This is a genomic window from Pseudomonas imrae, from assembly GCF_046352735.2.
Taxonomy (GTDB): Bacteria; Pseudomonadota; Gammaproteobacteria; order Pseudomonadales; family Pseudomonadaceae; genus Aquipseudomonas; species Aquipseudomonas imrae.
This window is the reverse complement of sequence record NZ_CP110853.2, coordinates 3,220,978-3,334,233: the sequence shown is the minus strand read 5'-3', so window position 1 is coordinate 3,334,233 and position 113,256 is coordinate 3,220,978. Positions and strand designations below refer to the sequence as shown.

Sequence of the window (113,256 nt, the reverse complement as noted above, 5' to 3'; positions counted from 1 at the left end):
TGAGTGATTTCGCGCTGAAGTTGCTGGCAGATGGCGTGGCGCTGGTGACTTATCGCTGCCATCGCGCGGCCAGTGACGTTCAAGCTGGGTCGGAGTCATTGCGCAGTTCGGTATGGCGCAACAGCCAAGCGGGTTGGCAGATGGTTTTTCATCAGGGCACACCGCTCGGTGGGCGTACCTCTTAGCCTGTGCGGTTACTGAGCGCTATTGCCTCGAGGCTACCCGGCTGATGGCAATCGTCGACTGCCGATGAATGATTTCAGGCGCTTACGGTCGGAACCTGGGTACAGATCATTTATTGAAGGAGTCTGCATGAAAGCAACGTCCCTGATCGCCGGCCTGCTGATTGCCGCGAGCCTGTCCGCCGCCAGCCTTACCGCCCAGGCCGAGGACAGCCCGCAAAAAACCGTGGAGCCTTCGAACATCAATACCCGGGACCTGAAAGTCGGCGACCGTGCGCCGGATATCCTGGTACGCAAGGAATCGGCCATCGGCGACTGGAAGCGGCGTGGCCTCAAGCAACCCTCCGAGGAGAGTCAGTGGGCCCGGGTCAACGACCGTTATGTGCTGGTGAAAATCACCAATGGCACCATCCTTGATATCACTCCTGCCAAGTAATGTGGCCAAGCGCGGTGAATGGGCCCGCCCCGTTCATCGCGCCTGAACGGTCTATTTAAAATTTACATGCGTGAATGCATAAAACAGCATTTTTTGCCGATCTTCCTAGGGTAAGGTAGTTGCGCATTCCCCATCCGCAATGGTTCGAGGGATGAATGCCTTTGGGGAAGAGAGCAGGATGCTGAGCACAATAAAAAACTATCCGCGCACCGTGAACCTGCTGCTGTCGGCCACGTTGATCCTGACCCTGGCCAAGGCGATCACCTTTCCCTACATGGTCATCTATCTGTCCAGCCACTTTGCCCTGGGCATCAGTGAAGTCGGCCTGGTCATTGGCAGTTCGCTGATTGTCGGTTCCCTGCTGAGTGTGTACGGCGGTTTTCTGGTGGACCGGATCAACAGCTATCGGCTGTTGCTGGGCTTGAGCCTGCTGTTCGTCCTGGGATTTTTCGGTACGCTGCTGGCCCGCGACCTGTGGCTATTTTATAGCTGCCTGATCCTGATCAACCTGGCCTATGCGGTGATCGACATCGCGGTCAAGGCCGGCTTCGCCAGCCTGTTGCCTATCGAGGCGCGCAGCGAAGTGTTTTCCATCAAGTACACCCTGACTAATATCGGTTACGCCGTAGGGCCGTTTTTTGGCGCGATGATCGCCAAGGCCGATATGAGCCTGCCGTTTGTATTGTCGGCGCTGCTGGGCCTGGGGTTTCTCCTGCTTTACTGGCGCTGGGGCGACCGCACGCTGGCCACCGTCGACACCACACAAAAGCCGGTGTCATTCCTGGCCGTCGGCCGGGTGTTGTTGCGCGACCATCGCCTGGTGTGCTTTACCATCGGCGGCTTGCTCAGTGCGGTGGTGTTCGGCCAGTTCACGGCGTACTTGTCCCAGTATCTGGTGACCACTTCGAGCGCGGAATACACCTACACCGTCATTAGCGCCATTCTGACTACCAATGCGCTGCTGGTGATCGCGCTGCAATATGTGATTGGTCGGCAAATATCCCACCGTCACCTGAGCCGCTGGCTGATGCTCGGGCTAGGCATGTTCCTGCTGGGAGTGATTGGTTTTGCGCTGTCCACCAGCGTGTGGTGGTGGGTGGCATCCATGGCGGTGTTCACTGTGGGCGAGATCATCGTGTTTCCAGCCGAGTACATGTTTATTGACCGAATCGCCCCGGACGCCCTGAGGGGCATGTATTACGGCGCGCAAAATCTCTCAAACCTGGGAGCAGCGCTGGGGCCGGTGTTATGTGGGCTGGTGCTGGCCAGCCTGCCGGCCCACTACATGTTTTACATGCTGGCGATGTTTATCGTGGGCGGTGGGATGTTCTACTTCATTGGGTCGTCGTTGCAGGCTCGCCAGTCAGAGTGAGCATGCCCATGGTGTTGCTTTGCAGCTCGTAACGCAGTTCATCGACCATGTTCGCGACGTCTTCTGGTGTCTTGAGCTTATTGACGCTGATGCCGGTGACCACCAAGTCCACGCGGCCACTATCGGCGTCGAACACTTTCAAGGTCAGTGAGGCATCGCGGCACAAGGTGAATTCGCAGGTCAACGGCGACAAGCCTTCTTCGATGCAGTTACGCAGTTGGGCAAGGGTAAACATGCCGTTCCCCTTCAACGACGACGCAATAACAGGCCCAGCAGCAAACCTGCGCCGGCCAGGATCGCAACGGTGGCAAGAGGCTTGCGCTTGGTGAAGTCACTGATGCTGTCCAGTGCATCGCCATAGGTTTGTTGCAGTTGCCCGGCTGCCTGGCGCGCAACTCCCTGGGCCTGGAGCTGTTCGTCACCGCTCAACTCGCCGAGGAAATCCTGTGCCTTGCCAGCCATCTTTTCGACGCTGCCTTTAATCTGTTCCTGTTTCATGGTTGTCTCCTTCAAGGGCAAAAAACGCCAGGGCACATGAACACAAGTCACGTGCCTACCCTTGAAGGTTAAGGAGTCTGCTGGTGTGCAATAAGGCGAATTTGCACTGGTCCTTCTAGTGCATATGCACCTTATTTCCCTGGTTTGGCTCGCCGTTCACCAGCAAACAGACCGCGTTCGCGCGCCCATACGATGGCGGCGCTGCGGCTGTGTACACCCAGTTTGGAATACACCGTGGCCACATGATTGCGTACGGTGTTGGGGGCCAGCTTCAGGCGCGAGGCGATCTCTTTGTCGGCCAGGCCTTCGCAAATCAGTCCAAGTACATCGCGTTCACGGGCGGTCAGGTCGGTGAAAGAGATATTGGGAAGGTTGGGGCTGTTGATGCTTTTGGCATTGGCGAGCTTTTCAATCAAGGTCTGACTGAACCACGAGGCGTCTTGCATCACCTCCTCGATGGCGGTCACCAATTCCAGCTCTGAGCGTTTACGCTCAGTGATGTTCATCATCACCAGTAAATAACAGGTGGTGTCTTGAAGTGTCACGGTGTCCGCCGACACTACGCAGTCAATCACCTCATTGCCTTTCTTGCGGATCTTGAGGTCCTGGCCTTCGAGGTTGCCGGCTTTCTCCAGGGTGGCGAACAGTTGCTCGCAGGTTTGTGCGCTGTCGATAAAGTCGATATCGGGAATGGATTTACCGATCAGCTCTTCACTGGTGTATCCGGTGATGTTCATAAAGGCTTCGTTGACATCCAACACTTGCTGGTTGTGTGCATCGCACACCAGGGTGGGGACGGGCGTCAGCCGAAAGGACTTGGCAAAGCGCTCCTCACTTTGGCGCAACGCGGTTTCGGCCTTGCGCCGGGGCTCCAGGTCCGTGAAGGAGAACAGCATGCAATCTTCATCGTTCATATCCAGCGGCTGGCCGGCGACGATCACCAGCTTGCTGCCGCCTTCGGGCAGTTTCAGCTCGGCCTGCATTTGTGGGATGGTCGAACCTTCGCCCAGGCGCTGAATCGCCAGTTCCTTGCGTTCGGCCTGTTCCAGCACATCCAGTTCATACACCGAACGACCGATCACCTGATCACGGTTGTAGCCGGTCATCTCCAAAAATCCCTGGTTGACCTTGATGTAACGCAGGTCGCTCAAGCGGCAGATCACGGCGGGCGCGGGGTTGGCATTGAAGGTTTTTTCGAAGCGCTGTTCGGCGCTGGCCCACTCGGTGGCGTCACTCAAGATCAGTACCAGCAGTTCCGGCTTGCCGGCGCTGTTGGTCAGTATCAGGCTGCGCGCGCGGTGGACCCAGGTCCGGTCGATATCGTTGGTAGGGGTGACGTCCACCACCACATCACTGAACTCCTCGCCGTTGGCGACCCGGCTCAATGGGTAGCTCTCCAGCGTCAGCGGATGATTGTTGCGATAGCGCAAGGTAAAGCGCTCGGCATATTCGCCTGTATTGGTACCCAGCCCGGCAATGTCCTCCAGGCCATGCATGGTCAGCGCGGCGTCGTTCGCCCAGAGGATGGTCTGATCGATCTCCGCGAGAATCACCCCCTCGGACAGTCCGGAAATGATCTGCTGCAATTGGCGGCGATTGGTTTCTTGGGCGAGAACGGCCTGGCTCATGGTTTCTCCGGGGGATTGGGCGCATGGAAATTACGACACCAGGGCGTCAGGATAGTGCAGGACGACTGCTTGCGTAGGGGTGCGAATGCACCAGATACGCTAGTGCATATGTGCCGAGACTGAAGGGTATAGCCCGGACACACTTGGGGCGTACTCACTCGTCAAAGGATCGATCATGACCACGCTATATGAAAGCAATCGTTCGCCGTTTCGCGTCTCCTGGGGTTCGGTATTGGCCGGTAGTGCAATTGGCCTGGTGACCTATCTGGTGTTGAGCGTACTGGGCACTGCCATCGGTGCCAGCGCGGTAGACCCGATGGAGGCCGGTAATCCTCTTAGCGGTTTCGGTACAGGTGCCGGGATCTGGTTGTTTGTGTCCACACTACTGGCGATTGGCATCGGTGCCTTTGTTGCCGGCCGCACCGCCCCCGATCGTGGTGGCCTGCATGGCGTGTTGAGCTGGACCATCACCACTTTGCTCACCACCTGGCTGCTGGCGGCGCTGGCTACCAGTGTTGTCGGAACCGCAGGCAGTGTATTGGGTAAAGGTCTGTCGGCCGCCGGCAGCGGGATCGCGGCCGTGGCGCCGGGGATCGGTGACAGCCTCAAGCAGCGGCTGGACGAAAAAGGTATCAGCCTGGATTGGAATAGTCTGCAAGGCGAACTGGACACCTTGCTCAAGCAGAGCGGCAAGGCTGAACTGGACCCGGCCAACGTCGAGCAGAAAACCGACCAGGCAGCGGCAGACGGCAAGCAATCAGCCACAGCTGCTGCGACCGATCCGGCCCAGGCCGCTGAAGAGCTCAAGCGATGGTTCGAGCGGGTCAAAGCCTCCGGTGAACCTGCGCTGAATGCGGCAGACAAGCAAGCGCTGGTCAATATCGTCGCTGCGCGCACCGGCAAGAGCCAGGCCCAAGCCAGCCAGATCGTCGAGAACTACGCCCAGGCTTACCAGCAGGCCATGCAGAAGGTTGAGGAGCTAAAAGCACAGGCCGAACAAAAAGCCCGCGAAGCGGCTGAAGTGGCAGCCAGGCAACTGTCCCGCGCGGCGTGGAGCACTTTGTTGATGTTGGTGTTGGGTGCGGCGTTGAGTTTTGGGATGGGCCGCATGGCCATCTCGACTCGTCGGGTGCCGGTGAACTAAGTACTGCATTGTTTTAAGTAGTGCAGATGTCGAGCCTTTAACCGGGCTCGGCATCGTTTGCGTAGAAGGCAGGCGGCATCCGGGCGCTATCTGTGCTCGCTGCCTGCAAGATTGTTCGACTGTTTGCCTGTTTGCCCTTGAATGGGTGCCGATCTCACTGGTACTGTATAAAAAACCAGTATTCGGTGCTTCCTCATGCAGTTGATCGAAAAGCTCAGCATCCTTGCCGACGCCGCCAAATATGACGCGTCCTGCGCCAGCAGCGGTGCGCCCAAGCGAAGCTCCGAGGGCAAGGCCGGGTTGGGTTCGACCGATGGTATGGGTATCTGCCACAGCTACACACCTGATGGTCGCTGCGTGTCGTTGCTCAAGGTGCTGCTGACCAACTTCTGCCTCTATGATTGCCAATACTGCGTCAATCGCCGCTCCAGCGACGTGCCGCGTGCGCGGTTCAGTCCGGAGGAAGTGGTGACACTGACCCTGGATTTCTACCGGCGCAACTGTGTCAGCGGGCTGTTTCTCAGTTCAGGGATCATCCGTTCCGCCGACTACACCATGGAGCAGTTGGTGCGGGTGGCTAGGTTGCTGCGCGAGGAGCATGACTTTCGCGGGTATATCCACCTCAAGACGATTCCCGAAGCCGACCCGGCGTTGATTGCCGAGGCGGGGCGTTATGCCGACCGCTTGAGTGTGAACATCGAGCTTCCAACTGATAAAAGCCTGCAGACCCTGGCACCCGAGAAGCAGATCGTCTCGATCAAGCAAGCCATGCAGACCATCTTTACCGGCGAGCAGACTGTACTTAACGAGCCGCGTGCGCCGCGGTTTGCGCCAGCGGGGCAAAGCACGCAAATGATCGTGGGGGCCGATGACACCGATGACAGCACCATCCTCCACGGTGCCGAAGCGCTGTACGGCAATTTCAAGTTGCGCCGCGTGTATTACTCGGCGTTCAGTCCGATCCCCAACAGCCCGAAAAGCGTGCCTCTGGCTGCGCCGCCATTGATGCGCGAGCACCGTTTGTACCAGGCGGATTTCCTGCTGCGCAGTTACGGATTCACGGCCAACGAGTTGTTCCAGGGGGCAGGGCACCTGGCACTCGATATCGACCCCAAGCTGGCCTGGGCACTGGAACACCGCGAGGTTTTCCCGCTGGATCTGAACCGCGCCGACGCAACGCTGATCGCACGGATTCCCGGGATCGGCTTGCGCACTACCGAGCGTCTGGTGGAGCTACGTCGCCAGCGCAGGATCCGCTTTGAAGACCTGGCGCGCATGCGTTGCGTCCTGAGCAAGGCCAAGCCGTTTTTCATCACCAGTGATTACCATCCCCAGCAGGCTGAAAGCACCAGCGTGCTCCTGCGTGAACAATTGCGTGATCGCCCTCAGCCTCAACAAATGGGGCTTTGGGGATGATCAGCCTGGAATGTGACAACCTTTTCAGCACCTGGCGCGAACAGGCACGCTGGCTGCTCAGTCACCAGATTGATCCCAGTCACGTCAGTTGGGGCAAGACGGAAGTTGCGGACCTGTTCGCCACGGATGAGCAGTATCCGGCGCACAATGGCCCGTTCCAGGCACGGATTCCCAAAGCGCTGCTGGAGTTGCTGGAAAGTGCTGCCTGCTACCACGGCGAACAGCGCTGGAGCCTGTTGTATGAGGTGCTTTGGCGCGTCAGCCATGGCGATCGCACGGCGATGATGGCCGGAGACCATTTGGGCAGTGAATTGCAGCGGCGAATCAAGCAGGTTCGACGGGAAGCCCATCACCTGCATGCGTTTGTACGCTTTATTGCACTGCCCGCAGCGGCAGGCCCCGAATTGCCCGAATACGTGGCCTGGCATGAGCCGGCCCACGATATTCTGCATAGCGCCAGCCAGCATTTTATCGGACGCATGGGCCGGCATCGCTGGATGATCGCCACGCCGTTGGACGGTGTGTATTACAACGGCGAACAGTTGATTCATCAGCGCCACTGTCCGCCGCAGTGGCAGCAATTGGCGCAGAACGTCGAGGATCCCCACAGCGTCATGTGGCTGACTTACTACAGTCATACCTTCAACCCGGCACGCTTGAACCCCAAGGTCATGGAAGGGCACTTGCCGAGTCGGTTCTGGAAGAATTTGCCGGAGGGCAAATTGATACCAGGTCTGATCAGCGAGGCACGTACCGGCAAACAGCGGGATGGACAGGCAAAGCTGATCGCTGAGCGTCCCGGCAAACGGATTTCAAGTGGGCACGGTTAAAACATGTGGGAGCTGGCTTGCCTGCGATAGCGGTGGGCCAGGCAAGCAAGTGTTGGCTGATATACCGCTATCGCGAGCAAGCCCGCATACATTTGATCTTCAGTGTGTCAGGCCAGCTCGGTGGCGGTGTTTTTAACTACCGCCAACTCTGGGTGCGCCACTAATTTGTCGATGTGCAACTCGTCATTGTTCAACCACGTTTCCGTCAGCACCCGATAGTGCTCCATGTCCCGGCAACGCATGCGCAGGCTGTAGTCGAACGGTCCGCTGATCAGTTGGCATTCGAACACTTGCGGGCAAGCCTTGACGCAGGCCTCGAACGCTTTCTGTGCCGAGCGTCCGCTCTGGTTGGAAAGCGCCACCAAGACCAGCAGCGACAGCCCTGGCGAAACCATTTGCACATCGATAATGGCCCCGTAACCGCGAATTACCCCGCGCCGCTCCAGCTTGCGCACCCGCTCCAGGCAGGGCCTGGGCGTCAGGTGTACCAGCGACGACAGTTTCTCGTAGGTAATACGCCCCTGATGACGCAGCACGTCGATGATGGCTTCATCGATGCGATCCAGCACAGGGGAAGAGTGGGGTCCGTTGGCCTTGGTATCCATGATCGATTCTGTGTTCACTTCAAGCGGTTGGAGAGAAATTGCTGCAAGCGTTCGCTGTTGGGGTGATCAAGGATTTCGGCGCTGCCGTGTTCCTCGACCCGCCCCTGATGCAGGAACAGCACTTGGCTGGACACTTGCCGGGCAAAGCCCATTTCGTGGGTAACCATGAGCATGGTACGGCCTTCCTCGGCCAACGTCTGTATGACTTTCAGGACTTCTCCTACAAGTTCTGGGTCAAGTGCCGAGGTCGGTTCATCGAACAGGATGATCTCCGGTTCCATGGCCAATGCCCGGGCAATGGCCACGCGTTGCTGCTGGCCACCCGAGAGAAACGCCGGATACTGATCCGCCGCCCGGCCCGGCAGGCCCACCTTGTCCAGGTACATCCGCGCACGCTTTTGCGCCTCGGCCTCGCTGACGCCCAGCACCCGGCGCGGTGCCATGCAGATGTTTTCCATTACGGTCATGTGGCTCCACAGGTTGAAATGCTGGAACACCATGGCCAGGCGCGTGCGCAGGTTTTGCAGTTGTGCCTGGTGCGGCGTCTGCGAGCCTGCGCGACCCTGGCGCATTTCAATGCTGATGCCGTCCAGGGTGATGACCCCGGCGTCGGGTTGTTCGAGAAAGTTGATGCAACGCAGCATGGTGCTTTTGCCGGAGCCGCTGGCGCCGATCAGGCTGATCACGTCGCCCTTGCTGGCGTTCAGCGAGACACCTTTGAGCACTTCATGTTCGCCGTAGCTTTTATGCAGGCCTTCGACCTTGAGTTTGATGCTGGCGCCTGCCGCCACGGCACTTGGGCGTGGAGCGGCAACGTCTGCAGGATGAGCGGCCAGGGCCTGTGCGGACTGATTCATGGGTTAGCCTCGGGAAGGAACAAGAAAACGCATCCAGCGACGTTCGGCCAGTCGAAACAGGCCCACCAGTGCAAAGGACAGCAGCATGTACAGCAGCGCGGCAATACCGAATGCCTGGAAGGTCAGGAACGTCTCGGCATTGGCGTCGCGGGCCACCTTGAGGATATCGGCGATGGTTGCAGTGAACGCCAGCGAAGTGGCGTGGAGCATCAAGATCATTTCGTTGCTGTAGGCCGGCAACGAGCGGCGCAGTGCAGCGGGAATCACGACAAACAGGTTCATCCGCCAGCCGTGCAAGCCATAGGCGCGTGCTGCTTCAATCTCGCCATGGGGAATATTGCGGATGGCCCCGGCGAAGATTTCCACGGTGTAGGCGCAAGTGTTGAGCACAAAGGCCAGCAGGGTGCAGTTCAATGCATTGCGGAAAAACTGGTTGAGTATTGCGTTGTCTTGCACCACTTCCAGGCTGTAGAGGCCGGTGTAGCAAATCAGCAACTGGATATACAGCGGCGTACCGCGAAACAGGTAGGTGTACAGCTCCACCGGCCAACGCAACCAGAAGTGTTCGCTGACGCGGGCAATCGCCAGTGGGATCGACAGGAAAAAACCCAGAACTACCGAGACAATGAACAGCCACAACGTCATGGCGACTCCGGACAAGCCGAACCCATCAGTCCACAGGTAGGCCAGGCCGTATTGCTGGATCAATTCGATCATCGCGTCACTCCCTTGATACCGACGTTATAGCGTCGTTCCAGACGTTTGAAGATGTGGTTGGAGAGGGTGGTGATCACCAGGTACACAAGGGCCGCGAGAATCAGGAAGTACAACGGATTATTGGTGGTCTTGCCGGCGTTCTGTGCTGCCTTGACCAGGTCCGCCAGGCCGATGATCGACACCAACGCGGTGGATTTGAGCAGCACCAGCCAGTTATTGCCCAGGCCCGGTAGTGCGAAGCGCATCAGTTGCGGGAACATCACCAGCCGAAACCGCTGCCAACGGCTCAAGCCATAGGCAGTCGCTGCCTCCAACTGACCTACCGGGACACTGAGCATCGCACCGCGAAAATTCTCGGTGAAATAGGCTCCGTAGATAAAGCCGAGAGTGACCACGCCTGCGGTGAAGGGATCGATCTCGAAGTAGTTCCAACCGAGCATCTCGGTCAGGTCGTTGAGCCACAGTTGCAGGCTGTAGAAAATCAGCAGGATCAGCACCAGGTCGGGCACGCTACGGATCAACGTAGTGTAGAGCGTCGCGGGGATGCGCAGCAGCCTGGCGCTGGATAGCTTGGCGCCTGCGGCGATCAGGCCCAGTGTCAGGCTCAGGACCAGCGCCAGGAATGCCAGTTTGACTGTCATCCAGGCACCTTGGGCCAGCAACGGGCCGAAGCCTTGCAGGTTGAGGAGTTCATTCACGGGAAGGAATCTCTGTTAAGCGTGGAACCGGCATCGCCCACCCATGGAGGGGAGGGCGATGTTTTGTATCCCCGGGGCTGGGATCACTCGTTGTAGATATCCTGGTCGCCGAAGTATTTCTTCTGGATCCGGGTATAGGTGCCATCGGCCTGAACGGCGGCGATACCTTTGTTGATCAGCGCCAGCAACTCCTTATCGTTCTTGCGCAGCCCCATGGCGATATCCAGCGGCAGGGTCGGGTCCTTGAAGGCCGGGCCGGATTTGTAGTCGGCGCCTTCGGGCTTGGAGAGGAAGTTGAGCTGGGCTTCGAGCTTGTCGGTCAGAGTCGCGTCGAGGCGGCCGTTCTGCAGGTCGGCGTAGTTCTGGTCCTGGGACTGGTAGGCCTTGACCTGCGCACCCAGTTTCGCAAGGTGGGCACGGGCGTAGGCTTCTTGCAGCGAGCCCTGGAGGACGCCGACCTGCTTGCCTTTGAGCGATTCGGGGGTGTCACCGAAATCGGCATTCTTACGGGTGATCACCGAGGTCGGGCTGAGGAATAACTTGTCACTGAAGTCGATCTGTTTTTGCCGGGCCGGGGTCACGGCCATCGAGGACATGATGGCGTCGAACTTGCGCGCGCGCAGGGCCGGGATCATGCCGTCGAATTCATTGTGAACCCACACGCACTTGACCTCGAGCTTGGCGCAGATTGCGTTGCCCAACTCGATGTCAAACCCTTGCAGGCTGCCGTCGGCGGCCACGGATTCAAAAGGCGGGTACTCAGGAAAGACGCCGAAGCGGATCTCCTTCACGTCCTGGGCGTGGACGGCGGTGGCGCACAGCGGCAAGAGCAGCGCGGCGATGAGTGATCGGAGCGGAGTCATGGTGTATTCCCTATATTTTGTAATTGATGTCAGGGCAGTAGAAAGGTGCTGCGGGTGCATTCATTTGCTGACTCTTTGGTCGCGCTCAGAATGCTTCAAGAAGGTGCGTTTTTTGTGTCGTTTACCCCGGTTCCGGCATGCGGAATACGCTGTTAAAACGCAGGTCACAGCACAATCGGCTGCAGCACCCTGCAATTCGGCTTGGCGGTCGGCGGATTTTGGCCTGCACCTTGCGCAAAGTGGCAGGCCAGAGCGGTTTCAGGCGCGCTTTTTGTGCTGTGCGGCAGGCTGTTGCGCCAGCCGTGCAAACAGGTCCTTGGGGTCGGCCAGGTCCGGTACCAGCTCCAACTCGCTGCCCACGTCCAGGGCCTTGGCCACATCCAGCACATAGCGCAGTGCCGAATAATCCTCGATGGCGAAGCCGACCGAATCGAACAGGGTGATTTGGCGCGGATTTTCCCGGCCTGCAACCTGGCCGTTGATCACTTGCCACAACTCGATCACTGCAGAGTCATGCGGCATGTGCTGGATTTCGCCTTCGATACGGCTTTGTGGCTCGTACTCGACGATCACCCGCGCGCGCTCGACGATGCGGCGGTCCAGCTCAGTCTTGCCGGGGCAATCGCCGCCCACGGCATTGAGGTGCATGCCTGGCTCGATCATGTCGTCAGTGAGAATCGTCGCGTAGGCCTTGTCGGCGGTAACAGTGGTGACGATGTCGGCGCCTTTGACCGCTTCGGCAACGCTATTGGCCAGCACCACCTTGATCGCTGGAAACGCTTTAAGGTTGGCCGCCAGTTTGGCCATCGCCCTGGCATCGATATCGAACAGGCGGATTTCAGTGATGCCGAGCATGGCGTGGAACGCCAGGGCCTGGAACTCGCTTTGCGAGCCGTTGCCGATCAGCGCCATGCTGCGGCTGTTGTCCCGAGCCAGATAGCGCGCTACCAGTGCCGAGGTGGCGGCAGTGCGGATTGCGGTGGTCAGGGTCATTTCGCTAAGCAGCACGGGCTTGCCGGTATCCACATCGCCCAAGGCACCGAAGGCCATGACGGTGAGCATGCCGCTCTGGGTGTTTTTTGGGTGGCCGTTAACGTATTTGAAGGCATACAGCGCAGCATCCGAGACCGGCATCAACTCGATCACGCCCTCGGGCGAGTGGTTGGCCAGGCGCGCGCATTTCTCGAAGTCCTGCCAGCGCAGGTAGTCGGCGCGGATGTATTCGGCCATTTCGGTGATGCAGGTTTGCAGGCCTTTTTGCGAAACCAAGTAGCTGAGGTCGTTGACGTCGATATAACGGGTCATGGAAAAACTCCTTTTATTGGAATGAGATACGGGCCGGAAGATGCACTTCGGCCAACATGCAGCGGGCGCTGCCACCGCCGATGCGTTCGATGTTGTCGATGTTGACGACTACCGGCCGGGTGTGACGCTCCACATGTTGGCGTTGGCCGGGCTTGAGGGATTGCCAGGCGCTGGCGGACATCACCAGCAGTGGCTGGCCGTCGCGGTCGTGGACTTCGAGCATGTTGCCGGCGAAGGCTTCCAACTGGTCGAAGTCCAGGGCCAGGATGTCTTTGCCGGTGTCGCGCAGGGAGCGTTCCAGGCCCAGGCGTTCGTGCTTGTCGGGCAGCGCCTGCAGGCACACCACCGAGAGTTCACGGCCGACACTCATCATCACGTTGCTGTGGTAGATCGGTGCGTGGTGACGGTCGACGGCGTGAAACATGCAGACCTGATAGTCCAGGCGCTCGGCGAACTGGCGCAGGGCATCGTGATGCGTGCGTCCCGAATGGCAGGCGTAGCTGATCCGGTGCTGACGGTCGAGGACCATGCTGCCGGTGCCTTCGAGGAACATGTTTTGCTGTTCCAAGTGGCTGAAATCAATGGTGTCGCGGATGGCGAAGCGTTGCTCCAGCACTTGCAGCACGCCTTTGTTGCGTTCCAGTCGTCGGTTCTGGCCTTCCATCGGGTACAGCACCAGGCTGCCGTCGGCATGGCTGCTCCACCAGTTGTTGGGGAAAATCGAGTCCGGGGTATGAGGCGCGGGAGTGTCCTGCACCACCAACACTTCCACGCCGTGCTTGCGTAGTGTGTCGACGTAATCGTCGAACTCTTCCAGCGCTTTATGCTGTGCGGCCAGCGGGTCGAGCGGTGCGCGCTGGAAACGGTTGTTGACTGCGGTGTCCGGGTTGAAGGCAAAGCGCGCCGGGCGGATCATCAGGACAGTGTTGGTGGTTTGCATGGGGGCACGGGTCCATGGGGGTGGGCAGTGCGGCTATTTTGTGGCTTGTGGCAGGAGAATCCCGGCTGAAACAGGGGAGCGGCCCAGCCGGGAAAGCTGAAAAGATGGGTATGTCAGCCGAATCAGCTGTCGGATGGGGCGAGAGCAAAATGTGGGAGCAAGTCGAATCGTCGCACTGTCGCTCCCACATTTAGTATGGTGGCGGTCGTGATATCTGTTTCAGCAAGGAACCGCCCATGCCAACCGAAGTCCGCCTCGCCCAACCCAACGATGCCGAAGGCATCAGCCAGGTGATCCTGGCCGCTTTGCACAGCAGCAATGCGCAGGATTATCCGGCGGATGTAATCGCCCGGGTGGCAAGCAACTTTACCCCCGAGGCCGTGCTGGAACTGCTCAAGCGTCGGATCGTGCTGGTGGCCACGCAGGCACAAGTGGTTGTTGCCACCGCTGCGCTGGATGCCAGTGCAGTGCGTTCAGTGTTCGTCAATCCGGCACTGCAAGGGCAGGGCATCGGCCGCTTGCTGATGACCGAAATCGAAATCCGGGCGCGGGAGGCCGGGGTAACGGTACTGGTGGTGCCTTCATCCCTGACCGCCGAGTCGTTCTACAGCGCGCTGGGTTTTCAAACGGTGCGGGATGTCTATCACGGCAACGAGCGTACCCTGGTGATGGAGAAGGCGCTGTCTTCACGTCATCCCATCGGCCCTTATCGCGACCGACTGCACCGTGCCCAAGTGGCAGCGTTGTGGCGATTGGCATTTGGCTATGACGCCCCACACAACCGGCCAGAGATGGCCATTGATCGCAAGCTGGCAGTCGATGATGGGTTGTTTTTTGTCGCCACGGACAAAAACACTGTGATCGGCACCTTGATGGCCGGTTACGACGGGCATCGCGGCTGGTTGTATTCGGTCGCCGTGCAGCCCGAGTATCGCCGCCAGGGCCTGGGTGCTTCACTGGTGCGGCATGCAGAGCAGGCATTGATTGCCTTGGGTTGCATGAAAATCAACCTGCAGATCACCGGCGGCAATGACGCGGTGGTGGGGTTCTACGAGGCAGTGGGGTACGGGATAGAGCCGCGGATCAGCATGGGCAAGAAAATTGCGCAGAATATCCCCCAACCCTGAAAACACCCACAATCAAATGTGGGAGCCGGCTTGTCGACTCCCACACTTTGTTCAGCGGTTGACTCAGACCTTTACGATCCAGCCCGCTGGTGCTTCAACGTCGCCGGACTGTACGCCAGTCAGCTCTTTGTAGAGCTTCTGGGTCACCGGGCCGACGTCTTTTTCGCTGTAGAACACGTGAAGCTTGTCCTTGTACTCGATCCCGCCGATGGGTGTGATCACCGCTGCTGTACCGCAGGCGCCGGCTTCCTTGAAGTCGGACAGCTTGTCGATCAGCACGTCGCCTTCGACCACTTCCAGGCCCAGGCGCGATTTTGCCAGCTCGATCAGCGACAGGCGGGTGATGCCTGGCAGTACCGACGGTGAGCTTGGGGTAACGAACTTGTTGTCGTGGGTGATCCCGAAGAAGTTGGCCGAACCGACCTCTTCGATTTTCGAGTGGGTGGCCGGGTCCAGGTAGATGCAATCAGCAAAGCTGGCTTTTTTCGCCAGGGAACCCGGCATCAGGCTCGCGGCGTAGTTGCCACCGACCTTGGCCGCACCGGTGCCGTTTGGCGCGGCACGATCGTAGCCGGAGATCAGGAAGTTGTGTGGCGTCAGGCCGCCCTTGAAGTAGGCGCCGACCGGAATGCAGAAGATCGAGAAGATAAATTCGGGAGCGGTGCGCACGCCGATGTTGTCACCGGTGCCGATCACGAACGGGCGCAGGTACAGCGCACCGCCGGTGCCGTAGGGCGGGATGAAACGTTCGTTGGCGCGCACTACTTCCTTGCACGCTTCGATGAATGCCTCGGTCGGTACCTGCGGCATCAGCAGGCGGGCGCAGCTGCGTTGCATGCGCGCGGCGTTCTGGTCCGGGCGGAACAGGTTGATCGAGCCATCCTTGCAACGATAGGCCTTCAGGCCTTCAAAGCACTGCTGGCCATAGTGCAGGGCAGTGGAGCCCTCGCTGATGTGCAGCACGTTGTCGTCGGTCAGGGTGCCTTCTTGCCAGGCGCCGTCTTTCCAGGTCTGGAGAAAACGCTTGTCGGTCTTGATGTAGTCAAAACCCAATTTGTCCCAATTGATGCTTTCGTTACTCATGACACCCTCTATCTCTTCGCAACCGCCTGGTCTAAGGCAGGCTTTCGGTTTATTTCTGGATGGGCGCAACAATACTGCATTCTTGGCTTGTGTGGGAGCGGGCTGATTCAAATGTGCAGGGCGTGGCCCAATGCACGCAGTGCCGCTTCCTGCACCGCTTCGCCCAGGGTTGGATGGGCATGAATGGTGCCTGCCACATCTTCCAGGCGCGAGCCCATTTCCAGGCTCAGACCAAATGCCGTGGACAACTCCGAGACGCCGACGCCCACGGCCTGCCAACCGACAATCAGGTGATTGTCACGCCGCGCTACCACCCGTACAAAACCGGCTTTGGACTCCAGGGTCATGGCCCGGCCATTCGCGGCGAACGGGAAGCTCGATACGATACAGTCCAGGCCCGCTGCCTTGGCCTCGTCCGGGGTCTTGCCGACCACCACCAACTCAGGATCGGTAAAACAAACCGCCGCAATCGCTGCCGGGTTGAACTCGCGCTGCTTGCCACTGATCAACTCCGCGACCATTTCGCCCTGGGCCATGGCCCGGTGCGCGAGCATCGGTTCGCCGCTCAGATCACCAATCGCCCAGACGTTGCGCATGCTGGTCTGGCAGTGGCTGTCGATCTTGATTGCCGCACCGTTCATTGCCAGGTTCAGGGCTTCCAGGTTCCAACCCTGGGTGTTGGGTTTGCGCCCGACAGCCACCAACACTTGGTCGGTGTCCAGGGCCAGGGTGTCGCCGTCAGGGGTACGCACTTGCAGGCTTCTGCCTTCAAACCCGCTGACGCTGTGCTTGAGGTACAGCTTGACTCCCAACTGTTTGAGGGATTCAGTTACCGGTTGCGTCAGTTCGGCGTCGTAGGCCGGCAAGATACGGTCTTGCGCTTCCACCACGCTGACTTCGGCGCCGAGTTTGCGATAGGCAATGCCCAGCTCCAGGCCGATGTAACCACCACCGACCACGATCAGTCGCTTGGGCAGGTGTGTCGGGGCCAGTGCTTCGGTAGAGGAAATAATCGGCCCGCCAATCGGCAGCATGGGCAGCTCGACGCTTTTGGAACCGGTGGCCAGCAGCAAATGCTCGCACTGGATACGCTGGTCACCCACGTCCACGGTCTTGCCGTCGACCACCTTGGCCCAGCCGTGGATCACTTGCACCTTGTGTTTTTTCAACAGGGCGGCGACGCCGCTGGTCAGGCGGTCAACGATGCCGTCTTTCCACTCCACGCTTTTGCGAATATCCAGGGCCGGCACGTCGACCTCGATCCCCAGTGCCGAGCCCTGGCTGTGATGCACGGTTTGCTGGAACTGCTCGGCCACGTGAATCAGCGCCTTGGACGGAATGCAGCCGATATTCAGGCATGTGCCGCCCAACGCCTGGCCTTCTACCAGAATGGTCGGGATGCCCAGTTGGCCGGCACGAATCGCCGCCACATAACCGCCAGGGCCGCCGCCGATGATCAGCAGCGTGGTATTCAATATCTGCGACATGTCTTACTCCAGGAACAGGCTGGCGGGTTGTTCGAGCAGGCCGCGAACGGCCTGGATGAATTGCGCCGCATCCATGCCATCGACCACCCGGTGATCGAAGGAGCTGGAGAGGTTCATCATCTTGCGGATCACGATCTGGCCCTTGATCACCATTGGTCGTTCAACGATGCGGTTGACGCCGACGATGGCCACTTCCGGCAGGTTCAGCACTGGTGTGCTGACAATTCCGCCCAGCGCACCAAGGCTGGTCAGGGTAATGCTCGAGCCAGAGAGTTCATCGCGGCTGGCCTTGCCATTGCGTGCGGCAGTGGCCAGGCGGGTGATTTCCTCGGCGGTCCCCCACAGGCTGCGCGCCTCGGCGTGGCGCACCACGGGCACCATCAGGCCGACGTCGCTCTGGGTGGCGACCCCGACATGTACTGCACCGAGACGGGTGATGACCTGGGCTTGATCGTCATATCGCGCATTGATCTGCGGGAAGTCGCGCAGCGCCACGACCATGGCGCGCACGATGAACGGCAGCAGGGTCAGCTTGCCGCGTGTCGCACCGTGTTTTTCATTGAGATGAACGCGCAACTCGTCGAGGGCGGTGACGTCGATTTCTTCCACGTAGCTGAAATGCGCGGCACGTTGAGTGGCGTCCTGCATGCGCTGGGCAATCTTGCGGCGCATGCCGATTACCGGGATTTGCTCTTCGTCGTTGCGTTCGGCGTACGGGTTGGCCGTTGCCGTGGTATTCGCCGCACCTTGTTGCAAGTAGGCGTCGAGGTCTTCATGCAGGATGCGCCCTGCGGGGCCAGTGCCTTGCACCAGGCGCAACTGGATCCCGGCATCCAGCGCATGCTTGCGCACGGCCGGGGAGGCCAGCGGGCGCTCAGCGGCCTCGCGGGCTACGGGGGCTTGCGCGACCAGCGGTTTGACCGCCGGTTTGCTTTCAATAACCGCAGCCTTGGCTTCGACCTTCGGTGCCGGTTCCGGGGCGGTCTCTTCAACCATGGCTGACAACGCCGAATCCTTGGTATTACCGGCGCCTTCCACTTCAATGCTGATCAGGATACTACCCACCGCCATGACTTCACCCGGCTCGCCGCCGAGGGCAATCACCTTGCCGTGGACCGGCGAGGGGATATCCACCATCGCCTTGTCGGTCATGACATCCGCCAGCACCTGGTCTTCCACGACCATGTCGCCAACCTTGACGTGCCACACCGACAACTCAACTTCTGCAATGCCTTCGCCAATGTCCGGCATCTTGATGACGTGCGTGCCCATTCAGACCTCCATGACCCGTTGCAAAGCCGCGCCCACACGGGACGGACCAGGGAAATATGCCCACTCTTGTGCGTGCGGGTAGGGAGTGTCCCAGCCGGTCACACGCTCGATAGGCGCTTCCAGGTAGTGGAAACAGTGCTCTTGTACCAGCGACACCAGTTCAGCACCGAAACCACAGGTGCGAGTGGCTTCATGCACCACCACGCAACGGCCGGTCTTTTTCACTGACTTGACGATGGTTTCCAGGTCCAGCGGCCACAGGCTGCGCAGGTCGATGACTTCGGCATCGATGCCGGTTTCTTCGGCGGCGACTTGCGACACATACACGGTGGTGCCGTAGGTCAGCACGGTAACGGCAGAGCCCGGACGGGCAATGGCAGCCACATCCAGCGGCACGGTGTAGTAGCCCTCTGGAACTTGTGCCTGCGGGTGTTTCGACCACGGGGTTACGGGGCGGTCGTGGTGGCCGTCGAACGGGCCGTTGTACAGGCGCTTGGGCTCGAGGAAGATCACCGGGTCATCGTTCTCGATGGATGCGATCAGCAAACCCTTGGCGTCGTAGGGGTTGGAGGGCATCACGGTGCGCAGGCCGCAGACCTGGGTGAATACCGCTTCGATACTCTGGCTGTGGGTCTGGCCACCATAGATACCGCCGCCGCAGGGCATGCGCATGGTCAGCGGTGCGGTGAACTGGCCGGCCGAGCGATAACGCAGGCGCGCCGCTTCGGAAATGATCTGGTCGGTGGCCGGGTACACGTAGTCGGCAAACTGGATTTCTGCCACCGGGCGCAGGCCATAAGCGCCCATGCCCACGGCTACGCCGACGATGCCGCTTTCGGAGATTGGCGCGTCGAATACCCGTGAGGTGCCGTACTTGTTCTGCAAACCTTCGGTGCAGCGGAACACGCCGCCGAAGTAGCCAACGTCCTGGCCGAACACCACGACATTGTCGTCACGCTCAAGCATCACATCCATGGCCGAGCGCAGGGCCTGGATCATGGTCATGGTGGTGGTAGTCATGGCGGTTTCCAGCTCGATTTTATTGTTGTGATCGTTCATGTCAGATCCCCAACTCCTGACGCTGGCGCTTCAAGTGCTCCGGCATCTCTTTGTAGACGTCTTCGAACATGGTCGCGGCGCTTGGAATCTGGCCGCCGGCGAGGGTGCCGTACTGCTCGGCTTCTTTCTGTGCGGTGAGCACTTCGGCTTCAAGCTCGGCACTGACCGTGGCGTGTTCCTCTTCGGACCACTGGCCGATACGGATCAGGTGCTGCTTGAGGCGAGCGATCGGGTCGCCCAGCGGGAAGTGGCTCCAGTCGTCGGCCGGACGGTACTTGGACGGGTCGTCGGAGGTGGAGTGAGGACCTGCGCGGTAGGTAACCCACTCGATCAAGGTCGGGCCGAGGTTGCGGCGGGCACGTTCGGCAGCCCAGGCAGAAGCGGCGTACACCGCGATGAAGTCGTTGCCGTCGACCCGCAGCGACGCAATCCCGCAACCCACGCCGCGTCCGGCGAAGGTGGTAGCTTCACCACCGGCGATGGCCTGGAAGGTGGAAATCGCCCACTGGTTGTTGACCACGTTGAGGATCACCGGCGCACGATAGACGTGGGCAAAGGTGAGGGCGGTGTGGAAGTCCGACTCGGCAGTAGCGCCGTCGCCGATCCACGCCGAGGCGATCTTGGTATCGCCCTTGATCGCCGAGGCCATGCCCCAGCCCACCCCTTGTACGAACTGGGTGGCGAGGTTGCCGGAAATGGTGAAGAAGCCGGCGTCCTTGACCGAGTACATGATCGGTAACTGGCGCCCCTTGAGCGGATCGCGCTCGTTGGACAGCAGTTGGCAGATCAGGTCCACCAGCGGTACTTCCCGGGCCATCAGGATGCTTTGCTGACGGTAGGTGGGAAAGCACATGTCGTCGATGTTCAAGGCCAGGGCCTGGGCGCTGCCGATGGCTTCTTCGCCGAGGCTTTGCATGTAGAACGACATTTTCTTCTGGCGTTGGGCGACCACCATGCGGTTGTCGAAGATCCGCGTCTTGAGCATGGCGCGCATGCCGCGGCGCAGAATCTCCACGGGAACGCCTTCGCCCCACGGGCCCAGGGCCTGGCCCTGGTCGTCAAGCACACGAATCAGGCCCTTGGCCAGGTCGGCCGTGTCGGCAGGCTCCACGTCAATCGCGGGTTTGCGCACTGTGCCGGCGTCGGTCAGACGCAGGTAGGTAAAGTCGGTTTTGCAGCCTGGACGGCCGGAAGGCTCGGGAACGTGCAGGCGCAGCGGTTCGTATTGCTGGGTCATGGCTTTCTACGCTCGATCTTGTGAATTTCTTGTAGTGGGCGCGCTTAGCTGACAGTCAGTCCCCGGGTAGGGGAAATCTTGTCCTACAACAATCATAGGCCCGGCGTAGAAGAATATTTATCTCTGTTTTGTTGCGCCTGAGATCATTTGAGGATAAAAAATCTGCATAAACATAATAAACAGGTGGTTTTGTCTCATGCGCAAGCTGGACCGTATCGATATCGGGATTCTCAACAACCTTCAAGAGAACGCTCGTATCACCAATGCTGACCTCGCACGCTCGGTCAACCTGTCACCCACGCCGTGTTTCAATCGGGTCAAGGCGATGGAAGAGTTGGGGTTGATCCGCGAGCAAGTGACTCTGCTGGACGCCGATCTGCTGGGGCTGCACGTAAATGTGTTTATCCATGTCAGCCTGGAAAAGCAGAACGAACTGGCGTTGCAACAGTTCGAAGGGGCGATTTCCGACCGGCCCGAAGTCATGGAGTGCTACCTGATGGCCGGCGATCCGGACTACTTGATCCGGGTGTTGGTGCCGACCATCCAGTCGCTGGAGCGCTTCATGATGGATTTCCTGACCAAGGTCCCGGGGGTTGCGAACATCCGCTCCAGTTTTGCCCTCAAGCAAGTGCGCTACAAGACGGCGCTACCGTTGCCGGCCAATGGCATCAATCTGGGCACATGACATGTGGGGCTTGCTCCCACACAAGCCCCCCACAGTTGGTTGTGTATTTCAAAGTTGGTTGAGCGGGATCTTGAGGTAAGTCACACCGTTGTCCTCCGGCGGCGGCATATGCCCGGCGCGCACATTCACCTGGATCGCCGGCAGCAACAGCGTCGGCATGCCCAATCCTGCGTCGCGCTGGGTGCGCATCTCCACAAACGCAGCTTCGTCCACCCCGTCATGCACGTGAATATTGTTGGCGCGCTGTTCGGCGACGCTGGTCAGGCATTTGGCCGGACGACCTTCGGGTGGGTAGTCGTGGCACACATACAGGCGGGTTTGCGGTGCAAAGGCCAGCAGCTTGCGCATCGAGGCGTATAACTGGCGGGCGTCGCCGCCGGGGAAATCGCAGCGTGCGGTACCGACGTCGGGCATGAACAGCGTGTCGCCCACCAGGATCAATTGGTCATCGATCAGATAGGCCATGTCCGCCGGCGTGTGGCCGGGCACATGCAGCGCCTGTGCCTTGAGGTCGCCGATGTGGAACACCTCGTCCGGGGCGAACAGATGGTCGAACTGCGAACCGTCGATGCAAAATTCCGGCTCCAGGTTGAACAGGTTCTTGAATACACCCTGGACCTTGCTGATGGACTGGCCGATGGCGATCTTGCCGCCCAGTTCCCGGCGCAGATAGGGAGCGGCAGACAGGTGATCGGCGTGGGCGTGGGTTTCCAGCAGCCACTGCACCTGCAAGCGATATTCGCGCACAAAAGCAATCACCCGGTCAGCTTGCGTGGTATCGGTGCGCCCGGCGGCCGGGTCGTAATTGAGGACTGAGTCGACAATGGCACATTGCCCTCCGTGCTCCGTATAGACGACATAGGTGTAGGTCGACGAAGCTTCGTCCAGAAAGGATTGAATCAACGCGGGCATGACGGCAGTCCTGAGTGGCGGATAGCGGTTACATTCAAGATGTTTTCCACATAGGCTTGCCAGCTTAAGGGAAAAAAAGCCTCTGAGGCAAAGGATCGGTCCAGCGCCGGGCGTGACGCTATACAGCAACGACCCTTGTGTGCATTTCAATAGATAAGGCGTTAGAACATGAACGACCAACACTGTGGAGCAACCATCAGTGGCGATATCGTGGTCATTGGCGGTGGCTCGGCAGGCATCGGCCTGCTGGCCAGCCTGCTCAAGCGCGATCCCCACCTGAATATCACCCTGATCGAACCCAACGACGAACACTATTACCAACCCGCCTGGACCCTGGTGGGCGGCGGCGCCTATGACGTGCGCAAAACCATGCGACCCATGGCCCAGGTGCTGCCCGATGGCGTGGCCTGGGTACAAGCGGCGGTTACCGCGTTGCTGCCTGGCGAACGCACCCTGGTTCTCGACAGCGGCCAGCGGGTGACCTGGAATAACCTGATCGTCTGCCCCGGCCTGCGCCTGGCCTGGGAGAAAATAGAAGGTCTGCAACAGACTCTGGGCCAGAACGGCGTGACCTCCAACTACAGCTACCAGCACGCCGCCTACACCTGGCAACTGGTGCAGCAATTGAAAGGCGGCAAGGCGATCTTCACCCAGCCGGCCATGCCGATCAAATGCGCCGGTGCGCCGCAAAAGGCCATGTACCTGTCCTGTGATCACTGGCTCGGGCAAGGAGATCTGAAAAACATTGATGTGGAATTCAACCTGGCGGGTGCTGCGCTGTTCGGCGTGGCGACGTTTGTGCCGCCGTTGATGAACTACGTCGAGAAATATGGCGCGCGACTGGCGTTCAACGCCAACCTGGTCAAGGTCGACGGTCCGGCGCGCAAGACCTGGTTCGAGGTCAAGGACGCCGAGGGCAATCTTCGCGTCGAAGAAAAAGCCTTCGACATGCTGCACGTGGTTCCACCCCAGGAGGCCCCGGAGTTTATCCGTCACAGCCCCTTGGCCGACGCCGCCGGCTGGTGTGAGGTCAATCCCCACAGCCTGCAGCATCTGCGTTACCCGCACATCTTCGCGCTCGGGGACGTGTGCTCTACCAGCAACGCCAAGACTGCTGCAGCCGTGCGCAAGCAAATCGTCGTGGTTGCGCAAAACCTGCTGGCCTTGCGCAAACAGGCGCCGCTGCCGCTCAAGTACGACGGCTATGGCTCCTGCCCGCTGACGGTGGAGAAGGGCAAGGTGGTGCTGGCCGAGTTTGGCTATGGCGGCAAACTGTTACCCACTTTCCCCCTTGACCCCACGGTAGCCCGGCGTTCGGCATGGTTTCTCAAGGCGACGTTGCTGCCGTGGTTCTACTGGAACGGCATGCTCAAGGGCCGTGAGTGGCTGACCCGTTTGTCCAAGGTGGATTGAGAGAGCCCTATGCTGCTGGCAAGTTTTTTTGGTGTGATCATGGGCCTGGTCATGGGGTTGACCGGGGCCGGGGGGGGCATTCTCGGGGTACCGGCATTGGTTCTGGGGTTGGGCTTGAGCATGACCGAGGCGGCGCCGGTTTCGTTGTTCGCGGTCGGCGCGGCAGCGGCAGTCGGGGCAATCGACGGTTTGCGTCATGGCCTGGTGCGCTATCGCGCCGCGCTGTTGATCGCCTTGCTCGGGGCATTGTTTTCGCCGCTGGGTGTGTTTTTTGCCCATCAACTGCCGGACAAGATCCTGATGGCTCTGTTCAGCGTGCTGATGGTGTTGGTGGCGTGGCGCATGTTGCGGCGCGAGAAGGTTGAGATCGGCCCCAGCGACCATGGCGCCGCTTCCTGGGGGCAAAAGAACTGCATGCTCGATCAGCAGACCGGCCGTTTTGCGTGGACAGCCAAATGTACCGCGACCCTGGCTGCGCTGGGCGCAGTGACGGGCGCGGTGTCGGGGTTGTTGGGAGTGGGTGGCGGTTTCCTGATCGTGCCGGCGTTCAAGCAACTGACCGATGTACAGATGCGCGGCATTGTTGCCACGTCGCTGATGGTGATCAGCCTGATATCCCTGATCGGCGTGGTCGGTGCGTTTCATGCCGGGGTGAGTATCGACGCGATGGGCTGGGTGTTCATCGGCGCCAGCATCGTCGGCATGCTCGCCGGTCGGCGCCTGGGCTCATTGATCAAGGCCCGCGTGTTGCAGGTCGGCTTTGCCAGCCTGTGTGTGATGGTTGCAGCCGGCATGCTGTTCAATGCCTTCGTTGCGACATAAGCGCTACCAGGCTTAATCCCTTAGTGGCGGGCCTTTGGCGAGGCGTCGTTGGCCCGCCTAAAGGAGCCGCCATTTCCCTCCAATGCAGCCTATGAGCGCGCCGTCGCGCTTTCGATAATCGCCTCCGACATCAAGTCCCCGTTGCGGAGCGCACCATGCATAACAATAAGAACTTCCCACGTCTGTTGCCTGTGTTTATCGTCAGCCTCGCTCTGAGCTCGGCCGCTGAAGCCGAGATCGTCCTGTACGACAAGGACGAAACCACATTCTCCACGGATGGATACGTCAACGCGTTTTACGTCAACAGTGACGTGGACCGTGCCGGCGAGCAGTACGACCGGCGTCAGGCCCGGGTGAAGATGGGGTTCTTGCCCAACTACCTGGGTTTCAACATGGGCAAGCAGGTCGACGACCTCAAGCTCGGCGCCCGTGCTTCGTTCTGGGTGACGATCAATGACAGCGAAACCAACGGCACCGACACCGCCATCGACGTGCGCCAGTTCTACGGCACCGTGGCCAATCCAGGATGGGGCGAAGTGCTGATCGGCAAGGATTTTGGCCTGTTTGCCCGCTCCAACATCCTGCTGGACGAATTGCTCGCCGGTTATGGCCAGGTCAGCGACAGCCTGGGTCTTGTGGACGGTGGCGGGGTGTCATTCGGCAATATCGGCAGCGGCTATCCGTACCCGTTCCCGACCTCGCAGATCACCTATCGCACCCCGGTGATGGAAGGGTTGCGGGTGGCCGTAGGCATCATGGACCCGGTAGACACCAACGACAGCAGCCCACTGGGCAAGGCGTACCAGAAGAACCCACGCACCGAGAGCGAGATCACCTACCAGTTCGACGTCGGTGGGGCGAAGATCTACAGCTGGCTCAACGGTACTTACCAGACCTCGGACAATACCGACTCCAGCGTGGAGTCAGTGACTTCCAAGGGCCTGGGTTACGGTGTGCAGGCGAAAATGGGCGGTTTGTCGCTGACCGGCTCGGGCTTCCAGGCCAAGGGCATCAATCCATTTTTCACCAACAATGCCGGTGAGGCGACGTTGCGCAATGTCGACAGCAATGGCTACCTCTTGCAGGGCTCGTACAAGCTGGGCAAGAACCGCCTGGCGTTGTCCTACGGCAAGACCAAGGATGACGGCAACGGCGTGGTCGGCAGCGGTGCCGATTATGAAACCCGTGGCATTGCGTTGTTTCATGACATCAACGACAACTTGAAATTGGTGGCCGAGTACAACCAGTTCCAGATCGAGGGCCATGACAGTGACGCGCAGAATGAGGACACCGATACGTTTGCGGTGGGCGCTGTGCTGACCTGGTGATACGGATATAGCCATGACGTACACAGTGAAGTCATGGCGAGCCATCGACCCTTGATGGCTCTCATCCCATCGAACCCCCAACCCGCTACCCAAGTAGCATAGGTCGACTCTCCCCACCTTCGTAAACTTGAGCCTCAAAGGCGGGGGAGTCGAGCATGCAACAGGTCCAGAGCGAAGGCGTTGTCACTGCCATGTCCCAGGCCACCGATGCCCGGCAAGTGGCCGATGAATTGACGCGCCAGTTGTTGCACCCCCACCTCGGTTTCGTGCTGTTCTTCTGCTCCGCCACCTACGATCTGAAAAACCTCGGCCAGGCGCTGCAGCACAGCTTCGGCGGGATTCGCGTGGTGGGTTGCACCAGCGCCGGCGAGATCACAGCCCAAGGCTACGGGCGCAACTGCGTGACGGCGGTGGGCTTTGATCATCGGCACTTTTCCATCGCCACTGAATTGATCGACCAGGTGGAGCGCTTCAGTCTGATTGACGCCCAGCAAATGGTCGAGCGCCTGGTGGGTGGCTGCCGCAGCAACACCCTGGCGCCAATCAAGGGCAACACCTTTGCCCTGACCCTGCTCGACGGCCTATCCAGTCGCGAAGAAATGGTCCTTGCCGCCCTCAGCGCCGCCTTGGGAGACATCCCGCATTTTGGCGGCTCGGCGGGCGACGACAATCACCTGACGCACACCCATGTGTATTTCGACGGGGCCTTCCACAGCGGCGCGGCGGTGGTGGTGCTGGTCAATACCTGGCTGGATTTTGAAGTGTTCACCACCCACCACATCCTGCCCAGGGCACAAAAACTGGTGGTGACCGGTGCCGACAGCACGTCGCGCCGGGTTTTCGAGCTCAACGCCGAGCCCGCCGCCCAGGAATACGCCCGGCACATTGGGGTGTCGGTGGGGCAATTGGACCACCGGATTTTCGCCGCCCATCCGTTGGCGGTACGGATCAACGACCAGTATTACGTGCGCGCGATCCAGCAAGTCCACGCGGACTTGAGCCTGAGCTTCTACTGCGCGGTGGAAAACGGCATCGTCCTCACCGCGATGACGCCCGGGCCGATCCTGCCGAACCTGCAAACCCTGTTCGACGGCCTGCAGGCACGTCTTGGCGATTTATTGCTGACCATTGGCTGTGACTGTTTTTTGCGGCGCCTGGAGCTGGAAGAGCACGGCACCCTGGAGCAGATCGGCGGTTTTTTACGCGAGCAGCGGGTGATGGGTTTCAACACCTACGGAGAACAGTTCAATGGCATGCACATCAACCAGACCTTCACCGGGGTCGCCATTGCCCGCGGTCGCGCCCCTGGACATCGCTGAACTCAAGGCCCAGGTCAGCGCGTTGCAGCAGGAAAACCACAAGCTGCAACGCATCAACGCGGCCCTGATCGAACGCGTCGAATCGGGCTTGGCGCGGGGCAATGACCCCTATGCGGTGTTCCAGCACTCGGTGGTGTTGGCTGAGCAGGTTCGCGAGCGCACTGATGCGCTGAACCAGGCGATGGCCGAACTCAAGGCCAGCAACCATCTGCTCAGCGATGCGCGGTTGCGGGCGGAAACCGCGCACCAGCACCTGATCGATGCAATCGAAAGCATTTCCGACGCTTTTGTCCTGTTCGATCAGCAGCAGCGAATCGTGCTGTGCAACAGCCGCTTCAAGGCGTTCTGGCGCAACAGCCAGGTGCGGCTCATCGCAGGCATGCGGCTGGAGGAGGTCAAGCGGCTGATGTCCACCACCGGCCTGTTTGCCGAAGAAAGCCGTGGGCATGACCAGGGAAATCTGTTTTACCGCCTGCACAATGGCCGCTGGCTGCAAGTCAGCGAGCGACCGACCCAGGACGGTGGGCGGGTGTTTCTGTTCACCGACATCACCGATGTCAAGCGCAGCGAAACCGCGCGTCGCGAACAGGCAGTGGCGCAGAAGTCGCACCTGTTGCAACGGGCGGTGGACAACCTTTCCCAGGGCGTGGCGATGGTCAGTGCCGAGGGCGTCCTGGAGTTGTGGAACCGCCGTTTCCTGGAGCTCAGTGGGCTGGCGCCGGTCGCCGCCCATCGATTGTTCGCCGAAGTGATCGCCGACAGTGAGTTGCATTTACTCACGCCCGCCAGCCGCGATGCCAATGGTCGCCTGATGCAAGAGTGCGAACAGCGCCTGATGGATGGGCGGGTCCTGGAAATTCGCACGCACCCGCTGCCTACCGGCGGCTTTGTCAACACCTTTACCGACATCACCGAACGCTATCAGCACGCCCAGACCTTGAGCGAAAGCGCGCGCTGGATTCGCCTGATTACCGACCATGTGCCGGCGTTGATTGCTTACCTCAATGCCGACCTGGTCTATGAGTTCACCAATAAAGTCTACGAGCAATGGTACTGCTGGCCCCGCGGCGTGATGCTCGGCCAGAGCCTGCGCGAGGCCCACAGCGAGCAGCATTACCAGCGGCTGGAAGCCTACGTCGCGCGGGCGCTGGCGGGTGAGAGCGTGACCTTTGAGTTTGCGGAAACCAATATCAACAACCAGGAGCGTTACATGCTGCGTTCCTACGTGCCCAACCGCCTGGCCAATGGCGAGGTGGTGGGGATCTTTGTGCTGATCCGCGACATCACCGAGCGCCGCCGCACCGCCGAAGCGTTGCATCAGGCCTACCAGAACCTGGAGTTGCGGGTGCGCGAACGTACCGCCGAACTGACCTGCCTCAACGATCAACTGCTGCGTGAAATCGACGAGCGCCGCCGCGTCGAGTCACGCCTGCGAGAGGCCAAGCTGGAGGCCGAGCGGGCCAACCTGTCGAAAACCAAGTTCCTGGCGGCGGTCAGCCATGACCTGCTGCAACCGCTCAACGCTGCACGTTTGTTTACCGGCGCGTTGCTCGAGCGCCGCGAGTCCGTGGCCAACGAGACGCTGGTGCGCAATGTCAGCAACTCCCTGGAAGATGTAGAAAACCTGCTGGGTACCCTGGTGGATATTTCCAAGCTCGATGCCGGGGTGATCAAGGCCGATATAGCGCCGTTCGCCCTGGACGAGTTGCTGGGCAACCTGGCTGCCGAATATACCCACGTCGCGCGCAGTGAAGGGCTGACGCTGCATTTCATCCGCTGTTCGGCGCTGGTGCGCAGCGACATCCAGCTGCTGGCCAGGATCTTGCGCAACCTGTTGAGCAACGCTATTCGCTATACCAGCGAAGGCCGTGTGCTGTTGGGCTGTCGCCGTCATCAACAACGCTTGTCGATCCAGGTCTGGGACAGTGGCATGGGCATCGCCGAGGAGCGTCTGGAGGAGATTTTCCAGGAGTTCAAGCGCGGCGATGTGCAGCGCCCGGACCAGGATCGCGGGCTGGGCCTGGGGCTGGCAATTGTAGAGAAAATCGCCGGGATCCTTGGGCACCGGATCACCGTGCGCTCCTGGCCCGGCAAAGGTTCGATGTTTTGTGTCGAGGTGCCGCTGAGCGCAACTGCGCCTAAAGCCTTGCCGATGCCGGTCATGAGCGAGCCGCTGCTTGAACGCCTGCAGGGCGCGCGGGTCTGGGTGTTGGACAACGACGCGGCGATCTGCGCCGGCATGCGTACGCTGCTGGAAGGTTGGGGCTGCCAGGTGATCACTGCGTTGTCGGAACAGGACCTGGCGCGCCAGGTGGACAACTATCATGCCGACGCCGATTTGCTGATCGCCGATTACCACTTGGACGATGAGCAAAATGGCGTGGATGCGGTGGCCAGGATCAATGCCCGGCGCGCCACTGCCATACCGGCGATGATGATTACCGCCAATTACAGTAATGAGCTCAAGCAGCAGATTCGGGAATTGGGGCACACGTTGATGCACAAGCCGGTGCGGCCGATGAAATTGAAGATGGCGATGGGGTATCTGCTTGGGGGAGATGGGGCTAAGGGTCGCCTCTCACCCTAGCCCTCTGGGGAGAGGGCTAGGGTGGTTCTCAACCCCTCACCGTCTCAGATAAGACCCGAAATCAATATCCCCCGCACTCAGAATCGCCTGCACTCGATTATGCACATTCAGCTTGCGCAGGATCGCTGACACATGGGCCTTCACCGTCGTCTCGGCAATCTCCAGGGTATACGCAATCTGTTTGTTCGATTCACCCTTGGTCATGCGCTCCAACACCAGCAGTTGTTTGCGCGTCAAGGCCTGGAGCAGCTCCGGGGCGAAGGCCGGGTTGTCGTTCATGCGCCGCGGGCTGCTGTTTTTCTGGGTGCGGATGATGTCCGGGGGAAGGTAGACATTGCCGTTGAGGATCTGCTGGATCGCCTCGGTCATCTGCGCCCGTGGTGAGGATTTGGTGATGAAACCGACCGCACCGTAGGTGATGGCTTGCAGCACGATCTGCTTGTCCTGCTCGGCGGAGACGATTACCACCGGAATCGTCGGCGCTTCGTTTCGCAAGTTGATCAGGCCATTGAGGCCGTGCATGCCGGGCATGTTCAGGTCCAGCAGGATCAGGTCCAGATCGTCGTGCTCACGGGTCAGGGCCAGGGCGCTGTCCAGGTCGGCGGTTTCCATGACTTCGCTGCCGGCAAAGCCATCGCTGATGACGTTATGAATCGCTTCGCGAAACAGCGGGTGATCATCGGCAATCAGAATTTTGTACATGGCCGTTCACCTTTTTGTTGTGATTGTTCTAAGGGGTAATAAGCACAAATGGCTCAGGTTGTGCCGCCGTCAGTGGCAGTTTCGCGGCCTCCCAGGCATCCAGTCCATCGCGGTACCAGTACACGCGGCTATAACCGAGGTTGATGGCTCGTTTTACCGCGTTCCAACTCAGCCAGCAATCGGAGCGACAGTAGAACACCAGCGGCCGTGTCAGGTCGCCGCCCGTGGAACTATACAAATGGCGCACGAAGTAGCCCTGCCACTCGGGTGTGAGGTCGCCGTCGCCGGTATTGGCCAGCCAATGGCTGCCTGGCAGATTGGCGTGAGGCTGGTCTTCGATAAAGCGCCCTTGCAGCCACTGGCGGCGGTAGACGTCGATCAACACCGGGGCTGGCGCCTGCGTCAGCAAGGCCTGCAGGGTGGCGGTGTCGACGATGGTTGCCCCAGGCAGGTGATCGGGTGTCGGACTGCGATACAAGCTGACGCGGTAGCCTTCGGCGGAAAACAGCGGAGCCTGTGCCTGGGCCGCAGGGATCCCGACGAACAGGCAAAGCAATGCCAGCAATGGCAATCGGGCAGGCAGCATGGCAGGTCCAATCCTTCTCGTTATGCGCCTATTACACGCCAGTCCCGGTGCCTTGGGAATGCGACGATAGACAGGAAAACCAGTACCAAAGTAGTAAGTCGCGCAGTCCCGGGGAGTTCTAGCATGGGCGACAGATGCTGCCATTGGAGGCGCCATGAATATTCTGCTGGTCGATGACCACGCTGTGGTACGCCTGGGCTATGCCGGCCTGCTGCGCGCCTTGCTGCCTGGTGTGCACGTGCGGGAAGCCAGCAACGGCGAAGAGGCGTTGCTGCGGGTACAGGAGGCGGTACCGAACCTTTTGATCACTGGCTTTGGCCTGCCGGGTATCAGCGGCCTGGAGACCACTCGCCGCCTGCGCCAGCGCCTGCCGCAATTGCGCGTGCTGTTTTTCAGCCAGCATGCCGAGCTGCCGCTGGTACGCCAGGCCCTGGAGGCCGGCGCTTCGGGCTATATCACCAAGAGCGCGACGCCAGAGGTGATGAGCGAAGCGGTGCAGCGCATCCTCGACGGTCATACCTATATCGAACAGGCGTTGGCCACTGAGCTTGCCTACCACGGCGACGATCACCGCCTGCAGGGCGTGACCCCGCGCGAACTGGAGATCTTCCTGATGCTTGCCAGGGGCACACCGACCCGCTCCATCGCGATGCAACTGAGCCTGAGCAGCAAGACCGTGTCCAACTACCTGACCTTGCTCAAGAGCAAACTGCAGGTCACTTCACATGCCGAGTTGGTACACCTTGGGATCGACATGGGTGTTGTGCGGATCGCTGGTTGACCGGATGCTCCCACACAAACCCGCACACATTTTGAGAGGCGGTGGCTTAGCGATCCCAGGTAGTCGGGCAGTCGGTGCAGCCCTCCATGTTCGCATCCTGGAAATTTGCATAGTGCTGGCGGGTCCCGCTCAGGGTTGCCTGTTCGAGATTGCTTTCACCGAACTTGGCTTCTTGCAGATTGGCATTACTGAGGTCGGCGCCTTGCAGGTCGGCCTTGCTCAGCCAGGTCATTTCCAGGTCGGCCGCCCGCAGGTTGGCTTTGTGCAACTTGGCGCCGGACAGACGGGCAAATTGCAGGTAGGCGGCGCTGAGGTCGGCGTTTTCGAACTGTGCGCCCTGGGCAAACATGCCCCAACCCTGCACGGCCACCAGGGTTGCGCCGCTCAAGTCGGCGAGGCGCAGGTTGCTTTGTTGCAGGCTGGCGCGGGTCAGGTTGGCGCCCTGCAGTTGAGCTTTTTCCAGATTGGCCAGGTCGAGGTTGGCATGGCGCAGGTCGGCGTCACGCAAATCGGCGCCAGCCAGGTTCATCTTGCTCAAGTTCTGATTGCGCAGGTTGGCGCCCTTGAGGTTGGCGCCGGGGCACTGGCTGTGCTCGGCGATGGTGCAGCCGTTGATGACCAGCGGTGCGTCGTCGGCTTGGGCGAGGGGCAGGCTTAGCAGGAGCAGTAAAGGCAGGAGGTTCATGGCAAGGCCTCTTGAGAAGGGAAGCCGGAAGAGCCCATCGGCTCTCCCGGCTGAGGGCTATTTGTGTGCGGTCTTCATATCCCAGCTCGGGATCTTGAACACCCAGAACGAACCACCTTGTGCCACCGGCTTGGTCAACTCGGCCATGTCGCCACCCCACAGCGGGACCGCGCCGCCATAGCCGACAGTGACGCCGATGTATTGCTCGCCATCCTGTTCCCAGGTGATGGGTGGGGAGACGATGCCGCTGCCGGTCTGGAATTTCCACAACTCCTTGCCGGTCTTGGCATCGAAGGCCTTGAAGAAGCCATCGCCGGTGCCGGTGAACACCAGGTTGCCCTTGGTTGCCAATACACCTGCCCACAAGGGCAGCTGTTCCTTGTGCTCCCAGACCACCTTGCCGGTAGTCGGATTCATCGCCCGCAACGTGCCGACGTGGTCGTCATACATGCGCTTGATGCGGAAACCCATGCCCAGGTAGGCCGAGCCTTTCTTGTAACTGACTTCCTCGGTCCAGTATTCCTCTTTCCACTGGTTGCCAGGAATGTAGAACAGCCCGGTGTCCTGGCTGTAGGCCATGGGGTTCCAGTTCTTGCCGCCCAGGAACGGCGGCGAGACTTCCACCGGCTTGCCCTTGGTTTCTCCCGGCAGAGGCTTGGCCGGGCGCTGGCCTTCGTTCTCCACGGGACGCCCGGTTTTCAGGTCGATGTGGCTAGCCCAGGTGATGTTGTCGACGAAGGGGAAGGCGTTCTGCAATTTGCCGTTGTTACGGTCCACCACGTAGAAGAAACCGTTGCGGTCTGCGTGACCGGTGGCCTTGACCACCTTGCCATCCTTGTCCTTGTAGTCGAACAGCACCAGTTCGTTGTTCCCGGAGAAATCCCAGGCGTCGTTTGGCGTGTGCTGGTAGAACCATTTCACTTCGCCGGTGCTTGGATCGACGCCGACTTGGCCGGAGGTGTAGAGGCTGTCAAAGTCGTGGGGGTTGCCGTCCTTGGAGGTACGTGCCCAGGTGTTCCAAGGGCCAGGGTTGCCGGCGCCGACGATGATGGTGTTGGTTTCGGGATCGAAGCTGGCGCTCTGCCAGGGCGCGCCGCCGCCGTGGCTCCAGGCCTCGACCTTGCCGGTTTCGGTATTCGGATCATCCGGCCAGGACGGCGCCTTGACGTCGCCGGTCGGCGTGCTGTCCTTGCCGTTGAGACGGCCCATGTGGCCCTCCACGAACGGGCGCATCCACACTTCTTCACCGGTGTCCGGGTCGCGTGCATACAATTGGCCGACCACGCCGAATTCATCGCCGGAGCTGCCGTGGATCAGCAGCACTTTGCCGCTGACTTTGTCTTTGATCAGCACCGGGGCGCCGGTCATGGTGTAACCGGCGGCGTGGTCGCCGAATTTCTTGTTCCACACCACTTTGCCGGTGTTTTTGTCGAGGGCCACCAGGCGCGCATCGAGGGTGCCGAAGTAGATTTTGTCGCCGAAGATCGCCGCCCCGCGGTTGACCACGTCACAGCACGGGCGAATGTTGTCGGGCAGGCGGTGGCTGTAGGTCCACAGGCGCTTGCCGGTCTTGGCGTCGAGGGCGAAGACCCGCGAATACGAGCCGGTGACATACACCACGCCGTCGCTGACGATGGCCTGGGATTCCTGGCCGCGCTGCTTCTCATCCCCGAACGAGTAGGACCAGGCCGGCGTCAACTTGAACACGTTCTGGTCGTTGACCTGGGCCAGCGGGCTCCAACGCTGGGCATTGGTGCCCATGCCGTATTGCAGGACGTCCTTGGTGCTCAAGTGATCATTGGCGATGTCTTCCCACGTCACGTTTTGCGTCTGTTTTGCAGGCGTGGCGGCGGCGAAGCTTGCCGCACTCAAGGTCAGGCTGCCGGCCAGCAGGAAAGCCTGCACGGCAAGGCACAGCGGTGAGAGGGCGGGTAGCGATCTTATTGTCATGGTTGCAGTTCCCAGTGGAGGTTTTGGCCTGCACAGGTTGCTGTCTGGGAAGGGCGCACGCATACGGAAAATATCCCGATGTTGCCGGGACAATTTCCCGAACCGCATCTGATTTGGCACTGCCCCACAAGCCCTACTACCAAGGGAGGAGGGGCCGACCACCAAAGCAGCATACGGCGCCTGGTGCAGGCTTTCTAAGATGGTTGCCATAGCCTCTGCAAAGAGGTTTTGCGTGCACACCTGAGGGAAAAACAATGACAACAAAACGCAATGCCTTGCTCATTGCCGCCCTGCTGGCCGGCGCTATCAGTGCAGGCACCGCCTGGGCGCATGGCAACGTGACGCCCAGCGCAGTGGAAACCAAAGGCCTGACCCCGATCAAGGACGTCGGCGTGCCGCTCGACGCCGATGGCTGGGCCGCGATAAACCCGTATCGCACCTCGCCGGACAAAGACAAGGCAATCGAAGTCGGCGCCTCTGCCTACAACCAGAACTGCGCGGCGTGCCACGGGCTGGAAGCCAAGTCCGGCGGGATTGCCCCCGATCTGCGGATGCTCGATGAGGGCGATGTCGGCGATGAGTGGTTCGTTGAACGGGTGCGCCATGGCGCCGTGCGTGATGGCCGGGTGTACATGCCGAAGATGGCCGATTATCTGAGCCAGGAGGCATTGTGGGCAGTGCGCACGTACCTCGACAGTGTATACGTAGAGGAATGACCCATGCGCCTTTGCGGGTTGTGGGCCTTGTGTTTGCCAATGGTCGCCTGGGGCGCACCTGACGACCCGGTGCCGTCGGTGATGTGGGCCTATTACCACCAGCGTTTTCTCGACAACGCCCCGTTCGTGTTTGACGAGCGTGTAAAGCTGCTGGCGCCGCCATTTGCCGAAGATGCACGTCAGGTGCCGTTGGAAATCGATGCCAGGGCGTTCAAGGGCCAGGTGGTGAAAATCCTCGCCTGGGCCGAGCTTAATCCACTGCCCGAAATTGTCGACTTCCAACCCGGCGAACGCGTGCTGCCGTGGCTGTCGATCCGTATCCGCATCGAGCAGGCCACACCGTTGCGTGCAGCCGTGTTGACCAGGGATGGCCTGTGGCATGTCGGTTCGACCCTGATCGACGCGGCAGGCGGCGGCTGCACCGCGCCCAGCGTGGCAAGGACTCAGCCGGGCTGGGAAGAGCATCTGGGCGAGGTGTTCGGCGGGCGCTATCCACGTGCCGAGTTGAGCCGCGTAAAGCTGCAGGTATCACATCCCATGGATAACGGCATGGTCAGCGGCATTCCCGAGTTTTTCATCAACCAGGCCGAGCTGCGCGCTGCCGACGGTGAGCTGCTGGCGCGCCTGGAGCTGTTCCCGGCCGTCAGCGAAAATCCCAACCTGGCCTTTGATATCGAAGGGCCGGGGCATACCCGGCTGATGCTGCGCGACACTGGCGGCAGCCAATTCGAGGCGGACATCCCGTGACCCTGCGCTGGATTCTATTGTGGCTGATCGCCCTGAGCCTGCCAGTGCTGGCTGATCTGGACTACCACCTCAAGCCACGACAGATCGCTGACAACACCTGGTTGCTGGAGGGCAGCACCGATAATTTTACTCGGGACAACGGCGGCAACATCGTCAATGTCGGCTTTATCGTCACCGAGCCCGGTGTAGTCGTGGTCGACACCGGGCCGTCCAGGCGCTACGGCGAAGCGTTGCGCCAGGCCATCGCCAGCGTTACCGATAAACCGGTGATCCAGGTGCTGCTGACTCACCATCACCCCGACCATGCCCTGGGCAACCAGGTCTTCAAGGACGTGCCTATCGGTGCCTTGGCGGGAACCACGCAGTTGCTGCACGAGCAGGGCGACAGCATGGCCGAGAACCTGTATCGGATGGTCGGCGACTGGATGCGCGGCACCGAAGTGGTGTTGCCTACCCAAGCCCTGGTGCCAGGCGTGATGACGTTCGGAAGCCATTCCTTACGCCTGCTTGAACTCGGCGGCCACAGTGGCGCCGACTTGGCGATTATGGATGAAAAAACCGGCGTACTGTTTGCAGGAGACCTGGTGTTTTACCAGCGTGCCCTGACCACACCGCATACCCCGGGACTGGCGACCTGGCTGGCGGATATCGCCACCCTGCAAGGTTTGCCCTGGACCCTGGTGGTGCCTGGCCATGGTCCGGTGGCAACCGATGCCAAGCCCTTCGAGCAGATGCGCGACTACCTCGGCTGGCTCGATCAACTGCTGCGCGACGGCGCCAGCCACGGCCGCGATATGCCGGAGCTGATCCGCAGCCCGATCCCGCAGCGGTTTGCCGCCATCAGCCTCACTCGCTACGAATTGATCCGCAGCGTCAGCCACCTGTATCCGCAGTACGAACGTGAGCAGATGCAGCACGTAAACCCCTGACAACATCACAAAAAACAGAGGCCTCACCATGATCTACGCACAACCCGGAACCCCAGGCGCCATCGTCACTTTCAAACCGCGCTACGGTAATTTCATCGGCGGTGAGTTCGTTGCGCCGATCAATGGCCAATACTTCACCAATTCGTCGCCGGTCACCGGCGCAGTGATTGCCGAGTTTCCCCGCTCCACTGCCGCTGATATCGACAAGGCCCTGGACGCCGCTCACGCCGCGGCCGATGCGTGGGGCAAGACCTCGGCCCAGGATCGCTCCCTGGTGTTGCTGAAAATCGCCGATCGCATTGAACAGAACCTCGAAGTACTGGCTGTCAGCGAAACCTGGGACAACGGCAAGGCCGTGCGTGAAACCCTCAACGCCGACGTGCCGTTGGCCGCCGACCACTTCCGTTATTTCGCCGGCTGCATTCGTGCCCAGGAAGGCAGTGCTGCCGAGATCAACGAACTGACTGCCGCCTATCACTTCCACGAGCCGCTGGGCGTGGTCGGGCAGATCATCCCGTGGAACTTCCCGCTGTTGATGGCCGCCTGGAAACTGGCCCCGGCGCTCGCTGCCGGCAACTGCATCGTGCTCAAGCCGGCCGAGCAGACGCCACTGTCGATTACGGTGTTTGCCGAACTGATTGCCGATTTACTGCCACCCGGTGTGCTGAACATCGTTCAGGGGTTTGGCCGTGAAGCCGGTGAAGCGCTGGCCACCAGCAAACGCATCGCCAAGATTGCCTTTACCGGCTCGACCCCGATCGGCGCGCACATCATGCACGCAGCGGCCGAAAACATCATTCCGTCCACTGTGGAGCTGGGTGGCAAGTCCCCGAACATTTTCTTTGAAGACATCATGAGTGCTGAACCGGCGTTTATCGAAAAGGCCGCCGAGGGCCTGGTGCTGGCGTTCTTCAACCAGGGCGAAGTCTGCACCTGCCCGTCGCGGGCGTTGGTGCAGGAGTCGATCTACGAGCCGTTCATGGCCGAGGTGATGAAGAAAATCGTCAAGATCAAACGCGGAAACCCGCTGGACACCGAGACCATGGTCGGCGCCCAGGCTTCCGAGCAGCAATACGACAAGATCCTTTCCTACCTGAAAATCGCTGAGGAAGAAGGCGCCGAGCTGCTCACCGGTGGCGCGGCCGAGCGTCTGGAAGGTGACCTGTCCAGCGGCTATTACATCCAGCCGACCCTGCTCAAGGGGCATAACAAGATGCGTGTGTTCCAGGAAGAAATCTTCGGTCCGGTGGTGGGCATCACTACGTTCAAGGATGAAGCCGAAGCCCTGGCGATTGCCAACGACAGCGAGTTCGGCCTGGGCGCCGGGTTGTGGACCCGCGATATCAACCGTGCGTATCGCATGGGCCGGGCGATCAAGGCAGGGCGCGTGTGGACCAACTGCTATCACTTGTACCCGGCGCATGCGGCGTTTGGCGGGTATAAGAAATCCGGGGTCGGGCGGGAAAATCACAAGATGATGCTGGATCATTATCAGCAGACCAAGAATCTGTTGGTGAGCTATGATGTCAATCCGCTGGGGTTCTTTTGATCCCAGGTTTGTACCTGGCGTTGGGGCAACCTCTCGCCCCAGAGGGGGAGGGGTGATACCAACGCACCCCCAACCTCCCTCGAAAGTAGCATTCGCCCACCGTCTGCCCCATGCATTAATAGCCCTACCGGAATCTTCCGGCACAACAAGAGGACCGCCCCATGTGGACTAAACCCGCGTTCACCGACCTGCGTATCGGCTTTGAAGTGACCATGTACTTCGCCAGCCGCTGAGACGCAAGCCTGGATAGCAGCTGTCTCGCCGTGGCTCGACAGCTGCTACGGGCTACTCTTTGGTCTGATTGCATTTACCTGCGGATGGTTTAGTGTGGAATGCCTCTTCCAAAACAATAAAAACAGGCTTTCCAATGAGCCATAGCCTCAGCCAACTGCGTAAATTCGTCTCCCCTGAAATCATCTTCGGTGCCGGCTCCCGGCACAATGTGGGCAACTACGCCAAGACTTTTGGTGCGCGCAAGGTACTGGTGGTCAGTGATCCCGGTGTGGTTGCCGCCGGCTGGGTCACGGATGTCGAGGCCAGCCTGCACGCCCTGGGTATCGATTACTGCCTGTACACCGCCGTTTCGCCCAATCCGCGTGTCGAAGAAGTGATGCTCGGCGCCGAGGTCTACCGCGAGAACCATTGTGATGTGATCGTCGCCGTCGGTGGCGGCAGCCCGATGGATTGCGGCAAGGCTATCGGCATCGTTGTCGCTCATGGATGCAGCATCCTTGAGTTTGAAGGCGTGGACACCATTCGCGTACCCAGCCCGCCGCTGATCCTGATCCCGACCACCGCCGGTACATCGGCCGACGTATCGCAGTTCGTGATTATTTCCAATCAGCAGGAGCGCATGAAGTTCTCCATCGTCAGCAAGGCGGTGGTGCCGGATGTGTCGTTGATCGATCCGGAAACCACTGCGAGCATGGACCCGTTCCTCTCGGCCTGTACCGGCATCGACGCGCTGGTGCATGCCATCGAGGCGTTCGTGTCCACCGGTCACGGGCCGTTGACCGATCCCCATGCGCTGGAGGCCATGCGCCTGATCAACGGCAACCTGGTGCAGATGATCGCCAACCCGAGCGACATCGCCCTGCGCGAGAAGATCATGCTCGGCAGCATGCAGGCCGGGCTGGCATTTTCCAATGCGATCCTCGGCGCGGTGCATGCCATGTCCCACAGCCTGGGAGGCTTCCTTGACCTGCCCCATGGCTTGTGCAACGCGGTGCTGGTGGAGCACGTGGTGGCGTTCAACTACAACTCGGCCCCGGAACGCTTCAAGGTGATTGCCGAGACGTTCGGCATCGATTGCCGGGGCCTCAATCATCGGCAGATCTGCGGGCGACTGGTGGAGCACCTGATAGCCCTGAAACATGCGATCGGCTTTCATGAAACCCTGGGTTTGCACGGCGTACGAGTGGCGGATATTCCGTTCCTGTCGCAACACGCCATGCATGATCCGTGCATCCTTACCAACCCGCGCGAGTCGAGCCAGCGTGACGTCGAGGTCGTCTATGGCGAAGCTCTCTGACGATCAACAACGTGCGTTGGCCGGGCTGCTGGGGTTGGGCGATCACTCGGCGCGCAAAAGCCATTATCCGGAACTGACGGCGCGCCTGGACGAGCTCGAGGCCGAGCGCAATCGCTACAAAGGGTTGAACGACGAGTTGGAACAACGGGTCGCCGCGCGCACCGATGAATTGCTGGAAGCCAACCGCAACCTGCAACAGCAGATCGCCCGGCGCGAACGCATCGAGCAGGACCTGCGCGATGCACGTGATGCCGCCCAGGCTGCCAATCGCAGCAAGGACAAGTACCTGGCGGCGGCCAGTCATGATCTGTTGCAGCCGCTCAACGCCGCACGGCTGTTGATTTCCACGCTGCGCGAACGGCGTTTGCCGAGTGCCGAGCAGGTGCTGGTGGAGCGCACTCACCAAGCCCTGGAAGGCGCAGAGGACTTGCTCGCCGACCTGCTCGACATCTCGCGGCTCGACCAGGCGGCGGTCAAGCCGGATATCGCCTTGTACCGACTCGATGAATTGCTGGCGCCGCTGGTGTCGGAGTTCCAATCGGTGGCGGCGGCGGCGGGGCTCAACCTGCGGGTGCATATGGGCCGCTACGCCATCAATACCGACCTGCGTCTGCTGACACGTATCCTGCGCAACTTCCTCAGCAATGCCTGTCGCTACACCGACGAGGGCTGCATTCTGTTGGGGGCGCGCCGCCGGGGCGAGCGTTTGCGCCTGGAAGTCTGGGACACCGGACGCGGGATTGCTGCCGATAGCCTCGAATCGATTTTCCTTGAGTTCAATCAGTTGAATGTGGGGCGTGCGGCGGATCGCAAGGGGGTCGGCTTGGGGCTGGCGATTGTCGAGCGTATTGCCAAGATCCTCGGCTACCAGATAGCTGTGCGGTCATGGCCGGGGCGCGGTTCGATGTTCAGTATCGAGGTGCCGCTGTCGCCTGAAATGCCGTTGCCGCTGTGCCAGGCAATGCCTCAGGCCGGCGCTGGCAATCCGTTGCCGGGACGACGGCTGTTGGTGCTGGACAACGAAGTCACCATCCTGGAAAGCATGAGCGCGTTGTTGGGGCAATGGGGCTGTGAGGTGGTGGTCGCCACTGATCAGGCGGGTGCGTTGGTTGCGTTGCAGGGCAGGGCGCCGGAATTGATCCTGGCGGATTATCACCTCGACCATGGCGTGGTTGGCTGCGAGGTGGTCAGGCAACTGCGCGAGCATTTCGCTTCGACGATTCCGGCGGTGATCATTACCGCCGATCGCACTGACCAATGCCGTCGCTCGTTGCAGCGTCTGCAGGCCCCGTTGTTGAACAAACCGGTCAAGCCTGGAAAATTGCGCGCGGTGCTGAGCCAGTTGCTGGGTTAATCGGCTCGCCGTTGATACCTGTCAACACCTCCTGCGCCGCCTGGTCTCATCCTGCACGCCTGAACATCCTGGCTGCCGGAGATCTGCATGAGCGTCCCTGCTACACCCGCTGTTTCCTTCAAATTACCCATTGGCCTGGTTTGCGCTGTGCTGGCAATGGTCGCAGTGCTGCTGTTGCCAGTACCCGCTGACTTGCCGGTGGCGGGCCACCGGATGTTGGCAATCCTCGCGTTTGCCGTGGTGGTGTGGATCACCGAAGCGGTGTCCTACGAAGCCAGTGCGATCATGATCACTTCGCTGATGGCGTTTTTGCTGGGCACCGCGCCGTCCGTGCAGACCCCGACCCAACTGATTGGCTCCAGCCCGGCAATCAGCATGGCGCTGACCGGGTTTTCGAACCCGGCCCTGGCGTTGGTGGCCGGCGCGCTGTTCATCGCCGCCGCCATGACCCACACCGGCCTGGACCGGCGTATTGCGCTGGTCACCCTGACTCGCGTGGGGACCAGCACCCGGGGGATCCTGCTGGGGGCGATTGCGGTGACCATCCTGCTCAGTCTGGTGGTGCCCAGCGCCACTGCGCGCAGCGCCTGTGTGGTGCCGATCATGATGGGGGTGATTGCGGCCTTTGGCGTGGACAAACGCTCGAACATCGCCGCCGGGATCATGATCGTTGTGGCCCAGGGCACCAGCATCTGGAATGTCGGTATTCAGACCGCCGCCGCGCAGAACCTGTTGACGGTCGGTTTCATGGACAAGATGCTCGGCCAGCGTGTGTCGTGGATCGACTGGCTGATCGCCGGGGCGCCGTGGGCGGTGATCATGTCGGCAGTGTTGCTGCTGCTGGTACTCAAGTTGCTGCCACCGGAAAGCAACAGCATCCCCGGCGGCAAGGAAGCGGTGGCGCAGTCGTTGGTGGACATCGGCCCGATGACTGGCCCGCAGAAGCGCTTGCTGACGGTATCGATCCTGCTGTTGCTGGCCTGGGCCACTGAAGGGCGCTTGCACAGCTTTGACACTACCTCCACCACCTACGCCGGCCTGGTCTTGCTGCTGATGCCGGGGATCGGCGTGATGACCTGGAAGGATGTGCAGTCGCGCATTCCATGGGGCACGGTGATTGTGTTCGGTGTGGGCATCAGCCTTGGCACCGCGCTACTCACCACCCAGGCCGGACAATGGCTGGGGACACAGGTGGTGGGGCACACCGGGTTGGATCAACTGGGGCCGCTGGGCGTGTTTGCGATCCTTGCGGCGTTCCTGATCGTGATCCACCTCGGGTTTGCCAGCGCCACGGCGTTGACCTCGGCGCTGTTGCCGATCCTGATCGCTGTGCTGCAAACCCTGCCGGGGGATTTCAGCCGCCTGGGCATGACCATGTTGCTGGGGTTTGTGGTCAGCTATGGCTTTATCCTGCCGATCAACGCGCCGCAGAACATGGTGTGCCTGGGGACGGGGACCTTCACGGCACGGCAGTTCGCCAAGGTGGGCTTGTTGGTGACTTTGATCGGCTACCTGCTGATGCTGGTCTTCGCCGCTACCTACTGGAGCTGGTTGGGCTGGATCTAAGGGCCTGAACCCAATCAGAAATATGGGCGCGAGTTAATCCTCGACATGACAAGATGAACTTAGCTCAGGTCTACTACTCTCTGAGTCATGGTTTTACCGGCCTCGCGCGTCGGTCATCTAGGTCAGGCAATGGATAAATACACCCCTCACACCTGGCAACCTCACGAGCGCCCGAGCTTGCCAGGGTCGCCGTCGACGCCCCATCACCCCACGCTCAAGCGCTGGGCCTTTGCTCTGGTCGGCGTGTTGGTGGCGATCACCGGCGGGTTGGGCAACGCGCTGGTGATCGCCAACCTGCCTTATCTGCAAGGCGCGTTGGGTGCAACAACTGCGGAAATGGCCTGGCTGCCCGCCGCCTATGTCATGACCAATGTCTCGATGAACCTGCTGCTGGTGAAGTTTCGCCAGCAATTCGGGTTGCGTGCGTTTACCGAAGTGTTCCTGATGCTTTACGCCCTGGTCACGTTCGGCCACCTGTTCGTCAACGACCTCAGTTCCGCGATTGCCGTGCGGGCAGCCCACGGCATGGTGGGGGCGGCCCTCAGTTCCCTGGGTTTGTACTACATGGTGCAGGCGTTTCCGGCTAAGTGGCGGCTCAAGGCCTTGGTACTGGGTCTGGGCACTGCACAGTTGGCCTTGCCGTTGGCGCGTTTGTTTACCGAGGACTTGCTGCAAATCGCTGAATGGCGGGGGTTGTATTTGTTTGAGCTGGGCATGGCGCTGATCTGCCTGGGGTGCGTGTTCCTGCTCAAATTACCGCCGGGCGATCGCTTCAAGACTTTTGAGAAGCTCGACTTCCTGACCTTCGCCTTGCTGGCTTCGGGCGTAGCGCTGCTGTGTGCCGTGCTGTCTTTGGGCCGGATCGACTGGTGGCTCGAAGCCCCATGGATCGGCATCGCCTCGGCCGCGTCCGTGGTGCTGATCATGACCGGGCTGGCTATCGAGCATAACCGCGCCAATCCGTTGCTGATGACCCGTTGGCTGGGGGGCGGGGTGATGATTCGCCTGGCGCTGGCGGTGATCCTGATCCGCATGGTGCTCTCCGAGCAATCCACTGGCGCCGTGGGTTTCCTGCAGGCCCTGAACATGAGCAGCGAACAGATGCGCACCCTGTATCTGGTGATGCTGTTGGGAGCAATCAGTGGCCTGGTGATCAGTGCCCTGACCATCAACCCGGCGCACTTGCTGATGCCGTTGGTGATATCCCTGGCGCTGATGGCCACCGGTTCTGTGATGGACAGTTTCTCCAGCAACCTGACCCGGCCAGAGAACATGTACCTCAGCCAGTTCCTGCTAGGCTTCGGGGGCACGTTTTTCCTCGGGCCGACCATGGTGCTGGGGATGCGCAATGTGTTGAGCAACCCGCGCAATCTGGTCAGTTTCTCGGTGCTGTTCGGCATTTGCCAGAACCTGGGTGGGCTGATCGGTGCGGCGTTGCTCGGTACCTTCCAGGTGGTGCGCGAGAAGTTTCACTCCAGCATGATTGTCGAGCACCTGACCCTGATCGACCCGCGCGTCGCGGCGCGAGTGCAGAGCGGGGGATCGGCCTACGGTCCGGTGATCGCCGACCCCGAACTGCGCAACCTGATGGGCATCCGCAGCCTGGCCACGGCGGCAACCCGGGAAGCCAACGTCATGGCCTATAACGATGTGTTCATGCTGATCGCGGTGATCGCGATGCTGACCATGTTCTGGATCTTCACCCGCAGCCTTTGGCTGATGAGTACTACCAAAAAAGCTGCCGCCAGTGCAGCGTCTCCTGTTCAACCCAGCGGCGCACTTCCTTCATGACTGAACCGACCACGACTACCACGACGACCAATGCAATTGCCGCGACGCCCGAAGGCACCACGCCAGCGGGCGCCACATCCACCGAACCGCGGTCCTTGCGGGTGCGGATCATCTCGTCGCTGGGGTTTGCCGCGATTGCCATTATCGGGGTGTTGATCGTGCTGTACGCCTGGCAATTGCCGCCATTTAGCAGCGCAGTGCAAACCACTGAAAACGCTCTGGTACGTGGCCAGGTGACGATCATCGGGCCACAGCTCAGTGGTTATGTGTATGAGGTGCCAGTCCAGGATTTCCAGCACGTCAAGGCCGGGGATTTACTGGTGCGCCTCGATGACCGGATCTACAAGCAGCGCCTGGATCAGGCCCTGGCGCAACTGGCGGTGCAGCAGGCGTCCCTGGCCAATGTGGTGCAGCAACGCAACAGCGCCGAAGCTACCATCAAATTGCGCCAGGCTGCCCTGGCCGACAGCCAGGCCCAGGCGCGCAAAAGCACGGCTGATTTGCGTCGCAACGAAGAACTGATCAGCGATGGTTCGGTGTCCCGGCGTGAACTGGATATAACCCGTGCCGCCCATGCCCAGACCATCGCCGCCGTGGCCCAGGCCCAGGCCAGTCTGGAAATCGCCCGGCAGGACTTGCAGACGGTGATTGTCAATCGCGGCTCATTGGAAGCAGCGGTCGCCAGTGCTGATGCAGCGGTGGAGCTGGCGCGTATCGACCTGTCCAACACGCGCGTATTGGCGCCGCGAGATGGGCAATTGGGGCAGATTGGCGTGCGTCTGGGGGCTTACGTCAACTCTGGTGCGCAGTTGATGGCGCTGGTGCCGAACCAGTTGTGGGTGATTGCCAATATGAAAGAAACCCAGATGGATAACGTGCAGGTAGGACAGCCTGTGACCTTTACCGTCGATGCGCTGGACCATCGTAAGTTTCATGGGACAGTGCAGCGTATCTCGCCGGCCACGGGGTCTGAGTTCAGCTTGTTGCAGGCGGATAATGCCACGGGCAATTTCGTCAAGATTGCCCAACGGGTACCGGTGCGGATTCTGGTGGATGCGGGGCAGGAGCAGATTGAGCGGCTGCGACCGGGGTTGTCGGTGGTGGTGAGTATCGATACGGCTGGGCAGTTGAAGGATACACCGCCTTAGAGTGCAAGGCGGCGCCCACGCTCTTGCAGAGCCCGGTACTTGAACCTGACGCCCAGTTGCACTGACTCCCCGAATTCCAGTAATTTCAACCCCGGCCGCCCGGGCAGATGATGTGCGTTCACCGGATGGCTAACCGGTTCAATGCAAAAGAAATCCAACCCCGGCGGGCAATACAGCAAGAAGTAATCAGCCCCTGTAGCCAGGCATTGCAGCGCATAACCCAGCTCTGGCTGTTCAATCACACATTGCCCGTCCCACTGGCAAAACCCGTTATCCACCAGCCCCTCAGGCAACCTCCTGAGGCGTGAAAAATCCCATAGTGATGCCACAGGTGCCAACCCGGTCGGCAACTTGGTTTCATCGCACAACCACACTTGCGCGGCCTTGGCCTGCAACCGTGTATCCGCCCTGCGCGGAAAATACGGGTGCAACCCCAAGCCATGCCAGGACGCGTTCTGCGCCAGATGCGTGACCTGCAGTTGGATGCTCAACTCACCGCCTTCCAAACTAAAACGCTGCTGCGCGCGATAGGCAAACGGTGTGCTGCTCTCCAGTTGCAGCACCACTTCATTGGGCGTCTGGCTCAGTACCTGCCACGCCTGTTGCCAGGCACTTCCATGAATCGGCAGCGCGTCACTCGCAGCATTCGGCGTCAAGGGTTGCCAGCCCCCAGGCGTATCGAAACCACCTTCGGCAATCCGGTTCGACCAGGGCACCAATGGGAAACAGCCGAGCTTGCCCGGCAGGCCGGCGTCGATGGCATGTTGTGGGCTGTGACGCAACAGCGGCTGGCCGCTGCTGCATACGCTCCAGTTGACGATGCTGCCCCCCAGCGCCGGGGCGAGGGTGAGGCAGGTGATGTCGTCCGTGAGTTCGAGGATTGGCGTATTCATAGGGTTTACAACACCAGAGCCGGCAGCCACAACGACAAGGCTGGAATATACGTGATAGCCAGCAACACCAGGAACAACACGGCATAGAACGGCAGCAGGGATTTGACCGTGTTTTCGATACTGACTTTACCCACGGCCGCGCCGACGAACAGCACCGCGCCCACCGGTGGGGTTATCAGGCCGATGCCCAGGTTTACCAGCATGATCATGCCGAACTGCACTGGGTCCACGCCAATGTCGAGAATCACCGGCATCAGGATGGGCGTAAGAATCAGGATCAGCGGCGCCATGTCCATCACCGTCCCCAACAGCAGGAGCATCACGTTGATGCACATCAGGATCACGTAGCGGTTGTCGGATAATGTCAGGAACATCGTGGTGATCTTCGCCGGGATCTGCATCAGGGTCATGATGTAGCCGAAGCTGGCGGCAAAGGCGATGAGGATCATCACAATGGAAATAGTGCGTACCGTGCGATGCATCAATTTCGGCAGTTCGTTCCACTTGTAGTCGCGGTAGATGAACATGGTGACGAAGAATGCCCACAGCACGGCAATTGCCGCCGATTCGGTGGCAGTGAAGATGCCCGACAGGATGCCGCCGAGGATGATTACCATGGCCATCAGGCCCCACAGGGCGTCGGCGCAGATTTTCAGTGCCTGCTTGAGCGGGATCACTTCGCCCTTGGGGTAACTGCGCTTTTTCGCGAAGATCAGGCACAGCACCATCAGGCAGGCGCTCATCAGCAGGCCCGGGACGACGCCGGCCATGAACAGCGAGGCAATCGATACGGTCCCGCCAGCGGCCAGGGAGTAGAGCACCGAGTTATGGCTGGGTGGGGTCAGCAATGCCTGCACCGAACCGCTCACCGTCACTGCGGTGGCGAACTCCCGTGGGTAGCCGCGACGTTCCATTTCGGGTATCAGGACCGAGCCGACGGAGGCGGTGTCGGCCACCGATGAGCCGGAAATCGCACCAAAAAAAGTTGAGGCCATGATGTTGACCAAGGACAAGCCGCCGCGTACGAAACCCACCAGCACCCCAGCAAACGCAACCAGTCGGCGAGACATGCCGCCCTCGGCCATGATTGCCCCGGCCAGTACGAAAAACGGGATCGCCATCAGCGAAAACTTGTTTACCCCACCGGCTACCTGAATCATCAGGGCCTGGAATGGGATGTCGATCCACCACGCACCGATCAAGGCCGAGAGGCCAAGCGCATAGGCCACGGGCATGCCGATGAGGATCAACGCGACAAAACTGCCCAGCAGAATCAATGCATCCATTTCAGGCAGCCCCTTCGCTTTCTTCAACCAGGTCGAAACGCACGACCCGCCGGTTGCTCTGGTCCCCGAGCAGGAGTTTTTCAAGGACAAACACCAGGGTCAGCAGCCCACCGAGCGGAATTGGCATGTAGGTCACGCCGACGCGCAGGGTAGGGATTGCGCTCATGAACTGATTCCAGGTCGACAGGCACAGCTTGGCGCCCCAGATCGTCATGAACAGGCAAATAGTCGCCATTAACAATTGCGTGACAATGCTGACCATATGGCGTGTAGCGGGGGGAAGGCGGTCGGTGACCATGGCCACGGACATGTGCGCACCCGCACGGTAGCTGGCGGCGGCGCCGACGAAGGTGAAGACCAGCATCAGCAAAATAGCGACGGGTTCCGGCCAACTGGAGCCGGTACCGAGGATGTAGCGAGCGAAGATGCCCCAGGGAATAATCAACGCGACCCCGAGTACCGAGAGGCCTGCGACCCATATACAGGTCATGTAGATACGGTCGTTGATGCGCAGCAGTAAATTCTTCATGGCGTTCACCGTAACCGGGCGCGACGGCTGCATCCGCAGTCCACCGCGCCAGGCCTTATGCGAGGGGGCGGGGAGTTATTGAACGGCGTCGATGCGCTTGATCATGTCGGCGAACGGAGCGCCATACTTGGCCCTTACCCCGGCCGTTGCCTCATAAAAGGGTTTTTTGTCGACGGTGATGAACTCGACACCGGCGGCCTTGAGTTTTTCCTCGCTGCTGGCGGTTTTTTTGTCCCACAGCACCCGCTCTTCGGCCTGGGCGGCCTTGGCGGCTTTCTTCACCATGGTTTGCTGGTCCGGAGTGAGTTTTTCCCAGGTGATTTTCGACATTACGATGGGCTCGGGCAGGATCAGATGTTCAGTGAGGGTGTAGTACTTGGCGCTCTGGTAGTGGTTGTGTTCCAGCAGGGTCGGTGGGTTGTTTTCTGCGCCGTCGATCACGCCAGTCTGCAGGGCACTGAAAATTTCGCCGGTGTCCATGGCAATGCCGTTGCCGCCCATGTCATTAATGGTTTCGATGAACATCGGGTTGCCTTGCACGCGAATCTTCATGCCCTTGAGGTCTTCGATCTTGCGCACCGGTTTCTTGGTGTAGAGGTTGCGCGTGCCTCCGTCCATCCACGCCAGGGCTACCAGGCCGAACTCGGAGTTGGAGATCTTGTCGAGGATTTCGTCGCCGATTTCACCGTCGATGATTTTGCGCATGTGCGCCTGGTCACGAAATACGAATGGCATGTTGAATACATTCACGTCCGGCACCACCGGCCCGACGATACCGAGGCTGACGCGGGTCATCTGGATCGCGCCGACCTGGGCCTGTTCGACGACTTCTTTCTCCGATCCGAGGACCCCACCCGGAAAGTACTTGAAGGTCAGCTCGCCGTTGCTCTCCTTGGTCAGGGCCGCGCCCATGCTTTTTTCGGCGACTACGGTTGGGTAACCGTCGGGGTGAATGTCGGCGAATTTGATTTCCAGGGCGTGGGCGACGTTGGCGAATGCAAAGGTGAGAGGGAGTGCGGCGGCGAGCAAGGTGCGTTTGAAGTTCATGGGGTTCGTCTCCAGTTTTTTATTGTTGTATTCAAGGCACAGCGATGCGGTCAGAGAGTGAACGTGGGTTCCTCCAGTCCCTTTACGCCGGGGTTCAGCGCGAATACGCCACCAGCGACAGAGTATTGCGTGTTGTCGTCGCGGATCGAGGTGACGAACAACGTGTCCAGCTGGCTGCCGCCAAAGGCACACATGGTGGGTTTTTTCACAGGTACGGACAGGGAACGGTCGAGGCGCCCATCGGGGGTGAAACGGTGAACCAGGCCGGCGTCGTTGGCGCAGATCCAGTAGCAACCTTCGGCGTCGATAGCCGCTCCATCGGGGCGGCCGAGGTGGTGATTCATGTCGACGAACTCGCGGCGGTTGGACGGTGTGCCGGTGTCGGTGTCGTAGTCGAAGGCCCAGATCCGCTGTACGCTCGGGTGTGAATCCGAGAGGTACATCGTGCGCCCGTCGGGGCTGAAGGCCAGCCCGTTAGGGGTGACGAAATCGTGGAGCACGGCGCGGGGCGTCTCGCCGGTCGCGTAGCGATAAAGCACGCCTTCAGCGGCGTTGGCGTCCATGTTCAGCACCATGCTGCCGGCCCAGAAGCGTCCCTGCCGGTCGCAGCGCCCATCGTTGAGACGCATGTCCGGGCGCGTGTGTTCGACGCTTGCCAGCGCAGTGGCTTCAAGGCGGTCGCCGTCGTGGGTGTTCAGTTGGAAGAAACCGGTTTCCATGCCGGCCACCCAACCCCCCTGGTTATGCCTTGCGATACAGGCGAGCATCTGCGCGCCTTTCCAACGTTTGACCAGGCCGTGGGCCGCATCCCAGCGCTGCAACACGCCATTGGGGATGTCCACCCAGTACAGGGCGTTTTCTTCAGGTACCCAGACCGGGCTTTCGCCCACGGCGTTGCGGGCATCAACAATCAACTCAGCTTGCATGGCGACTCAATTCCCTTGGGTTTGGCAGTTCAATCACCGAACGGGCCGGCGGCGCAGAAGGCTCCGCCCTGATATAACCGCGCCGGGTCGTCGGCTGCGGGCATCGGTTGGGCTTCAATCTGCTTGCGGAACACTTCGGAGCTGTCACGGGCGACAAAGCCCAGGTGCGCCGCGTAGCGGTTATCCCACCAGACGTTCAAATTGTCGGACATGCCGTAGACCACGGTGTGGCCAACGTCGGGGGTGTATAGGGCGCGCTCCAGCAGTTGGGTGAGATCATCGAAGCTCAGCCAGGTGTGCATCATCCTGCGGTTATGTGGCTCGGGGAATGAGGAGCCGATGCGGATGCTCACGGTCTCGATGCCATAACGGTCGAAGTAAAAGCTGGCCATGTCTTCGCCGTAGGATTTGGACAGACCGTAATAACCATCGGGGCGACGGGGGGAGAGGGTGTCCAGCTTCTGGTCCTGGGGGTAGAAGCCGATGACGTGATTGGAGCTGGCAAAAATCACACGTTTGACCCCGTGACGCCGGGCGGCTTCGTAAATGTGAAAGACGCCGCTGATGTTGGCACCGAGGATTTCTTCGAACGGCCGTTCAACCGAAACACCGCCAAAGTGCAGGATGGCATCGACGCCTTCCACCAGTTGATGCACGGCCTGCTTATCGGCCAGGTCGCAAGGATGCACCTCTTCACGGTCGGCGGCAGGGGCCATGTCGGCGATGTCGGATAAACGCAGGATATGGGCGTAGGGGCGCAGGCGCTCGCGCAGAACCTTGCCCAAGCCACCGGCGGCGCCGGTCAGCAGCAGGCGGTTGAATGCAATGGGAGTGGTTGAGGTGGTCGTCATGAATATCTCTGGTTTTGTTGTAGGTTGTCGTATGACTTGGTGGAAATATTGTGGTGGTTTGTACGGCTTGTCAACGCGTCGTTAGTGGCAATTGACCGAAGGTTGGCGGCCTCACTTTCCGTTTGTGCTGTCAGCCCCGGCAGGTGTTACAGCAGTGAGAGTGGGTAGCTGATGAAAATCCGATTCTCGTCAAATTCGTTGGTGGAGAAGTCTCGGCGAATTGTCGCGTTGCGCCATTTCACATTGAGATTCTTCAGTGCGCCGCTCTGGACCGTGTAGGCGAGTTCCGATTCACGTCCCCACTCCTTGCCATCGGTTATTGTGCCGGTGTGCACATTATCGCCGCTGATGTAGCGGTTCATCAGCGTCAAGCCGGGGACGCCGAGGGCTACAAAGTTGTAGTCATGGCGCACTTGCCAGGATTTTTCCTTGGCGTTGTCGTAGCTTGCGTTGTAACTATCGTTGGCCAGGGTCCCGCCACTGGTGCCATTGACCCGCATCCAGGCGCTGTCGCCGCTGAGCTTCTGCAGGCCGACATAAAAGGTGTGGCCGCCGTATTTGGCCGACAGCAGGGCGAACATCGTTTTGTTATCCAAATCGCCAGCCAGGGCGCTACCGTCTTCCTTGCCGTTGAAAAAACCGAGGTTGGCGCCCAGCGTCCAGTCGCCCAGGGGTTGGCTGTGGTTCAGGTTCACATACTGTTGCTGGTAGATATCCGACAGTTCGGCGTACCAGAGCCCGACTTGGGTGCGTTTTTCGTTGAAGGTGTATTCACCGCCACCAAAGTTGAAACGGTCTGAAGTAGCCACAGCCCTGCCGTTCATGAACATGTCTTCCATGCTGGCGTCATTGCGCGGGCTGTTGCCGCGAAATTGTCCACCATAGAGGGTCAGCCCGGCGAATTCGTTGGAAGTGATTTGCCCGCCGCGAAAGGTTTGCGGCAGGGAACGGCCGTCATCCGAACGCAAGATCGGCAATACAGGCATCCATTCGCCGACCTTCAGTTCGGTCTTCGACAACCGGGTCTTGAGTGCCACGCCCAAGCGCCCGAAGTTATCGGCGGGGCGGCCGTCGTCATGGATCGGCAGTAACTGCGTCCCAGCAGTGCCTCGGCCGCCGTCGAGTTTTTGCGAGTACAAGCCCAGCACATCAAGGCCGAAGCCGACGGTGCCTTGGGTGAATCCGGACTTGGCATCGAGGATAAAACTCTGCGTCCACTCTTCGGCCTTGCCCTGGGGGTTGGCGGGGTTGGTGAAGTTGCGATTGAAGTAGGCGTTGCGCAGATTGAGCGTGACCTTGCTGTCATCGACAAAGCCTTCGGCGTGTAGCGGCATGGGCAGCACGAAGGCCAGGCTGCTGCAGCCGATCAGGCTGAGGGTGTGGCGGTGACGAGAGAGACGAATCCAGGAATTGCGGGCGAGTTGGCTCACAGTGACACTCCCTTTGCGGTTATTGTTTTTATTTTTCGTTATACGTCGTCGTACAACTTTGCGAGGGATATTTGCGGGGTTTCCGGGGAATGTCAATAAGAAGTTATACGATGACTGCTGGCATGGGTTGATATGGGAAGTACCAGAGGAAAATGGCTTAGCCGGCGATCAGCATCGGTGGCAAGGTGCCCAGCAGCGACACGGCGGCCACCGCCGCTACGCCCAGCAGCCATTCCATTGCTACGCTGGCTTGCAGCGAACCCAGTCGCTGCTCGCAGTTGCGCATCCGCAGTCTGTTGAGCAGCGCCAGTCCCAGCATGCCGGCAACCAGCAAGACCTTGATCAATAGAATCAGGGCAAAGCCGCTAAACAGCGGCGTTGGCCAGAACTGCCCGGTGAGCACACGAATATTGATCAACCCGGTGATCAGCAATCCTGCCACCAGCCAGTAACCCAAGCCGCTAAAGCGCTTGAGTATGGCCTCCAGCGGATCGCTTGCCGGCTGACGGATGATCAACCCCAGCACCAGTAAGCCGCCTAGCCAGGCGCCGACGCACAGCAGGTGCACGACTTGATTGAGGATCAGTAACTGCCCGCTGCTGCCGTCGAGCATGGCGCCATGACCGATCGGCGCCAATGTCACCAGCAACCCGGCGCTGAGCAACAGGCGCACATTCGTCCATGAAGTAAACAGCGCCAGCACCAGCAACATGTTCAGCAGTAGGTGCAGGCTCCAGACCTTACCGAAAAAGGTCTTGGACAATACCTGTTGCACCGTCGACAACTCCAGTGCCGGCAACTGCGTGTCCGCCATGCTGGCACTGATCAGCAGCAGCCAGATGACGGCGGATATCAGGGCCAGCCAGGCCAGCAACCGGGTGATACGTGACAATTGCCGGTCGAGCACGGGGCGGGGTGATTTACCCAGCAGCCAGGGCCGGAACGCACAGGCCCCAAACATCAGCAGCACAACCGTGAAGTGCAGGAAGCGGCACAGGACCAGCAGGGTCGCCATGGCTTATTGGCCGACCTTGAAACTGTAACTGCCAGCGCTTTTGTGGGTGTCGACCGAGACGGCGTGCCATTGGACCTTGTAGGTGCCCGCTGCCAACGGTGCAGCGGGTGTGACCACCAGGGTTTTCTTGTCGGTATCCGGGGTTTCCAGGCCCTTGATCGCAACTTCGGTGCCGTCCTTGCTCAGGGACACCTTGGTGAAAATGGCCTCAACGCCTTCGCTGAACGTCAGGCGCAGCTCTGCGGGGTCAGTGACGCGGCTGTCGGCAGCGGGCACGGAGCTTTCCAGGTGAGCGTGGGCAATGGCTGTCGAAGCGCCCAGCAGAGAGGCCAGCAAGGTAATGATCGTCAGGGCTTTCTTGATCAACATGTGCAATACCCATCAAGTAGAAAGAAGGGGCAGTGTACGAAGTTTCGACTCAGGCTGTCGCCCCGATCTAGAGCGGGTGGTAGTCTTCGCAAGATGATGTTTTCAGGGAGCCCTTATGGGCAATCACAAGATCGGTATTCGTCGAGTCAACGTCGAGAAAATTCTGCTGGCGGCCGAGAAAGTCTTCGCCGAAAAGGGCTACGGCGGCACGGCTATGGCTGACATTGCCGAAGAAGTGCAATTGCCGCGTTCCAACCTGCATTATTACTTCAGCACCAAAAGCGAGTTATACAGTGCGGTGCTGTTCGACTTGCTGGAGGTCTGGAAGCAGGACGCGCTGTGTTTCGAGATGTTCGACGACCCACGGGTTGTGCTCAGTAGCTACATCCGCGCAAAGATGCAGCATTCGCGCAGCCGGCCGTATGGTTCAAAAGTCTGGGCCAACGAAATCATCCACGGCGCCCCGACCCTGGGTGAGGCGCTGGACGCCAGCCTGTATGACTGGGCCAAGATGAAGGAAGCGAAAATCCGCCAATGGGTGCAAGACAAGCGCATCCTGGCGGTGGAACCGTCGAGTCTGTTGTACATGATTTGGGCATCGACCCAGCACTATGCCGACTTTGATCATCAGGTGATGATCCTGAATGACCACCAGGCACTGTCGGACCTGCAGTTTGAGCGGGCGGTGCAGACGGTGACGAGTGTGATATTGCGCGGGATTGGGTTGGAGCCTTGAGGGGGCAAGTTTGAGCTCTTTCATGGTCTTTGGTAGGTCTATCGAATGTAAGCATCGCAAATGTGGGAGCGAACAATCCCGCTCCCACATTTTTGGGTTAGGTATCTCCTAGCCTGAGCTCATGGGGGCTCGCAATATGTGCTTGCTCATACGGCCTCTCGGTACGGATTACGCGGATCCTGTGTCCAGTTCAGAAACGGCTTGCCCGTCTCTATCGGCACCATCTCAATGCAATCCGCCACCGGGCAGGTGATCTGACACAGATTGCACCCCACGCATTCATCGTCGATCACTTCATATTTATGCGTCCCGTCTGCCAGTTTCAGGCTAGTGATCGCCTGGTGCGACGTGTCCTCGCAGGCGATGTGGCAACGCCCACAGCCAATGCATGCTTCTTGATCAATCCTGGCGATGACCTGGTAGTTGATGTCCAGGTATTTCCAGTCCGTGGTGTTACCCACCGCGCGTCCAGAGAATTCCTGCAAGCTGCTGTAGCCTTGGCCGTCCATCCACCGCGACAGGCCGTCTTTCATTTCCTCGACAATTCGGAAGCCATGCAGCATCGCCGCCGTACACACCTGTACCGCGCCGCAACCCAGGGCGACGAATTCTGCCGCGTCACGCCAATTACCGATCCCGCCGATGCCGCAGATCGGCAGGCCCTGGGTCTGCGGGTCGCGGGCGATCTCGGCGACCATGTTCAACGCGATCGGCTTGACCGCCGAGCCGCAATAGCCGCCATGGGTACTCTGGGTGCCGACCACCGGCAGGGCGACCATGCGTTCCAGGTCGACGCTGGTGATGGAGTTGATGGTGTTGATCAGCGACACCGCATCGGCGCCGCCGCGATAGGCGGCACGGGCTGCGACGCGGATGTCGGTGATGTTGGGTGTGAGCTTGACGATCACCGGCAGCGAGCAATAGGTCTTGCACCAGCGCGTCACCTGTTCCACGTACTCCGGCACCTGGCCCACCGCTGCGCCCATTCCGCGTTCGGGCATGCCGTGGGGGCAGCCGAAGTTCAGCTCGATACCGTCGCAGCCGGTGGCCTCGACCAGGGGCAGGATGTTTTTCCATGACTCTTCGACACAAGGCACCATCAGCGACACGATCAAGGCGCGGTCCGGCCAGTCCTTTTTCACTTGGGTGATTTCCCGCAGGTTGATCTCCAGCGAGCGGTCGGTAATCAGTTCGATGTTATTGATGCCCAGCACTTCCCGGTTAGCGCCATAGTGCGCCGAATAACGCGACGAGACATTGACCGCTGCCGGGTCCTCGCCGAGGGTTTTCCACACAACGCCGCCCCAGCCGGCTTCAAACGCGCGGACTACGTTGTAGGCCTTGTCGGTGGGTGGCGCCGAGGCCAGCCAAAAGGGATTGGGGGCTTTGATGCCAGCGAAGACAATCGAGAGATCGGCCATTTATGCAGCCTCCACGTTGAGCATGAGTTGGGCGTGCATGGCCTCGGCGGCCAGTTTGCCGTGCTGTACGGCCTGGACGGTGAGGTCCTGGCCCAGGCTGACGCAGTCTCCACCGGCATACACGCCAGGGATGCTGGTGCGCAGGTGCTCATCGACAAAAATGCGTTCGCCCTGGCGTTGCAACTGATGGGCCAGTGGATCGTGCAGGGCATGATCGTCGAAGCCTTGGCCGATGGCCTTGAAGATCGCATCGGCAGCCAGTTCGAAGGTTTCACCGGTGGCTTGCAGGCGTTCCTGCTCCATGCGGGTGCGGGCAAAGCGCATGCCGCGCACGCGGCCTTGATCGTCCAGTAGCACTTCTTCGGGTTGGGCCCAGGTCAGCAGGCGCACTTGATTGGCCTTGGCGATGTCTTGCTCATGGCCGGTGGCGCCCATCTCATTGAGGCCACGGCGATACACCAGGTTGACGTCACGGGCACCCAGGCGAGCCATTTGCACGGCCATGTCGATAGCGGTGTTACCAGCGCCAAGCACGATGCAGCGATCGGCCAGAGGCATTTGGCCAAGGTCATCGGCTTGGCGCAGTTCGCGGATATAGTCGGTGGCGGCGAGCAGGCCTGGGGCGTCTTCGTGAGGCAGGCCCAGTTGCTTGTTGGCGGCGAGGCCAAGGCCGAGGAACACCGCATCGAATTGCTGGTGCAGGTCGCTCAAGGTCAAGTTGTCACCCAGGCGTTGCCCATGGCGGATTTCGATGCCGCCGATCTGCAGGAGGAAATCCAGTTCCTTCTGGGCGAAGTCATCCACCAGTTTGTACTTGGCGATCCCGTATTCATTCAGGCCGCCGGCTTTTTCCCGTGCTTCGAAAATCACCACATCGTGCCCGTGCAAGGCGCTGCGATGGGCGCAGGCAAGGCCTGCCGGCCCGGCTCCGACCACGGCAATGCGTTTGCCGGTTGAGGCGGCGCGCTGGAAGGGGTGTTCAGTGAAGTGGGCGTTGTCTACGGCATAGCGCTGCAACAGGCCAATCAGTACCGGGGCGCACTCTTGGGCATTGTTTCGCACGCAGGCTTGCTGGCAGAGAATCTCGGTCGGGCAAACCCGGGCGCAACTGCCGCCGAGGATATTGGCTGAAAGGATTTTCTGCGCCGCACCCTGGACATTTTCCGTGTGGATATTACGGATGAAAGACGGGATGTCGATATCGCTGGGGCATGCGTTCACGCAGGGTGCGTCATAGCAATACAGGCAGCGCGAAGCCTCCAACTGGGCTTGTCGGGCGTTTAGCGGCGGGGCCAGATCAGTGAAATGACTGGCGAGCGTTGTCGCATCCTCGGCGGGATGAGGAAGGTGGGTCAGGGTCTGGATCACGGTAATAGCCTCACGGTTATTGAGGTGTTGCCTCTGATGGGCATTGTTTTTTTGTTGCCTGGACTGGCCTCTTCGAGAGCAAGCCCGCTCCCACATTCGACTGCATTCATTCAGTTGAAATGGATTCGAATGTGGGAGTCGGCTGCTCGCGAAGAGCGGTATCAGCGCTTCACTGCAACCGGCCTGGAGAGCTCCGCCCGCTTGCTCAACTGCTCGAACACCGACGGATACGCCGGCCGCTCCACATAACGGCCCGCCCCACGCTCGGCCCGCAGGTCGCCGTCGACCCAGACCAGCTTGCCCTGGCTGATGGTATGGCTGGGCACGCCGCGCACGGTCTTGCCTTCGAAGATGTTGAAGTCCACCTGCTGATGGTGGGTCTTTGCCGAGATGGTTCGCGTGCCCTCGGGGTCCCACAGCACCAGGTCGGCATCCGCGCCAACCCGGATCGCGCCTTTGCGCGGGTAGAGGTTGAAGATCTTCGCGGTGTTGGTGGAGGTCAGTGCGACAAACTCGTGCATCGACAGGCGGCCGGTGTTGACCCCTTCGTGCCACAACAGCGCCATGCGGTCCTCGATACCGGCGGTGCCGTTGGGGATCTTGCTGAAGTCATCCCGCCCGGCGGCTTTTTGCTCGGCACAAAAACAGCAATGATCGGTGGCGGTGGTATGCAGGTTGCCCGATTGCAGGCCATGCCACAGTGCTTCCTGATGCCCTCGCGGGCGGAAGGGCGGGCTCATCACGTAGCCGGCAGCGGTCTGCCAGTCAGGGTGCTGGTAGACGCTGTCGTCCAGCAGCAGGTGCCCGGCCAGCACTTCGCCGTACACGTGCTGGCCCTTGCTCCGGGCGTAGGTGATTTCGTCGAGCGCTTCCTGGGTGGAAACGTGAACCAGGTACAACGGGGTGCCGATAGTTTGGGCAATGCGGATCGCCCGGCTGGCTGCTTCACCTTCTACCTGTGAGGGCCGCGACAGCGGATGCGCCTCGGGGCCGGTGATGCCTTGGGCCATCAGCTTGCGTTGCAGGTGATAGACCAGCTCACCGTTTTCGGCGTGCACAGTGGGCACGGCACCCAGTTCCAGGCAGCGTTCGAAACTGGCGACCAACGTGTCATCGGCCGCCATGATTGCGTTCTTGTACGCCATGAAATGCTTGAAGCTGTTGATGCCGTGGTGACTGACCAGTTCGGCCATTTCCTCGCGAACCTGTTCGCTCCACCAGGTGATTGCCACATGAAAACCGTAGTCGGCGGCGGATTTTTCAGCCCAGCCGCGCCACTGATGGAAGGCCTCCAGCAAGGATTGCTGCGGGTTGGGAATCACGAAGTCAATGATTGAAGTAGTGCCGCCGGCAAGTCCCGCTGCAGTGCCACTGAAAAAGTCTTCGCTGGCCACGGTGCCCATGAAGGGCAACTGCATATGGGTATGCGGATCAATGCCACCTGGCATCAAATATTGACCACTGCCGTCGAGTACTTCAGTGCCGGCGGGAATATCCAGATCATTACCAATAGCGCGAATCAGACCGTCTGCGCAAAAGACGTCGGCGCGGTAATTTTCATCATGGGTAATAACGGTGGCGCCACGGATCAACAAAGACATGCCGAGTTCCTCACAGGCTTGACCGGCTTATGCCAGTTCTAAGTTGTAGTGCTTCTCGCTGCAGGTGGGTTAATTCCTGTCAGTGGTGACAGGAATAGAAGCTAGCCCGAGTTTTTAGAATGAGCAAGATTATTTTTTTAAGCTTATAGTTTTCTTATCTATATGATTTATAAGCGTAAAAATAGAAAAATACCAAAATGTAGCGGCCTCTCACCATTTTGACGCACTTGACAGGTTCTCAATATGAGCAACATTTCTTATTGCAAATCAGACGCTTGAGACCTGCCTCTTGACGGGAGTGGTAAATAAAAATAATTGTGGTGCACCAGATTGAGTCCCGATGGTTCGGACAACTTCTGCGTTATTTGGCCTGAGTAACGCTGCAAGTACCGAGGGGCTTTTCGGTCGAGATAATAAAGCTGATAAACATCAGCATGTTATAGACGCGGTGCGGACGCGGTGGCGGTTGGCGGCACGGTTATTGAGTGCGGTGGCGGCGGGTCGGGTCCGTGATGTCATGTTGTCAACGCGGTACTCCGGCCATCCTGTGTTCAACACAGGATGAGCAACAATAATTCGAAAAAACCGTGGAGCGGCCATGCAACAGAACAGATCGCAAGTCATAGAGCGCGACGGCCTGTATGAACTCGACGCCGGCGACGACGTCCTCGACAGCCCCCGTTACAACCACGACATCGCACCGAGCAAGGTGCATGAACGAACCTGGAACAAGTGGCATATCACAGCCTTATGGGTCGGTATGTCGATCTGCGTACCCACCTACACCCTGGGTGGCGTGCTCACCGCCTACTTTGGCCTGTCTGTGGGCGAGGCGCTGATTGCGATCCTGCTGGCCAATATCGTGGTGCTGATTCCCCTGACGCTCAACGCGTTCCCCGGTACCAAGTACGGTATTCCGTTTCCGGTGTTGCTGCGTTCATCCTTCGGGATCCTGGGCTCCAACGTGCCATGCCTGATCCGCGCCCTGGTGGCGTGTGGCTGGTTCGGTATCCAGACGATGTTTGGCGGCTTGGCAATTCACCTGTTTCTCGGCTCGATTTTCGAAGATTGGAAGGCGTTGGGAGGCACCGGTGAAGTGATCGGCTTCATGATCTTCTGGGTGCTGAACCTGTGGGTGGTGCTGCGTGGCGCCGAGTCGATCAAATGGCTGGAAACCCTTTCGGCGCCGTTACTGGTGGCTGTGGGGGTCGGCCTTTTGGTGTGGGCGATGCCCAATGTATCGATCAGCGAGCTGATGGCGATCCCGCCCAAGCGTCCTGAAGGGGCGAGCCTCAGCGGGTATTTCATGGCAGGTCTGACTGCGATGGTCGGTTTCTGGGCTACGTTGTCATTGAACATTCCCGACTTCAGCCGCTACGCCAAAAGCCAGAAAGACCAGATACTCGGGCAGATCTTTGGCCTGCCGCTGACCATGTTTCTGTTTGCCGCCCTTGGCGTAATCATGACGGCGGCCTCGGTGAAGCTGGTGGGTGTCAGTGTCTCCGACCCGGTAACGCTGATCGGCCATATCCAGAGCCCGGCCTGGGTGGCGGTGGCGATGGCGTTGATCATCATCGCGACCTTGTCCACCAATACGGCCGCCAACATCGTCTCGCCTACCAACGACTTCCAGAATATCGCGCCCAAGTTGATCAACCGCACCACGGCAGTGATTCTCACCGGCCTGGTGGGGTTGGCGCTGATGGCCCATGAGTTGTTGAAAAAACTGGGGCTGATTGTTTCCGATGTCAGCCTCGAATCGGTCTACTCCAACTGGTTGCTGGGCTACTCAAGCCTGCTGGGGCCGATTGCCGGGATTATGGTGGTGGATTACTTCCTGGTCCGCCGCCAGCACCTGGACCTTGCCGGTTTGTACCGTGATGACGTTTACCCCGCGTGGAACGTGGCGGGATTTATCGCCTTTGGCGTGCCGGTGGTGCTGACGCTGCTGTCCCTGGGCAGCGACGCATTCAATTGGTTCTACAGCTACGGCTGGTTCACCGGTTCGGCGCTGGGCGGTTTGTTGTATTACGGCCTGAGCATGAAGCGCGGGGCCCGTGCGCTGGCAGTCAAAGTGCCGCAGTAATCCATAAAAACAGCCTGAGGAGAACACCATGAACGCTGTCGCAGACGTCTTGCAATCCACTCATCAGCACATTAACCGTGACCGCTTGTGGCAGTCGCTGATGGACCTGGCCAGGCTCGGTGCCACGCCCAAGGGCGGTGTCTGTCGCCTGGCCTTGACCGACCTCGACCGACAGGCCCGCGATCTGTTTGTGAAGTGGTGCGAGGAGGCCGGCTGCACCGTGACCATCGATGGCGTTGGCAATATCTTCGCCCGGCGTCCCGGGCGCAACCCGAAACTGCCGCCAGTGATGACCGGCAGTCATATCGACACCCAGCCTACCGGCGGCAAGTTCGATGGCTGCTTTGGCGTGTTGGCGGGTGTGGAAGTGCTGCGCACCCTTAACGATCTAGGTATTGAAACTGAAGCACCGCTGGAAGTGGTGGTATGGACCAATGAAGAAGGTTCGCGATTTCCTCCGTGCATGATGGGCTCTGGCGTGTTTGCCGAAAAATTCACCCTGGAAGATACCCTGGCCAAGACGGACGCCGATGGCGTGACGGTCGGTGATGCGCTCAATGCCATTGGCTACGCTGGGACGCGGCCCGTAAGCGGGCATAAGGTCGGCGCCTATTTCGAGGCCCATATCGAGCAAGGTCCGATTCTTGAGGATGAGAAAAAAACCATCGGCGTAGTGCTTGGGGCTTTAGGCCAGAAGTGGTTCGACCTGAAGTTGCGCGGTGTTGAAGCTCATGCCGGCCCGACCCCGATGCACTTGCGCAAGGATGCCCTGGTGGGGGCTGCTGCGGTGGTTGCGGCGGTCAATGCCGCAGCCCTAGGCCACCAGCCCCACGCCTGTGGCACCGTGGGTTGCCTGCAAGCCTATCCCGGCTCGCGCAACGTTATCCCTGGTGAAGTGCGGATGACCCTGGATTTTCGCCATCTGGAGCCGGCGCGGCTGGACTCGATGATTGCCCAGGTGCGCAAGGTCATCGAGGACACCTGCGCCAAGCATGGCCTGACCTTTGAAATGTTGCCCACCGCTGACTTTCCGCCGCTGTATTTCGACAAAGGCTGTGTGGACGCTGTGCGCGAAGCGGCTAATGGCTTGGGCTTATCGAATATGGATATCGTCAGCGGAGCGGGGCACGATGCGATTTTTGTCGCTGAGCTGGGCCCGGCCGGTATGATCTTTGTGCCGTGCGAGGGTGGCATCAGCCATAACGAGATCGAGAACGCCGCACCGGACGACCTGGCGGCGGGGTGTGCCGTGTTGTTGCGGGCGATGGTGGCGGCATCGGTTGCGATTGCCGCTGGAAAGCTCGCGGCCTGATGTGCAGGGATACCACGCAATGCGCGTGGTATCCAATCAGGATAGGGGCGCGGCCTAGGCGTGATGTGTGGCGGGTTTGTGCGATTTGGCAGGTGCCGTGGGCCTGGCTTGCGGATGATGATGCCGACGAGTGATGCGCAATATCCCCCACAACATGGCGCCGGCAACGGCCAGCCAGCCACAGACCAAAAGAAGTATCGTTGTCGTCAGGCTCATGAGTGCCTCCTTTCGCCCTGTGCAGGGCACACACTGTCTTCTCAATGGACAGTCTAGCCGTCGGCTGGTTGCGCGCTATTGACCAATGGTCGAAGCGTGCAACTCGTTTGCTCTAATGCGCACCTTTTACTGTGGTTCAAGGCTATACCCGAGCCCGGGAGCGCCCTATGATCAGAGCCCCACCGGCAGTTGAACAAGAGAGTGAAGAAGTTGCGCTTACCGCTGAACGTCAAGACATCTTTGTTGGTAGTCACCTGTGCCTTGGGGCTTGCAGCCTGTGCCGGGCAGCCGACCGCGAAAATCCGCGGTTTGCCCGAGCGCGTCGAGCTCACCGGTGTGCCGGCGTTTCGCGGGGATACCTATCAGGGCGGCCCTGCGACCTTGGCCAGCATGCTGTCCCAACAAGGCATTGTGATTACACCGGGCTTGCTGGATAAGCCGCTGCGCTTGCCGGATGCGCAAGCCGATCTTGAGCGCAATATGCAGGTCCTGGCGCGTGAATACGGGATGTTGGTGTATCCGCTGGAGGCCAGGTTGCCTGCGCTGTTGGCGCAAGTGGCGGCGGGGTATCCGGTGATGGTGCGTATTACTGAGGGCTCGACGTTCTGGGCCGAGCCGCGTTATGCCGTATTGGTCGGCTTCAATCAGCAGAAAAACACCCTGTTGTTGCGGGCCGGAAGGGATCGGCGGCGTTTGATGGCGTTCAGTGATTTTGATTCTGCATGGAAAAGCGCTGGGCACTGGGCTGTGCTGATTCAGCGTCCGAGCCAACTGCCCGCAGAACTGGATTCGCAAAAATGGCAGCAGGCTGCCAATGCTACGGCGCAGGCGGGTCAGCAGCAGGCGGCGGCCCAGGCGCTCAAGGTGATGGCCGATAAATCGACCAAACCTTGAAACCCGACGCCTAGATTAGCGCGCCCCGGACGCCTGAGCCACGCCGTTTTGGCGGCCCTTGAGGTTCTTGTCGGCCTTGTATTGCAAGGCTACGTCCGGCACCGAACCGCTTTTGCCTGTCTCGATCCATTTGCGGATACGGCTGGCATCGGCAAAATGGGTGAACTTGCCAAACGCATCAAGGATAACCAGCGACACTGGACGGTTGCCCATGCTGGTGACCAGTACCAGACAGTGGCCGGCCTGATTGGTGAAGCCGGTCTTGGTCAGTTGGATGTCCCAGTTGGCGCGATTGACCAAATGATCGGTGTTGGAGAAGCCCAGAGTGTAGTTGGGCTTGCGAAAGGACACGGTTTTTTCCTTGGTAGTGCTCAATTGCGTGAGCATCGGGTATTTGCGTGCGGCCTGAACCAGCTTGCTCAGGTCCCGGGCGGTCGAGACATTATGGATCGACAACCCAGTGGGCTCGACGTAACGGGTACTGCTCATGCCCAGAGACTTCGCCTTGGCGTTCATTGCGGCAATAAATGCGGCGTAGCCGCCGGGATAATGATGCGCCAGGCTGGCCGCTGCGCGGTTCTCTGACGACATCAGGGTAATCAGCAGCATCTCTTTGCGCGGCATCTCGCTGTTGAGCCGCACCCGCGAAAACACCCCTTTCATCTCCGGCGTGTCACTTATATTGACGGAGATGTATTCGTCCATGTCCTGTTTGGCGTCCAGCACTACCATGCCAGTCATTAGTTTGGTCACCGAGGCGATGGGGACAATCACGTCGGGGTTGCTGGAATAGATAACCTTGTTGGTCTGCAGATCCACCAGCATCGCACTGCCCGAGGCGATGTGCAGCTGCGAAGGGTCGCGCGGGGCGAGAGTGGTTTCGCTGGCGTTGGCGAAGGTGCTGGTGAATGCAAGCATCAGGCTGATAATGGAAAGACGAATATTCACGCGGATGAACTCGCTAATAAAATAGGAAATTACCGTTCTGCAACGGGCTTGAAGAAAAATGACGTTACATATTATTAGTATGGATCAGAAACTGTCGAATGTTCTTCCGAAACCAGACGAAACTCCTTAAAAACAAAGAAAAAACCGGTTTTTCTTTGGGCAATAAAAAGCCCCGCCATAAGGCGGGGCTCTTTTAGCGCGACAGGTTATTAGCCGTGCAATGTTTCCGCGGCGTATAGCGTGTTTTCCAGCAGGCAGGCGCGCGTCATCGGGCCGACACCGCCCGGCACGGGAGTGATCCAGCCGGCGCGGGGCAGGGCAGTTGCGTACACCACGTCGCCCACCAGCTTGCCATCGTCCTGGCGATTGATGCCTACGTCGATGACGATGGCACCTTCCTTGATCCACTCACCTTTGACCAGGCCAGGCTTGCCGGCAGCGACCACCACCAGGTCTGCGCGGCCAACGTGGCCGGCCAGGTCCTTGGTGAAGCGGTGGGTGACAGTCACGGTGCAGCCGGCCAGCAGCAATTCCATGGCCATCGGGCGACCTACGATGTTGGACGCGCCAACGACAACGGCATCGAGACCGTAGAGGTCGACACCGGTGCTTTCCAGCAGAGCCATGATGCCTTTCGGCGTACACGGCCGCAGCAGCGGGATGCGTTGGGCTAAGCGACCGACGTTGTAAGGGTGGAAGCCGTCGACGTCTTTGTCTGGGCGGATGCGTTCGAGCAGTTTGGACGCATCCAGGTGTTCCGGCAGCGGCAGCTGCAGGAGAATGCCGTCGATGTTCGGGTCGTCGTTGAGGCTGTCGATCAGATCGGTAAGGGCCTGTTGCGTGGTATCGGCAGGCAAGTCGTAGGCCTTGGAAATAAAGCCGACCTCTTCACAGTCTTTACGCTTGTGCGAGACATAAACCTGAGAGGCGGGATCGCTGCCGACCAGGATCACCGCGAGCCCTGGCGTGCGCAGGCCTTGCTGGCGACGCTCGGCGACACGTTTGGCGATCTGCTGGCGCAGGCTGGCGGCGATTGATTTGCCGTCGATAAGTTGTGCAGTCATTACGCGTGATTAACCATCGAGAGGGGGAAGAAAAGTGTGCGCATTCTCGCACGCCAGGACGTGAGGGCAAAGGCGCTTGGTCTGCAAATTCCCCTAACCCCTTAAATAAAATGAATTTTTTTCAAAAAAGATTTGACGACCTTTGGGGGCGTCTATACTATTCGTCGCACTTGTCGGGCACAGCCTAGCACTGGTCAAGAAGGTCGGGCGTAATGGTTGTTTCATTATGCAGGGCCGGAAGCATTTAGTTTGTAGTCCTTCAAGGGTACAGATTAATAAGGCGCCCGTAGCTCAGCTGGATAGAGCATCCGCCTTCTAAGCGGATGGTCGCAGGTTCGAGTCCTGCCGGGTGCGCCATTAGGCAGCTTTGGCACAAGTAGCGCAAGATGGTGGGCGTAGCTCAGTTGGTAGAGCACGGGATTGTGACTCCCGTTGTCGAGGGTTCGATCCCCTTCGTCCACCCCATATTCCAAAAGGCGTCAGATTTAACGGTCTGGCGCCTTTGCTTTAACAGCTTCAAGCCGCGGATGTGGTGGAATTGGTAGACACACTGGATTTAGGTTCCAGCGCCGCGAGGCGTAAGAGTTCGAGTCTCTTCATCCGCACCAATTAAAGCGTCACTCATGCCGGTTGGCAGGGGCGGTGCTCAGCAAAGAGGTTGTTTGGCCTCTTTGTTACGCAATATGGTGGGCGTAGCTCAGTTGGTAGAGCACGGGATTGTGACTCCCGTTGTCGAGGGTTCGATCCCCTTCGTCCACCCCATATTTCGAAAGGCGCCAGATTTAACAGTCTGGCGCCTTTTTTTGTTTTGGCGGTTCGAGTATCGACGGCTGCAGGTTCTGGGTCGTGGGGCGGGGCACTTCGTCGAATATATGTTTCTCGATGATGCTGTGCTGTCCGTCGGGCTTGGTAACAAGGTCGGCTGCCAGGGACATGTCGGGTGACCTCTTCTATTATAGAAGGGTTGACGCAGGGCTCTGGCGTGATGGGTTGTATTTGCCACCGGGGCGAAGGGTATTCGTGCGTTTTTCCCTATAAATTGCCTGCTGTTTTTTTACCCGTTTCCAGTAGGGTGACTTCTTGAGTTTGACCCACTAGAATGCATGCCCTTGATTCTGGGGTCGGAAACGGCCGGCTAACGTCTGTGCAACGAGGAATATCCATGCAAGTTTCTGTTGAAAATACTACTGCTCTCGAGCGCCGCATGAGCATCACCGTGCCGGCAGAGCGCATCGAGACTGCGGTCAACAAGCGTCTGCAGCAGACTGCCCAAAAGGCCAAGATCGCTGGTTTCCGTCCAGGCAAAGTGCCGATGAGCGAAATCAAGCGCCGTTTTGGTGCTGACGCACGTCAGGATGCTGTAGGTGACGTGATCCAGGCTTCCTTCTATGAAGCTGTTGTCGAGCAAAAGCTGAATCCGGCTGGCTCGCCTTCGATCGAACCAAAATCCCTGGAAGCAGGCAAGGACCTCGAATACGTTGCCGTTTTCGAAGTGTTCCCTGAGTTCACCGTTGCTGGTTTCGATTCCATCGCCATCGAGCGCCTGAGCGCCGAAGTGGCTGATGCCGACCTGGACAACATGCTGGAAATCCTGCGCAAGCAGAACACTCGTTTCGAAGTGGCCGATCGTGCCGCCCAGAACGAAGATCAGCTGAACATCGATTTCGAGGGCAAGGTTGACGGCGAAGTCTTCGCTGGCGGCTCGGCCAAGGGCACCCAGCTGGTACTGGGTTCCAACCGCATGATCCCGGGTTTCGAAGACGGCCTGGTTGGCGCCAAGGCCGGTGAAGAGCGCGTTCTTAGCCTGACTTTCCCTGCTGACTACCAGAACCTGGACCTGGCTGGCAAAGCCGCTGAGTTCACCGTTACCGTCAACAGCGTTTCCGAGCCTAAGCTGCCAGAGCTGAACGAAGAGTTCTTCGCCCAGTTCGGTATCAAGGAAACCGGGATCGAAGGTTTCCGCGCCGAAGTTCGCAAGAACATGGAGCGTGAACTGCGTCAGGCCATCAAGTCCAAGGTCAAGAACCAGGTCATGGACGGTCTGCTGGCCGCCAACCCGATCGAAGTGCCAAAGGCGCTGCTGTCCAACGAAGTGGATCGTCTGCGCGTACAGGCTGTTCAGCAGTTTGGTGGCAACATCAAGCCTGATCAATTGCCGGCCGAACTGTTCGAAGAGCAAGCCAAGCGCCGTGTTGTGCTCGGTCTGATCGTGGCAGAAGTAGTCAAGCAGTTCGATCTCAAGCCTGACGAAGATCGCGTTCGCGAAATGATCCAGGAAATGGCTTCGGCTTACCAAGAGCCTGAGCAGGTCGTGGCTTGGTACTACAAGAATGACCAGCAGCTGAACGAAGTGCGTTCGGTTGTGCTGGAAGAGCAAGTTGTGGATACTGTTCTGCAGAAGGCTAAGGTGACCGATAAAGCGGTCTCTTACGAAGAAGCAGTCAAGCCGGCGGAAGCAGCACAAGCCGACTGATTGTCCAACTCGTTCGAAATACAACCATAAGCCAGCCTCGCGCTGGCTTATGCGTTTTCAAGACATGACTATTTGGGAGTAACTGCAGAGCATGTTCCGTAATTCCTATATTCAGCAGAACTCTGATATCCAGGCCGCTGGCGGCCTGGTCCCGATGGTTGTCGAGCAATCAGCTCGTGGCGAACGCGCCTATGACATCTACTCGCGCCTGCTCAAGGAGCGTGTGATCTTTCTGGTGGGCCCGGTAGAGGACTACATGGCCAACCTGATCTGTGCGCAGCTGCTGTTCCTTGAAGCGGAAAACCCGGACAAGGACATCCATCTCTATATCAACTCCCCGGGCGGTTCGGTAACGGCAGGCATGTCGATCTACGACACCATGCAGTTCATCAAGCCAAATGTCTCCACTACCTGCATCGGCCAGGCCTGCAGCATGGGCGCGTTCCTGCTCACTGCCGGTGCCGAGGGCAAGCGTTTCTGCCTGCCTAACTCGCGCGTAATGATTCACCAGCCACTGGGCGGCTTCCAGGGCCAGGCGTCGGACATCGAAATCCACGCCAAGGAAATCCTCTTTATTCGTGAGCGTCTCAACACGCTGATGGCCAAGCACAGCGGGCACACCCTGGAAGAAATCGAGCGCGATACCAATCGCGACAATTTCATGAGTGCAGAGGCCGCGCGTGCGTACGGGCTGATCGACGCAGTGATCGAAAAGCGCCCAGCCTAATATAAGCAGTGCGAAATAAGGCTGGTCGGCATGTCCGATCACAGGCGGGCTTGAAAAAGCCCGCATAAGCCTTCATCTTGTGTTGCAAGCCTATCGGATTTGGATCGAACGAATGACTGACACCCGCAACGGCGAGGACAACGGCAAGCTGCTCTATTGCTCCTTCTGTGGCAAAAGCCAGCATGAAGTACGCAAATTGATTGCCGGCCCCTCGGTCTTTATCTGCGACGAGTGCGTCGACCTGTGCAATGACATCATCCGTGAGGAGGTGCAGGAAGCCCAGGCCGAAAGCAGCGCGCATAAATTGCCTTCGCCTAAAGAAATCAGCGGCATCCTTGATCAGTATGTGATTGGTCAAGAGCGTGCGAAAAAGGTTCTGGCTGTAGCGGTGTACAACCACTACAAACGTTTGAACCAGCGTGACAAGAAGAATGACGACGTCGAACTCGGCAAAAGCAACATCCTGCTGATTGGTCCTACAGGTTCGGGTAAAACCCTGCTTGCGGAAACCCTGGCTCGCCTGCTGAACGTTCCCTTCACCATCGCCGACGCAACCACTCTTACCGAGGCGGGCTACGTGGGTGAAGACGTTGAGAACATTATTCAGAAACTGTTGCAGAAATGCGATTACGACGTAGAGAAGGCCCAGATGGGTATCGTCTACATCGATGAAATCGACAAGATCTCGCGCAAATCGGACAACCCGTCCATCACTCGGGATGTATCGGGTGAGGGCGTGCAGCAAGCCCTGTTGAAACTGATCGAAGGTACAGTTGCTTCCGTGCCGCCCCAGGGTGGTCGCAAGCATCCCCAGCAGGAATTCCTTCAGGTTGATACGCGCAACATCCTGTTTATCTGTGGCGGTGCGTTCTCCGGTCTGGAAAAGGTGATTCAAAACCGTTCCACGCGCGGTGGCATTGGCTTCAGTGCAGAGGTGCGCAGTAAGGAAGAAGGCAAGAAAGTCGGTGAGTCCTTGCGTGAAGTTGAACCTGACGATTTGGTCAAGTTCGGTCTGATCCCTGAGTTTGTCGGCCGTCTGCCGGTGCTGGCGACGTTGGATGAGCTGGATGAGGCTGCGTTGATGCAGATCCTTACCGAGCCCAAAAACGCCCTGACCAAACAGTATGCCAAGTTGTTCGAGATGGAAGGTGTGGATCTCGAGTTCCGTACCGATGCGCTCAAGTCCGTGGCCAAGCGTGCGCTGGAGCGCAAGACTGGCGCACGTGGCTTGCGTTCGATTCTCGAAGGCGTGTTGCTCGATACCATGTACGAGATCCCCTCGCAGTCCGAGGTGAGTAAAGTGGTGATCGACGAAAGCGTTATAGAAGGCAAGTCCAAGCCACTGTATATCTACGAAAACAGTGAGCCGGCTGCCAAGGCTGCGCCTGACGCGTAAGCGTTGTCCTGGCGAAGCAAAAACAAGGGGGCCTTTTCAGGCCCCTTTGTTTTTACTGGCTTTAACTGCCTGTAATGCGCTTGTTTTTTTCGCACGCAGCCCCCATCTTGGCTTCAAGCTTACTTTCATCTGTCATAGAGGCGAAATCATGAAGACAACCATTGAATTGCCTCTCCTGCCATTGCGTGATGTCGTTGTGTATCCGCACATGGTTATCCCGCTGTTCGTGGGGCGCGAGAAGTCTATCGAAGCCCTCGAGGCCGCGATGACGGGCGACAAGCAGATCCTGCTGTTGGCCCAGAGAAACCCAGCTGACGATGATCCTGGCGAAGACGCCCTGTATCGTGTCGGCACCATTGCTACCGTGCTGCAACTGCTCAAGCTGCCGGATGGCACCGTCAAGGTGCTGGTAGAAGGTGAGCAACGCGGTGCGGTCGAGCGCTTTATGGAAGTGGACGGTCACCTGCGCGCAGAAGTGGCTCTGATCGACGAAGTCGATGCACCTGAGCGTGAGTCCGAAGTTTTTGTTCGCAGCCTGCTTTCGCAGTTCGAGCAATACGTACAACTGGGTAAGAAAGTCCCGGCTGAAGTCCTGTCCTCTCTCAATAGCATTGATGAGCCAAGTCGCCTGGTCGATACCATGGCTGCGCACATGGCACTGAAAATCGAGCAGAAGCAGGACATTCTTGAAATTATCGACTTATCTGCCCGTGTCGAGCATGTCCTGGCTTTGTTGGATGCTGAAATCGACCTGTTGCAGGTTGAAAAGCGTATCCGCGGTCGCGTCAAGAAGCAGATGGAGCGCAGTCAGCGCGAGTACTATCTGAATGAGCAGATGAAGGCCATTCAGAAGGAGCTGGGTGACAGCGAGGAAGGTCACAACGAAATCGAAGAGCTGAAAAAGCGCATCGATGCCGCGGGCTTACCCAAAGACGCGCTGGCCAAGGCCACTGCCGAGCTGAACAAGCTCAAGCAGATGTCGCCTATGTCGGCTGAAGCCACTGTGGTCCGCTCCTATATCGACTGGCTGGTGCAGGTGCCGTGGAAGGCCCAGACCAAGGTACGCCTGGATCTGGCCCGGGCCGAAGATATTCTTGATGCCGACCACTACGGCCTTGAAGAAGTCAAAGATCGCATCCTCGAATATCTTGCCGTGCAAAAACGCGTGAAAAAGATTCGTGGCCCTGTGTTGTGCCTGGTCGGGCCGCCTGGTGTGGGTAAAACCTCGCTGGCCGAATCCATTGCCAATGCGACAAACCGTAAGTTCGTGCGCATGGCCTTGGGTGGCGTACGTGACGAGGCGGAAATTCGTGGTCATCGCCGGACATACATTGGTTCGATGCCAGGAAGATTGATTCAAAAGATGACGAAGGTGGGTGTGCGCAACCCGCTGTTCCTGCTCGATGAAATCGACAAAATGGGCAGCGACATGCGTGGCGATCCGGCATCCGCGTTGCTGGAAGTACTTGATCCGGAGCAGAACCACAACTTCAACGACCATTACCTGGAAGTCGACTACGACCTGTCCGACGTAATGTTCCTGTGCACCTCCAACTCCATGAATATTCCGCCCGCTTTGCTGGACCGGATGGAGGTGATTCGTCTGCCGGGTTACACCGAAGACGAGAAGATCAATATCGCCGTCAAATACCTCGCGCCCAAGCAAATTTCGGCCAACGGCCTGAAGAAGGGTGAGATTGAATTTGAGGTCGAGGCAATCCGCGACATCATCCGTTACTACACCCGAGAAGCCGGTGTGCGGGGCCTTGAGCGTCAGCTCGCGAAGATTTGCCGCAAGGCAGTCAAGGAGCACACCCTGGACAAACGTTTCTCGGTGAAGGCCACGGCAGACACCTTGGAGCATTACCTGGGCGTCCGTAAATTCCGCTACGGTCTGGCAGAGCAGCAGGACCAAGTCGGTCAGGTCACGGGCCTTGCCTGGACTCAAGTGGGAGGCGAGTTGCTGACTATTGAGGCTGCCGTGATCCCAGGTAAAGGCCAGTTGATCAAGACCGGTTCCCTGGGCGATGTAATGGTCGAATCCATCACTGCCGCGCAGACCGTAGTGCGTAGTCGTGCCAGGAGCCTGGGGATTCCCCTGGACTTCCACGAGAAGCACGACACCCATATCCACATGCCGGAAGGGGCGACCCCCAAAGATGGTCCTAGCGCCGGCGTAGGCATGTGCACGGCACTGGTATCAGCGCTGACTGGCATTCCGGTGCGCGCCGATGTCGCCATGACCGGGGAAATTACCCTGCGTGGTCAGGTGCTGGCCATTGGTGGCCTCAAAGAGAAATTGCTCGCTGCACACCGAGGTGGTATCAAGACTGTGATCATTCCTGAAGAGAATGTTCGCGACTTGAAGGAAATTCCTGACAATATCAAGCAGGATCTGCAGATTAAACCGGTTAAATGGATTGACGAGGTCCTGCAAATTGCGCTGCAATACGCGCCGGAGCCCTTACCGGATGTGGCTCCCGAGATAGTTGCGAAGGAAGAAAAGCGCGAGACTGAATCTAAGGAAAGAATTAGCACGCATTAATACGTTCAAGCCGGGTGGCTTCCTTGACAGCTTTTTAGAGCCCTTGTTATAAAGCGGCTCTTAAGTGTCTGTAGGCCATTCAGCACTGGTTTTTGCTTTCACCAAAAAACTTAGAATCATACTCAATAGATATAAGGGGACTTAGAGTGAACAAGTCGGAACTGATTGATGCTATCGCTGCATCTGCTGATATCCCGAAAGCTGCTGCTGGCCGTGCGCTGGACGCAGTAATCGAATCCGTCACTGGCGCTCTCAAGGCCGGCGACTCCGTGGTACTGGTTGGTTTCGGTACTTTCTCTGTGACCGATCGCCCAGCTCGCACTGGCCGTAACCCACAGACTGGCAAGGCGCTGCAAATCGCCGCCGCCAAAAAACCAGGTTTCAAAGCCGGTAAGGCCCTGAAAGAAGCGGTCAACTAAGCTTCGTTCAAGCCTTTGCCTGCCCGGGTCACACGTAAGTCTGACCTGACAGCGGAGCGGCAGCAGACCCAATGAATTATTGGGTCGCAATGCCGGGGGTGTGGGTTAAAACCCCCGTCCGCTCTGCCAGTTACGAGAAGGCGCATCCTCGGATGCGCCTTTCTTCTATCCGGACTCTACCCACGCTCCACGGTTGCCTAATCTTTGAAGTTCAACCGTTTCTGGGGGACGCATGCTGCAGAATATCAGGGACAATTCACAAGGCTGGATTGCCAAGACCATTATCGGAATCATCGTTGTATTGATGGCTTTCACCGGTATCGAGGCCATATTTCAGGCCACGACCAACAGCCAGAACGCGGCCAAGGTCAATGGTGAGGAAATCAGTCAAAACGAACTGAGCCAAGCGGTCGACATGCAACGTCGACAGTTGATGCAACAGTTGGGCAAGGACTTCGACGCGTCCTTGCTGGATGAAAAAATGCTGCGTGACGCTGCCCTCAAGGGTCTGGTCGATCGCAAATTGCTGCTGCAAGGCGCGGCCGATTCGAAGTTTTCCTTCTCGGACGCTGCCTTGGACCAAATGATCCTGCAGATGCCGGAGTTCCAGGAAGACGGCAAATTCAGCGCTGAACGTTTCGACCAGGTGATTCGTCAACTGGGCTACAGCCGCATGCAATTTCGTCAGATGCTGACTCAGGAAATGCTCATTGGCCAACTGAGCGCCGGCATCGGCGGCAGCGGTTTTGTGACCGATCAGGAAGTACTGGCATTCGCTCGTCTGGAAAAGCAGACGCGTGATTTCGCCACCGTCAATGTCAAGGCTGACCCTGCGGCGGTGAAACTCACCGACGATGAGGTCAAGGCTTACTACGACCTGCATGCCAAAGAGTTCATGACACCTGATCAGGTGGTCATTGATTATCTGGAGCTGAAGAAGGCTTCCTTCTTTGATCAGGTCACTGTCAACGACGATGAGCTGCAGGCCCTGTATCAGAAAGAAACTGCCAACCTTGCCGAGCAGCGCCGTGCAGCGCACATCCTGATTGAAGTCAACGACAAGGTGAACGAGGCGCAGGCCAAAGCCAAGATCGAAGACGTCCAGGCGCGCCTGGCCAAGGGCGAAAGCTTCGAGGCCCTGGCCAAGGAGTTTTCTCAGGATCCTGGCTCGGCCAACAACGGCGGTGACTTGGGTTATGCAGGTCAGGGCGTTTACGATCCGGACTTCGAGACTGCCCTGTATGCCTTGGGCAAGGATCAGGTTTCGGCGCCGGTTCGTACGACCTTTGGCTGGCACTTGATCAAGTTGTTGGGTGTTGAAGCGCCTGAGGTGCCATCGTTTGCCAGCCTGAAAGACAAGCTGACACGTGAACTGAAAACCCAGCAGGTCGAACAACGCTTCGTGGAAGCGACCAAGCAACTGGAAGACGCGGCGTTCGAAGCCTCCGATCTGGCTCAGCCAGCCTCGGACCTGAAATTGACCGTACAGACTTCCGCGCCGTTCGGTCGTGAGGGTGGCGAAGGTATCACTGCCAATCGTGCAGTGATCCAGGCTGCGTTCAGTCCTGAAGTGTTAGATGAGGGTGCCAACAGCACCGCCATCGAGCTTGACCCGGAAACCATCGTGGTGCTACGCGCCAAGGAGCACCGCAAGCCCGAGCAACTGCCATTGGAAAGCGTTGCGACCGCTATCCGTGCCCAGTTGACCAAAGAGCGTGCCAGCGCAACGGCGAAGACCCATGCCGATGAGCTGATCGCTAACCTGCGCAGTGGCAAGCTGCCATTGGATCAGGCTGTCGATGGCCAGGATTGGAAAGCCACAGAAGCAGCCAATCGTGGCGAGGAAGGGGTCGAGCCTGCGGTGCTGCAGGCGCTGTTCCGCATGGCCAAGCCAGTGGCGAAGGACAAGCCGACATTTGCCGACGTGACTTTGCCGGACGGTAGTCTGGTGATTGTGCGCCTGAATGGTGTCAACGAAGCAGTTGCGCCTACCGATGAAGAGAAAGAGCAATACCGTCGCTCTCTCGCTTCGCGTGTGGGTCAGCAGGACTTCGCTGCCTATCGCAAGCAGTTGGAAGCCGAGGCTGATATCGAGCGTTTCTGACGGCGTAACTGTGTAGAAAAAAACCGGCCTCCCAGCCGGTTTTTTTTGCCTGTTGTAGTCAGCGTACAGCCCGCAGTGTGGCTGCCAGGGCAAATGCCACCAACGCCGCGACGGTCCAGGGAAAAGACGTCACGCCCACTCCTTGAAGCAACATGCCGCCGACCAATGCGCCGCCGGCAATACCCAGGTTCCACACGGTCACTAGCATGGACTGCGCGGCATCTGCCGAGTCGCCGGCGGATTTGGCCAGCGCTGTTTGCAGCAAGGCTGGCAAACCGCCAAAGGCGAGCCCCCACAGTGCTACCGTCAGGTACACCACGAAAGGGGAATTGATCCAGAGCCCCAGCACCAAGGCCGAAGACGCAAACAATGCGCAACTGATGGTCAGCAAGAGGCGCAGGTGTTGGTCAATCAGTGCTCCGACGATCCAGATACCCAGAAGTGCTGCCAGGCCAAACACCAGCAACACTTGGTCAATGTCGGCAGTGATCCCGGCGGGTACGAGGAAAGGGGCTATATAGGTGTAAAGAATGTTGTGGGCCAACACATAGGTAAAGGTCACGAACAGCACTGGGCGTACCCCGGATAGCCTCAGGACCTGGCGTAGACCGAGGCGTTTTTCGGCAGTTTGTCCGGCGAAATCCGGTACTTGCCAGCGTACCCAGGCCAGTAGTATTAGGGTAAGCGCGGTCATGATCGCGAAGCTCCAGCGCCAGCCCACTGCAGCGCCGAGGAAGGTGCCGGCGGGTACGCCGAGAGACAATGCCAGGGGCGCGCCAAGCATGGCCACGGCAATCGCGCGGCCTTGCAAATGTGGCGCAACCATCCGGCTGGCATACCCGGCCAGTAACGCCCACAGCAGGCCGGCAAATACCCCAGCCAATAATCGTGCGGCCAGGGTCAACCAGTAATCGTTGGACAGCGCCGTGACACTGTTGACCAGCGCAAAACCGCCAATGGCAATCAGCAGTAATGGTCGACGCCGCCAACCACGGGTGGCGATGGTCAACGGGATGGCTGCCAGCAATGAGCCAAGGGCATATAGGGTAACGAGTTGACCAACCATTGCTTCGGATACCCCGAGGCCTGCGCTCATCTGCGGCAGCAGGCCGGCGGGCAACGCTTCAGTGAGAATGGTGATAAACCCGGCAGTTGCCAGCGCCATCAAGCCGCCGATAGGCAGTCGTTCACGGCTGGCCGAGAGGCGCGGGGATGAGTCGGCGAGCGGGCTGCAGTCGTTCATGTTTCTCGGCTCCGTTTTCAATGTGTCGAGTGGGTGAGCAAGAATAGGGAGCTGGACAGCGTAGAAAAACAGGCTAAGGTTCCGAACTTATCGGACGTTCATGTCCGTAATCATCAGGAAACGAGAATGGACCGCCTGGGCAGTATTTCGGTGTTTGTACAGGTTGCGGAAACCCGCAGCTTTACCCAGGCCGGGAGGCTGCTGGGGGTGTCTTCTTCGGCGATTGGCAAAAGCATTGCGCGTATTGAAAAGCGGTTGGGCGTCAGGTTGTTTCACCGCAGTACCCGCAGCATTACTTTGACGGGCGAGGGGGCACTGTTTCTGGAGCGCTGCCGGCGCATTCTTGCCGAAGTCGAAGCGGCGGAGCAGGAGCTGAGCGAGGCGGCGGCCGCGCCCAGGGGCAAGTTACGCATCAGCTTGCCGCAAGTCAGAGGATTGTTGATGCCGGTGCTGACTGGGTTTATGCGGGCTTACCCGGACATCGAGTTGGACGTGGACTTTTCCGATCGCATGGTGGATGTGATCGAGGAAGGCTTCGACGCGGTGGTGCGCACCGGCAGGCCAGAGGACTCACGCCTGACGGCTCGCCTGTTGGGGCATTACCGCTTGGTGTTGGTGGGGTCTGCCGACTATTTCAGCCAGCACGGCACGCCTCGGCGCCCTATCGATCTGAACCATCATGCTTGTTTGCGCCATAAGTTCTGCGCGACCGGCAAGCTGGAAGCCTGGCCTTTGCGCCATCTGCCGCAGGAGCCAGCACCGGTGCTTCGTGCTCCGTTGGTTTCGACCACGATCGAGTCCCTTCTCCATGTGGTAAATGAAGGCCTGGGAATTGCCTGCCTGCCGGATTTCATGGTGCACGAGGCGGTCGAGCAGGGGCGGTTGCAGCGGGTGCTGGATGATTATCTGGAGCATAGCGGCAGTTTCTGGTTGCTTTGGCCGTCAAGTCGGCATGCTTCAGCCAAGCTGCGGGTGTTTATTGATCATATGAGTTTGGCGCTTTTTCCTACAGCGCCTGTCTGACAGGTCGCTGATGTTTTGCCGACAGGAATCCGCGCGCAGGCGTCACGATCTGTTGCACAATACCGCCCTGACCGTTTTCCTCAGGATTTTCGATGTCCACATCATTTCACTTGCGTGGCCTTGGGCTCGCGCTGGTGCTGGCGGGCGCCACGGGCTGCTCGTCGCCCAAGACCGCTATCTATGAGCATGAGAGTTTCGATGACTCCGGTACGTTTTCACGCAACTATCCGGTCAGTGATGTAGCGGCCTGCGAAGCGGCCCGACGGGCATTGCTCAGCCAGGGTTACATCATCACCAGCAGCGATCCGAAGCTGGTCAGTGGTAACAAGAGTTTCCAGCAGACCGGTGAGAGCCATCTGCAGATCAGCTTCAATGTGGTGTGCGCCGAAGATGGCAGCAGCGATCACCAGGCGACGATATTTGCCAACGCCTTGCAGGATCGCTATGCGCTGAAGAAGGTCAACAACTCTGCCAGTCTCGGGGTTGGCGTGCTGGGCTCCGTCTCGATGCCGATTGGCTCCACCGACGACTCGATGGTCAAGGTCGCCAGCGAAACCGTCACTTCGCCGAAGTTTTATGATCGTTACTTTGCGTTGGTGGACGTGTTCCTGCCCCGTGAAGTGAAACCGGAAGAACCTGCGCCTGAGGCGCCGAAAGTGCCGTTGGGCGTGCCGCAGGACCAGGCGCCACTGCCAACTGAGCCACAGGCACCGATCGCCCCGACAGTGGTGCCTGAAGCTTCGCAACCTTTGGTCCCACCGCTGGAAACGGCGCCGATTGCTCCTCTACCGCCTGCCGAGCCCGCTGCGCCAGCAGAGACTGCCCCGGTTGAAACAGTCCCCGTGGAAACTGCTCCAACTTTGCCGGCACCGACAGAAGCCATCCCACCGCTGCCGATACCGGGGCAATAAGTTGGGCTAGACGGTGACGGGATTGGTCTTGTCGATATCGATACCGTAGCGGCCAATGGCCTCGCTGACGCGGCTGCGGTTGATCACGCCGTCGTCAGCCAGGGCCTTGAGCGCTGCCAGGACAATGAAATACCGGTCCACTTCAAACAACGCCCGCAAGGCTTCCCGGGTATCTGATTGGCCAAAGCCGTCGGTGCCCAGCGCCACGAAGCGGCGATCCTGGACAAACGGGCGGATTTGGTCGGCGAAGATCTTCATGTAGTCGGTGGCGACCACCACGGGCCCTGCATGATTGACGAGGCATTGTTCCACATAACTGGTGCGCGGCTCGTTTTCAGGGTGCAGCAGGTTCCAGCGTTCCACCTCATGGCCTTCACGGCGCAACTCGGTGAGGCTGGTCACACTCCACACATCGCTGGCTACGGCAAAGTCTTCGCGTAACAATTGTTCTGCTGCAATCACTTCCCGCAGGATGGAGCCGCTGCCCATCAACTGCACGCGTGCTTGTGCATCCTCATCGCCGGCCTTGAGTCGGTACATGCCCTTGATAATCCCGTCTTCGACACCTTCCGGCATGCTCGGATGCGGGTAGTTTTCGTTGAGCAGGGTGATGTAGTAATAAATATCTTCCTGCTCGACGTACATACGCCGCATGCCTTCGCGAATGATTACCGCCAGTTCGAAGGCAAAGGTCGGATCGTAGGAAACACAACAAGGGATTACCGACGACAGAATGTGGCTATGCCCATCGTCATGTTGCAGGCCTTCACCCATCAATGTCGTACGCCCGGCAGTGGCGCCCAGCAGGAAGCCGCGCGCGCGCGCATCACCCGCTGCCCAGGCCAGGTCCCCGACTCGCTGGAAGCCGAACATCGAGTAGAAAATGTAGAACGGCACCGCCATTACACCGTGGTTGCTATACGCCGTACTGGCGGCGATCCATGAGGAAATGGCGCCCGACTCATTCAGGCCTTCCTGCATGATCTGGCCGTCCTTGGTTTCTTTGTAATAGCTGAGCTGGCCGGCATCCTGCGGGGTGTACAGCTGTCCAACGGCAGAATGGATGCCGATCTGGCGAAACAGGCTTTCCATGCCAAAGGTGCGTGACTCATCGGGAACGATGGGGACGATCAGTTTGCCAAGGTTCGGGTCCTTGAGCAGCGTGCCAAGAATGCGCACGAAGGCCATGGTGGTGGAGATTGACCGCTCGCCGGTGTCCTTGAGCTGGGTGGCGAACGCCTCCAGTCCCGGAATCTGCAAGGATTCGACCGCGCTGTGACGAGCCGGTATGTAGCCGCCCAGTGACTGGCGGCGCGCGTTGAAGTAGTGCGCTTCCTGGCTTTCGGGAGCGGGCTTGAGGTAAGGGATCTCGGCCAGTTGTTCATCGGCCACTTCCAGCCCGAAACGGTCGCGGAAAGCCTTGACGGCATCGGCTCCCATCTTTTTCAGCTGATGGTTGATGTTCTGGCCTTCACCGGCTTCACCCATGCCGAAGCCCTTGACGGTCTTCGCCAGAATCACTGTTGGCTGGCCACTGTGGCGCACCGCAGCGGCGTATGCGTTGTAGACCTTGTCGGGGTCGTGTCCACCCCGTGAGAGTTTCCAGATGTCATCGTCGTCAAGGTCGGCTACCAGTGCCAGCAACTCCGGATATTTGCCGAAGAAGTGTTCCCGGACATACGCGCCGTTTTGTGATTTGTAGTTCTGGTAGTCACCGTCCACGCATTCCATCATGCGTTGGAGCAACAAGCCGCTCTTGTCCTTTTCCAGAAGGGCATCCCAGCCACTGCCCCAGATGACCTTGATGACATTCCAGCCGGCAGCGCGGTAAAGGCTTTCGAACTCCTGGATCACCTTGGCGTTGCCTCGCACCGGGCCGTCGAGACGCTGCAGGTTGCAGTTGACCACGAAGATCAGGTTGTCGAGTTTTTCCCGGCCCGCCAGGGAAATCGCCGCCAGGGATTCCGGCTGATCCATTTCACCATCACCGAGGAAGGCCCAGACCTTGCGCCCCTGGTGCTGCTTGAGACCCCGGAACTCCAGGTAGCGCATGAAACGCGCCTGATAGGCGGCGGTGATCGGGCCAAGGCCCATGGACACGGTAGGAAATTGCCAGAAGTCCGGCATCAGTCTTGGATGTGGATAGGAAGAAATGCCATGGCCACCCGTTTCGCGACGGAAGTTGTCCAGTTGCGCTTCGTCGATACGGCCTTCGAGGTACGCGCGGCCGTAGATGCCTGGGGCCGAGTGGCCCTGGATGTAGACCAGGTCGCCGTCGAAGGTGTCCGTGCGGCCACGGAGAAAATGGTCGAAGCCGACGTCATAAAGCACCGCTGCCGAGGCGTAGGTCGCGATATGCCCACCTACACCTGAATGTTTGCCGGCACGCAGCACCATGGCCATGGCGTTCCAACGGATAAACGCGTTGAGGCGGCGCTCGATGGCGAGGTCCCCAGGGTAGGGCAGTTGGCGGTCGACCGGGATCGTGTTGATGTAAGGGGTGGTCACGCGCCCGTAGAAGTCGCCATGGCGAGCCACGTCAAAATCCAGCAATTGATCGATCAGGTAATGCGCGCGAGGACGGCCTTCGGCATACAGCACTGATTCGATGGACTCCAACCATTCACGGGTTTGCTGTGGATCGTCGTCGAGTCTTGCGGTGTTATTCGGGTGCATGTCGCGCTCCAGGGGTGACGGATATCAGCATGCGGGCTCTTTGGGCGAGGTGCTGGGCATGCTGTAAAAGTAATTGCAATTGCAATTATATGGCTGAATCTAGCGCGAGATGAGCTACTATTGCAACCTTCTCGAATTCCCCGGATGGTGTTGCATGTCGTCGAAAGAGCCTGATGTCTGGTTCCGTTTTGTCAGGGCCCACAGGACGGTTATCCGTGAAATCGAACGTCGCCTGACCGCTGCCAATCTGCCGCCTTACGCCTGGTATGACGCGCTATGGGGCTTGGAGAGCGGCCCAGAGGGTACCCGGCGAATGCATGAACTGGCCGATGTGCTGGCGATCGAGCGCTACAACCTGACGCGCTTGGTGGATCGCCTGGAAAAAGACGGCCTGGTAGTGCGTTCGCGCTCTGACGGCGATGGGCGCGCGGCGTTTGCCTCGATCACTGAGGAGGGCCGCATATTGCGCAAGAAAATGTGGAAGATCTACGAGAGCACGGTGGATGAGTTATTCCTGTCGCAGCTCGACAACGAGCAACGCCAAGGCTTTGCCGATGCCTTGGAACGCACGGCGGACATGGCCATCGGCGCAGGTATGCAGGCCCGCGGACGGCGCAAGGCTTGAATGTCCTGATGGTCACTTGAGCAGATACTGTTGCATCGCTGTTTCTACCACGTCAGCACCCATGCGCCCCTCATCGGCCAGTGCCTTCAACGCCAGCACTGTAATCCAACAGGCACTGGGCAGCGAAGGCCCGACTGAGCCTGGCGCCAGAGCCACAAACCGTGCGTCTACGTATCCCGCCAATTGGTCAACAATCGCCTGCGGATAGCCGGTGACAGCGACCACTGGCACGCCGTCGCCTGCCAGGCAATCGCGCAGATGGCAACTGCGCCTGGTTGCGGTGGGATGCAAGCGGTTCCAGCGCTCTGCCGCACCTGCCTCGCGCGCCAGGCGGGTGTAGCTGGGGCAACTCCAGAGCTGCGCTTCAACGCCCCAGTCTTTCTTCAAGAGCCTGGCGGCATCCAGCACTTGCTTGAATGCCCTTCCTGCTCCGAGCAGGTGCACCGTGACAAGGCACGGCTGTGTTCGTCCAACGCGGTACATGCCTTTGAGCGCATCCTCACGGTCCTGCGCGGTCAAGCCCGATCCGCCGTCCTGATCATGCAGCGCCAGGTAGTAAAAGCCGGGTTTGCCGTCGATGTACAGCGCCCGCAGTCCGGCAAGGATGATCGCTTGGGTTTCTGCACCCGAGGCCGGGTCGTAGGGCATGCAGTGCGGGTTGCTTGCCAGCCACAACGGCAGTGATGGTTGTGTGCCTTTGGGCCAGGAGGAAGGACGGGTCTCGATGTCATTACATAGGATGCCACGCTGCGTTGTCTGCCTGGAGAGCGCGCACAATTGAGCGGATGAGGCCGCGCGGTGCAGGTACAGCATGGGTTTCTCCGCCGCATTGCGAGCAAACCAGGTAGGCCAGACGCCGCTGCGGCGTGAGTGCGACTGTCCGCGGATCACCCACGCCTGACGACGTGTCGCGGGGTTGAACTCCAACGTGTTGGCGATCGTCAGGACGGTATACAGCGGTGAGCTTTGTGTAGAGGGGCATGCTTGCAGCGTATCGATGCAGAGCTGGGCGCAGCGCGCGGTATGAGCGTTGAGGGCATCCATCAGTCGGTTCGCCAGGCAGTGAAGATACGTACCCTAATGGATTCTTGCATTTGATTGCAATTGCAATCGTTGCATATGCATCAAATTTTCTATCTGTTAAATCCGCCGGATGCTGCTACGTTTAATCTTCAGGCGCAGGAACGTCATGACGCGTACATTTTTTTGTCACGACGGCACTTTAGTCTGGTAGTGCGAGTCATTGTTTAATCACCGTATTGACCTTAGCGACCATCACAAGGAGTCGAACAATGGACGATTACCAGGAAGAACTACTTGAATACCAGGCATTCGAATTCGATCCCCAGGATCCTGTAGACGATGCTACCGAGCTGTAGACAGGCGTCAGGCGCAATGTCGCTGACTGCGGCGAAACTCCCCAGGGGTCTGGCTGTTCCAGCGCTTGAAGGCCCGTTGAAAAGCTTGCGCTGAGGCAAAGCCGAGCAAATAGGCGACTTCCCCGAAGGCCAATTCCGTGTCGCGAATATAGGTCATGGCCAGGTCGCGGCGGGTGTCGTTGAGAATTGCGCGAAACTGCGTCCCTTCTTCGGCCAGTTTGCGCCGTAGGGTCCACGTTGGCAGCTTCAGGCGTGCCGCCACTTCTTCCAGGTCGGGTTCCCGGCCATTGAGCATCGGCCCGAGTAAACGGGTGATGCGTTCGCGCAGGCTGCGCGTACGGGTCAGTTGCTCCAACTCGCTTTCACACAACTTGAGCAATAGTTGCCAGGTACTCGGACAGTGCTCGGGATTGCGCAAAGCCAGGCTGGTCTGGCTCAAGCGCAGTTGGTTCGATTGCGCCGCAAACTGGATAGGACAATCACCCAGTACGCTGTAGCGCGAACTGTAATCGGGGGCGGCGAACTCGATTTCGATCCGCTCGGCCTGCAGCGGTTGCTGGCAGAGCGTGGAGAGTTGGTGCAGCCAGCCGGCGATGATCGAGTCCACCACAAAACGATTGTAGGCGTTGTACGGGCTGATGGAGTAGAAGCGCAGCCAGGCGCCCTGGGCATCTTCTTCGAAACTGGATTGACCACGGTAATTGGAGCCATAAAGAGCTTCGAAACGCGTCAGCGTGCGTGCCGCTTCTCGCACATTGGGGGCTTGAGCGGCGGTCACGCCGGCCAGTCCAAGCTGGTTCATGCGGCTCAGTTGGCCCATGCGCAGGCCGAGGCCGGGATCGCCGGTCAATTGGATGGCCGCGTGGCCCAGGCGCATATAGCGCGGGATCGACAGGCGCGCACCCGGTTCGCTCAGGCGTGCCGGCTCCAGGCCGTATTGCAACAGCAACGGTTGGGGATCCAGGCCATGGCTGAATATCGCATCTGCCAGGGTATGCACGATGCCCACTGATAGATTGCCCAGGCGCATCGGTGCGGGTTTCATGGGGTTACAGCCACACGTTCAGCAGGCGTGCGCCGTGCGCACTGCCGTTGGCGAATACTTGGCCGTTGGTGCTCAGAAAACTCTGGCCGCTGGTGCCCTGGTCCCAAAATTGCCCGCGCAGAAATACACTCATGCCGGCGCTGGCCTGGCTGATGGGCGCCTGACTGATCAGGCTCAGGCGATGCCAGGCTTCGCCTTCACTGAGCTCTTCGGGTTTGAGGCTGATCTCCGAGGGCCTCGAGACACTTTTGAAACCCCGCCACGGTTTACTCCAGGTATCACGGCCCACCACGAACGCAGGCACCGCCACCAGTTGCGCTCCTTGTTCGTTGAGCTTGCGGTAGTTGTCCGGGTACCAACTGTCGCTGCCGATCAGGATGCCCAGGCGCCCGGCGGGGGTATCGACAACGTTGATGGCACTCTCTTCGCCAGGCTTGATAAAGCCGACTTCGTTGAAAATCGGGTAGAGCTGGCGCTGGGGCTGGCCCAGCGGCAGGCCATCATGGCCGAACACCAGGCTGGTGTTGTACAGCGCACCATGCCCGATCTGCAGTTGGCCCTGGCTGACACTGGGGTTGGGCAATGTGATGGAGCCGGCCACCAGGGTGACGCCGAACTCCTTCGCCAGGCCACCAAACAGCACCTGATAATCCCGTGCCATGGTTGACGCCTTCATGCGCAAATGGGCGTCATCCAGGCGGTTGTTGCCCTGGGCACTGATCAGCGCCCGCAAGAACAGCAACGGATTGCTCACCGCCAGCCAGTTCATTGCTTCTTTAAGGTTGGCGGCTTGATACAACTGATTTTTTTCGTCACGGATCATCAGCCAGGTGCCGACGTGTTCCGGTAGCACCACGATGGTTTTTTCGTTGAGCAAACCCTGGTCCCGGGCCTGGCTCAGGTAGGCCGACAGCTTCAGGTGCAAGCGCTCAAGGCTCTGGTAGTCGGCGGGGAACAGTTCCGGCTGGATGCCCAGCAGGTTGCCGCGATCAGCGGGCACGCCCTGGTTCACCGCCAGGTTGATTCGCAAATCCGACAAGTAATGCGCCACCGGGCGCTCCTCGGTCCAGACCAGATAGGCAGAGAGGGCGGCGACCAGGGCCATGGCGAGGGTCAAGGCAAGAAGTTTACGCATGGGAGAACAGACAACGCACCGTGTACAGGGTTCGCGCCTAGGGTAGGGCTCATAGCTAGGCTTGCCAAGAGGTGCTGTGCATTTGGATCAATAAGTTGTTAGTTTCGGTCATTGAGTGGCGCGGGACCGCCTCTTAGTCTGTGGGGCATAAACCGAGGGGGCGCCGTTCGAGCGTCCCACGTCCCGTGATGATCTGTTGTGGAGCTGTACCATGACCGCTGCTGCCTATCCGCACCTGCTGGCCCCGTTGGACCTGGGTTTTACCACCTTGCGCAATCGCACCCTGATGGGCTCGATGCACACTGGCCTTGAGGAAAAACCCGGCGGTTTCGAGCGCATGGCCGCTTACTTTGCCGAGCGTGCCCGTGGTGGTGTCGGCCTGATGGTGACTGGTGGCATTGGTCCGAACGATGAAGGCGGGGTGTATTCCGGTGCGGCCAAGCTGACGACCGAGGAAGAGGCCCTCAAGCACAAGATCGTCACCCAGGCTGTCCACGAGGCCGGTGGCAAGATCTGCATGCAGATCCTTCATGCCGGTCGTTATGCCTACAGCCCCAGGCAGGTGGCGCCGAGCGCGATCCAGGCGCCGATCAACCCGTTCAAGCCCAAGGAGCTGGACGAGGAAGGTATCGAGAAACAAATCAGTGATTTCGTCACCTGCTCGGTACTGGCCCAGGTGGCTGAGTACGATGGTGTGGAAATCATGGGCTCCGAAGGTTATTTCATTAACCAGTTCCTCGCGGCCCATACCAACCACCGCACGGATCGCTGGGGTGGCACCTACGAAAACCGCATGCGCCTGCCAGTGGAAATCGTGCGCCGGGTACGTGAAGCCGTAGGGCCGAACTTCATCATTATTTTTCGCCTGTCCATGCTTGACCTGGTGGAAGGTGGCAGCACCTGGGAAGAGATCATCCAGTTGGCCAAGGCCATCGAGCAGGCCGGCGCGACGATCATCAACACCGGTATCGGCTGGCACGAAGCGCGGATTCCGACGATCGCCACCAAAGTGCCGCGTGGTGCATTCAGTAAAGTCACCGCCAAGCTCCGAGGCGCGGTACAGATCCCCCTGATCACCACCAACCGTATCAATACTCCGGAAGTGGCCGAGCAGATCCTGGCCGAAGGCGACGCCGACATGGTTTCCATGGCGCGACCGTTCCTGGCGGACCCGGACTTCGTCAACAAGGCCGCCGCAGGCCGCGCCGACGAAATCAACACCTGCATCGGCTGCAATCAGGCCTGTCTGGACCACACCTTTGGCGGCAAGTTGACCACCTGCCTGGTCAACCCGCGCGCGTGCTACGAAACTGAGCTCAACTATTTGCCGGTCAAGCAGATCAAGAAGATCGCCGTGGTCGGTGCCGGCCCTGCTGGTTTGGCGGCGGCGACGGTTGCCGCAGAGCGTGGCCACCAAGTGACGTTGTTCGACTCTGCCAGCGAGATCGGCGGCCAGTTCAATATCGCCAAGCGCGTACCGGGCAAGGAAGAGTTCTTCGAGACCCTGCGCTACTTCAAACGCAAATTGCAGACCACCCATGTAGAACTGTGCCTCAATACCCGTGTGGACGTCGCGCAACTGACGGCGGGCGGTTATGACGAGATCATCCTGGCGACCGGCATTGCGCCGCGTACCCCGGCGATCCCAGGTGTCGAGAATGCCAAGGTGTTGAGCTACCTGGATGTCATCCTCGAACGTAAACCGGTGGGCAAACGCGTAGCGGTGATCGGCGCGGGCGGTATCGGTTTTGACGTCTCGGAATTCCTCGTGCACCAGGGCGTATCCACCAGTCTGGACCGTGAGGCGTTCTGGAAAGAGTGGGGCATCGACACGCTGCTGCAGGCACGCGGCGGTGTGGCCGGGATCAAGGCGCAACTCCATGCGCCGGCTCGCGAGGTGTTCCTGTTGCAACGCAAGGCTTCCAAGGTCGGCGACGGCCTGGGCAAGACCACCGGCTGGATCCACCGTACCGGTTTGAAGAACAAGCGGGTGCAGATGCTCAACAGCGTCGAGTACTTGAAAATCGATGATGAAGGCCTGCACATTCGTATTGGTGCCGACGGTGAGCCCCAGGTGCTGGCGGTGGACAACATCATCATCTGCGCCGGCCAGGACCCGCTGCGCGAATTGCTGGACGGCCTGGTTGCGGCCGGCCAGAACGTGCACCTGATCGGCGGTGCCGATGTGGCGGCCGAGCTGGATGCCAAGCGCGCGATCAACCAAGGTTCGCGCCTCGCGGCCGAACTGTAAGACCCCAAACGGGGTGGTGTTAGACTACCGCCCCGTTTTTCATGCAGGTCCCTCCCGATGGGCCCCTTCGATTGGCTTCCCCACGCACCACTTGAACCCTTGCGCCTGGACTGGCTCAAGGGCGTCGAACTGGCTGTGCTGCGCCTGGATTGCATCGACCCGCTGATCAGCGGCAACAAGTGGTTCAAGCTCACCGGGCATCTGGCCCAGGCGCAACACGCCGGCGCCAGTGGCATCATCAGCCTCGGCGGGGCCTATTCCAACCACCTGCACGCGCTGGCGGCAGCGGGTAAGCGTTTTGGCTTCCCCACTGTCGGCCTGCTGCGCGGCCATCCTCAAGACACCCCCACTGTCCTCGACTTGAAAGCCTTCGGTATGCAGTTGCATTGGCTGGGGTATGGCGGTTATCGCGCGCGGCATGAGCCGGACTTCTGGGGACCCTGGCGCGAACACTATCCGCACCTCTTTCCTGTGCCCGAAGGCGGCGGCGGATCGGCGGGCGCGCAGGGCTGCGCGGTTTTGGTTGAACAGGCGCAGGCGCAGTTGAGCAACCTGGGCTGGGCCGATTACAACGCCTGGTGGTTGGCGGCGGGCACCGGCACCACATTGGCCGGGCTGGTGCTGGCCGAGGCGGGTGCGCATCCGGTGTACGGCGCATTGGCGGTTCCGGCTGATCATGGTGTGGTGCAGAACGTAAGTGCCCTGGTGCAAGACGGCTACGAACTGCTGGACGCTAGCCGAGGTGGCTTCGCCGAGGTCGACCCGCTGTTGCTCGACTTTATCGAGGTCACGCAACTGGCTTGCGGCGTGCCACTGGAGCCGCTCTACACCGGCAAGGCATTGCTGGCGTTGAAGCAGCAGATCGAAGCCGGACGCTTCGCCCCCGGCACGCGGCTGATCTTCATTCATACCGGCGGCCTGCAGGGTCGCCGTGGCGTGGTGCTCAGTTGAAGGGGCCGATAAAACTCAGGTCGTGGAACACCCGGTTGCCGGGTGGCTGTCTTCGCGAACAGAAATATTTTGTTCGATGAAGCTGGCACTCAGGGCAACGACCTGCGGGTACTGCAGATCTACCGTGATCATGTGGTAGCAGTTATTCAAGAGCACTTTAGTGACAGGACCAGCGAGTTTCTTTTCGGCGTAGTCGGCGTTCCATCTTCCACTGACATCATCCTCGATGGAGTGAATGATCAGCGTCGGCGAATTAATCGACGGCATACTCCGTTTTACTCGTGTCGTCAGTTTATGCATCTCCCGCAGACTCTTGCCAGACATGCTCAGCAAGCCTGCTGCGCTACTATCACCGGTTTTCATTTGCCGTTCGACAATGGCCCGCAGACGCCTGTTTTTAATACCGTATGGTGGCCTCTCATTGAATACGCAGAAGTCCAGCAGAAAGGGAATCCGGGTCAGCCAAGGCAACAATCGCGTGACAGGTGATGCGTTCCAGCCATCGTTACGCAAGGTCAGGGAATATACCAACAGCCCGGCGACCTGGCCCGGATGCTTCGAGGCCAGGTACATCGACATCACCGCGCCCATGGACAAGCCACCGACAAACACCTGCGTGTGGCGTTGTTTCACTTCCACAAAGGTTTTGCGCACGCCTTCGTACCAGTCGCGCCAGCCGGTGGCCTGCAGGTCACTGTTGCCAGCGCAGTGCCCGGCCAGGGTGGGTACATAGACCGTGCAGTTACCCGCCTTGGCCAGGCCTTTGGCAACCTGGCGCAATTCCGTCGGAGTGCCGGTCAGGCCGTGGATCAGCACGACCCCGACCGGACCTTCACCGAGAACGAAGCCGGCCGTACCTTCACCGAGGTCGATCTCTGCCTGGCTCACCGACTGGTCGCCCGCACCAGCAGTTGCTCAAGCAACTTCAGGCCCAGTTCGATTTCCGGGTAGCTGATTTCCAGCGACGGTGCCAAGGTGATCACGTTTTTGTAGTAACCGCCCACGTCGAGAATCAGGCCGAGTTTCTGGCCGTCCACCACCATGTCTCCCTTCATGCCCTCTTCGACCATGTAGTCCAGGGTCGCCTTGTCTGGCGTGAAACCATCCGGGCCGCAGATTTCGCAGCGCAGGGCCAGGCCCAGGCCGTCGACGTCGCCGATGATCGGGAAACGTTTCTGCAGGTCTTGCAGGCCTTCGAGGAAGAACTTGCCCTTGGCCATGACCATTGCGCCGTAGTCGACTTCGCTGGTCATCTTGAACATTTCCAGGCCCACCGCGGTGCCCAACGGGTTGGAGGCAAAGGTGGAGTGGGTCGAACCTGGCGGAAAGATTTTCGGGTTGATCAACTCTTCGCGGGCCCAGATGCCGCCCAGGGGGTTGAGGCCGTTGGTCAGCGCCTTACCGAACACAATCACGTCCGGTTGCACGTCAAAGTGCTCTATCGACCACAGTTTGCCGGTGCGGTAGAAGCCCATCTGGATCTCATCAGACACCATCAGGATGCCATGCTGGTCCAGCACCTGCTTGAGTTCACGGTAGAAGTTCATCGGCGGGATCACGTAGCCGCCGGTGCCCTGGATCGGCTCGACGTAAAAGGCTGCATATTCACACTGATTGGTTTTTGGGTCCCAGACGCCGTTGTATTCCGTCTCGAACAAACGCGCGAATTGCTGCACGCACTGGCTGCCGTACTCTTCCTTGGTCATGCCTTTCGGGCCACGGAAGTGGTACGGGAACGGAATGAAGTTGGCGCGCTCACCAAAGTGGCCGTAGCGGCGACGGTAGCGGAAGCTCGACGTAATCGACGACGCGCCGAGCGTACGGCCGTGGTAGCCGCCTTCGAAGGCGAACATCATACTCTTGCCGTTGGAAGCGTTACGCACCACCTTCAGGGAGTCTTCGATGGACTGCGAACCGCCGACATTGAAGTGCACGCGACCGTCGAGGCCAAACTTCTTCTTGGCGTCGACCGCGATCATTTCCGACAGCTCGATCTTGCCCTTGTGCAGGTACTGGCTGGCAATTTGCGGCAGGGTATCGATCTGCTGTTTCAGCGCGTTGTTCAGGCGTGGGTTGGCGTAGCCGAAATTGACCGCCGAGTACCACATTTGCAGGTCGAGGTAGGCCTGGTCTTCGGTGTCCCACACGTAGGAGCCTTCGCAACGGCTGAAAATGCGCGGCGGCTCGATGTAGTGAACGGTGTCGCCGTAGGAGCAGTACTTGGCTTCTTTAGTCAGAAGGATCTGGTCTTCGGCGGTAGCGATACGGATATCAGACATGGTGGAAGAGTTCCTGGTTGTCGGAAGAGGTGCTGAAGGAGGTGGCGTTGGCGGCGATGCCGTGTGGGAGCAGTGCCAGCAATGCAGGCACTTCGGCGAAGGTGTCGAAACGCGCGTGAGGGATATTGTTGGCCTCGCAGTAGTCAGCGAGGCTGCCTTTGGCGAAGACGAAGTCGGCGGTGGAGGCCACGCACATGTCGGACTTGCCGTCGCCGATCACCAGCACGCGTTTGTTGCGCGGGGTGGACTTGCACTTGCAGTTGCCGGAGGCGGCACGGCAGGCGTCGCTGGTATAGGGGAAGTCGATGCGCCAGCTGTTTTGGTCGACCTGGCGCAAGCGGTTGGCGAGGATCGGCAGCAACGTCACATAGTTGCGTGACAGGATCCGCGCGATGCCTTGCTCGATGCCGTCGCTGACCACTTCGATGGACGCGCCCAGGCCGATGACGTGATCGACGAAGTCCGGGAAATCCGGGTCGATCTCGACGCTGTCGAAATACGCCAGTAGTTCGGCGGGGGTGGCCTTGACCAGCGCCAGTTGGCTGCTCAGGCATTCGCGTGAACCGATATGCCCGTCCAGCCATTCCTGTTCGATGGTTTCCCACTCGGGGCCGGCGAAGCGTTGGAGGACGTTGTCGATGACATCGGAGGAGGTAATGGTCCCGTCGAAGTCGCACAGGACATACCACTGGCTGAAGGTCTTACTGCGTGCCGGCGGTGTAGTCGCGAGTTCGTGACTCTCGCAAGTATTATGGCGACAGTTACTTGAGACGTTTGCCATGTAAATCCCGTTAAGTTAGTTGTCAAACAAGAGCGCCCCATTGCGAAGCTCTGCTGTACGACAAAACGCTACGGGTTTTTTCTGATTGGTGTGGTAAGGGTAATCCGAGTGAAAATTATTAGTACGCCGGTATAAAATAGGACAATGCACCGATTAATGTAGGACGTTTTGCCTGGTACATTTGGAGTACCAGGCAAGTCTTCAACGACGGTGAAACATCATGCGCATCGCGGTGTTGTCGCGCATTACGTAATGATGAAAGATCCCCGCCAAAGCATGCAGGCCCACCAGCCAATAACCGATGGTGGCGCCTAGTACATGCCAGCCCTCGATCTGCTTGGCCAGGTCCTTGTCTTCACCGATCAGCGGCGCCAATTCGATCCCGTAGAAGGATACCGAATGCCCCGCCGCGCTGACGATCAACCAGCCCAGGATGGGCATGGCGATCATGAACACATACAGCGCCACATGCATCAGCGTTGCAAGCCATGCTTGCCATTGCGGTGGTGCCGGCACAATCTTCGGCGCTTCCCCGCGGGTACGTGCGAACAGGCGCAGCCAGACCAGTACGAATACGGTCAGGCCCAACATGAAGTGCAGTTCCTTGATCAACGTGCGACCGTCACTGCCTTTAGGGAAGACCCCACGAAACTCAATGGTGGCGCAGACCGCCACCAGCAACACCAGCATCAGCCAGTGCAGGGCGACGGAGATCGTACTGTAACGGGACTCGCTGTTTTTCCACGGCATTGCGTATTTCCTCACTCATCAGGGGCAAACCTCCGTTCTTTGGCGACGGAGTCGTTCCAATCTAACCCTGTTCTTGAAGGTTTGCCCGAGTGAGGACAGATGCATTGATCTCGATCAGTTGCTTTGCGGCATTTCACCGCGTGCCAGGCGCTGATTGATGTCCGCGATGACGTCCGGCAGGTCGGTGATAGTGTCGATCAGGTAGTGCGGACGCGAGCTTTCGAATAGGGCGTGTATACGCTTGCGCTCGGCGCTCAGGGTGTCGGCGTCCAGTGTCTGGAATTGCTCGTAGGTCAGGCCCAGCGCGTTGCCCGAGCAGGTCAGCGCTACCGTCCACATTCCGGCGCTACGGCCTTCGAGGATGCCCGGTACGGTGTCGTCGATCTTCACGCACGCCGCCACATCGCTGATGCCCAGGGCGATCACGTTGGCCAGTGCTTGTGCCGGCCATGGGCGACCATTGGGAACTTCATCGGTGGCCACCACATGGTCGGCGATGTAGCCGTTGGTAGCGGCCAGCTCCACGACCTTGTCCATGACTTGCTTGGGATAACCCGAGCACGAGCCGATCTTGATGCCTTGCTGGCGCAGGCTGGCAATGGTGTCCAGGGCGCCGGGAATCAAGGCCGAGTGCTCGGCGATCTTTTCGATCTGCAGTGGCATGAAGCGCTCATAGATTGCGGTCACGTCATCATCCGTGGGCGTGCGGCCAAAAGCCTTGCGATAACGCTCGGCCACTTGTGGCAGGTTGCATAACGTGCGGATGTGGTCCCACTTGCCCATGCCCATCGGGCCACGGGCTTCATCGATGGAAACCTGAACGTCGAATTCAGCGAACGCTTCGACAAAAATCTGGGTCGGCGCGAAGGAGCCGAAATCGACCACGGTGCCGGCCCAGTCGAGGATGGCAGCCTGGAGCGTGTTGGGGTTCTGGTAGTTCATGGTTCAAATCCTATAGGTAAGGGGGAGGGCGCTCAGATATCCAGTACTTCCATTTCTCGCAGTGTCTGGGCGATAGCCGCCACCGCCGCACGCATCTCAGCCTCGTTGACGTGGCCGATACAGCCGACGCGGAAGGTTTCCACCTGAGTCAATTTGCCGGGATAAAGAATGAAACCCTTGGCCTTGACCCGCTCATAGAAGTCTTTGAACTGGTAGCGCGGGTCTTTGGGCGCGTGGAAGGTGATGATGATCGGCGCCTGGATCGCTGCGGGCAGGAAGCTTCGCAAGCCGAGCTCGGCCATGCCATCGAGCAGCGCCTGGCAGTTATTGGCGTACCGCTGATGCCGCACCGCCAGGCCACCTTCTTCGTTGTATTGCAGCAGCGCTTCATGCAATGCCGCCACCACGTGGGTCGGCGGCGTGAAGCGCCATTGACCGGTCTTGGCCATATAGGTGTGCTGGTCGAACAAGTCCATGGCCAGCGAATGGCTGTTGCCCTGGGCCGCGGCCAGCGCCTGTTTTTCTGCAAACACAAAGCCCATGCCGGGCACGCCTTCCAGGCACTTGCCGGAGGCGGCGATCAGCGCTTCGAACGGCACTTCGCGGGCATCGATCGGCAGTGCGCCAAAGGAACTCATGGCGTCGATGATCAGGCGCTTGCCGTGGCGCTTGATCACCTGCGCAATCTCCGGCAGCGGGTTGAGAATCCCGGTGCTGGTTTCGCAATGGATCAGCGCGATATGGGTGATGCTGCTGTCGGCGTGAAGCAGGCGGTCGACATCGGCGGCGGTGGTGGGTTGGTCTTCGGCGGTTTCGAAGGTGCTGAACGGGCGGCCCAGCACTTCACAGATTTTCGCCAGGCGTTTGCCGTAAGCGCCGTTGATCAGCACCAGTACCTTGCCATCGCGTGGAACCAAAGTGCCAATGGCCGCTTCGACGGCGAACGTGCCGCTGCCTTGCAAGGGCACGCAGTGATGGCTGTCGCTACCGTTGATGATTACCAACAGTTGCTGGCAGAGGCTGGCAGTCAGTTGGTTGAAGCGGTCATCCCACGAGCCCCAGTCAACCATCATCGCCTGCCGGGTGCGGGCGGACGTGGTCAGGGGGCCAGGGGTGAGCAGGATCGGCGCGGCAGTACTCATTCTCATGTCCTCGCAAAGCAATGGGATGAAGCTAGGGGACATAAGTTGCAGTTTGCCTTGATATCAATCAAATTGTTTATTGTTATGCTAGCCATCAGTGAGGCCGATAGATATGAATCTGTTTCAACTCCGTGCGTTTGATGCCGTGGCCCGTGACGGCAGTTTTACCCGTGCCGCTGCACGGTTGTTTATCAGCCAGCCGGCTGTTACCGGGCATATCAAGGCGCTGGAGGAGCACTACCAGATCAGCTTGCTGCGGCGCACGGCGCGGCGAGTGGAGCTGACCGAAGAGGGGGTCAAACTGGCAGCGATCACCCGGACTATCTTCGGCCTGGTCGATGAAGCGCAGACTTTGCTGGAGGCCAACCGCCAATTGCTGACCGGGCGCCTGGAAGTGGCCGCCGACGGGCCGCATATGGTCATGCCGATGCTGGCAAGCCTGCGCGCCCGTTATCCCGGGATTACCGTCAACCTGCGCCTTGGCAATGCCCAGGAAACCCTGGCCGCGCTGTTATCAGAACATGCCGATGTGGCTGTGCTGACCGAGGTTGAACCGCGCAAGGGCTTGCACCTGCAACCCTTGAGTGAATCGCGGATCTGCGCGCTGGTACCGGCCGGTCATCCATGGTTGGCCGATCCTGGGGGCATTCGCCTGGAGCAACTGGACCAAGTGATCATGGTGCTGCGCGAGCCCAGCTCCATCACGCGCCGCACCTTCGATGAAGCGTGCGGCGCGGCGGGCGTGCAGCCCAGGGTGTTGCTGGAGCTGGACAGTCGCGAGGCAGTGACCGAAGCCGTGGCCGCCGAACTGGGGGTCGGAGTGGTGTCGTCGGTGGAGGTCAGCCGTGATCCTCGGGTGCATGCCATTCCCATCCGCGGCGACGGCTTGTTGAACCAGCACATGATTGGCTGCATGGAGCGGCGCCGGGATTTGCGCTTGATTCAGGCATTCTTCGAGCTGGCGTCGGGCTGATCCTCGAGCAGGCTTTCGCGCACGATATCCAGGAATGTCGCCACCACCCGCCGTGAACTCTGCTCCTTCAGGCACACCAGGGTCTCCTTCATTCGCTGGGTACAGTCGCGGATCGGCATTGCGTACACCCGCGAGTCGGCACCGAACTCCGAGGCCGATACCACGCCCACGCCAATCCCTACCACTACCGCTTCCCGGGCGGCTTCCCGGCCTTCTACCTGGATCGCCGGACGGATGCGCAACCCGGCCTGGCGCATTTCCTTTTCCAGTGTCTGGCGAGTCACCGAGCCTGTTTCCCGCAGGACCAGCGGCGTGTCGTCGAGGTCTGCAAGACTGATGGATTCACGACCGGCCCAGGGATGGTTGCGCGAGACGAAAGCCAGCATCGCGTCATCACGCAGCGGCAACGACAGCAACCGATCATCGTCGACGTCACGGCCTACCAGCGCCAGGTCCGCCTGATAGTTGTACAAACGGTAGAGTGAATCATCGGTGTTGCCGGTTTCGATTTTGACGCTGATGCCCGGATATCGCTCACAAAAGCGCGCAATTTGCGGCAACACGTGAACCGGGGCGTCTACGGCCAGGGTCAGGCTGCCGGTCTGCAAGGCCTTGGAGTCTTGCAATAACTCTTCGGCTTCGGCGGCGATGACAAACAGACGCTGAGTGATACTCAGCAAACGCTCCCCCAGGTCGGTCAAGCGCACCGAGCGTTTGTTGCGATGGAACAGTAGAACGCCGAAACGCTCTTCGAGCTTGCGTACCTGATCGGAAATCGCCGGTTGGGTCAGAAACAACCGTTCAGCGGCCAACGTAAAACTGCCGTGTACCGCCACGGCATGGAAGGCTTTCAATTGGGCGTGGGAAACCGACATCGCAGAACCTCTTACAAGCTAGGCTTATATTTGAAATACGATAAATCGATTTTACCTATTAGTCAGCCATTGCTTTGATACTCCCCAGTCGCCGTAGGTTAAGTCCTACAACTGCGGTGACCATGGGTCGTTGCGTGCAACCTTGCAGGGCTCATCTGACCAGTACCTGGCCTTTGTCGACCTGGTATTGCAGTGCAAAAAAATAAAAACACAGGCGTTCGCTTTCCGATTCTGCCGGCACACTCACACCTGAGGTCAGAAACACCATGAATATCCCTATGGGTAGCATCAAGCGTTGGCGCATGCAGATTTTCGCCATCACCTGGCTGGCGTATGCCGCCTTCTACTTCACCCGCAAAGCGTTTTCGGTAGCCAAGTTGGGGATTGTCGACGACCCGAACTTCCCCTTGGACAAGATGATGATGGCCAACCTGGATGGCCTGTACCTGGCGGCCTACGCTGTCGGCCAGTTCACTTGGGGCATGCTTGCCGATCGCTTCGGGCCGCGGGTAGTGGTGCTGGGCGGCCTGGTGATCTCTGCGGCAGCGGCGCTGGTGATGGGTACTTTCGCCACCTTGCCTATCTTCGTCACGTGCATGTTGGTGCAAGGGCTGGCGCAGTCTACCGGCTGGTCGGGCCTGTGCAAGAACCTCGGCAGTTTCTTCCCGGCGCAGCAGCGTGGGCGGGTATTGGGGCTCTGGAGTTCCTGCTACGCCTTTGGCGGCCTGGTGGCTTCGCCGTTTGCCGGTTGGTGGGCCTATACGCTGGTCGGCAGTTGGCATGCAGCGTTTATTTCCAGTGCCGCCGTGGTGGCGGTGGTGGCGGTGCTGTTTTTCCTGTTCCAGCGCAATACGCCCGAGGACGTCGGTTTGCCGGCAGTCGAGCCGGAACCGACGCTGACTGCCGAAGAAGAAGCCGAGGCAAAGAAAGTCAGCATTCTGGAGCCGCTGCGCGCGATTCTGCGTAACCGTACCGTGTTGACTCTGGGCCTGGCGTACTTCCTCTTGAAGCCGGCCCGCTATGCGATCTTGTTGTGGGGGCCAGTGATCGTCTACGAGCAGATGCCGTCAGTGGGCAAGGTTGGCGCGGCGATTGTGCCGACGGCGTTTGAGCTGGCGGGGTTGCTGGGGCCGATTCTGATTGGCCTGGCCTCCGACAAGCTGTTCGGTGCCCGGCGCATGCCGGCCTGCGTTCTCAGTCTGCTGGCCCTGACCGTGGCCCTGGCGCTGTTCATGGCCGCGTTGCAGACCGGCAGTGTGGTGCTGGTGATGGCGCTGCTGTTTGTCATGGGCTTGACCCTGTACGGCCCGGATTCGATGATCAGCAGCACGGCCGCGATTGATTTCGGCACCGCCAAGGCCGGCGCGACGGCAGCCGGGTTCGTTAACGGTTGCGGCTCGGTAGGGGCGATCCTTGGTGGCCTGCTGCCGGGCTACTTTGACACGGTAACGGTATTTATCGTCTTCGCAGGCTGCGCGTTGTTTTCCTCGCTGGTGCTGATGCCTTACTGGAACGCCCGGCCTGCAGTGTTGGCGCAAGTAGGCGACTTTGTAGTGGATCGCAGTGTGGCGATTAAACCCCTGCGTACCTGAGGCGCCTGCAACGCTGGCCGGTTTTTGGTGGAACAGAGTGTTTTTGCCCTATAAACTCTGCCGCCAAAGCGCCGGCCAGTAGACGTCTCGGCGCCATGGATATAGAGAGTGAGTCATGGGCGCACAGTGGAAAGTCAAACACAAAGAAGCGGCATCCAATGCCAAGGGCAAGATATTCGGCAAGCTGGTGAAAGAAATCACCATCGCTGCCCGTAACGGCGCGGACACTGCGACCAACGCTCACCTGCGTCTGGTGGTGGAACAGGCCAAGAAAGCCTCGATGCCCAAGGAAACCCTGGAACGTGCGATCAAGAAGGGCGCCGGTCTGTTGGGTGAAACCGTGCAATACCATCGCGTGACCTACGAAGGTTTTGCCCCGCACCAGGTGCCGTTGATCGTCGAGTGCGTGACCGACAACATCAACCGTACCGTGGCGGAAATCCGCGTGGCGTTCCGCAAGGGCCAACTGGGTGCTTCTGGTTCTGTCGCCTGGGATTTCAACCATGTGGGCCTGATCGAAGCATCGCCTGACACCCCCGACGCGGATCCGGAGATGGCCGCCATCGAAGCCGGTGCCCAGGATTTTGAAGCAGGCGAAGAGGGCGCGACCCTGTTCATCACCGAAACCACTGACCTGGATGCCGTGCAGAAAGCCTTGCCGGACCAGGGCTTTACCGTGTTGTCGGCCAAGTTGGGCTACATCGCGAAGAACCCTGTCAGTGGCTTGAGCGATGAGCAGATGGCAGAAGTCGAAGCCTTCCTCGAAGGCTTGGACAACCATGACGATGTGCAGGACATGTTCGTCGGCCTGGCCGGTTAGACCACGGGTTTCAAGGCAAAACCAGTGTGTGTCGAGCCTTGGCGAGGCTGCGATAGCGGTGGGTCAGGCAACATACATGCCGGCAGTACCGCCATCATCGCAGCCTCGCTGGCGCTCGACAGCTCCTACCTTTGATTTCGTCATCTTGAGCATCGCCTTCGCTGTAGCCCTGCTGCCGGGCCCGGGTATCTAAAAACTCATCGTCTGTTTGAGCATTTGTGTTGTCGGCTCATCCGCCGGGCTGACCATTGCGTAGTTGTAGCCTGGGCTTGACCAGTACTCAGCCTGGAGCCCGTCGGCGCTGCGGCTACCGCGGGGAAGCAGATAGTTCCTGGGCCCCGGTGGACGGATATAGAAGCTGATGCGCCGACCTTGTTGATCCTCGTAGAGCACCATGGCCGCCGCACCCTGTTCGGTGCTGAGCAGGCGGGCGCTGACGGGTTTGAAACCGGCCGGGCTCAGGTCCGGCAGCCGGTGCGCCCGGGTAAAGTAACGGTCGAGCCAGGCTTGCATATCACCACTGTCTTGCACCTTGTAGTCGGCCGGCATGATTCTGTTCTGGGCGAATAAACGATAGGCCTGCATTGCATCAGCCATCGGCAGAGCGGTGCTGGCCATCATCGCCTGCCGTGCCTGCCAGCCGCCGAAACCGCCGATGCTGACTGCGATCAACAGCATGGCCGCTGTGGCGAGACGCCGTCGGGATTGGTGCTTGAGCCGCTGGCGAATCAATGCCGGATCCAGCTCCGGATTGTCCGGCTGATGCCCTTTGTCGCCTATGGCAGCACGCAGTTGCCGGGCATCCTGTTGCCAGGCGTGGACCTGCGCCGCGACCTCAGGGTGGGTCGCCAGCCAGAGATCGAGTTGACGTCGATCCGGCTCCGCCAATTGATGGTCGACGTAGGCGTGTAAATCTCGTTCGCTGGGAGGCAGGCTGATCATTTGAGTATCCGCAGTGAAGGGCCAGTGATTTCGCCGTCGCTGAGTTGGCGCAAGGCCTGTCGGGCGCGAGACAGGCGAGACATCACGGTGCCGATGGGAACGTCGAGGATATGAGCGACCTCCTTGTAGCTCAAGCCTTCCACCGAGACCCAGAGCAACAGCGCGCGTTGCTCGGTGCTCAACTGGTCAAAGGCTTGCAGGGTCGACTGGGCCATTACCGTACGTTCGACCGAGGGCTGGGCATCATCGCGGCCGGTGAGAAATTCAAGCATGCGCGCGTAGCGCCGGGAGCGTCGGTGGGCGTCGAGAAACTGTCGATAGAGGATCGAAAACAGCCAGGCGCGAAGATTGCCTTCGGCATGCTTGTTTCCCCAACTGACCAGGGCGCGCTCAAGGCAGTTTTGCACCAGATCGTCGGCGCTGCTGGCGTTGCGGGTCAGGGACAGCGCAAAACGCCGCAGCCTGGGAAGGAGTTCGCGCAACTGTTCATCGAGTTCATGCATGGGGTGCGTGGCCATTGTGCCTGGATCAGCAAGACGTACGGCATCGAAGGTTATTCCAGGCCTTTAAAAATAAATTGCAAGGGCGGGAATAGAGTGTGCTGGCGGTCGTCCTGCTTGTTTCCCAACTGTGGCCACAGGCCTTGGAGCAGTTCATGGTAGATCACGTATCACCGCCACGCCCACCGCTGAGCATGGGCAGTAGGATTGCGCGGCTGGCCGGTATCGGTGCCGTCCTTGCGCTAGTGACGGGAGCGTTTGCCTACGTCAACGGCACCCTCGACCCGCATCGGTTACGTCCCAAAACCCTGGTCAACGCCCTGGAGACCAACAACGGCGTGCATCCTGGTTATCGGCGTAACCATTCCAAGGGGGTGTGCGTGGCGGGTTATTTCGAAAGCACTCGCGCTGCGCGCCCGTACTCCAGCGCTCAGGTTTTCAGCGAGGCGCGCACATCGGTGATCGGCCGTTTTGCGTTGCCCAGTGGCAACCCGTACGCCCCGGACAGCAGCGTACCGATTCGCAGCCTGGCGTTGCAGTTCAGTCAAGCGAACGGGCAGCAATGGCGCACCGGGATGAACAGTATGCCGGTGTTTCCGGTGGGTACGCCCGAGGCGTTTTATCAACTGCTCAAGGCCGGCGCGCCGGACCCCGCAACCGGCAAGCCGAACCCGGCCAGTATGCCGGCATTCTTCGCGGCGCATCCAGAGACGGCGGCGTTCCTGGCGTGGGTCAAGACTGCCAAGCCCTCGGCCAGTTATGCCACTGAGACTTACAACGGTATCAACGCGTTTTATCTGGTCAATGCCAACGGGCAGCGCCAGGCCGTGCGCTGGGGGGTGGTGCCGCAGAGCCAGGACACCAACGCTTCCACAGCCCCGCAGGGGGCGGACTACCTGCAGCAGGACCTGGCACAGCGCTTGGCAGCGGGGCCTGTGCGCTGGCAGTTGATGATCACCCTGGCCAACCCCGAGGACCCGGTGGATGACGCGAGCAAGACCTGGGTGGGCGAGCATAAGGTCTTGAACGCCGGGACACTGGTATTACAAAGCAGCCACCGGCAAATTGATGGCGACTGTCGTGATATCAACTTTGACCCGCTGATCCTGCCCAGCGGCATCGAGGCCTCCAATGACCCGTTGCTGGCCGCGCGCTCGGCCGCGTATGCCAGTTCCTATTTGCGTCGTACCAGTGAAGTCAGCCAGTTGCACAGCGCCCTTGAGGAGTCGAAGCCATGAATGCCCAACCACGGTTTTTCGCGCCCTTGTCGCGCTTGCTGCACTGGCTGATGGCGCTGATGGTCATCGCCATGTTGTTTATCGGCGCAGGGATGGCGGCCTCGATTTCCCAGCGCCATGAGTGGTTGTTGAACCTGCATAAACCGTTGGGCATCGCGATTTTGGCGTTGGTGATTGTGCGTTTGGTGGTGCGCTTTTCTACCCGACAGCCACCGTTGCCAGCGGACTTGCCGAGGTGGCAAGTGCTGGCCGCCAAGGCGTCCCATGTGCTGCTGTACGGGCTGATGCTGGTTTTGCCGGTACTGGGATGGGCAATGATCTCGGCGGCGGGTGACCCGGTGATGCTCAGCAGTTCCGTGCAACTGCCGGCATTGCTGACGGCCAATCCTGAGCTGTTTGCGCTGCTGCGCAAGGCCCATGGTTTTCTCGCCTATTTGTTGTTTCTGACGGTAATGCTGCATCTCGCGGCCGCGCTGTTTCATGGATGGGTGCGGCGCGATGGTGTGCTGCAAAGCATGATCGGCGGTAAAAACTGATACCTATCCCGGGGACGGCAGTGGTTCTGCCACTGCTGCTGGTCTCAGGGTGACCAGCCAGTAGAGCAGCGCCAGTAAGTTGATAGCCGCACCCAGGCCACATACGGCTATCCAGCCGCCCCAGGCGTACATCATCGTGGCACCCACCGAACCCAGGGCGCTGCCCACCGAATAGAACAGCATGTAGCCGGCGGCCAAGCGGCTCTGGGCCTCGGGCCGCACGCTATAGATCAGGCTTTGGCTGGTGACATGTACGGCTTGCAGGCCAAGGTCGAAGATGATTACACCGAGCAATAATGCCCACAGTGAGGATTGGGTGAACGCGATGGCCAGCCAGGACAGCAACATCAAGATCAGTGCGGCACCACTTACCCATTGTGCAAACCCGCGGTCGGCCCAATGTCCGGCGCGGGCTGCGCCCAAGGCGCCGGCGGCACCTGCGAGGCCGAACAGACCGATTTGCGTGTGGGACAACGATAAAGGCGGTGCGCTCAAGGGTAATACCAGCGGGGTCCACAACACGGTGCCCGCCGCGAAAACCAGCAGCGCCAGCACGGCGCGATCACGCAGCACTTTTTCTTGGCGAAACAGGCTGAATACCGAACCGATCAACTGGCTGTATGACGACGAGGGGCGGGGCTGTTCGGTGCTGGGCAAGGCTCGCCACAGCAGCAGCGCCATCAGCAGTGTCAGACCGGCCGAGAGCAGGTATACCGAGCGCCATCCGGCCAGGTCCGCCATCAGGCCGGAGACAGTTCGTGCCAGCAGCAAGCCGACGACAATCCCGCTGGTGACCAAGCCCACCACATGCCCGCGTTGTTGTGGTTGTGCCAGGTTCGCGGCATATGCCACCAGAACCTGCGTCACCACTGCCAGCAAGCCCGTCAGCAGCATTGCGATCAGCAGCCAGGTGCTGCTGTCGGACAGGGCCACCAGCAACACGGCGAAGGTCGAGAGCAGCAGTTGGCTGACGATCAAACGTCGGCGGTTAAGCAAGTCTCCCAGCGGCACCAGTAATAGAAGGCCGATGCCATAGCCGACCTGGGACAGGGTGATAATGACGCCGACGGTCGCGTGATCCATGGCAAAGGTATTTGCCATGGCGTCCAGCAACGGTTGGGCGTAATAGACATTGGCGACCGATAAGCCACAGGCGATGGCGAACAGCAGGACCACGGCACCGCTCAAGGGGGATTGTGTCATGGAGGGTTTCCCAGTTAGGTTTCAATTTAAAACCAGTTGTACGGTAGGTATTCTGGTTTTATATTGCAACTACATTTCTGAGAAGTACTTGCCGACCATGGTCAAGCTCACCCGTTTTGAAAGCGCCGAATGCCCTGTGGCGCGCTCGCTGGATGCTATCGGCGATGGCTGGGCGCTGTTGATCATTCGTGATGCGTTCGATGGTATTCGCCGCTTTGGCGAGTTCCAGCGCAGCCTGGGGATGGCCAAGAATATTCTCGCCATGCGCCTGCGCAGTCTGGTGGCCCATGGGGTTTTCGAGATCGTTCCAGCGTCCGATGGCAGCGCTTATCAGGAATATGTTCTGACGGAAAAGGGCAGGGGGTTGTTTGCCGTGATCATTGGTTTACGGCAGTGGGGCGAGGCGTTTTTCTATGCCGAGGGCGAGGCCCATTCGGTGGTCGTTGATTGTGAGCAGGGGCAGCCCCTGCGCACGTTGGAGTTACGCTCGGCAGATGGCCGCCTGCTGGGGCCTGAGGATTGCCGCCGGATTGCCCCTCAGGCAGAAGGTTGATCAGGTTTTCGCAAAGCGCCAACCATATCGGCCACGGTGCTTAAAACATCCTTGGCTAGCTGCATCGAGCGTTTGCCGGACCAGCCGGTGTGGGGGTTGGGTGCGTTGTCGTTGTCCTTGAACGGCATCTCCAGTGTCAGGGACAGGCAATCGAATTTCTGGCCCACACTGTTGCAGGCCAGGGTCATGTTGGCTTCGCCGGGCAAGTCGCGGGTGTAGCCATGGATGGCCTGGAAGTCGCGGGTCAGGGCGCTCAAGTGGCTGCGAAAGTGTTTTTCCAGTTGCTCGATACGCGGTGTGTAACCGGGATTGCCTTCACATCCAGCGGTGAATACATAGGGGATTTCCTCGTCACCGTGAATGTCTAGGAACAGGTCGACGCCGTATTTTTCCATTTGCTGCTGAACGAACAGCACCTCAGGGCTGATTTCCTGGCTCGCACTCTGCCAGGCGCGATTGAGATCCTGACCCATGGCGTTGGTGCGCAAGTGACCCAGGAAAGCGCCATCCGGGTTCATGTTCGGCACTAGATACAGATCGGCGGCCGCCAGGAGTTTTTTCAGTTCGTCATCACCGTCCTGCTGCAGGCGTTCGATGATGCCTTCCATGAACCATTCGGCCATGTGCTCGCCAGGGTGCTGCTGGGCAATGATCCAGACCTTGCGCTGTCCTTCGGTACCCTTTCCGCGGCGCAGCAGGGGAATATCACGACCCTGCACACTCTTGCCAGTGGCCAACAGCTGCGCGCCGGCACGATTGAGCGCCTGGTCGATCAGCCATTCGTGACGTTCTCGGCTGTAGGGTTCGAAATACGCGATCCAGGCTTGTTTTTCACGGGTCTGGAGGTTGATGTGCAAGGTTTCGCCATCAAAACGTGTCGGCACCCGGAACCAGTTGATGTGATCGTAGGAAGCCACGGCGTTGTAGCCGCTCCAGGCGTGTTTGTAGGAAGACTGACCGGCATTGCTCAGGCGGAACGTGTGCGTGTGCCCAATGTGCATGCCTTCTGCCTTGAAGTGGAACCATTGGAAATGCTGGCTGCAGGTATCCGGCTTGATTGCAAGCAACACTTGGTAGGCATCGCTGGCATCGAGTACCTGAATATTGCCACTGTCGAAATCGGTGCTGATTTTGATGGAGGTCAAGGCCACGGTCATAGTCTGGTTTGCCTGAATATGAAAGTTGTGGCGGGCAGTTTACACAGCCGGAAGGCAAAGTCTGGACGCAAATTGTTGCGATGGGGGAGGGGGCGTCATCCGTGACGCAACGGCAGCTTAGAACCTATGAGATTGATTCTCAAGTGCTATTTTGGAAAGAACCGGGCTAGAGCGCTCAATCGACTTCTTTCGGCGATAGTCTTTTGCTACCATGCGCGCCATCAAGCAATACACAGTCTTCATTAGCCTGAAGCCACGCCAGAAAAACTGGCAAAAAAAAGACCCGGCCAAAGAGCCGGGTCAAAAACCGTGATTAGCCTGATGAGGAGATATTCCAAGAGTCCGACCTAAGGTCCCTTGGTCTATCGACTGATCTCGCGATCAGTTGCTTGCAATAGTAATCATTATCATTTGCAAGTCAAATGTTTTTATCTGCCAGAGAGAAATATTTTTTCCTTCTGCTCCTGCAGTCCTCCCGGATTAACGCATTTCTGTGTCTGTCCGTTGCAGTGGACACTCCAGCATGGCTTTGGCCATATCAATCAGATACACCACTGAAAACGCCAGGTCACGGGTCTCACCCAGCTTGTTGTTCGCCAATCCATAAGCGATGGCAGAGGCGCTGCGCAGCAGGTCCGAGGCATGTACCAGGGCGTCTTCGGTGCTGAGGTCGGGGTTTATCTTGAACAGATTCTCGTTCGATGACGTCTGGCTGACATCTTCTTTCAAGTAATAGTCCAGCGCGCGGCGTACGGCCGTGCTGCCACGCAGGAACATCAGTTCATCATCAGATGTACCAGGTAGGTGATCCGGGGCTGTTGTCATGAAGTCGGTGCTCAGGGTGAGGGTGGATGTCATCTCAATTTTAGTACGTACTGTATTTGTGTGATTGTATTGATTAATACAAACTGTTTATTGTTGGTGAAAATACACACTGTATTGTCACGGCCATGGATAAATGGATAGCACTGGTCAAAACCACAATGAAGGCCCGCAAGGTCACGCAGGATCGGCTCGCCGAGCGCCTGGGTATGTCCCAGGGCGGCATCGGTCACTGGCTGACCAAGCGCCGCATACCGAGCCTTGCCGACATGAATCGGGTTATCGAGGCACTCGGACTGGAGGGGCTTGAGGTCGCCTTGGTGATTCGTGAAAAGTCGGGCGAGCCGATTGACGACAGGTCGTCCCTGGCGCGCTACAACCCGTACTTTCGTTATCCGGTAAGTGACTGGAAGGGCGTGTGCGAGGTCCGCGAAGAGCGCCTCGCCTATGGCGCGGCGCGTTTTGAATCCACTGACTATCACGCACGCGGTGAGGCGTTCTGGCTGCAGGTCACAGGTGATGCCATGACGGCACCCACCGGCCTGAGTATCAGCGAGGGCATGATGATCCTGGTGGATCCTGCCATCGACGCCGAGCCCGGCAAGCTGGTGGTCGCCCAGTGGGCCAACAGTCCCCAGGCGACTTTTCGCAAGCTGCAGGAGGAGAGTGGCCAGCGTTATCTGGTGCCGCTCAACCCGACCTACCCTAAAACCCTGTTCACCGGCGAATGCCAGATCATCGGCGTAGTGGTGCAGGCAACCGTGAAGTTTTAGGAGGGCGCATCCAACTCCACCAGCGTGCTTCCTTCTCCCACCATTTCACCTTCCTGGCAATACAGCGCCTTGACCACCCCGGCATGTGGCGCACGGATGCTGTGTTCCATCTTCATGGCTTCAAGCACGACCAACTGAGCACCGGCTTCAACAGCCTGCCCGACCTCCACCAGCACACGCACGATGCTGCCGTTCATGGGCGCAATCAGGCCGCCCAGGTGTGCCTGTCCGGCCTCGACCGCAGCAATGGGATCAAACAGCGTCACACCGTGCAGCTCACCTTCCCAGCGCAGGAAAAGTGTCTGTTCATTGCGTACTGCCAAGTGAGAGCGGCGCAGGCCTTGCTGCTCGATTACCAATTGTTCGCCCAGCAGGCGAGGTGCATTGACAGCTTGCAACATCACTAATCGGTCCTGACCGGCGCAGCTCAAATGCAGTGAGGTTTCGGCGGCCAGGCCGGGGCGAAAACCAAGCGTCGAGGCCCACGGCGAACAAGGATCGTCATCCCTAACCTTTATCGGTTGGCTTTGCATGAACCCATGGCCCGCCGCCTGCCAGAACTCATCGCTCAGCTCGCTGGCGGCAGGCAATAATTGCTCCTGGTAACGCGGGATAAATCCGGTGTCCAGTTCGGCGGTGGCAAACGCTGGATGGCCGATGATGCGTCGTAAAAAGCCCAGGTTGGTCTTCACCCCTCCGACGGTAAACTCGTCGAGCATGCTTAACAGCCGCAGGCGCGCCTGTTCGCGGTCCTCGCCCCAGGCAATCAGCTTGCCCAGCATCGGGTCGTAGAAAGGCGACACGCTATCGCCTTGCTCGACGCCGCTGTCTACCCGCCGTCCCGGGCCGGGTGCAGACTCGCGGTATAACGCCAGTTGGCCAGTTGCCGGCAGGAAATCATTGGCCGGGTCTTCGGCATACAGGCGCACTTCAATCGCATGCCCGCGCAGGGGCACTTGTTCCTGGGTCATCGGCAACGGCTCACCTTGGGCCACGCGAATCTGCCAGGCCACCAGGTCGAGGCCGGTAATGGCTTCGGTTACCGGATGTTCCACTTGCAGGCGTGTGTTCATCTCCATGAAGAAAAACTCGCCCCGGGCGTCCAGCAGGAACTCCACGGTACCGGCGCCGACATAGCCAATGGCCTGTGCGGCGCGGACGGCCGCCTCACCCATGGCCTTGCGCAATGCAGGGCTGAGACCGGGCGCAGGCGCCTCTTCGACGACCTTTTGGTGGCGGCGCTGGATCGAACAGTCGCGCTCATTGAGGTATAGGCAATGGCCGTGGCGATCGGCAAACACTTGGATCTCCACATGACGAGGCTTGATCAGATACTTCTCCACCAGCATCTGTGCGTTGCCGAAAGACGACAAGGCTTCGCGCTGTGCCGAGGCCAGGGCTTCGGCCAGTTGGCTGACATCCTCCACCACTTTCATGCCCTTGCCACCGCCGCCGGCGGTGGCCTTGAGCAGCACCGGATAGCCGATGCGTTCGGCGGCCTGGCGGAAAGTCTCCAGGTCCTGTGCCTGCCCGTGATAACCCGGCACCAGCGGTACACCGGCGGTTTCCATCAGGGCTTTGGCGGCGGATTTGCTGCCCATGGCATCAATGGCCGAGGCGGGTGGCCCGAGAAAGACCAGCCCGGATGCTTCAATGGCGCGAGCAAAATCCGGGTTCTCCGAGAGAAAGCCGTAGCCTGGATGAATAGCCTGGGCCCCGCTGGCCTTGGCGGCAGCGATCAGTTTATCGATTTGCAGGTAGCTGTCGGCGGCTTTGCTACCGCCCAGGTCGACGCGGATATCCGCCTCGCGGCTGTGACGGGCATCGCGGTCGGTGGCGCTGTGGACTGCAACGGTGGTCAGTCCCAATGCCTTGGCCGTGCGCATGATCCGACAGGCGATTTCCCCACGGTTGGCTACCAGTACGCAGGTAATAGCAGGTGAACTCATGAGCGCGGCTCCTGGGGTTGCCAAGTCGGCGGACGTTTTTGCAAAAAGGCCCGCAAGCCTTCCTGGCCTTCGGCGCTGACGCGGATACGCGAAATAGCGTTTTCGCAATAACGTCGCAGGGCCGGTGTGAGCGCGCCGTTACCGACCTCACGCAACAAGTCTTTGCTGGCACGCATGGCCGCCGGGCTGTTGAGCAACAGGTTGGCGGTCCACTGCTCTACCTGCTGCTCCAGTGCGTCACGGGGATAGCTTTGCGCCAACAGTCCGATCTCTTGCGCCCGCTGGCCGTCGAAGCGGTCTGCCGTCAGGGCGTAACGACGTGCTGCCCGTTCGCCAATGGCCTGCACGACAAACGGGCTGATCACTGCTGGCGCAAGGCCGATGCGCACTTCCGACAGGCAGAACTGTGCATCATCGGCACCAATGGCCATGTCGCAACAACTGATCAAGCCCAGGGCACCGCCGTAGGCCGCGCCCTGAACCACCGCCAGCGTCGGGATCTTCAGCTTGGCCAGGTTGTACATCAACTCTGCCAGCTCCCGCGCATCGTCCAGGTTGGTGTGGTAATCCAGCTCGGCCGATTGCTGCATCCAGGCCAAGTCCGCGCCGGCACTGAAGTGCTTGCCGCGTCCACGCAGCACCAGGAAGCGCAGGGCCGGATCGCCTTGGACCCGATCCAGGGCAAGGATCAGCTCGCGGATCATTTCGGCGTTGAAGGCGTTGTTCTTTTCCTCGCGGCTCAGCCAAAGGGTGGCAAAGCCTCGCGGGTCGGTGATCAGTTCGAGGGTATTGAAATCGCTCATGGGGTACAGCTCCATTTACATGCGGAACACGCCGAAGCGGCTCGGCTCGATAGGGGCGTTCAGCGAGGCGGACAACGCCAGGGCCAGTACGTCGCGGGTCTGTAATGGGTCGATGACACCATCGTCCCACAGGCGCGCACTGGAGTAATAAGGGTGACCCTGGGTTTCGTACTGGTCGAGGATCGGCTGTTTGATGGCCGCCTCTTGCTCTGCGGTGAACACCTGGCCGCTGCGTTCGGCCTGTTCGCGCTTGACCTGCGCCAGCACCCCGGCCGCCTGTTCGGCACCCATCACGCCGATGCGTGCGTTGGGCCACATCCACAAAAAGCGCGGGTCATAGGCGCGACCGCACATCCCATAATTGCCTGCTCCGAAGCTGCCACCGATGATCACGGTGAATTTCGGCACCTTGGCACACGCCACTGCCGTCACCAGCTTCGCGCCATGCTTGGCAATGCCACCCGCTTCGTATTTCTGCCCAACCATAAAACCGGTGATGTTCTGCAAGAACAGCAGGGGAATCCCGCGCTGGCAGGCCAGTTCGATAAAGTGCGCGCCTTTCTGCGCGGCCTCTGCGAAAAGGATGCCGTTGTTGGCGAGGATTGCAATTGGGTAGCCATGCAAGTGTGCGAAACCGCACACCAAAGTGGTGCCGAACAGCGCCTTGAACTCATCGAACACTGAACCGTCCACCAGTCGCGCGATGACTTCACGCACATCGAATGGCTGCTTGGCGTCGGCCGGGATGACCCCGTACAACTCGTCGGCGCTATACAGCGGTGCTGCTGGTGCGCGTTGCTGTAACTGGCCCTGCTTGCGCCAGTTGAGGTTGGCCACGCTGCGGCGAGCCAAGGCCAGGGCATGTTCGTCACTCTCGGCGTAGTGGTCGGCCACACCGGAAATCTTGCAATGCACGTCGGCACCGCCTAGGTCCTCGGCGCTCACTACTTCGCCGGTCGCGGCTTTTACCAGTGGCGGCCCGGCGAGGAAAATGGTGGCTTGCTGGCGCACCATGATCGCTTCGTCTGCCATCGCCGGCACATAAGCGCCACCGGCCGTGCAGGAACCCATGACCACGGCGATCTGTGGGATGCCCTGGGCACTCATGTTGGCCTGGTTGAAGAAAATCCGTCCGAAGTGCTCGCGGTCGGGAAAGACTTCGTCCTGGCGTGGCAGATTGGCGCCGCCGGAGTCCACCAGGTAGATGCACGGCAAGCGGTTTTGCTCGGCAATGGTTTGTGCGCGCAGGTGTTTTTTTACGGTCAGCGGGTAATAGGAGCCGCCTTTTACTGTGGCGTCGTTGGCGACGATCATGCATTCGACGCCTTCTACCCGCCCGATTCCGGCAATCACGCCGGCGGCGGGCACATCTTCGCCGTAGACCTGATACGCGGCCAACTGGCTGAGTTCGAGAAACGCCGAGCCAGGATCGAGCAGGCGGTTGATGCGTTCGCGGGGCAACAGCTTGCCACGCGAGGTGTGTCGCTCCTGGGCCTTGCTGCCGCCCCCTTGCTGGACCTGGGCAAGTAGGGTGTGCAACGCATCGACCTGTTTGAGCATCGCCGCGCTGTTGGCGGCAAACTCCGCCGAGCGTGGGTTGAGCTGGGTGTGCAAAATCATGGCTACTCCGTAGCAGCTTCAAGTTTCGAGCTGCAAGCTACAAGTCAGAAGCAAGAGCGCAGTTTCTTGCTGCTTGTTGCTTGAGGCTTGCTGCTGACGAAATTCACTTCGTCTCGTTAAACAGTTCGCGGCCAATCAACATGCGCCGAATCTCACTGGTGCCCGCACCGATTTCATACAGCTTGGCGTCACGCAGCAGGCGCCCGGCGGGGAATTCGTTGATGTAGCCGTTACCGCCGAGAATCTGGATCGCGTCCAGCGCCATTTGCGTGGCGCGTTCGGCGCTGTAGAGGATCACCCCGGCTGCGTCCTTGCGTGTGGTTTCGCCACGCTCGCAGGCCTGGGCCACGGCGTAAAGGTAGGCGCGACTGGCATTGAGCTGGGTATACATGTCGGCGACTTTGCCCTGGATCAGCTGGAACTCGCCGATGCTTTGGCCGAACTGCTTGCGGTCGTGAATGTAGGGGACGATCAGGTCCATGCAGGCCTGCATGATTCCGGTAGGGCCGCCGGACAGGACCACGCGCTCGTAGTCCAGGCCGCTCATCAGTACTTTCACACCGCCGTTGAGCGCGCCGAGAATGTTCTCTTCGGGTACTTCTACGTCGTCGAAAAACAGCTCGCAGGTATTGGAGCCGCGCATGCCCAGCTTGTCGAATTTGTTGCTGCGGCTGAACCCCTTCCAGTCACGCTCGACGATGAACGCGGTAATGCCATGGGCGCCTTTTTCGAGATCGGTTTTGGCGTAGATCACATAGGTATTGGCGTCGGGACCGTTGGTGATCCAGGTCTTGCTGCCGTTGAGCACGTAGCGGTCAGCGCGTTTGTCGGCGCGCAGTTTCATCGAGACCACGTCGGAGCCGGCATTCGGCTCGCTCATGGCCAGGGCGCCGATGTGCTCGCCACTGATCAGCTTGGGCAAATAGTTGAGCTTTTGTTCATGGGTGCCATTGCGGTTGATCTGGTTGACGCAGAGGTTGGAGTGCGCGCCATACGACAAGGCAACCGACGCCGAGCCACGACTGATCTCTTCCATCGCCACTACGTGGGCCAGGTAGCCCAGGCCGGCGCCGCCGTATTCTTCTGGCACGGTGATGCCCAGCAGGCCCATGTCACCGAACTTGCGCCACATGTCGGCGGGGAACAGGTTGTCGATGTCGATTTGCGCGGCTCGAGGCGCCAGTTCCTTGGCCACGAAGGCCTGCACCTGGTCACGCAGCATGTCGATGGTTTCACCGAGGGCGAAATTCAGGGAGGGGTAACTCATGGACGGGCACCTTTTTAAGCATTGTTGTTGTGTGGGCGAATTGTGCCGCCTGGGCACTCACCTTTACGTTAACGTAAGCTTGCGTTGCATGGCTGTCAATCGTAGTTTACGTTAACGTAAAGCAAGCCGCCGTCCACCTACAAAAAAGACAATAGGGGCCGTTATGGATCAACTGCATCAGAGCTACAGCCGTGGCTCCCAAGACAAGGCATTGCTGGCCATGACCATTGGCCAGGCGTTCGACCAGACGGTCGTGCGATACCCGGAGGACGACGCCCTGGTGGTTCGCCACCAACACCTGCGTTACACCTGGCGGCAACTGGCCGAGGCGGTCGACCTGCATGCCCGTGCATTACTGGCGTTGGGTCTGCAGGCGGGTGATCGCCTGGGAATCTGGGCGCCGAACTGCGCCCAGTGGTGTATCAGTCAAGTGGCCAGCGCCAAGCTGGGAGTGATCCTGGTCAATATCAATCCCGCCTATCGCAGCAGTGAGTTGGAGTACGTGCTCAAGCAATCTGGCTGTCAGTGGTTGGTCTGTGCCGGATCATTCAAAACCTCGGATTACCACGCCATGTTGCAGGAGCTGGTGCCTGAGTTGGGCGAGCAACCCATCGGCCAGATGCAGTGCGAGAAACTTCCTGAACTGCGCGGGGTGATTAGCCTTGATCCCCGACCGCCCTCGGGATTCCTGTCCTGGTCGCAACTCGCGGCCCTCGGTGCAGAAGTCCCCCATACGCAGTTGCATGACCGCCAGGCCAGCCTGCATTTCGACCAGGCCGTCAACATCCAGTACACCTCCGGCACTACCGGATTCCCCAAGGGGGCTACCCTCAGTCACCACAACATTCTCAATAACGGCTACATGGTCGGTGAAAGCCTGGGGCTCACCGTACAAGATCGCCTGGTGATTCCGGTGCCGCTCTATCACTGCTTTGGCATGGTCATGGGCAACCTGGGTTGCATCACCCACGGCACCACGATGATTTA

102 protein-coding genes and 4 tRNA genes (2 of these 106 cut by a window edge) are annotated in these 113,256 nt (G+C 59.5%); 51 read left to right on the top strand and 55 right to left on the bottom strand.

Annotated features, from left to right (window positions below; genetic code table 11):
* From OQ460_RS14825 to OQ460_RS14815, 3 genes are all read left to right on the top strand, one after another.
* A protein-coding gene (locus OQ460_RS14825; protein WP_410040582.1) for a DUF4440 domain-containing protein crosses the window boundary here: on the top strand, positions 1–185 show its final stretch. The gene continues 193 nt to the left of window position 1, outside the view; the window shows 185 of its 378 coding nt (coding positions 194–378); its start codon lies beyond the left edge, outside the window; the stop codon is at positions 183–185.
* A gap of 127 nt (positions 186–312) precedes the next feature.
* The gene (locus tag OQ460_RS14820) at positions 313–618 is read left to right on the top strand and encodes an RcnB family protein (RefSeq protein WP_410018202.1); all 306 of its coding nucleotides are present in this window, start codon (positions 313–315) and stop codon (positions 616–618) included.
* Between the two features lie 178 nt (positions 619–796).
* The gene (locus tag OQ460_RS14815) at positions 797–1,990 is read left to right on the top strand and encodes an MFS transporter (protein WP_410018201.1); all 1,194 of its coding nucleotides are present in this window, start codon (positions 797–799) and stop codon (positions 1,988–1,990) included.
* Here OQ460_RS14815 and OQ460_RS14810 read toward each other — a convergent pair.
* From OQ460_RS14810 to OQ460_RS14800, 3 genes are all read right to left on the bottom strand, one after another.
* On the bottom strand, positions 1,953–2,225 hold the full coding sequence (locus OQ460_RS14810) for a DUF1652 domain-containing protein (protein ID WP_410018200.1): 273 nt from the start codon (positions 2,223–2,225) through the stop codon (positions 1,953–1,955). The two genes, OQ460_RS14815 and OQ460_RS14810, sit on opposite strands and share 38 nt — an antisense overlap.
* A gap of 11 nt (positions 2,226–2,236) precedes the next feature.
* Positions 2,237–2,488, bottom strand: coding sequence for a CsbD family protein (locus tag OQ460_RS14805; RefSeq protein WP_410018199.1), 252 nt, complete (start codon positions 2,486–2,488; stop codon positions 2,237–2,239).
* A gap of 131 nt (positions 2,489–2,619) precedes the next feature.
* Positions 2,620–4,116, bottom strand: coding sequence for a PAS domain S-box protein (locus OQ460_RS14800; protein WP_410018198.1), 1,497 nt, complete (start codon positions 4,114–4,116; stop codon positions 2,620–2,622).
* Positions 4,117–4,291: 175 nt separating this feature from the next.
* On the opposite strand from OQ460_RS14800, the gene OQ460_RS14795 reads away from it, so the two are divergent.
* The 3 genes from OQ460_RS14795 to OQ460_RS14785 all read left to right on the top strand — a co-directional run bounded on the left by OQ460_RS14795 (position 4,292) and on the right by OQ460_RS14785 (position 7,506).
* Complete coding sequence (locus OQ460_RS14795) at positions 4,292–5,260, top strand: hypothetical protein (protein WP_410018197.1); 969 nt, start codon at positions 4,292–4,294, stop codon at positions 5,258–5,260.
* 195 nt (positions 5,261–5,455) lie between these two features.
* The gene (locus OQ460_RS14790; protein ID WP_410018196.1) at positions 5,456–6,676 is read left to right on the top strand and encodes a putative DNA modification/repair radical SAM protein; all 1,221 of its coding nucleotides are present in this window, start codon (positions 5,456–5,458) and stop codon (positions 6,674–6,676) included.
* The gene (locus tag OQ460_RS14785) at positions 6,673–7,506 is read left to right on the top strand and encodes a TIGR03915 family putative DNA repair protein (protein WP_410018195.1); all 834 of its coding nucleotides are present in this window, start codon (positions 6,673–6,675) and stop codon (positions 7,504–7,506) included. Before OQ460_RS14790 ends, OQ460_RS14785 begins: the two co-directional genes overlap by 4 nt.
* Before the next feature lie 107 nt (positions 7,507–7,613).
* Here OQ460_RS14785 and OQ460_RS14780 read toward each other — a convergent pair whose 3' ends face one another.
* The 7 genes from OQ460_RS14780 to ctlX form a co-directional block, all read right to left on the bottom strand.
* Positions 7,614–8,111, bottom strand: a complete 498-nt coding sequence (locus tag OQ460_RS14780) for an Lrp/AsnC family transcriptional regulator (RefSeq protein WP_410018194.1) — start codon at positions 8,109–8,111, stop codon at positions 7,614–7,616.
* Between the two features lie 14 nt (positions 8,112–8,125).
* Positions 8,126–8,968 carry an ABC transporter ATP-binding protein gene (locus OQ460_RS14775; protein WP_410018193.1) on the bottom strand — a complete coding sequence of 281 codons (843 nt, stop codon included), beginning with the start codon at positions 8,966–8,968 and terminating at the stop codon, positions 8,126–8,128.
* Positions 8,969–8,971: 3 nt separating this feature from the next.
* Complete coding sequence (locus tag OQ460_RS14770) at positions 8,972–9,685, bottom strand: ABC transporter permease (protein WP_410018192.1); 714 nt, start codon at positions 9,683–9,685, stop codon at positions 8,972–8,974.
* On the bottom strand, positions 9,682–10,383 hold the full coding sequence (locus tag OQ460_RS14765) for an ABC transporter permease (protein ID WP_410018191.1): 702 nt from the start codon (positions 10,381–10,383) through the stop codon (positions 9,682–9,684). The genes OQ460_RS14770 and OQ460_RS14765 overlap by 4 nt, the downstream gene beginning before the upstream one ends.
* A gap of 83 nt (positions 10,384–10,466) precedes the next feature.
* Entirely contained in the window at positions 10,467–11,246 is a 780-nt protein-coding gene (locus OQ460_RS14760; RefSeq protein WP_410018190.1) for an ABC transporter substrate-binding protein, read from the bottom strand.
* A gap of 258 nt (positions 11,247–11,504) precedes the next feature.
* Entirely contained in the window at positions 11,505–12,551 is a 1,047-nt protein-coding gene (locus OQ460_RS14755; protein ID WP_410018189.1) for an ornithine cyclodeaminase, read from the bottom strand.
* 13 nt (positions 12,552–12,564) lie between these two features.
* Complete coding sequence (ctlX, locus tag OQ460_RS14750; protein ID WP_410018188.1) at positions 12,565–13,491, bottom strand: citrulline utilization hydrolase CtlX; 927 nt, start codon at positions 13,489–13,491, stop codon at positions 12,565–12,567.
* A 236-nt stretch (positions 13,492–13,727) separates the two neighbouring features.
* Between ctlX and OQ460_RS14745 the strand changes: the two genes are divergently transcribed.
* On the top strand, positions 13,728–14,618 hold the full coding sequence (locus OQ460_RS14745) for a GNAT family acetyltransferase (RefSeq protein WP_410018187.1): 891 nt from the start codon (positions 13,728–13,730) through the stop codon (positions 14,616–14,618).
* Between the two features lie 63 nt (positions 14,619–14,681).
* Here the strand turns inward: OQ460_RS14745 and OQ460_RS14740 are convergent, their stop codons facing one another.
* The 5 genes from OQ460_RS14740 to OQ460_RS14720 form a co-directional block, all read right to left on the bottom strand.
* Entirely contained in the window at positions 14,682–15,701 is a 1,020-nt protein-coding gene (locus tag OQ460_RS14740; protein ID WP_410018186.1) for a branched-chain amino acid aminotransferase, read from the bottom strand.
* Between the two features lie 107 nt (positions 15,702–15,808).
* Complete coding sequence (gene lpdA / locus OQ460_RS14735; RefSeq protein WP_410018185.1) at positions 15,809–17,188, bottom strand: dihydrolipoyl dehydrogenase; 1,380 nt, start codon at positions 17,186–17,188, stop codon at positions 15,809–15,811.
* Positions 17,189–17,191: 3 nt separating this feature from the next.
* The gene (locus OQ460_RS14730; protein ID WP_410018184.1) at positions 17,192–18,460 is read right to left on the bottom strand and encodes a dihydrolipoamide acetyltransferase family protein; all 1,269 of its coding nucleotides are present in this window, start codon (positions 18,458–18,460) and stop codon (positions 17,192–17,194) included.
* Positions 18,461–19,519, bottom strand: a complete 1,059-nt coding sequence (locus OQ460_RS14725) for an alpha-ketoacid dehydrogenase subunit beta (protein ID WP_410018183.1) — start codon at positions 19,517–19,519, stop codon at positions 18,461–18,463.
* Position 19,520: 1 nt separating this feature from the next.
* On the bottom strand, positions 19,521–20,756 hold the full coding sequence (locus tag OQ460_RS14720; protein WP_410018182.1) for a 3-methyl-2-oxobutanoate dehydrogenase (2-methylpropanoyl-transferring) subunit alpha: 1,236 nt from the start codon (positions 20,754–20,756) through the stop codon (positions 19,521–19,523).
* Positions 20,757–20,952: 196 nt separating this feature from the next.
* Between OQ460_RS14720 and bkdR the strand changes: the two genes are divergently transcribed.
* On the top strand, positions 20,953–21,441 hold the full coding sequence (bkdR, locus tag OQ460_RS14715; RefSeq protein ID WP_410018181.1) for a Bkd operon transcriptional regulator BkdR: 489 nt from the start codon (positions 20,953–20,955) through the stop codon (positions 21,439–21,441).
* A 48-nt stretch (positions 21,442–21,489) separates the two neighbouring features.
* Here the strand turns inward: bkdR and OQ460_RS14710 are convergent, their stop codons facing one another.
* Positions 21,490–22,353 (bottom strand): MBL fold metallo-hydrolase, encoded by an 864-nt coding sequence (locus tag OQ460_RS14710; protein WP_410018180.1) that lies wholly within the window; start codon positions 22,351–22,353, stop codon positions 21,490–21,492.
* A gap of 168 nt (positions 22,354–22,521) precedes the next feature.
* Between OQ460_RS14710 and OQ460_RS14705 the strand changes: the two genes are divergently transcribed.
* The 5 genes from OQ460_RS14705 (at position 22,522) to nahK (ending at position 29,822) form a co-directional block, all read left to right on the top strand.
* Positions 22,522–23,766, top strand: a complete 1,245-nt coding sequence (locus OQ460_RS14705; protein WP_410018179.1) for an NAD(P)/FAD-dependent oxidoreductase — start codon at positions 22,522–22,524, stop codon at positions 23,764–23,766.
* Between the two features lie 9 nt (positions 23,767–23,775).
* Positions 23,776–24,588: a sulfite exporter TauE/SafE family protein gene (locus OQ460_RS14700; protein WP_410018178.1), complete on the top strand. Its 813-nt coding sequence runs from the start codon at positions 23,776–23,778 to the stop codon at positions 24,586–24,588.
* Between the two features lie 155 nt (positions 24,589–24,743).
* Positions 24,744–25,916: a porin gene (locus tag OQ460_RS14695; protein WP_410018177.1), complete on the top strand. Its 1,173-nt coding sequence runs from the start codon at positions 24,744–24,746 to the stop codon at positions 25,914–25,916.
* Between the two features lie 155 nt (positions 25,917–26,071).
* The gene (gene nosP, locus OQ460_RS14690) at positions 26,072–27,235 is read left to right on the top strand and encodes a nitric oxide-sensing protein NosP (protein ID WP_410018176.1); all 1,164 of its coding nucleotides are present in this window, start codon (positions 26,072–26,074) and stop codon (positions 27,233–27,235) included.
* A complete protein-coding gene (nahK, locus tag OQ460_RS14685) occupies positions 27,204–29,822 on the top strand; it encodes a hybrid sensor histidine kinase/response regulator NahK/ErcS' (protein WP_410018175.1) in 2,619 nt (872 codons plus the stop codon). The genes nosP and nahK overlap by 32 nt, the downstream gene beginning before the upstream one ends.
* A 36-nt stretch (positions 29,823–29,858) precedes the next feature.
* Here nahK and OQ460_RS14680 read toward each other — a convergent pair whose 3' ends face one another.
* Positions 29,859–30,524 carry a response regulator gene (locus OQ460_RS14680; RefSeq protein ID WP_410018174.1) on the bottom strand — a complete coding sequence of 222 codons (666 nt, stop codon included), beginning with the start codon at positions 30,522–30,524 and terminating at the stop codon, positions 29,859–29,861.
* Positions 30,525–30,552: 28 nt separating this feature from the next.
* Positions 30,553–31,110: a PQQ-dependent catabolism-associated CXXCW motif protein gene (locus OQ460_RS14675; protein WP_410018173.1), complete on the bottom strand. Its 558-nt coding sequence runs from the start codon at positions 31,108–31,110 to the stop codon at positions 30,553–30,555.
* 154 nt (positions 31,111–31,264) lie between these two features.
* Between OQ460_RS14675 and OQ460_RS14670 the strand changes: the two genes are divergently transcribed.
* Positions 31,265–31,891: a response regulator gene (locus tag OQ460_RS14670; RefSeq protein ID WP_410018172.1), complete on the top strand. Its 627-nt coding sequence runs from the start codon at positions 31,265–31,267 to the stop codon at positions 31,889–31,891.
* A 46-nt stretch (positions 31,892–31,937) separates the two neighbouring features.
* Here the strand turns inward: OQ460_RS14670 and OQ460_RS14665 are convergent, their stop codons facing one another.
* A complete protein-coding gene (locus OQ460_RS14665) occupies positions 31,938–32,576 on the bottom strand; it encodes a pentapeptide repeat-containing protein (RefSeq protein ID WP_410018171.1) in 639 nt (212 codons plus the stop codon).
* Between the two features lie 57 nt (positions 32,577–32,633).
* Entirely contained in the window at positions 32,634–34,526 is a 1,893-nt protein-coding gene (gene exaA, locus OQ460_RS14660; protein ID WP_410018170.1) for a quinoprotein ethanol dehydrogenase, read from the bottom strand.
* Between the two features lie 254 nt (positions 34,527–34,780).
* Between exaA and pedF the strand changes: the two genes are divergently transcribed.
* The 10 genes from pedF (at position 34,781) to OQ460_RS14610 (ending at position 45,857) form a co-directional block, all read left to right on the top strand.
* Positions 34,781–35,242, top strand: a complete 462-nt coding sequence (gene pedF, locus OQ460_RS14655) for a cytochrome c-550 PedF (protein WP_410018169.1) — start codon at positions 34,781–34,783, stop codon at positions 35,240–35,242.
* Positions 35,243–35,245: 3 nt separating this feature from the next.
* Positions 35,246–35,989, top strand: coding sequence for a quinoprotein dehydrogenase-associated SoxYZ-like carrier (locus tag OQ460_RS14650; protein ID WP_410018168.1), 744 nt, complete (start codon positions 35,246–35,248; stop codon positions 35,987–35,989).
* Positions 35,990–35,991: 2 nt separating this feature from the next.
* On the top strand, positions 35,992–36,918 hold the full coding sequence (locus OQ460_RS14645) for a quinoprotein relay system zinc metallohydrolase 1 (RefSeq protein WP_410022013.1): 927 nt from the start codon (positions 35,992–35,994) through the stop codon (positions 36,916–36,918).
* Between the two features lie 28 nt (positions 36,919–36,946).
* On the top strand, positions 36,947–38,467 hold the full coding sequence (locus tag OQ460_RS14640; RefSeq protein WP_410018167.1) for an aldehyde dehydrogenase family protein: 1,521 nt from the start codon (positions 36,947–36,949) through the stop codon (positions 38,465–38,467).
* A gap of 161 nt (positions 38,468–38,628) precedes the next feature.
* Positions 38,629–38,700 carry a pyrroloquinoline quinone precursor peptide PqqA gene (pqqA, locus tag OQ460_RS14635; RefSeq protein WP_010209364.1) on the top strand — a complete coding sequence of 24 codons (72 nt, stop codon included), beginning with the start codon at positions 38,629–38,631 and terminating at the stop codon, positions 38,698–38,700.
* Between the two features lie 134 nt (positions 38,701–38,834).
* Entirely contained in the window at positions 38,835–39,998 is a 1,164-nt protein-coding gene (gene ercA, locus OQ460_RS14630; RefSeq protein WP_410018166.1) for an alcohol dehydrogenase-like regulatory protein ErcA, read from the top strand.
* Positions 39,982–41,352, top strand: a complete 1,371-nt coding sequence (locus OQ460_RS14625; RefSeq protein ID WP_410018165.1) for a hybrid sensor histidine kinase/response regulator — start codon at positions 39,982–39,984, stop codon at positions 41,350–41,352. Before ercA ends, OQ460_RS14625 begins: the two co-directional genes overlap by 17 nt.
* Before the next feature lie 87 nt (positions 41,353–41,439).
* Positions 41,440–42,918: a DASS family sodium-coupled anion symporter gene (locus tag OQ460_RS14620; RefSeq protein WP_410018164.1), complete on the top strand. Its 1,479-nt coding sequence runs from the start codon at positions 41,440–41,442 to the stop codon at positions 42,916–42,918.
* A 129-nt stretch (positions 42,919–43,047) separates the two neighbouring features.
* A complete protein-coding gene (locus OQ460_RS14615; RefSeq protein WP_410018163.1) occupies positions 43,048–44,709 on the top strand; it encodes an MFS transporter in 1,662 nt (553 codons plus the stop codon).
* Entirely contained in the window at positions 44,706–45,857 is a 1,152-nt protein-coding gene (locus OQ460_RS14610; protein WP_410018162.1) for an HlyD family secretion protein, read from the top strand. Before OQ460_RS14615 ends, OQ460_RS14610 begins: the two co-directional genes overlap by 4 nt.
* On the opposite strand, the gene OQ460_RS14605 is transcribed toward OQ460_RS14610, so the two are convergent.
* The 9 genes from OQ460_RS14605 to copC form a co-directional block, all read right to left on the bottom strand.
* Complete coding sequence (locus OQ460_RS14605; RefSeq protein ID WP_410018161.1) at positions 45,854–46,750, bottom strand: aldose 1-epimerase; 897 nt, start codon at positions 46,748–46,750, stop codon at positions 45,854–45,856. The two genes, OQ460_RS14610 and OQ460_RS14605, sit on opposite strands and share 4 nt — an antisense overlap.
* 5 nt (positions 46,751–46,755) lie before the next feature.
* Positions 46,756–48,036: a TRAP transporter large permease gene (locus OQ460_RS14600; RefSeq protein ID WP_410018160.1), complete on the bottom strand. Its 1,281-nt coding sequence runs from the start codon at positions 48,034–48,036 to the stop codon at positions 46,756–46,758.
* Position 48,037: 1 nt separating this feature from the next.
* Positions 48,038–48,565 carry a TRAP transporter small permease gene (locus tag OQ460_RS14595; RefSeq protein WP_410018159.1) on the bottom strand — a complete coding sequence of 176 codons (528 nt, stop codon included), beginning with the start codon at positions 48,563–48,565 and terminating at the stop codon, positions 48,038–48,040.
* Positions 48,566–48,640: 75 nt separating this feature from the next.
* A complete protein-coding gene (locus OQ460_RS14590) occupies positions 48,641–49,612 on the bottom strand; it encodes a TRAP transporter substrate-binding protein (RefSeq protein ID WP_410018158.1) in 972 nt (323 codons plus the stop codon).
* 50 nt (positions 49,613–49,662) lie between these two features.
* Entirely contained in the window at positions 49,663–50,538 is an 876-nt protein-coding gene (locus OQ460_RS14585; protein ID WP_410018157.1) for an SMP-30/gluconolactonase/LRE family protein, read from the bottom strand.
* Between the two features lie 29 nt (positions 50,539–50,567).
* Entirely contained in the window at positions 50,568–51,389 is an 822-nt protein-coding gene (locus OQ460_RS14580) for an NAD-dependent epimerase/dehydratase family protein (RefSeq protein WP_410018156.1), read from the bottom strand.
* A 146-nt stretch (positions 51,390–51,535) separates the two neighbouring features.
* Positions 51,536–52,819: an OprD family porin gene (locus OQ460_RS14575; RefSeq protein WP_410018155.1), complete on the bottom strand. Its 1,284-nt coding sequence runs from the start codon at positions 52,817–52,819 to the stop codon at positions 51,536–51,538.
* Positions 52,820–52,976: 157 nt separating this feature from the next.
* Positions 52,977–53,834 (bottom strand): copper homeostasis membrane protein CopD, encoded by an 858-nt coding sequence (gene copD, locus OQ460_RS14570; RefSeq protein ID WP_410018154.1) that lies wholly within the window; start codon positions 53,832–53,834, stop codon positions 52,977–52,979.
* 3 nt (positions 53,835–53,837) lie between these two features.
* Positions 53,838–54,203 carry a copper homeostasis periplasmic binding protein CopC gene (copC, locus tag OQ460_RS14565; protein WP_410018153.1) on the bottom strand — a complete coding sequence of 122 codons (366 nt, stop codon included), beginning with the start codon at positions 54,201–54,203 and terminating at the stop codon, positions 53,838–53,840.
* Between the two features lie 115 nt (positions 54,204–54,318).
* On the opposite strand from copC, the gene OQ460_RS14560 reads away from it, so the two are divergent.
* Positions 54,319–54,939 carry a TetR/AcrR family transcriptional regulator gene (locus OQ460_RS14560; RefSeq protein WP_410018152.1) on the top strand — a complete coding sequence of 207 codons (621 nt, stop codon included), beginning with the start codon at positions 54,319–54,321 and terminating at the stop codon, positions 54,937–54,939.
* A gap of 146 nt (positions 54,940–55,085) precedes the next feature.
* Here the strand turns inward: OQ460_RS14560 and preA are convergent, their stop codons facing one another.
* From preA to hydA, 3 genes are all read right to left on the bottom strand, one after another.
* Positions 55,086–56,360, bottom strand: a complete 1,275-nt coding sequence (gene preA, locus OQ460_RS14555) for an NAD-dependent dihydropyrimidine dehydrogenase subunit PreA (RefSeq protein WP_410018151.1) — start codon at positions 56,358–56,360, stop codon at positions 55,086–55,088.
* A complete protein-coding gene (locus OQ460_RS14550; protein WP_410018150.1) occupies positions 56,361–57,728 on the bottom strand; it encodes an NAD(P)-dependent oxidoreductase in 1,368 nt (455 codons plus the stop codon). It abuts the gene before it with no gap.
* A 161-nt stretch (positions 57,729–57,889) separates the two neighbouring features.
* Entirely contained in the window at positions 57,890–59,329 is a 1,440-nt protein-coding gene (gene hydA / locus OQ460_RS14545) for a dihydropyrimidinase (RefSeq protein ID WP_410018149.1), read from the bottom strand.
* A 598-nt stretch (positions 59,330–59,927) separates the two neighbouring features.
* Between hydA and OQ460_RS14540 the strand changes: the two genes are divergently transcribed.
* From OQ460_RS14540 to OQ460_RS14530, 3 genes are all read left to right on the top strand, one after another.
* The gene (locus tag OQ460_RS14540) at positions 59,928–61,415 is read left to right on the top strand and encodes an NCS1 family nucleobase:cation symporter-1 (protein WP_410018148.1); all 1,488 of its coding nucleotides are present in this window, start codon (positions 59,928–59,930) and stop codon (positions 61,413–61,415) included.
* A 28-nt stretch (positions 61,416–61,443) separates the two neighbouring features.
* The gene (locus tag OQ460_RS14535) at positions 61,444–62,727 is read left to right on the top strand and encodes a Zn-dependent hydrolase (protein ID WP_410018147.1); all 1,284 of its coding nucleotides are present in this window, start codon (positions 61,444–61,446) and stop codon (positions 62,725–62,727) included.
* Positions 62,728–63,153: 426 nt separating this feature from the next.
* The gene (locus tag OQ460_RS14530) at positions 63,154–63,837 is read left to right on the top strand and encodes a peptidase C39 family protein (protein ID WP_410022012.1); all 684 of its coding nucleotides are present in this window, start codon (positions 63,154–63,156) and stop codon (positions 63,835–63,837) included.
* Between the two features lie 15 nt (positions 63,838–63,852).
* Here OQ460_RS14530 and pbpG read toward each other — a convergent pair whose 3' ends face one another.
* Positions 63,853–64,785, bottom strand: a complete 933-nt coding sequence (pbpG, locus tag OQ460_RS14525; RefSeq protein ID WP_410018146.1) for a D-alanyl-D-alanine endopeptidase — start codon at positions 64,783–64,785, stop codon at positions 63,853–63,855.
* A gap of 209 nt (positions 64,786–64,994) precedes the next feature.
* Entirely contained in the window at positions 64,995–65,849 is an 855-nt protein-coding gene (folD, locus tag OQ460_RS14520; RefSeq protein WP_410018145.1) for a bifunctional methylenetetrahydrofolate dehydrogenase/methenyltetrahydrofolate cyclohydrolase FolD, read from the bottom strand.
* Positions 65,850–66,129: 280 nt separating this feature from the next.
* On the opposite strand from folD, the gene OQ460_RS14515 reads away from it, so the two are divergent.
* The 10 genes from OQ460_RS14515 to OQ460_RS14470 all read left to right on the top strand — a co-directional run bounded on the left by OQ460_RS14515 (position 66,130) and on the right by OQ460_RS14470 (position 75,513).
* Positions 66,130–66,206, top strand: a tRNA-Arg gene (locus OQ460_RS14515).
* A gap of 32 nt (positions 66,207–66,238) precedes the next feature.
* A tRNA-His gene (locus OQ460_RS14510) sits at positions 66,239–66,314 on the top strand.
* Positions 66,315–66,372: 58 nt separating this feature from the next.
* A tRNA-Leu gene (locus OQ460_RS14505) sits at positions 66,373–66,457 on the top strand.
* A 78-nt stretch (positions 66,458–66,535) separates the two neighbouring features.
* Positions 66,536–66,611 (top strand) — tRNA-His (locus tag OQ460_RS14500).
* 400 nt (positions 66,612–67,011) lie between these two features.
* Positions 67,012–68,322: a trigger factor gene (tig, locus tag OQ460_RS14495; protein WP_410018144.1), complete on the top strand. Its 1,311-nt coding sequence runs from the start codon at positions 67,012–67,014 to the stop codon at positions 68,320–68,322.
* Between the two features lie 91 nt (positions 68,323–68,413).
* Entirely contained in the window at positions 68,414–69,049 is a 636-nt protein-coding gene (gene clpP / locus OQ460_RS14490) for an ATP-dependent Clp endopeptidase proteolytic subunit ClpP (protein WP_003238276.1), read from the top strand.
* Between the two features lie 112 nt (positions 69,050–69,161).
* Positions 69,162–70,445, top strand: coding sequence for an ATP-dependent Clp protease ATP-binding subunit ClpX (clpX, locus tag OQ460_RS14485; RefSeq protein ID WP_410018143.1), 1,284 nt, complete (start codon positions 69,162–69,164; stop codon positions 70,443–70,445).
* A 148-nt stretch (positions 70,446–70,593) separates the two neighbouring features.
* Complete coding sequence (lon, locus tag OQ460_RS14480; RefSeq protein WP_410018142.1) at positions 70,594–72,990, top strand: endopeptidase La; 2,397 nt, start codon at positions 70,594–70,596, stop codon at positions 72,988–72,990.
* A 146-nt stretch (positions 72,991–73,136) separates the two neighbouring features.
* Positions 73,137–73,409 carry an HU family DNA-binding protein gene (locus OQ460_RS14475; protein WP_003174819.1) on the top strand — a complete coding sequence of 91 codons (273 nt, stop codon included), beginning with the start codon at positions 73,137–73,139 and terminating at the stop codon, positions 73,407–73,409.
* Positions 73,410–73,641: 232 nt separating this feature from the next.
* The gene (locus OQ460_RS14470; RefSeq protein WP_410018141.1) at positions 73,642–75,513 is read left to right on the top strand and encodes a SurA N-terminal domain-containing protein; all 1,872 of its coding nucleotides are present in this window, start codon (positions 73,642–73,644) and stop codon (positions 75,511–75,513) included.
* Positions 75,514–75,571: 58 nt separating this feature from the next.
* Here OQ460_RS14470 and OQ460_RS14465 read toward each other — a convergent pair whose 3' ends face one another.
* On the bottom strand, positions 75,572–76,756 hold the full coding sequence (locus tag OQ460_RS14465) for an MFS transporter (protein ID WP_410018140.1): 1,185 nt from the start codon (positions 76,754–76,756) through the stop codon (positions 75,572–75,574).
* Positions 76,757–76,882: 126 nt separating this feature from the next.
* On the opposite strand from OQ460_RS14465, the gene OQ460_RS14460 reads away from it, so the two are divergent.
* Positions 76,883–77,779: a LysR family transcriptional regulator gene (locus OQ460_RS14460; protein ID WP_410018139.1), complete on the top strand. Its 897-nt coding sequence runs from the start codon at positions 76,883–76,885 to the stop codon at positions 77,777–77,779.
* Positions 77,780–77,871: 92 nt separating this feature from the next.
* Positions 77,872–78,690 (top strand): DUF2242 domain-containing protein, encoded by an 819-nt coding sequence (locus tag OQ460_RS14455; protein WP_410018138.1) that lies wholly within the window; start codon positions 77,872–77,874, stop codon positions 78,688–78,690.
* 6 nt (positions 78,691–78,696) lie between these two features.
* Here the strand turns inward: OQ460_RS14455 and aceE are convergent, their stop codons facing one another.
* The gene (gene aceE, locus OQ460_RS14450) at positions 78,697–81,366 is read right to left on the bottom strand and encodes a pyruvate dehydrogenase (acetyl-transferring), homodimeric type (RefSeq protein WP_410018137.1); all 2,670 of its coding nucleotides are present in this window, start codon (positions 81,364–81,366) and stop codon (positions 78,697–78,699) included.
* Positions 81,367–81,520: 154 nt separating this feature from the next.
* Between aceE and OQ460_RS14445 the strand changes: the two genes are divergently transcribed.
* A complete protein-coding gene (locus OQ460_RS14445; protein WP_410018136.1) occupies positions 81,521–81,991 on the top strand; it encodes a MarR family winged helix-turn-helix transcriptional regulator in 471 nt (156 codons plus the stop codon).
* A gap of 12 nt (positions 81,992–82,003) precedes the next feature.
* Here the strand turns inward: OQ460_RS14445 and OQ460_RS14440 are convergent, their stop codons facing one another.
* From OQ460_RS14440 to OQ460_RS14430, 3 genes are all read right to left on the bottom strand, one after another.
* The gene (locus tag OQ460_RS14440; RefSeq protein WP_410018135.1) at positions 82,004–83,035 is read right to left on the bottom strand and encodes a transketolase-like TK C-terminal-containing protein; all 1,032 of its coding nucleotides are present in this window, start codon (positions 83,033–83,035) and stop codon (positions 82,004–82,006) included.
* Between the two features lie 342 nt (positions 83,036–83,377).
* Positions 83,378–84,415, bottom strand: coding sequence for an AraC family transcriptional regulator (locus OQ460_RS14435; protein WP_410018134.1), 1,038 nt, complete (start codon positions 84,413–84,415; stop codon positions 83,378–83,380).
* Between the two features lie 4 nt (positions 84,416–84,419).
* Positions 84,420–85,550 (bottom strand): carbon-nitrogen hydrolase family protein, encoded by a 1,131-nt coding sequence (locus OQ460_RS14430; RefSeq protein WP_410018133.1) that lies wholly within the window; start codon positions 85,548–85,550, stop codon positions 84,420–84,422.
* 211 nt (positions 85,551–85,761) lie between these two features.
* Here OQ460_RS14430 and OQ460_RS14425 point away from each other — a divergent pair, with 211 nt between their 5' ends.
* Complete coding sequence (locus OQ460_RS14425; RefSeq protein ID WP_410018132.1) at positions 85,762–87,801, top strand: FAD-dependent oxidoreductase; 2,040 nt, start codon at positions 85,762–85,764, stop codon at positions 87,799–87,801.
* Between the two features lie 57 nt (positions 87,802–87,858).
* Positions 87,859–88,752, top strand: a complete 894-nt coding sequence (locus tag OQ460_RS14420; protein ID WP_410018131.1) for a 1-aminocyclopropane-1-carboxylate deaminase/D-cysteine desulfhydrase — start codon at positions 87,859–87,861, stop codon at positions 88,750–88,752.
* Positions 88,753–88,767: 15 nt separating this feature from the next.
* Here the strand turns inward: OQ460_RS14420 and OQ460_RS14415 are convergent, their stop codons facing one another.
* The 6 genes from OQ460_RS14415 to OQ460_RS14390 form a co-directional block, all read right to left on the bottom strand.
* Positions 88,768–89,640 (bottom strand): alpha/beta hydrolase, encoded by an 873-nt coding sequence (locus OQ460_RS14415; protein ID WP_410018130.1) that lies wholly within the window; start codon positions 89,638–89,640, stop codon positions 88,768–88,770.
* On the bottom strand, positions 89,637–91,031 hold the full coding sequence (locus OQ460_RS14410) for an aspartate aminotransferase family protein (RefSeq protein WP_410018129.1): 1,395 nt from the start codon (positions 91,029–91,031) through the stop codon (positions 89,637–89,639). The genes OQ460_RS14415 and OQ460_RS14410 overlap by 4 nt, the downstream gene beginning before the upstream one ends.
* Positions 91,024–91,710, bottom strand: a complete 687-nt coding sequence (locus tag OQ460_RS14405; protein ID WP_410022011.1) for an HAD-IB family phosphatase — start codon at positions 91,708–91,710, stop codon at positions 91,024–91,026. The genes OQ460_RS14410 and OQ460_RS14405 overlap by 8 nt, the downstream gene beginning before the upstream one ends.
* A 303-nt stretch (positions 91,711–92,013) precedes the next feature.
* Positions 92,014–92,562: a cytochrome b gene (locus OQ460_RS14400; RefSeq protein WP_410018128.1), complete on the bottom strand. Its 549-nt coding sequence runs from the start codon at positions 92,560–92,562 to the stop codon at positions 92,014–92,016.
* 114 nt (positions 92,563–92,676) lie between these two features.
* The gene (phnX, locus tag OQ460_RS14395) at positions 92,677–93,504 is read right to left on the bottom strand and encodes a phosphonoacetaldehyde hydrolase (RefSeq protein WP_410018127.1); all 828 of its coding nucleotides are present in this window, start codon (positions 93,502–93,504) and stop codon (positions 92,677–92,679) included.
* Between the two features lie 32 nt (positions 93,505–93,536).
* The gene (locus tag OQ460_RS14390) at positions 93,537–94,646 is read right to left on the bottom strand and encodes a 2-aminoethylphosphonate--pyruvate transaminase (RefSeq protein ID WP_410018126.1); all 1,110 of its coding nucleotides are present in this window, start codon (positions 94,644–94,646) and stop codon (positions 93,537–93,539) included.
* Positions 94,647–94,758: 112 nt separating this feature from the next.
* Between OQ460_RS14390 and OQ460_RS14385 the strand changes: the two genes are divergently transcribed.
* Positions 94,759–95,619, top strand: coding sequence for a LysR substrate-binding domain-containing protein (locus OQ460_RS14385; protein WP_410018125.1), 861 nt, complete (start codon positions 94,759–94,761; stop codon positions 95,617–95,619).
* On the opposite strand, the gene OQ460_RS14380 is transcribed toward OQ460_RS14385, so the two are convergent.
* Positions 95,589–96,494, bottom strand: a complete 906-nt coding sequence (locus tag OQ460_RS14380) for a LysR substrate-binding domain-containing protein (protein ID WP_410018124.1) — start codon at positions 96,492–96,494, stop codon at positions 95,589–95,591. The genes OQ460_RS14385 and OQ460_RS14380 overlap by 31 nt on opposite strands.
* Positions 96,495–96,760: 266 nt before the next feature.
* On the opposite strand from OQ460_RS14380, the gene OQ460_RS14375 reads away from it, so the two are divergent.
* Both OQ460_RS14375 and OQ460_RS14370 read left to right on the top strand, forming a co-directional pair.
* On the top strand, positions 96,761–98,086 hold the full coding sequence (locus tag OQ460_RS14375) for an MFS transporter (RefSeq protein WP_410018123.1): 1,326 nt from the start codon (positions 96,761–96,763) through the stop codon (positions 98,084–98,086).
* Between the two features lie 115 nt (positions 98,087–98,201).
* Positions 98,202–98,906 (top strand): YebC/PmpR family DNA-binding transcriptional regulator, encoded by a 705-nt coding sequence (locus OQ460_RS14370; RefSeq protein ID WP_410018122.1) that lies wholly within the window; start codon positions 98,202–98,204, stop codon positions 98,904–98,906.
* Positions 98,907–99,095: 189 nt separating this feature from the next.
* Here the strand turns inward: OQ460_RS14370 and OQ460_RS14365 are convergent, their stop codons facing one another.
* A complete protein-coding gene (locus tag OQ460_RS14365; RefSeq protein WP_410018121.1) occupies positions 99,096–99,848 on the bottom strand; it encodes an anti-sigma factor family protein in 753 nt (250 codons plus the stop codon).
* Positions 99,845–100,351: a sigma-70 family RNA polymerase sigma factor gene (locus OQ460_RS14360; RefSeq protein ID WP_410018120.1), complete on the bottom strand. Its 507-nt coding sequence runs from the start codon at positions 100,349–100,351 to the stop codon at positions 99,845–99,847. Before OQ460_RS14360 ends, OQ460_RS14365 begins: the two co-directional genes overlap by 4 nt.
* 152 nt (positions 100,352–100,503) lie before the next feature.
* Here OQ460_RS14360 and OQ460_RS14355 point away from each other — a divergent pair, with 152 nt between their 5' ends.
* Together OQ460_RS14355 and OQ460_RS14350 are read left to right on the top strand one after the other, a co-directional pair.
* Positions 100,504–101,586 carry a catalase family peroxidase gene (locus OQ460_RS14355; RefSeq protein WP_410018119.1) on the top strand — a complete coding sequence of 361 codons (1,083 nt, stop codon included), beginning with the start codon at positions 100,504–100,506 and terminating at the stop codon, positions 101,584–101,586.
* Positions 101,583–102,122, top strand: coding sequence for a cytochrome b (locus OQ460_RS14350; protein ID WP_410018118.1), 540 nt, complete (start codon positions 101,583–101,585; stop codon positions 102,120–102,122). Before OQ460_RS14355 ends, OQ460_RS14350 begins: the two co-directional genes overlap by 4 nt.
* A gap of 3 nt (positions 102,123–102,125) precedes the next feature.
* On the opposite strand, the gene OQ460_RS14345 is transcribed toward OQ460_RS14350, so the two are convergent.
* A complete protein-coding gene (locus OQ460_RS14345) occupies positions 102,126–103,325 on the bottom strand; it encodes an MFS transporter (protein ID WP_410018117.1) in 1,200 nt (399 codons plus the stop codon).
* A gap of 97 nt (positions 103,326–103,422) precedes the next feature.
* On the opposite strand from OQ460_RS14345, the gene OQ460_RS14340 reads away from it, so the two are divergent.
* Complete coding sequence (locus OQ460_RS14340) at positions 103,423–103,878, top strand: winged helix-turn-helix transcriptional regulator (protein ID WP_410018116.1); 456 nt, start codon at positions 103,423–103,425, stop codon at positions 103,876–103,878.
* Here OQ460_RS14340 and OQ460_RS14335 read toward each other — a convergent pair.
* A complete protein-coding gene (locus OQ460_RS14335) occupies positions 103,863–105,035 on the bottom strand; it encodes a M14 family metallopeptidase (protein ID WP_410018115.1) in 1,173 nt (390 codons plus the stop codon). The genes OQ460_RS14340 and OQ460_RS14335 overlap by 16 nt on opposite strands.
* 480 nt (positions 105,036–105,515) lie before the next feature.
* Positions 105,516–105,860 carry a DUF6124 family protein gene (locus OQ460_RS14330; protein WP_410022010.1) on the bottom strand — a complete coding sequence of 115 codons (345 nt, stop codon included), beginning with the start codon at positions 105,858–105,860 and terminating at the stop codon, positions 105,516–105,518.
* Between the two features lie 125 nt (positions 105,861–105,985).
* On the opposite strand from OQ460_RS14330, the gene OQ460_RS14325 reads away from it, so the two are divergent.
* Positions 105,986–106,630, top strand: a complete 645-nt coding sequence (locus OQ460_RS14325; RefSeq protein WP_410018114.1) for a LexA family protein — start codon at positions 105,986–105,988, stop codon at positions 106,628–106,630.
* Here the strand turns inward: OQ460_RS14325 and OQ460_RS14320 are convergent.
* From OQ460_RS14320 to OQ460_RS14305, 4 genes are all read right to left on the bottom strand, one after another.
* Positions 106,627–108,579 (bottom strand): acetyl/propionyl/methylcrotonyl-CoA carboxylase subunit alpha, encoded by a 1,953-nt coding sequence (locus tag OQ460_RS14320; RefSeq protein WP_410018113.1) that lies wholly within the window; start codon positions 108,577–108,579, stop codon positions 106,627–106,629. The genes OQ460_RS14325 and OQ460_RS14320 overlap by 4 nt on opposite strands.
* Positions 108,576–109,382, bottom strand: coding sequence for a gamma-carboxygeranoyl-CoA hydratase (locus OQ460_RS14315; RefSeq protein ID WP_410018112.1), 807 nt, complete (start codon positions 109,380–109,382; stop codon positions 108,576–108,578). Before OQ460_RS14315 ends, OQ460_RS14320 begins: the two co-directional genes overlap by 4 nt.
* A 15-nt stretch (positions 109,383–109,397) precedes the next feature.
* The gene (locus OQ460_RS14310) at positions 109,398–111,002 is read right to left on the bottom strand and encodes a carboxyl transferase domain-containing protein (protein ID WP_410018111.1); all 1,605 of its coding nucleotides are present in this window, start codon (positions 111,000–111,002) and stop codon (positions 109,398–109,400) included.
* 103 nt (positions 111,003–111,105) lie between these two features.
* Positions 111,106–112,269 carry an isovaleryl-CoA dehydrogenase gene (locus tag OQ460_RS14305; RefSeq protein ID WP_410018110.1) on the bottom strand — a complete coding sequence of 388 codons (1,164 nt, stop codon included), beginning with the start codon at positions 112,267–112,269 and terminating at the stop codon, positions 111,106–111,108.
* Between the two features lie 163 nt (positions 112,270–112,432).
* On the opposite strand from OQ460_RS14305, the gene OQ460_RS14300 reads away from it, so the two are divergent.
* Positions 112,433–113,256, top strand: the 5' portion of a protein-coding gene (locus OQ460_RS14300; RefSeq protein ID WP_410018109.1) for an AMP-binding protein. The gene runs 862 nt beyond the window's last position; the window shows 824 of its 1,686 coding nt (coding positions 1–824); the start codon lies at positions 112,433–112,435; the stop codon falls past the right edge of the window.

What these genes read in the sequence shown, in the direction of transcription:
- OQ460_RS14820 (WP_410018202.1), top strand. Translation starts at nt 313, where the DNA reads ATGAAAGCAACGTCCCTGATCGCCGGCCTGCTGATTGCCGCGAGCCTG.
- OQ460_RS14815 (WP_410018201.1), top strand. Translation starts at nt 797, where the DNA reads ATGCTGAGCACAATAAAAAACTATCCGCGCACCGTGAACCTGCTGCTG.
- OQ460_RS14810 (WP_410018200.1), bottom strand. Translation starts at nt 2,225, where the DNA reads ATGTTTACCCTTGCCCAACTGCGTAACTGCATCGAAGAAGGCTTGTCG.
- OQ460_RS14805 (WP_410018199.1), bottom strand. Translation starts at nt 2,488, where the DNA reads ATGAAACAGGAACAGATTAAAGGCAGCGTCGAAAAGATGGCTGGCAAG.
- OQ460_RS14800 (WP_410018198.1), bottom strand. Translation starts at nt 4,116, where the DNA reads ATGAGCCAGGCCGTTCTCGCCCAAGAAACCAATCGCCGCCAATTGCAG.
- OQ460_RS14795 (WP_410018197.1), top strand. Translation starts at nt 4,292, where the DNA reads ATGACCACGCTATATGAAAGCAATCGTTCGCCGTTTCGCGTCTCCTGG.
- OQ460_RS14790 (WP_410018196.1), top strand. Translation starts at nt 5,456, where the DNA reads ATGCAGTTGATCGAAAAGCTCAGCATCCTTGCCGACGCCGCCAAATAT.
- OQ460_RS14785 (WP_410018195.1), top strand. Translation starts at nt 6,673, where the DNA reads ATGATCAGCCTGGAATGTGACAACCTTTTCAGCACCTGGCGCGAACAG.
- OQ460_RS14780 (WP_410018194.1), bottom strand. Translation starts at nt 8,111, where the DNA reads ATGGATACCAAGGCCAACGGACCCCACTCTTCCCCTGTGCTGGATCGC.
- OQ460_RS14775 (WP_410018193.1), bottom strand. Translation starts at nt 8,968, where the DNA reads ATGAATCAGTCCGCACAGGCCCTGGCCGCTCATCCTGCAGACGTTGCC.
- OQ460_RS14770 (WP_410018192.1), bottom strand. Translation starts at nt 9,685, where the DNA reads ATGATCGAATTGATCCAGCAATACGGCCTGGCCTACCTGTGGACTGAT.
- OQ460_RS14760 (WP_410018190.1), bottom strand. Translation starts at nt 11,246, where the DNA reads ATGACTCCGCTCCGATCACTCATCGCCGCGCTGCTCTTGCCGCTGTGC.
- OQ460_RS14755 (WP_410018189.1), bottom strand. Translation starts at nt 12,551, where the DNA reads ATGACCCGTTATATCGACGTCAACGACCTCAGCTACTTGGTTTCGCAA.
- ctlX (WP_410018188.1), bottom strand. Translation starts at nt 13,491, where the DNA reads ATGCAAACCACCAACACTGTCCTGATGATCCGCCCGGCGCGCTTTGCC.
- OQ460_RS14745 (WP_410018187.1), top strand. Translation starts at nt 13,728, where the DNA reads ATGCCAACCGAAGTCCGCCTCGCCCAACCCAACGATGCCGAAGGCATC.
- OQ460_RS14740 (WP_410018186.1), bottom strand. Translation starts at nt 15,701, where the DNA reads ATGAGTAACGAAAGCATCAATTGGGACAAATTGGGTTTTGACTACATC.
- lpdA (WP_410018185.1), bottom strand. Translation starts at nt 17,188, where the DNA reads ATGTCGCAGATATTGAATACCACGCTGCTGATCATCGGCGGCGGCCCT.
- OQ460_RS14730 (WP_410018184.1), bottom strand. Translation starts at nt 18,460, where the DNA reads ATGGGCACGCACGTCATCAAGATGCCGGACATTGGCGAAGGCATTGCA.
- OQ460_RS14725 (WP_410018183.1), bottom strand. Translation starts at nt 19,519, where the DNA reads ATGAACGATCACAACAATAAAATCGAGCTGGAAACCGCCATGACTACC.
- OQ460_RS14720 (WP_410018182.1), bottom strand. Translation starts at nt 20,756, where the DNA reads ATGACCCAGCAATACGAACCGCTGCGCCTGCACGTTCCCGAGCCTTCC.
- bkdR (WP_410018181.1), top strand. Translation starts at nt 20,953, where the DNA reads ATGCGCAAGCTGGACCGTATCGATATCGGGATTCTCAACAACCTTCAA.
- OQ460_RS14710 (WP_410018180.1), bottom strand. Translation starts at nt 22,353, where the DNA reads ATGCCCGCGTTGATTCAATCCTTTCTGGACGAAGCTTCGTCGACCTAC.
- OQ460_RS14705 (WP_410018179.1), top strand. Translation starts at nt 22,522, where the DNA reads ATGAACGACCAACACTGTGGAGCAACCATCAGTGGCGATATCGTGGTC.
- OQ460_RS14700 (WP_410018178.1), top strand. Translation starts at nt 23,776, where the DNA reads ATGCTGCTGGCAAGTTTTTTTGGTGTGATCATGGGCCTGGTCATGGGG.
- OQ460_RS14695 (WP_410018177.1), top strand. Translation starts at nt 24,744, where the DNA reads ATGCATAACAATAAGAACTTCCCACGTCTGTTGCCTGTGTTTATCGTC.
- nosP (WP_410018176.1), top strand. Translation starts at nt 26,072, where the DNA reads ATGCAACAGGTCCAGAGCGAAGGCGTTGTCACTGCCATGTCCCAGGCC.
- OQ460_RS14680 (WP_410018174.1), bottom strand. Translation starts at nt 30,524, where the DNA reads ATGTACAAAATTCTGATTGCCGATGATCACCCGCTGTTTCGCGAAGCG.
- OQ460_RS14675 (WP_410018173.1), bottom strand. Translation starts at nt 31,110, where the DNA reads ATGCTGCCTGCCCGATTGCCATTGCTGGCATTGCTTTGCCTGTTCGTC.
- OQ460_RS14670 (WP_410018172.1), top strand. Translation starts at nt 31,265, where the DNA reads ATGAATATTCTGCTGGTCGATGACCACGCTGTGGTACGCCTGGGCTAT.
- OQ460_RS14665 (WP_410018171.1), bottom strand. Translation starts at nt 32,576, where the DNA reads ATGAACCTCCTGCCTTTACTGCTCCTGCTAAGCCTGCCCCTCGCCCAA.
- exaA (WP_410018170.1), bottom strand. Translation starts at nt 34,526, where the DNA reads ATGACAATAAGATCGCTACCCGCCCTCTCACCGCTGTGCCTTGCCGTG.
- pedF (WP_410018169.1), top strand. Translation starts at nt 34,781, where the DNA reads ATGACAACAAAACGCAATGCCTTGCTCATTGCCGCCCTGCTGGCCGGC.
- OQ460_RS14650 (WP_410018168.1), top strand. Translation starts at nt 35,246, where the DNA reads ATGCGCCTTTGCGGGTTGTGGGCCTTGTGTTTGCCAATGGTCGCCTGG.
- OQ460_RS14640 (WP_410018167.1), top strand. Translation starts at nt 36,947, where the DNA reads ATGATCTACGCACAACCCGGAACCCCAGGCGCCATCGTCACTTTCAAA.
- ercA (WP_410018166.1), top strand. Translation starts at nt 38,835, where the DNA reads ATGAGCCATAGCCTCAGCCAACTGCGTAAATTCGTCTCCCCTGAAATC.
- OQ460_RS14625 (WP_410018165.1), top strand. Translation starts at nt 39,982, where the DNA reads ATGGCGAAGCTCTCTGACGATCAACAACGTGCGTTGGCCGGGCTGCTG.
- OQ460_RS14620 (WP_410018164.1), top strand. Translation starts at nt 41,440, where the DNA reads ATGAGCGTCCCTGCTACACCCGCTGTTTCCTTCAAATTACCCATTGGC.
- OQ460_RS14615 (WP_410018163.1), top strand. Translation starts at nt 43,048, where the DNA reads ATGGATAAATACACCCCTCACACCTGGCAACCTCACGAGCGCCCGAGC.
- OQ460_RS14610 (WP_410018162.1), top strand. Translation starts at nt 44,706, where the DNA reads ATGACTGAACCGACCACGACTACCACGACGACCAATGCAATTGCCGCG.
- OQ460_RS14605 (WP_410018161.1), bottom strand. Translation starts at nt 46,750, where the DNA reads ATGAATACGCCAATCCTCGAACTCACGGACGACATCACCTGCCTCACC.
- OQ460_RS14600 (WP_410018160.1), bottom strand. Translation starts at nt 48,036, where the DNA reads ATGGATGCATTGATTCTGCTGGGCAGTTTTGTCGCGTTGATCCTCATC.
- OQ460_RS14595 (WP_410018159.1), bottom strand. Translation starts at nt 48,565, where the DNA reads ATGAAGAATTTACTGCTGCGCATCAACGACCGTATCTACATGACCTGT.
- OQ460_RS14590 (WP_410018158.1), bottom strand. Translation starts at nt 49,612, where the DNA reads ATGAACTTCAAACGCACCTTGCTCGCCGCCGCACTCCCTCTCACCTTT.
- OQ460_RS14585 (WP_410018157.1), bottom strand. Translation starts at nt 50,538, where the DNA reads ATGCAAGCTGAGTTGATTGTTGATGCCCGCAACGCCGTGGGCGAAAGC.
- OQ460_RS14580 (WP_410018156.1), bottom strand. Translation starts at nt 51,389, where the DNA reads ATGACGACCACCTCAACCACTCCCATTGCATTCAACCGCCTGCTGCTG.
- copD (WP_410018154.1), bottom strand. Translation starts at nt 53,834, where the DNA reads ATGGCGACCCTGCTGGTCCTGTGCCGCTTCCTGCACTTCACGGTTGTG.
- copC (WP_410018153.1), bottom strand. Translation starts at nt 54,203, where the DNA reads ATGTTGATCAAGAAAGCCCTGACGATCATTACCTTGCTGGCCTCTCTG.
- OQ460_RS14560 (WP_410018152.1), top strand. Translation starts at nt 54,319, where the DNA reads ATGGGCAATCACAAGATCGGTATTCGTCGAGTCAACGTCGAGAAAATT.
- preA (WP_410018151.1), bottom strand. Translation starts at nt 56,360, where the DNA reads ATGGCCGATCTCTCGATTGTCTTCGCTGGCATCAAAGCCCCCAATCCC.
- hydA (WP_410018149.1), bottom strand. Translation starts at nt 59,329, where the DNA reads ATGTCTTTGTTGATCCGTGGCGCCACCGTTATTACCCATGATGAAAAT.
- OQ460_RS14540 (WP_410018148.1), top strand. Translation starts at nt 59,928, where the DNA reads ATGCAACAGAACAGATCGCAAGTCATAGAGCGCGACGGCCTGTATGAA.
- OQ460_RS14535 (WP_410018147.1), top strand. Translation starts at nt 61,444, where the DNA reads ATGAACGCTGTCGCAGACGTCTTGCAATCCACTCATCAGCACATTAAC.
- folD (WP_410018145.1), bottom strand. Translation starts at nt 65,849, where the DNA reads ATGACTGCACAACTTATCGACGGCAAATCAATCGCCGCCAGCCTGCGC.
- tig (WP_410018144.1), top strand. Translation starts at nt 67,012, where the DNA reads ATGCAAGTTTCTGTTGAAAATACTACTGCTCTCGAGCGCCGCATGAGC.
- clpP (WP_003238276.1), top strand. Translation starts at nt 68,414, where the DNA reads ATGTTCCGTAATTCCTATATTCAGCAGAACTCTGATATCCAGGCCGCT.
- clpX (WP_410018143.1), top strand. Translation starts at nt 69,162, where the DNA reads ATGACTGACACCCGCAACGGCGAGGACAACGGCAAGCTGCTCTATTGC.
- lon (WP_410018142.1), top strand. Translation starts at nt 70,594, where the DNA reads ATGAAGACAACCATTGAATTGCCTCTCCTGCCATTGCGTGATGTCGTT.
- OQ460_RS14470 (WP_410018141.1), top strand. Translation starts at nt 73,642, where the DNA reads ATGCTGCAGAATATCAGGGACAATTCACAAGGCTGGATTGCCAAGACC.
- OQ460_RS14465 (WP_410018140.1), bottom strand. Translation starts at nt 76,756, where the DNA reads ATGAACGACTGCAGCCCGCTCGCCGACTCATCCCCGCGCCTCTCGGCC.
- OQ460_RS14460 (WP_410018139.1), top strand. Translation starts at nt 76,883, where the DNA reads ATGGACCGCCTGGGCAGTATTTCGGTGTTTGTACAGGTTGCGGAAACC.
- OQ460_RS14455 (WP_410018138.1), top strand. Translation starts at nt 77,872, where the DNA reads ATGTCCACATCATTTCACTTGCGTGGCCTTGGGCTCGCGCTGGTGCTG.
- aceE (WP_410018137.1), bottom strand. Translation starts at nt 81,366, where the DNA reads ATGCACCCGAATAACACCGCAAGACTCGACGACGATCCACAGCAAACC.
- OQ460_RS14445 (WP_410018136.1), top strand. Translation starts at nt 81,521, where the DNA reads ATGTCGTCGAAAGAGCCTGATGTCTGGTTCCGTTTTGTCAGGGCCCAC.
- OQ460_RS14440 (WP_410018135.1), bottom strand. Translation starts at nt 83,035, where the DNA reads ATGGATGCCCTCAACGCTCATACCGCGCGCTGCGCCCAGCTCTGCATC.
- OQ460_RS14435 (WP_410018134.1), bottom strand. Translation starts at nt 84,415, where the DNA reads ATGAAACCCGCACCGATGCGCCTGGGCAATCTATCAGTGGGCATCGTG.
- OQ460_RS14430 (WP_410018133.1), bottom strand. Translation starts at nt 85,550, where the DNA reads ATGCGTAAACTTCTTGCCTTGACCCTCGCCATGGCCCTGGTCGCCGCC.
- OQ460_RS14425 (WP_410018132.1), top strand. Translation starts at nt 85,762, where the DNA reads ATGACCGCTGCTGCCTATCCGCACCTGCTGGCCCCGTTGGACCTGGGT.
- OQ460_RS14420 (WP_410018131.1), top strand. Translation starts at nt 87,859, where the DNA reads ATGGGCCCCTTCGATTGGCTTCCCCACGCACCACTTGAACCCTTGCGC.
- OQ460_RS14410 (WP_410018129.1), bottom strand. Translation starts at nt 91,031, where the DNA reads ATGTCTGATATCCGTATCGCTACCGCCGAAGACCAGATCCTTCTGACT.
- OQ460_RS14400 (WP_410018128.1), bottom strand. Translation starts at nt 92,562, where the DNA reads ATGCCGTGGAAAAACAGCGAGTCCCGTTACAGTACGATCTCCGTCGCC.
- phnX (WP_410018127.1), bottom strand. Translation starts at nt 93,504, where the DNA reads ATGAACTACCAGAACCCCAACACGCTCCAGGCTGCCATCCTCGACTGG.
- OQ460_RS14390 (WP_410018126.1), bottom strand. Translation starts at nt 94,646, where the DNA reads ATGAGTACTGCCGCGCCGATCCTGCTCACCCCTGGCCCCCTGACCACG.
- OQ460_RS14385 (WP_410018125.1), top strand. Translation starts at nt 94,759, where the DNA reads ATGAATCTGTTTCAACTCCGTGCGTTTGATGCCGTGGCCCGTGACGGC.
- OQ460_RS14380 (WP_410018124.1), bottom strand. Translation starts at nt 96,494, where the DNA reads ATGTCGGTTTCCCACGCCCAATTGAAAGCCTTCCATGCCGTGGCGGTA.
- OQ460_RS14375 (WP_410018123.1), top strand. Translation starts at nt 96,761, where the DNA reads ATGAATATCCCTATGGGTAGCATCAAGCGTTGGCGCATGCAGATTTTC.
- OQ460_RS14370 (WP_410018122.1), top strand. Translation starts at nt 98,202, where the DNA reads ATGGGCGCACAGTGGAAAGTCAAACACAAAGAAGCGGCATCCAATGCC.
- OQ460_RS14365 (WP_410018121.1), bottom strand. Translation starts at nt 99,848, where the DNA reads ATGATCAGCCTGCCTCCCAGCGAACGAGATTTACACGCCTACGTCGAC.
- OQ460_RS14360 (WP_410018120.1), bottom strand. Translation starts at nt 100,351, where the DNA reads ATGCATGAACTCGATGAACAGTTGCGCGAACTCCTTCCCAGGCTGCGG.
- OQ460_RS14355 (WP_410018119.1), top strand. Translation starts at nt 100,504, where the DNA reads ATGGTAGATCACGTATCACCGCCACGCCCACCGCTGAGCATGGGCAGT.
- OQ460_RS14350 (WP_410018118.1), top strand. Translation starts at nt 101,583, where the DNA reads ATGAATGCCCAACCACGGTTTTTCGCGCCCTTGTCGCGCTTGCTGCAC.
- OQ460_RS14345 (WP_410018117.1), bottom strand. Translation starts at nt 103,325, where the DNA reads ATGACACAATCCCCCTTGAGCGGTGCCGTGGTCCTGCTGTTCGCCATC.
- OQ460_RS14340 (WP_410018116.1), top strand. Translation starts at nt 103,423, where the DNA reads ATGGTCAAGCTCACCCGTTTTGAAAGCGCCGAATGCCCTGTGGCGCGC.
- OQ460_RS14335 (WP_410018115.1), bottom strand. Translation starts at nt 105,035, where the DNA reads ATGACCGTGGCCTTGACCTCCATCAAAATCAGCACCGATTTCGACAGT.
- OQ460_RS14330 (WP_410022010.1), bottom strand. Translation starts at nt 105,860, where the DNA reads ATGACAACAGCCCCGGATCACCTACCTGGTACATCTGATGATGAACTG.
- OQ460_RS14325 (WP_410018114.1), top strand. Translation starts at nt 105,986, where the DNA reads ATGGATAAATGGATAGCACTGGTCAAAACCACAATGAAGGCCCGCAAG.
- OQ460_RS14320 (WP_410018113.1), bottom strand. Translation starts at nt 108,579, where the DNA reads ATGAGTTCACCTGCTATTACCTGCGTACTGGTAGCCAACCGTGGGGAA.
- OQ460_RS14315 (WP_410018112.1), bottom strand. Translation starts at nt 109,382, where the DNA reads ATGAGCGATTTCAATACCCTCGAACTGATCACCGACCCGCGAGGCTTT.
- OQ460_RS14310 (WP_410018111.1), bottom strand. Translation starts at nt 111,002, where the DNA reads ATGATTTTGCACACCCAGCTCAACCCACGCTCGGCGGAGTTTGCCGCC.
- OQ460_RS14305 (WP_410018110.1), bottom strand. Translation starts at nt 112,269, where the DNA reads ATGAGTTACCCCTCCCTGAATTTCGCCCTCGGTGAAACCATCGACATG.